The organism is Actinomadura napierensis (assembly GCF_039529375.1).
Classification (GTDB): Bacteria; Actinomycetota; Actinomycetes; order Streptosporangiales; family Streptosporangiaceae; genus Spirillospora; species Spirillospora napierensis.
Window position 1 is genome coordinate 1 of record NZ_BAAAMR010000031.1, and the last position, 89,758, is coordinate 89,758.

An 89,758-nucleotide genomic window follows, 5' to 3' on the forward strand; every position below is an offset into this window, starting at 1 on the left:
GGGGGCCACCGGGACGAGCGGCGCCGCGACGGGCTCGGGCGGGCTCCTGTCCGCGGTCGGCGGCAAGGCGGGCGTCGCGATCGCGGGCGCCGCGATCGCCCGCACCGCCGCCGCCGGCGTCGGCGTCTACGCCGTGACCCGCCCGGACCGCGACCACGTCGTCGCCGCCGCGGCCACGCCGACGCCCTCCGGGCAGCGGATGTCGTTCGGCACGCTCTCGATCACGGCCCCGGTGAGCTGGAAGCTCGCCTTGCTGACGAGACTGCCGGGCCGTCCGAAGGGCGACTACTGGGTGAACTCCCCCGGCGCGTGCTCCCCGTCGACGATCGCCGACTACCCGGGAGTGGACAAGAGCCAGAAGGCCTACGAGAACAACTGCCCGGGATTCGTGGTGATCGGCGAGCCGTGGCGCAACGACACGACCAACGGCTGGCGGGACTTCACCCTCACCAGGCCCTGGGGGCCGGAGACCGAGGCCTTCCGCACCTGCCCACACCGCGGCGACCTCAACGGCATCGGAACCGAGGCGGACCGGGCAAAGCCCGTCCGCACCGGCACCGCCCGGGTCGGGACGCGGACGGCCCAGTACCGCGAGTGGCGCATCCACTGCCTCGTCCTGCAGGGCGCCGATCAGTTCAAGCCCACCAGCGTCACCTACGTCCAGCGGTTCTGGTACCTGACAGGGCCCAAGCTCCTCATCCTGGACGAGTGGAACACCCCGAACCTCGACAAGATCCTCGCAAAGGCGACCTGGGCCTGACGCAAGAAAACCTGGTGCGCGTGACGGGGTCTGCGGGATAGAACGCCGGGGTGGAAGAGCAACGACTGCCCGGGGGCAGGCACGTGGGCGGTGTCCGTATCGGCGACACCGTCCACCGGCCGGCGAATCGGTGGACCGCCACCGTGCACGCGGTGCTGCGCCATCTGGAAGCGGCCGGATTCGAGGGTGCTCCCCGAGTGCTGGGCTTCGACGAGCGAGGTCGTGAGGTCCTGACCTTCCTGCACGGCGACACCATCGGCGAGCGTCACCCGTGGCCGGCGTGGCCGCATTCGGACCAGGCGCTGCGCCAGAGCGCCGCGTGGATGCGGAGGCTGCACGACGCCACGGCGACCTTCGTCCCGCGCGATGACGCGACCTGGTTCGCCGGGACCTGGCGGCCCGGCCTGGTCATCGGGCATCACGACGCCTCGCCCTACAACGCGGTGTGGAACGACGACGGTCTCGTCGGGTTCGTCGACTGGGACACCGCCGCGCCCTCGTCGCGGGAGTTCGACCTGGCTCATCTGATGCTGACCTGGGTGCCGTTGCAGGCCCGGCACGTCGCCGAGTTCCAGGGGTTCACGGCGTTCGACGACCGGTCGCGGCGCCTGCACCTCCTGCTGGACGCCTACGGTTACGACGGTGACCGCGGCGCTCTCGCAGAGGTCGTCATCGGGCGAGCCCTCCGCCAGGCGTCCATCATCCGCCGGCTGGTCGAAGGCGGCCAGACAGCGCTGCGGCCTTTCGCCGACGGGCTGGAACAGGCCGCCGCGGAAGTCCAGATGCTCCCGGCGTCGTTCTGGCGCGCTTGAGGCCGGACGCGCGGTGAAAGCCGCGGAATCGAAGGTGCGCGACGGGCCGCCTCCCAGTGGCCCGCCGCGCACCTCGGTCAGTCGGTGCCGGGGAGGTGCTCGGCCCCCTCGGCGAGCTGCCTCGCGGCGGCCTTGCCGGAGCCGGACCCGGCGGCGTCCAGCTCGTGGGCGAGTTCCTCCAGCTCGGCGCCGCCCGCCATGAGCGCGGTCAGCTCCTCGCGGGTGATCTCCGCCTTGGTGTGGTAGCCGATCGGGCGGCCCCGGTTGAGGATCAGGAAGCGGTCGCCGACCGGGTAGGCGTGGTGCGGGTTGTGGGTGATGAAGACGACCGCGAGGCCGCGCTCGCGCGCCTGCACGATGTAGCGCAGGACGGTCCCGGCCTGCTTGACGCCGAGCGCGGCCGTCGGCTCGTCCAGCACCAGGGCCTTCGCGCCGAAGTAGACGGCGCGGGCGATCGCCACGCACTGCCGCTCGCCGCCCGACAGGGTGCCGATCGGCTGGTCGACGTCGCGCAGGTCGATGCCCATCGCCGCCATCTCGACCTTGGTGGTGCGGCGCATGAACGCGATGTCCATGCGGCCGAACCCCTTGCGCCTCTCCGAGCCGAGGAAGAAGTTCCGCCAGACCGGCATCAGCGGGACGACGGCGAGGTCCTGGTAGACGGTCGCGATGCCGCGGTCGAGCGCCTCGCGCGGCGAGGAGAACGCCACCGGCTCGCCCTCCACCTCGTAGGTGCCGAGGTCGTGCCGGTGCAGCCCGGCGACGATCTTGATGAGGGTGGACTTGCCCGCGCCGTTGTCGCCGAGCACGCAGGTCACCTCGCCCGCGGACGCCTCCAGGCGCACGTCCCGCAGCGCGATGACGTTGCCGTAGTTCTTGCCGACGCCGTCCAGCCTGACCAGCGGCGGCGCCTCCTTCACCTCCGACGTCATGACGACCGCTCCACTCTGCGCCGCACGATCAGGTTGACGACCGTGGCGATGAGCAGCATCGCGCCGAGGAAGAACCGGAACCAGTCGGGGTTCCACTCGGCGTAGACGATGCCCTTGTTCACCATGCCGAAGATGAACGCGCCGATCGCCGCGCCGATCGCCGACCCGTAGCCGCCGGTCAGCAGGCAGCCGCCGATGACCGCGCAGATGATGTAGTTGAACTCGTTGCCGACGCCCTCGCCCGACTGGACGGTGGCGAACGCGAACACCAGGTGCATCCCGGAGAACCAGCCGCAGAACGCCACGCCCATGAACAGGCCGATCTTCGTGCGGGCGACGGGCACCCCGACCGCGCGGGCGCTGCCGGCCGACCCGCCCACCGCGAAGATCCAGTTGCCGACGCGGGTGCGCAGCAGGATCCAGGTGGCGACCGCGACGAACAGCAGCCACCAGAACACCGTGATCTTGACGTTGACGCCGCCGATGCCGACGTCGGACGCGAACACCTTCCGCGCGCTCTCGAAGCCGTCCATGTCCCGGACGGAGTCGGACGCGACGTTCCCGGTGACCGCCTTCGTCACGCCGAGGTTCGCCCCGGCGAGCATGAAGAACGTGGCGAGGGTGACGATGAAGCTCGGCAGGCCCGTCTTGATGTAGAGCAGGCCGTTCAGCGCGCCGATCGCCAGCGTCACGACGAGGGAGATGGCCACCCCGAGCCACAGGTTCAGCGTGAGCTGGTAGCTGACCAGCGCCGCGACGAGCGCGGCGGTCGTCACCATCACCCCGGCGGACAGGTCGAACTCGCCGCCGATCATCAGCAGCGACACCCCGACCGCCATGATCCCGAACGTGGAGCTGGCGTACAGCACCGTCGAGAACGAGTCGGTCTGCAGGAACGCGTCGGCGACCAGCGAGAAGAAAACGAACACCGCGACCGCGCCGAGCAGCGCGCCGAACTCCGGCCGGCCCAGCAGCCGCCGCAGCGGCGACTGCCGGGCCAGCCGTTCGTCCGGCACCGCCGCGGGCGGCCCGGCGACCGTCTGCGTCACCGGGTGCCCCGTTGGGCGAAGGCCTCCAGCGAGGCGGCGTTGTCCTTGGTGACGATCGCCGGGCCGGTCAGCACGGGCCGCCCGCCGCCGAGCACGTTGCCGTTGGTCCTGTAGAGCCACAGCTCGTCCACGGCCTCATAGCCCTGCAGGTAGGGCTGCTGGTCAACGGCGAACGCGATGTCACCGGACTTGATCGAGGCGATCAGGTCCTTGTTCATGTCGAACGTGGCGACCTTGGCCTTGCTGTTCGTCTCCTTCACCGAGTCGACGGCGGTCGCGGCGATCGGGGCGCCGAGCGTCAGGATCCCGTCGATGCCCTTGTCGGCCTGCAGCTTGGCGGTGATCGACGACTTGACCTGCGGCATGTCGGTGCCCTGCACGTACAGGTTCTGCAGGTCGCCGGAGAAGGTCTTCTTCGCGCCGGCGCAGCGGCTCTCCAGGCCGACGTTGCCCTGCTCGTGCACCACGCACAGCGCCTTCTTCACGCCGGTCTTCGCCAGCTGCTCGCCGGCCGCCTCGCCCGCGATCGACTCGTCCTGCCCGAAGTGCGCGATCGCGCCGAGCTTCGCCGAGTCCTCGGCGCCGGAGTTGATCGACACGACGGGGATCTTCGCGGCGGCGGCACGGGCCAGCACGTCCTTCATCGCGTCGGGCTTGGCGAGGGTGACGATGATGCCGTCGACCTTCTGGTCGATCGCGGTCTGGACGAGCTGGGCCTGCTTGCCGCCGTCGGGATCGGCCGAGTACAGGAACTGGACGTTGTCCTTGGCGGCGGCGGCCTTCGCCCCCTTCTGGACGATGTCCCAGAAGGTGTCGCCGGCGCCCGAGTGGGTGACCATGGCGATCTTCAGCCGGGGCCCGCCCCCGCCGGTCGCCTTGTCCTCGGCCTTCTTGCCGCCGGAACTGCTGCACGCGCCGAGCATCAGCATCCCCGCGACGGCCAGCACCGCCAGGCCTCTGACGGGTGCACGGCCCTTGGACCACGTTCGCGCGAACACGCCTGTCATACGGACGCTCTCCATTTCTTCCCCGAGAAAGTGAGCCGGGACCAGAGAGTCGATCACAGATGGCGGCGGCGCGACCAGACCTCCTTCTCATATCGGCCGCGCGCCTCGCGGGTGGAGTCCAGCTCCGACACCTCGGCGACCGGGACGTCCCACCACGCCTCGCTGCCGGGGGCGCCGAGCAGCGGGTCGGTCTCGATGTGCACGACGGTCGTCCGGGCGCTCTCGCGGGCCCGGCGCAGCGCCTCGCGCAGCTCTGCGACGCCGGACGCGCGGAGCACGTCGGCGCCGAGGCTGGCGGCGTTGGCGGCCAGGTCGACCGGGAGCGGGTCGCCGTCCAGGCCGGTGCCGGTCCGGGCGCGGTAGCGAGTGCCGAACCGCTGCGCGCCGACCGACTCCGACAGGTTCCCGATCGAGGCGAACCCGTGGTTCTGCACGAGGACGACGACCAGCTTGACGCCCTCGGCGACGGCCGTGGCGAGCTCCTGCGCCATCATCAGGTACGAGCCGTCGCCGACCATGACGAACACCTCGCGGGACGGGTCGGCCATCTTCACGCCGAGCCCGCCGGCGATCTCGTAGCCCATGCACGAGTAGCCGTACTCGACGTGGTAGCCCTTGGGGTCGCTCGCCCGCCACAGCTTGTGCAGGTCGCCCGGCATCGACCCGGCCGCGCAGACCACCACGTCGCGCGGACCGCTCGCCTCGTTGACGGCGCCGATGACCTCCGACTGTGCGGGGCGGGGACGGTCCTGCGGGGTGTACGCCTCGTCCACCGTGGCGTTCCAGCGGGCCATCAGGGTGGCGGCCTCGTGCCTGTAGGCGTCCGGTACGGAATAGCCGTCGAGCGCGGCGTTCAGGCCCCGGATGCCTTCGCGGGCGTCCGCCACGACCATCGTGGCCGCGAGCTTGGCGGCGTCGAACCGCGCCACGTTCACGTTGACGAACCGCACGCGCGGGTTGGCGAACAGGCTGTGGGACGCGGTCGTGAAGTCGCTGTAGCGGGTTCCTATGCCGAGGACGACGTCGGCTTCGCGCGCCAACGCGTTCGCGGCGGTCGTGCCGGTCGCGCCTATGGCGCCGACCGAATGTTCGTGGTCCCAGGGAAGAGCGCCCTTGCCCGCCTGTGTCTCCGCTACGGGGATGCCGGTTCGTTCGGCGAAGGCGCGCAGGTCGTCGGTCGCGCCCGAGTAGATGACGCCGCCGCCCGCCACGATGAGCGGACGTTCGGCCGCTTGGAGGATCGCGGACGCCTCGTCCAGCGAGGCCGTCTCCGGGAGCGTGCGCGGTATGCGCCAGACGCGGCGCTTGAACAGCTCGTTCGGCCAGTCGTACGCCTCCGCCTGGACGTCCTGGGGCAGCGCCAAGGTGACGGCACCGGTTTCCGCAGGATCGGTCAGGACGCGCATCGCCGCCATAAGCGCGCTGGGCAGCTGCTCGGGACGGTTGATGCGGTCCCAGTACTTCGACACCGGCTTGAAGCAGTCGTTGACGGACGCGTCGTAGGAGCGGGCGTCCTCAAGCTCCTGCAAGACCGGATTAGCCGGGCGAGTGGCGAAGATGTCGCCGGGCAGCAGCAGAACAGGCAGCCGGTTGATGGTGGCCAGTGCCGCACCCGTGACCATGTTCGTCGCGCCCGGCCCAATCGACGTCGTGCACGCGAATGTCGACAACCGGTCGTTCATCCGCGCAAAGCCCGACGCGGTGTGCACCATCGCCTGCTCGTTACGGGCCATGTAGTACGGCATCTCCTCGCCGTACTCCAGCAGCGCCTGCCCGATCCCCGCGACGTTCCCGTGCCCGAAGATGCCGAAGCATCCGGCGAAGAAGCGCCGCTCCTCGCCGTCCCGCTCCGACCACTGCGCCGCGAGGAAACGGACGACGGCCTGCCCGACCGTGAGCCTCATGAGCGTCCCTTCGCCGAGGTGAGCGGCAGCCGCGGATCGACCGGCCGCCCCGGCCAGGTGTCGCGGACCCACGCGTGCGCGGGATCGTCGCAGATCCGCCACGCGCGCTCCGGCGACGGCCCGGCCATCACGTTCAGGTAGTACAGGTCGTGGCCCGGCATGGCCATCGACGGGCCGTGCCAGCCGTGCGGGATCAGCACGACATCGCCGCCGCGCACCTCCGCCAGCACGTCGATCGGCCGCTCCGGCGTGCCGTAGACGCGCTGGTAGGCCATGCCGCCGCCGGCGACCTCGAAGTAGTAGATCTCTTCGAGGACCGCCTCGTCCGGCCCCTCCTCGTCGTGCTTGTGCGGCGGGAACGACGACCAGCAGCCGCCCGGGGTGAGCACCTCGCAGGCGATCAGCTTCTCGGCGAACGGGAACCCCTCGGGCGTGCCGAAGTTGTTGACCTGCCGGCTCGCCGGGCCCGCGCCGCGCAGCTCGACGGGGACGTCCTCGGCCGGCCCGTAGCGGGGTTCGAGGCGCGCCTGGCAGCGGGCCGCGGCCAGCGCGAACCGGCCCTGCCCCCGCACGGTCACCCGCGCGTCGCGCGGCACGTAGGCGAAGTCGCCGACCCGGCTGAAGACGTCGGCGCGGCCCTCCAGCTCGAACCGCTCGCCCTCGCACTCCACCGCGCACGACCCGGCCAGCGGCAGGACGATCATTTCGAAGTCGCCGGTCCCGAAGGTGTGGCCGCCCGGATCGGGCAGGTCCAGCACGCGCAGCGCCGTGTGCGCCCAGCCCGCCGACTCCGGCGTCACCACCGCCTCGTAGGGCCCCTCCACGGCGGTGCCCGCCGGCAGGTGATGCTTCATCCGACCGCCCCTTCCGCCAGCAGCGCGTCGACCTCGTCCTCGGTGGGCATCGCGGCCGAGCACGCGATGCGGGAGGCGACGATCGCCCCGGCCGCGCCCGCGAACGCGATGACCCGTTCCAGGTCCCAGCCGGCGAGCAGGCCGTGGCAGACGGCGCCGCCGAACGCGTCGCCCGCCCCGAGCCCGTTCGCCACGTCCACCTTGACCGGCGGCACCCGCACCGTCCGCTCGCGGGTCGCGGCGAGCACGCCGTCCGGCCCCATCTTCACGATGGCGAGGGACGGGCCGCGGTCCAGGATCGCGCGGGCCGCCGCCTCCGGCTCCCGCTCCCCCACCGCGACCTCGCACTCCTCCAGGTTGCCGACCGCCACCGTCGCCCGGTCCAGGGCCTCGCCCGCCCAGCGCGGCGCCTCCGCCGGATCGGCCCACAGCATCGGCCGGTAGTCGAGGTCGATGACGGTGTGCCCCGTCCTGGCGGACACGGTGTGCGCGCCGAGTGCGAGCAGCGTGGCCTCGCGGCTCGGCTCCTGCGACAGCCCGGTCACCGTCGCCCACACGACGCGGGCCCGCCCGATCGCGTCCAGGTCCAGCTCGTGCGGATGGATCTCCAGGTCGGGGGCCTTCGGGTAGCGGTAGAAGTAGAGCGGGAAGTCGTCCGGCGGGAAGATCTCGCAGAACGCCAGCGGCGTCGGCAGGCCCGGGACGGACGCGACGAACCGGTCGTCCACCCCGTACTCCCTCAGCGCCTTGCGGACGAACCGGCCGAACGGGTCCGCGCCGGTGCGGGTGATGACGGCGGTGCGGCGGCCGTACCTGGCCGCCGCCACCGCGACGTTCGTCGGGCTGCCGCCGAGGTACTTCCCGAACGACTCCACGTCCTCCAGCGGCCTGCCCACCTGGTCCGGGTAGATGTCCACGCTCACCCGGCCCATCGTGATCAGGTCGTACGTCATCGGGCGACTCCGGCGAGGTACTCCAGGCCGGCGCGGACGTCGCCGTAGGGCCCGGCGCCCACCGGCGGCTCCGCGGTCAGCACGGCGTCCTGCTCCATGACGTACCAGCCTCCGTATCCGGCGCCCTCCAGGGTCGCGATGATGCCGGGGATGTCAACGTCCCCTTCGCCGAGCGGCCGGTAGAGGCCGCCGCGCACCGCGTCGGTGTAGGCCGTCTCGCCGTTGAGCACGCGGGCGGCGAGCGCGGCGTCGACGTCCTTGAGGTGAACGTGCGCGATCCGCGCCGCGGCGAACCGGGTCAGCCATGCCGGGTCGGTGCCGCCGACCAGCAGATGCCCGGTGTCCAGGCACAGCGGCACGGCGCTGCCCCCCAGGACCCGCTCCACCTCGGCCCGGGTCTCCACGACCGTCCCCACGTGCGGGTGCAGCGCGACGAGCCGGCCGCGCCGCGCCGCCCGCGCGGTGATCGCGTCGAGGTTGGACAGCAGCGTCGACCAGGCCCGGGTGTCGAGGGCGGGCCGCCCGTCGTAGCCGTCCATCCCGGTCGCGGCGGCCAGCACGAGCACGCCGCCCATGCCGTCGAGCGCCCTCTCGATCTCCGGCATCGGGTCGCGGTCCGGGTCGTGCAGGACGACCGGGACGAACGCCCCCACGAGCCCCAGCCCGTAGGACGACAGCAGCGCCTCCCGCTCGTCCCGCGCCGCCGGCAGGAACCCCTCCGGGCCGAGCTCGGTCGCCGCGAGCCCGAGGTCGCGCATCTCCGCCAGCACCCGCGCGGGCGCCATCTGGTGGCCCCAGCCGGGGACCTCGCACACGCCCCACGAGATCGGCGCGCCCGCGATCCTCATCGCCGCACCTCCTCGGCCCCGACGATGCGGCCCTCCCGCATGGACAGCTCGCAGGCCTCGGCGAGGTAGAACGCCTCCAGGGCCTCCTCGGGCGGGCACGGGTTGGCGCGCCGCCCGGCGACCACGTCCACGAAGGCGCGGAGCTCGGCGTCGTAGGCGTCGGAGAACCGCTCCAGGAACCCGGCGTAGGGGTCCTTGGGCTCCTCGCCGTGCTCGGGCATCGACGTGACGGGCGTCCGATCGTCCAGGCCCGCGACGATGCTGTCCTTGGAGCCGAACAGCTCGAGCCGCGCGTCGTATCCGGCGGCGTTGTACCGGGTGGCCGACACCTGCGCGAGCGTCCCGTCGTCCAGGACGAGCAGCGCCGACCCGGTGTCGACGTCGCCGTTGTCGCGGAAGAAGTCCTCGCCGCGGTTGGCGCCGGACGCCATCACCCGCACGACGTCCCGGCCGGTCACGAACCGGATCAGGTCGAGATCGTGGATGACGCAGTCGCGGAACAGCCCGCCGGAGGTCGGGACGTACTCGGCGGGCGGCGGCGCCGGGTCGAAGCTGCACGACCGGACGGTGTGCAGCCAGCCGAGCCGCCCGGACGCGAGCGCCTCGCGGGCGGCGGCGTTCCCGGCGTCGAACCGGCGCTGGAACCCGACCTGCACCGGGACTCCGGCCTTCTTCGCGGACGTCACAATTTGGAACGTTCCATCGATATCGGACGCGAGCGGCTTCTCGCAGAAGACGGGCATTCCCGCCGCAAGCGCCCGCTCCACCAGATCGGCGTGCGCGTCCGTCGCGGCGGCCACGACGAGCCCGTCCAGCCCCGCGCCGAACAACTCCGCAACGTCGTCCACGGCCCGGACGGGCGGCCTGGCCGCCAGGGCGCGGGCGCGGGTCGCGTCCGCGTCGGCGACGACCAGCTCCTCCACCTCGGGCAGTTCGCACAGGGCCGCGGCGTGGCGCGCACCGATGCGCCCCGCGCCGGCCAGTCCGATCCTCATGGAGCCCTCCCCGGTCGGCGGTCAGGTGAGTCCCGAGTGTGCTGGAGCGTTCCAGAGGCCGTCAACGGCCGGGCATGCGCGCCGCCGGTAAATGAAGTGTCCGAAACCCGGCCGACTACCCTGGAAGCACGCCCCCCCCGGGCTGTCGCACCGGAAACACCAAGCGCTAGTTTGTCGTCCATGCGGGTCCTCGTCACCGGCGCCTCCGGGTTCGTCGGCTCCTACACCGTCCGCGCCCTGCTGGCCGCCGGGCACCGTCCGCGCGCGCTCGTCCGCGACCCCGGCAAGGCGGCCAAGGCCCTGGAGGCGATCGGCGTCCGGGCCGAGAAGGTGGAGCTGGTTCCGGGCGACATGCTCGACGCCGACGCCGTCGCCGACGCGCTGGACGGCTGCGACGCCGCGATCCACGCCGCCGCCGCGATCGGCGTGACCGGCGGCCACGGCGACCTGGTCGAGGTCAACGTCACCGGCACCCGCAACGTCATCGGCGGGGCCGTCGCCCGCGGCCTCGACCCCGTCGTGCACGTGTCGACGATCGGGATCTTCGTCCCGCCGGCCGGGCCCGTCATCACCGCGGACTCGCCGCTCGCGAGCCCCCGCACGGACTACGGCCGGTCCAAGCTGGCCGCCGAGACCTACGTCCGCGGCCTGCAGGACGACGGCGCGCCGGTGACGATCGTGTATCCCGGCGGCGTCTGCGGCCCCGACCAGCCCCACCTCGACGCGCTGAACGAGGGGCTCGCCGGCGCGCTCGGCAAGCTGTGGCCGCTGCCCGGCGGCGGCGTGTCGGTCATCGACGTCCGCGACCTCGGCACCGCCCTCGCCCGGACCGTCGAGTCCCGGCAGGGCCCGAGCCGCTGGGTGCTCGGCGGCCACTACCTCACCTGGCCGCAGCTGGCCGACCTCTGCGACTCGCTGACCGGCGTGAAGTGCCGCCGGATCCGCGTGCCGAGCCGGACGATGCTCGCGCTCGGCTCCGCCCTCGACGCCGCCAAGCGCGTCCGCCCGTTCGACTACCCGCTCACCCGCGACGCCGCCGAGTTCATGGTCACGCTCGTCCCCACCGACGACCGCCCGATCCTGGACGCCCTCGGCCTCACGCTGCGCCCCGTCGAGGAGAGCATCGGCGACAGCCTGCGCTGGCTGGCCGGGAGCGGCCATCTCGCCCCGCGCCGGGCCGGCCGGCTCGCCCCCCGGGAGCACGCGATGCCCTCGATGCCCTCCCCCACCTTCCTCCAGCGCACCGTGGGACCGCTGATCCAGCGGACGCTGGGCCCGGTCTTCCAGCGGATCTCCGGCGCCGGCTGGTTCGCCAAGGTCGGCCCGAAGATCGTCCCGCGGATCGACCGGGCCCTGCACCGGCTGACCGGCGGGCGGGTGCTGCTCGGCCAGCTCCTCGTCCCGAGCCTCGTCCTCACCACCACCGGCGCCGTCAGCGGCCTGCGCCGGCAGACGCCGCTCGCCTGCCTGCCGGACGGCGACGGCTGGCTCGTGGTCGGGTCCAACTTCGGCCGCGAGAAGCACCCCGCCTGGACCGGCAACCTCATCAAGAACCCCGGCGCCGAGGTCAGCTTCCGCGGACGCGGCACCCCCGTGACGGCGCACCTCCTCGACGACGCCGAGCGCGCCGAGGCCTGGCCCCGCCTCACCGCGGTCTGGCCCGTCTACGACCGCTACGTCGAACGCGCCGACCGCCAGCTCAGGGTCTTCCGCCTCACCCCCCGCTGAACGCGCCGAAATGGCCGGGGTGGTTCGTGGCCGACCGGGCGGCGAAAGCAGAAGGTGAATTCAGGGATCAGGAGCCGCGGACCTTTTTCGAGAGACTGCGGCCGATGAGGAAGTAGGCGATCAGCACTCCAGCGACATTGAGGATGACGTCGTCGACGTCGAAGGCGCGGCCGATGACGACGGCCCCCTGGACGGTCTCGATCGCCAGCGAGAACGCGCCGGTCAGCAGGGCGAGGCGGATGGGGCCGCGCAGGGATTTCCAGACGATCGGCAAAAGGACGCCGAGCGGCGCGAGAAGCGCGATGTTCCCGCCGATCTGGAGGAACGCCTCCTTTGTCGGACGGTCGAGATAGAAGCGGAGCGAGCGCCCGGGGTGGAGATTGCCGCCGGCCTGGCCGCGGTCGTGGACCGGCGTCAGCGTGAGCCGGAACGCGAAATAGAAGAAGACGCCGAGAATGGCGAGCGCGATCATCACGACGACCGCGCGCAGTGCGACGACGTACCAGGGGACCCGTCCGCCGCGTTCCGCCGGCTGCCACATTTCCACCAACATCTGGCGCTGGTCCCCGCTCCGCCGCCCGCTATGCGCGCCGCGGATTACGGACACCGTTCCGAGGACCCGGTAACCGGTTAGGGCATGTCCGAATCGCGCGGAAATCGAGCGTTGACAGGGAGGACCGAGCACGCGCATCATTCGGCGTGATCGGTGTCACACCGGTCGCGGGTGCCCGGCGCGAGGCTCCCTCACGGAACGTCCTCAGTGAGAGAGGTTGCGCTATGGCCGGTCATGGGCGGCAGCATGCCGTCGATTCGGAAATCACCCGCCGCCGGTTCCTCGCCGGCACCGGGATCGCGGCGGGGGCACTGCTCCTGCCGTCGTGGCGGACGGCCGCCGCAGCCGCGCCGGGCAAGGCGATCGCGGACGGCGACCGGGTGCCGGCGCTGGTCATCGGCAGCGGGTACGGCGGCGCGGTCGCGGCGCTGAGGCTGACCCAGGCGGGCGTCCCCACGCACATCGTCGAGATGGGGCAGAGCTGGACGTCGCCCGGGTCGGACGGGAAGGTCTTCAGCTCGCTGCTCAAGCCGGACGGGCGTTCGTACTGGTTACGCACCCGGACCGACCAGCCCGTCGGGTACTTCCTCGGCGTCGACGCCAACAAGGACATCGACCGGTACGCGGGCGTCCTCGACTCGGAGGCGTTCGCCCACACGCGCGTCTACCAGGGACGCGGCGTCGGCGGCGGTTCGCTCGTGAACGGCGGCATGGCCGTCACGCCCAAGCGCGCGTACTTCCAGGAGATCCTGCCGTCGGTCAACGCGGACGAGATGTACGGCACGTACTTCCCGCGCGCGAACGCCGCGCTCGGCGTCACCACCATCGACCAGTCCTGGTTCGAGTCCACGAAGTGGTACAAGTTCGCACGCGTCGGGCGGGACAGCGCCAAAGCGGCCGGTTTCGGGACCACGTTCGTCCCCAACGTCTACGACTTCGCCTACATGAAGCAGGAGGACGCCGGCACCAAGCCCAAGTCGGCGCTCGCGCAAGAGGTCATCTACGGCAACAACTACGGCAAGCGTTCGCTGGACAAGACGTACCTGGCCGCGGCCGCCGCGACCGGGCGGCTGACCATCAGCCCCCTGCACACCGTCACGGGCGTCGCGCCGGCCTCGGGCGGCGGATACACGGTCGAGATGACGCAGATCGACACGGCCGGCAACACCGTCGCGCGCAAGACGGTCACGGCGGACCGGGTGTTCTTCGCCGCGGGCAGCGTCGGCACGCCCAAGCTGCTGGTGGCGATGAAGGCGCAGGGACGGCTGCCGAACCTGCCGGACGCCGTGGGCGCCGGATGGGGCAACAACGGCAACGTGATGGTCGCCCGCGCCAACCACATCTGGGACACCACCGGCGCCGACCAGTCCACCATTCCGGCGATGGGCATCGACAACTGGGGCGACCCGAACGGCCCGGTGTTCGCCGAGATCGCCCCGTTCCCGGCCGGGACGGAGCTGTGGGTCAGCCTGTACCTGGCGATCACCAAGAACCCGAACCGGGCGAGGTTCACGTTCAACTCCGGCACCGGCAAGGTCGACCTGTCGTGGCAGTCGTCCTGGACGCAGCCGTCGATCGACGCGGCCAAGCGCGTCTTCGACAAGATCAACAGCAAGGCGGTCACGGTCTACCGGTCGGACATGTTCGGGCCGAGCAAGGTCTGGGGCGACGACTTCGTCTACCACCCGCTCGGCGGCTGCGTCCTCGGCCAGGCCACCGACGGCTACGGGCGGCTGCCCGGCCACCCCGGCCTCTACGTGGTCGACGGGTCGCTCGTCCCCGGCAGCACCGGCGTCAACCCGTTCGTCACGATCACCGCGCTCGCCGAACGGAACATCGAGAAGATCATCAAGACCGACCTGGCCTGAACGGCGCGGAACGCCCGCACCGGAGAGTTCCGGTGCGGGCGTTCCTGTTCCCCGATCAGACGGTCACGGGCGTGGTGGCCGGCTCGAGAGCCAGGTCCAGCACCTCCCGGACGTCGCTGACGGCGTGGACCGTCATGTTGTCCAGCACCTCGGCCGGGACGTCCTCGAGGTCCGGCTCGTTGCGCTTCGGCACGATCGCGGTCGTGATGCCGAGCCGGGACGCGGCCAGCAGCTTCTGCTTCAGCCCCCCGATCGGCAGCACCCGCCCGGTCAGCGACACCTCACCGGTCATCGCCACGTCCGACCGGACCGGCCGCCCCGACAGCAGCGACGCCAGCGCGGCCGTCATGGTGATGCCCGCGCTCGGGCCGTCCTTCGGGATCGCGCCGGCGGGCACGTGGACGTGCACGCCGCGGTCCTTCAGGTCGCCGACCGGCAGCTCCAGCTCCGCGCCGCGCGAGCGCAGGTAGCTGAGCGCGATCCGCGCCGACTCCTTCATGACGTCGCCGAGCTGCCCGGTCAGCGTCACTCCGGTGTCGCCGGTCTCCTTGTCGGCCAGCGACGCCTCGATGTAGAGGACATCGCCGCCCGCGCCGGTGACCGCCAGGCCCGTCGCGACGCCCGGCACGCCCGTCCGCCGCTCCGACCTGCTGAGCTCGACCTCCGGGGTGAACCGGGGCCGTCCCAGGTAGTCCTTCAGGTCGTCCGCGCCGATCGAGACCGGCAGCGTCGCCTTCTCCAGCGCCACGTTCGCGGCGACCTTCCGCAGCACCCGCGCGATCGACCGGTCCAGCGACCGGACGCCCGCCTCGCGGGTGTACTCCGCCGCCAGCATCCGCAGCGCGTCGTCGCCGAACGTCACCTCCGACGCCTCCAGCCCGGCCTTGTCGAGCTGGCGCGGCAGCAGGTGGTCGCGGGCGATGGTGACCTTCTCGTGCTCGGTGTAGCCGTCCAGCTGGACGAGCTCCATCCGGTCGAGCAGCGGCCCGGGGATCGCCTCCACCACGTTCGCGGTCGCGAGGAACAGCACGTCGCTCAGGTCGAGCTCGACCTCCAGGTAGTGGTCGCGGAACGTGTGGTTCTGCTCGGGGTCCAGGACCTCCAGCAGCGCCGCGGTCGGGTCGCCCCGGTAGTCCGCGCCGACCTTGTCGACCTCGTCCAGCAGCACGACGGGGTTCATCGAGCCCGCCTCGCGGATCGCCCGGACGATCCGTCCCGGCAGCGCGCCCACGTACGTGCGCCGGTGACCGCGGATCTCCGCCTCGTCCCGGACGCCGCCGAGCGCGACGCGCACGAACTGGCGGCCCATCGCCCGCGCGACCGACTCGCCCAGCGAGGTCTTGCCGACCCCGGGAGGCCCGGTCAGCGCCAGCACTGCGCCGCTCCGCCGTCCGCCCACGACGCCGAGGCCGCGGTCCTCTCGGCGCTTGCGCACCGCCAGGTACTCGATGATGCGCTCCTTGACGTCATCGAGCCCGGCGTGGTCGGCGTCCAGGATCTCCCGCGCGCCCGCGATGTCGTAGGCGTCCTCGGTCCGCTCGTTCCACGGGATGTCGAGGACGGTGTCCAGCCACGTGCGGATCCAGCCGCCCTCCGGCGAGGCGTCGGACGACCGCTCCAGCTTGTCGACCTCCTTCAACGCCGCCTCGCGGACCTTCTCCGGCAGGTTCGCGGCCTCGATCCGGGCCCGGTAGTCGTCCTCCTCGTCCGCCGGGTCGCCGTTCAGCTCGGCCAGCTCCTTGCGGATGGCCTCCTGCTGCTGCCGCAGCAGGAACTCCCGCTGCGTCTTCTCCATGCCCTCCTGGACGTCCTTGCGGATGGTCTCCGCCACGTCCAGCTCGGCGAGGTGGTCGCGCGTCCAGCCGATGACCAGCTCGAGCCGCTCGACGACGTCGATCGTCTCCAGCACCTCGACCTTCTGCTCGGTGGTCAGGTACGGCGCGTACCCGGCGTTGTCGGCCAGCGTCGAGGGGTCGTCGATCTGCTGCACCACGTCCACGACCTGCCACGCGCCGCGCTTCTGCAGGATCGCGCTGACCAGGCCCTTGTACTCCTTGGCCAGCTCCTGCGCGCGCCCGCTCGCCGGCGGCGTCTCGATCGCGGCGCCCTCGACCCACAGCGCCGCGCCCGGCCCGGTCGTCCCGGTCCCGATCCGCACCCGCTGCACACCGCGGACGACCACGCCGGGCTCCCCGCCCGGCAGCCGCCCCTCCTGCTCGATGACGCCGAGCGTGCCCACGCCGGCGTACTGCCCGTTCACCCGCGGCACCAGCAGCACCCGCGGCTTGCCCGCCGACCGGATGCCCGGTCCCTTGGGCTGCGCCACCGCCTTCGCGGCCTCGACGGCCGCCCGGACCTCCCCGCTCTCGGACAGGTCGAGGGGCACCACCATGCCCGGCAGAACGGCCCCGTCGTCCAGGGGCAGCACCGGCAGCGTCAGGGTCTCGCTCATGCTCACTCCAAGTCCGTCGTCGCGGCCCCCTCGGGAGGGGCCGTCCCGGTCTCCCGGGAACCCAACATCAAGTTGAGTCATACACACTCAAGAAAACGGAGCAGCTATTAATTTCCTCAACAACGTTCGCTCTCAGCGATCACCCCGCCGTCCCGCCGAGGTCGGCGGCGTCGGGATGGTCGGCGTCCCAGTGGGCGCGGGCGTCGCCGAGGGCGTCCCTGTGGTCGCGTGACCAGTCCGCGAGGGCTCGGACAGCGTCGGAGAAGCCGCGTCCCATCGCTGTGAGGCGGTAGTCGGTCCGCGGCGGGATGGTCGGGTAGACGGTCCGCTCGACCAGGCCGTCCCGGCAGAGCCGCTTGGTGGTCAGCGTCAGCATGCGCTGCGAGATCCCCGGGATCGCCCGCTGCAGCCCGCCGAACCGCCGCCACCCTTCGACAGTCCTTACGGCTCCGCCGATTTGCGCGGATGCTCGGAACTGCTTTCACCGATCAACGCAGGGAGTGTCCCGATGATTCTCGTGACCGGTGTTTCCGGGTCGCTCGGCGGCCTGATCCTGGACGGCCTGTCCGCGGTCGGCGGCCTGGAGGTGGCGGCGGGCAGCAGCTCCGGCGGCGGCTCGACCGCACGCCGGGTCGACTTCGACGACCCCGCGAGCCTGGCCGGAGCCTTTCAGGGCGTCGACGTGCTGGTGTTCGTCTCCGCCGGGTACGCGGAGGACGACGTGGTCCTGGCCTGTCATGGGGCGGTGGTCGACGCGGCCGCCGCAGCGGGCGTCCGGCACGTCATCTACACGAGCCTGGTGGGCTCGGGCGAGTTGGTGTCCCTCGCGCTGGCGCACCCGCTGGACCGAGGCGCGCCTGGCCGCGGCACCGTTCGGCGTGACGGTCCTGCGCAACGGCCTGTACGCCGAGGTGCCCGTGGGGCTGGCGGTGGCGGGCGACGCCTCCGCCGCCGAGACCGGTGTCTTCGCCGCCCGCTGCGGGCGGGCCGGGTGTCGGTCGTCGCGAGGGAGGATCTCGCGGACGTGCGGTCCGCGTCGCGTCCGAAACGCGGGAGGACCTCGCGGCGGGCGGCCGCGGCCGTCACGCCGGGAAGACGTACGAACTGGAAGGGGTCACCGCCGTCGGGGGCCGGGACATCGCCGAGGTGCTCACCGAGACGCTCGGCCGTCCGGTCGACTACCGGCCGATCCCCCTCGGCGAAGCACGGGAAGGGCTGGCGACCTTCGGCCTTGAGCCCTACCAGGCCGGACACTCCCTCTCGCTGTTCGCCAACATCAACGCGGGCCTCATGGAAGCCCGCGACACCGACCTGACCGGCCTGCTGAAGACCGAGCCCCGGTCCGTCCGCGACCTCCTCGTCAAGGCGGTCGGCTACCGGTCCCGGCCGGACACAGCCCGCCCGCTACAAACGACCTCATCAGCCACGGCCCCAAACGCATCGTGACGCGCTGCCAATAAGGTTTTCGCTCACCATTGCCGCCGAGGCCGGCAGCGTGTCCAGGCGCTCGACCTGCCGGAGAAGGTTTCTGTCGACGAGTTCGGCCGAAGGCGATGAGTCGGACCGATGCCGTCGGTACATACGGGTGAGCATCGACCGAAGGGACATCCATCGTGAGCGTCATCGTCATTCAGTTCATCACCCTGGACGGAATGGTGTCCGACCCGGACGGGTCGGGGGGCACACCGACCGGCGGCTGGGCGTTCCGGCACGGCCCCGAGACGGTCGCCGGGGACAAGTTTCGGCTCGGAAGCACACTGGACGAGGGGGTAATGCTGCTGGGACGAACGACCTGGCAGCTGTTCTCGCGGCTCTGGTCAGGATGCGACGACCCGTTCTCCATGCGAATGAACGCCGCGCGGAAGCTGGTCGCCTCCCGCACCCTGACCGACGCGTCGGCGTGGAGGAACTCGCAGGTCATCGATGGCGACCTGGTCGAAGCCGTCAAGCGCGAGCGGCGCGACGTGATTATCACTGGAAGCCTGAGCGTCGTCCACGCGCTGATGGCCGAGGACCTGATCGACGAATACCGGCTCCTGACCTTCCCCACAATCCTCGGCACCGGCGAGCGGCTCTTCCCCGCCGACGGCCCGCCTGCATACCTGGAATGCCTGTCGGCCGAGCAGACTGGCGCCGCCGTCCTCACGCGATACAAGAGGGCAGCAGAATGACGGTTCTCCCTCTCGCGCCGTAGCAGGTGCGGGCTGTAGAGATCCGGCAGGACGGAGGACGGCATCGCTGAGCGCGTCCCGACTGGGCAAAGAAAGGTCGAAACAACTCCGGCCGCCGACGTTCGGACGTACGCCACGAATCGTACTCGGCTGTTCTCCTTCGCTGTGGGGCATGCCGGCGGGGACCCGAGCGGCCTGGAGGGCACCTTCATCGCGTTCCCGGACGACTGGGGCCCCCGGACGGGCCGCCGTCCCGAGCGAGGAATGACGACGGGCCGCGCCCGAGGAGACTCGGCGCCGTCCTGGGCTTACCTTGGAGCATCATGAACGGTGCCTTGGCCATCGACACGGCGGGCAACGCCTTGATGGCGTACCTACCGGCCTCAGCCGGGTCCGACGCTCCCGGCGACGCTCCGATGCCTGCTGCCTTGGTCGTTGTGCGCCACGGGATGTCTGTGCTCCTGGTCTTCGACCGACATCGTCGCCAGTGGGAGCTTCCGGGCGGTCGGATCGAACCTGGCGAGAGCCCCCTGCAGGCGGGCGTCCGGGAGCTGTGCGAAGAGACCGGCCTCCATTTGCCCGCCCTCGCTCTCGTTGGCTACGCCCGCTTCCGTCTCGTCGATCCGGGCCGTGAGGAGTACGCCGCCGTCTATACCGGCCGCGTCACCGCCCGCCACCGGTTCGTCCCCAACGACGAGATCAGTGCGATGCGCTGGTGGGACGCCACCGGCGCGCCACCAGCCGACGCTCAGATCATCGACATCACGCTCGCCCGGCTCAGCCTGCCAGCGGCACCAGGAGGTGCCGCTCGTCCAGAGACTCCGGGGTGAGCGCGCCGCCCGTCACGCCCAAGCCCGGCAGCGGCAGGCCGAGATCGGTCGCATCGTCCAGGAGCTCGTGAGGGTCGGTGCCGATCGCGTCGCGTGGCATGTTCGCCCTGAACATCGGGCTCGGTCGTTCGGGCGTAGACGACCGGGCGTCCCGATGCTGGGCGCGACGGCTCCGTCCGCGCCCGACGGCGGTGCGGGGTCACCGAGAGCGTCCAGGACGACGATACGCAACCCGTCGAACGGCTGATCGGCGAAGAGGAGGGCGGAGCGGGCGGTGGGTACCGCGCCGTACGCGGAGGCCAGAGGGTTCGGGCCGTCCGCTGCCCTCACAGCCTCGACGGCCTTCACTTGCGGCATGCCGTCGCGCGTGCGCCGAGCAGGACGTCTCGCGAGCGCGGCGGCGACCTCTGGAGATTCCAGCACGCCGACCGCTTCTGCCGCGTATCGGGCTGCGGTCAGAGCGGTCCGGCGGTCGAGGTGTCGGCGTGACGAAGGGCGTGGCCTATGAGCGGCTCGTCGAATCCCTGATCGGGACGATCAGGAATTCGCCGCGCAACCACTGGCGTGGCGGGTGCGGTCGGCGGCGTGGATGATCCGCCATCGGCCACTTCTCGAAGGCGCCGTCGGCTGGCGCGAAGGGGGGCGCCGCAACACGCGGCGCCCCCCTTCGGGAAGGGTCAGGAGATGAGTTTGCCTAGGGTGGCGGGGGTTTCTGCCTGGCCGGTGGCGCGGCGGGACTCGTCGGCGGCCCACTTGAAGACGCCCGTGGCCATGAGGGACGGTTCGGACGCGGCGCGGGCGGCGTAGACCTCGGCGCGGGCCTCGTGCAGGGATGCGTCCTCCGGGTCGGCCTGGACGGCCATCTCGGCGAGGTGGGCCGCCAGGCGCAGGTCGCCGTCGTCGGCGGCGCGGCGGGCGGCGTCGGCGATGTTGGTGGCGCCGCCGGCCAGGGACGCGACGGCGCGGGCGATGTCGGCGTCGCGGGCGGGCTTGAGGTGGGCGGGGTTGCCGTCGTACCAGCCGCCGTACATGCGCCACAGGTTGCGGACGATGAACTCGGGCTCGTCGTACTTGGCCTGCAGGTAGACGCGGTCGGACAGGTGCGCGGGCGAGGCGACGGCGTGCACGATGGCGTCGAGGCGGCGGCCCTCGTTCAGCATGGCGAGGGTCTGGTCGATGATGCTCTCCAGCCATTCGGCGGTCTCGATGAGCGCCTGGGAGATCCGGTCGGCGCCGAAGATCGGCGCGCCGTGGGACGGCATCATGATCTCGGCGCCGAGGGCGGCCATGCGGCGCAGGGCGTGCGCCCATTCGCGGGGGTAGCGCTGCACCTTCTGCGGGTTGCCGCAGTTGGGGGTGAGCCAGATGAACAGGTCGCCGGGCAGCAGGAGCTTGTACTCGGGGACGTAGGCGACGGTGGCGTCGTCGGTCTCACCCTTGGCGTGGAAGAGGTCGAAGGTGAGGCCGGCGCGGGTGACGGTCAGCGCGTCGCGGTAGGTGACGTCGGGGTGGCGGTACTCGGTGGGCCAGCGCAGGTCAGGCGCCTGGAACTGGCGCTGGTTGATCACCGAGTTGTAGCCGGCGGTCAGGACGTAGCGGTCGAAGCGGTCGCGGACGAGTTCGTGCGCGACGACCTGGGTGCGCGGGCCGTCCTCGGCGTCGAACGGCCCCATGCCCATGACGTGGTCGATGTGGCCGTGCGAGTAGAAGGCGAGGGTGAGCGGGTCGGGCGTCCAGGCGCGGATGCGGTCGTGCAGCTTCGCGGCCGTCATCTGGTTGCCGGTGTCGAACAGGATCAGCTCGCCGGCGTTGCGGAAGGCGATGACGTTGCCGAAGCCGGGCTGCCAGCCGAGGCCGTCGGCGATCTCGATGACGCCGGAGCCGCCCATGCCGGTGTGGACGATGCTGTCGTCGGCCGTGCCGAGCCAGACCTTGTCCGCATAGTCCTTGATGTCCATGGTTCTTCCTCTCAGTGGGTGAGCACGGCGGGCGCCGGGAGCGCGTCGAGCGAGGCGCGGTCGCGGGCCGGGCGGATCAGCGCGGCGGCCAGCAGCCCGCCGCAGATCATCAGGACGGCGCCAAGGTCGAAGGCGTGCCGGAAGCCGGCCGCCTCGGTCGCCGCCGCGTCCACGATCGCGCCGGTGAGCAGCGGGCCGAACGCGCCGGCGGTGGAGGCGGCCGCGGTGACGATGCCGAGCAGCGCGCCGCGCCGGGCGGCCGGGACGAGCTCGGACAGCGCGGCCTGCATCAGCCCGAAGAACGCGTTCCCGACGGTGAAGGCGATCATCATGACGAGGATCAGCGCCGCTCCCCCGCCGACCCGCGTGACCAGCAGCGTCGCCAGGCCGGAGGTCATGACGGCCGCGCCGCCGAGGACGCCGCGCGCGGTCCGGCTCGTCCGGCCGGCGCGCATCATCCGGGTGGAGGCGTAGCCGACGGCGAGCATGAACCCGATGCCGGCGACCTGCGTCCCGGCCGCGATCAGGCTCGCCTTCTCGAGCTCGATGCCGTGCACGCGCTGCAGGTACTGCGGGAGCCAGGTGACCGCGACGGCCATCGTCCAGAACCCGGCGAAGCCCGCCGCGAGGCCGCCGAGGACGGTGCCGCGGGTGAGGAGCCGCCGGTAGGGGACGCGGGGCTCGTCGGTCCGGGTTCCGGCGCGGGACGCGTGGGGGCCCTCGCCGCCGAGGCCGAGCCAGGCGAGCATCCACAGCACGCCGAGAACGCCGGTGAGGGCGAAGGCGGCGCGCCAGCCGAGCCGGGTGACGACGACCGCCAGCAGCGGCGCGCCGATCGCGACTCCGGCCGCGCCGCCGACGGTGAGCAGGCTGCTGGGCAGCGCGCGTTCCCGGTCGGGGAACCAGCCGAACGCGGTGTGGTTGGCGGTCGCGAACGCGGGGCCCTCGGCTGCGCCGAGCGTGACCCGGGTGACCAGGAGGGCGCCGAGCCCGGCCGCCGGCAGCCCGACGGCCAGCTGGGAGACGCTCCACACCGCGACGAGGACGGCCAGCAGCCGGCGCGCGGGCACCCGGTCGGCGAGGAAGCCGACGACGATGCCGGACACGCTGAACAGCAGGTAGAAGGCGCTGCCGATGGAGCCGAACTCGGTGTCGGACAGCCCGAGGTCGTCCCGGATGTGCTTGCCCGCCAGCCCGAGGACGGTCTTGTCCATGAAGTTGATCATCATGAAGAGGACGAGCAGAGCCAGGATCGTCCGGGCTCGGCGGGACGACGCGGGCGGATCCACCATGCGGCGGCGCTCCATTCGGACGGCGGGGTGGTACGGATCACCCTTCCGTCCGGCGGTGCGCGGCGACAACCGGCGTTTCTCCCGCGTTCGTCCGTTTCGGCTGTGACATGTCACAATCAGCGGCAGGGAGGTCGCCATCGAGAAGGAGCGGGTGCGGCAGGCCGCGGCGGAGCTGGCGGCGCGCTGCGAGGGGCAGGTGAACCGGCTCGCGCGGGAGCTGGCGGAGCGGCGCTTCGCCGCGATCCCCGACTACGCCGACCTGCCCGCGGACATGCGGGACGTGGAGATCGCGGCGACCGCCCGGTACGCGATCCGGCAGTTCCTGCGGATGGCCGCCGGCACCCCGGTCGACCAGGACGATCTGCGCCTTTTCCGCGAACGCGCCGCGCAGCGGGCCGAGGAAGGCGTCCCCCTGGCGACGCTCCTGACCACCTACCACATCGGCGCCGAGGTCATCTGGGACGCACTGGTCGCCGAGGCCCGCCCGGACGAGATGGACGCGCTGCTGATGCTGGCCCGCCTCCAGCTGCGCGGCACCAACCGGGTCGTCGTCGCGGTGACCGAGGCGTACCAGGCGGAGCGGGCGGCGCTGCTGGACGAGCGGCGCGAGGCCGTCCGCGACGTGGCGCGGGCCCTGCTCGCCGGGGAGGCGGCCGGCGCGACCGCGGCCCGGTACGGGATCCCCCTCGCGGACGCCTATCTGGTGCTCGACCTGCGCCTCAAGGACGGGCCGCCGAACGCGGGCGTCGCGGAGCGCCGCGTGCTGCGGCGGATCCGCGCGGGCCTGGAGGGGGTCGGCGAGGGCACGCCGCTGATGCTGCCGGACGAGCACGGTGTGCACGTCCTGATGCCGGCGCACGCGGCCGAGCGGCTGCCCGAACTGGAGCGGCTCCTCGTCGGCGCCGGCACCGAGGCGGTGCCCGTGATCGCCGGTGCGGCCCGCTCGCAGGGCACGGCGGACGTCCCGGACGCGTCCCGGCAGGCCGCCCGGATCGCCGGCATCGCGCAGGCCACCGGACGGCCCGCCGGCGTGTACGAGCTGGGCGACGTCCTGCTCGACTACCACCTGACCGGCCCCGGCGACAGCGGCCGCGTCGTCGCCGCCGCGCTGGAGCCCCTCGACGCCCACCCGGAACTGCTGGAGACGCTCCGCGCGTTCCTCGACGGCGACATGGACCGCCGGCGGACGGCCGCCGCGCTCGCCGTGCATCCCAACACCGTCGACAACCGGCTCGCCCGCATCGCCCGCCTCGTCGGCGCCGACCCGCGCACCACGCGCGGCATGCTGCTGTGCGCCACCGCGCTCACGCTCCGTGGCCGCGGCGGCCGGGCGTGAGGATCGTCCGCCTGTCAGCGGGCAATGCCCCGGCAAAGACCTCCAGGCGATCATGATTCTTTGAGCACCCCCGGTTTACGCCCGCATGACGTGCGGGTACTTACCGCAACGTGTTCGTGACACAGGGTGAACGGCAGACCACTGGGACGGCAAAGTCCCAGGTCGGATCGGGGAGGTGGGAAATGACCGGCACACAGCGTGAGCAGCGTCCCACCGATCCGGCGCATCGTTCGCCGTACGGCCCGGCCGGCGCGGCCGAGGGCGTTCCCGTGATCGGCCGGCAGGGCACGCGGCGTCCACCGACGCGCGCCCGGCCGGCCGGCCGCGGCGACACACCTCGGGTCCTCGGCCGCACCGGAACGGTCCGGGCCTCCCGTCGCGACCAACACCGGGCGCCGGTGCCGTACGCCCCCGCGGCACCGGCGCCCCTCACCGCCGGGCCGGCGGCACCGCCGACCTGCGCCGCCGGCCCGGCCCCAACGCCCCCGTCCGTCCGGGCGCCTTCGTGGTGCCCGCCTCCCGAAGCCGGACGGGCCGTCACGCCCTCGTCCGGCCGGGCTCGGGAGGGAGGTGGGAATCAGCCCTGATCGAAGCCGGCGCTACGCCGGTGCACCAGGCGGCCGGAACTCCGTCCGACCCCCGTCCCGGCCGCCCACACGCAGTAAGGGATCGCTGCGGGGCCGAGCCCGTGAAGGCAAGAGCGCCTTCACGGGCCTCGGTTCGTTCCCAGGCCCCCGCTCCGGGACGAGCCCCCGCCGGTCGCGCCGCGGAACAGGCCCGCTCCGCCTCAGCTCGCTCCGCAACGGCCCGCTCCAGAAGGTCAGAGCTTCTTGCGCCACACCTGCCCGTGCACCACGTCGCCGAAGCGGGCGACCGGCGGCTCCTCCTCTTCCAGCACGAACCCGGCCCGCTCGTAGATGCGGTGCGCGGGCCGCTGCAGCGCCGTCGTCCACAGCATGAGCTCGCGGTAACCGACCTCGGTGGCGAACCGGACGCACTCGCCGACCAGCGCCGCGCCGACGCCCATGCCGCGGGTGCCGGGCTCGACGTGCAGCAGGCGCAGCTGGGCGACGTCGTCCTCGCGCCGGACGCAGAAGACCGCGCCGACGCGTTCGCCGCCGGCGGCCTCGGCGATCCACGCGCTCTCCCGCTCCGGGTCGTGGTCCTCGACGTAACCGGCGACGACCCGGGCGACGAGCGCCTCGTAGGTGCGGTCCCAGCCGCACTCCTCGGCGTAGAGGGCGCCGTTGCGCTCCACCACCCAGCCGAGGTCGCCGGGGGCGAGCGGGCGCAGGGTGAAGCCGTCCGCGCGGGCGTGGTCGCCGAGGATGCCCTGGACGGTGCGCATCGCGGACAGCAGGCGCCGCCGGTCGTCCTCCGGCAGGCCTTCGAGCAGCGCGCGGATCTCGGCGCTGGACCGCTCGTCCAGCATCGCCTGCACCTCGCGGCCCCGCTCAGTGAGCCGGACGACCTGCCGGCGGGCGTCGCCGGGGGCGCGCTCGCGGACCACCAGGCCGTCGTTCTCGAAGCGGGTCAGCATCCGGCTGAGATAACCGGGGTCGAGGTCGAGGGTGCGGCGCAGGGCCAGCACCTCGGTGTCCTCCCGCTGCGCCAGCTCGAAGATCACCCGGGCCTCGGTCAGGGAGTAGGGCGAGCGCACCAGCCCCTCGCCGAGCACCCCGATCACCCCGGTGTAGAACCGGTTGAAACCGCGGACCGTGCCGACCTCCGCCGCGGACGCCGCCATCGCGCCACCTCCCATGTTTGACTCAGTCAAACGTTACTCCGCGGGAGACGGATGATCCAGCCTTCGAGGGATCGAACGTCGGACGAACCGGGCGCGGGGAGGGGTCAGGCGCGGGTGGAGTCGGCTCCGGACGGCTCGGGCTCCGCCGCCCCGGCGGGCCGCACCTGACGGGCCTCGCTCACGACCTTGCGCTCGACCCAGAACGTCATCAGCGGCACCACACCGCCGAGCACGATCAGCACCATCTTGCTGAGCGGCCAGTCCGCCCGCCGCCACACGTCGTAGGCCGCCACCAGATAGACCATGTAGAACAGCCCGTGGACGGGCGCCACGATGCCCGCCATCGCGGGCATGTCGGTCGGACCGTACTTCAGGATCATGCCGATCACCAGCAGCACCAGCAGGCTGCCGACGAGCAGGGCCAGGATCCGGTACCGGGTCACCGCGCCTTCCACAGTTCACACCTTTCCTCGGCCGGCCGCTTCCGGCGGCCCGCACACATCGGACGGCCCCGCGCCGGCCGCGGCGCCGCCCGCCGGGCGGCCCGGGTCAGCCGCGCCGGTCGGTCTGGGAGTTGAGCCGCGCGAGGTAGCGGTTGTAGGCCGCGAGCGCGGGGTCCTCCTCCTCCTGCTGCCGGATGATCGCGCGCTTGACCGCGGCCTCGGCCGGCTCCTCGATCACCTTGGGCGCCGGGCTCACGCCGGCCTTCTCGTCGCGGATCATCTTGACCCACATCACGATCACGAAGATCGCGAAGATCGGCCATTCGAAGGTGTACGCCCAGCTGCGGTCGTTGCCGGCCTGGGCGCGGTCGTACTGCCACCAGCCGAAGCCGATGAACGCGCCGCACAGCAGGACCGCGATCGCATGCAGTCCGAGCCAGCCGGGGGTGAGGAACCGTCGCACGTCAACGAGCGTACCCCCGGTCCCGCGCCGCCCGCGCACAACCCCCGGATGGCCGCGGACGCGGCGGTGGTCACCGTTTCCGCCCTGGTCGGCGCGGTGCGGACGCGGCGTCCGGAAGCGGCGGCCCGGTGTAGACGGCGCGGGGGCGCAGCGGATGCGCCCCGCCGTACTCCTCCAGGGCGTGCGCGATCCACCCGGCGGTGCGCGCGACCGCGAAAACCGCCTCCCCCGCGCCCGGGACGAATCCGGCGACCGCGCCGAGGACCGCCACCGCGAAGTCGATGTTCGCGGTGGGCAGCCGGCGCCGGGACGCCTCGTCCAGGACGGCCTCGGCGGCGGCGAGCCGCGGGTGTCCCGGCGCCGCCGCCCGGACCAGGTCCAGCAGCAGCGTCGCGCGCCCGTCGCCCGACTTGTAGACCACGTGCCCGAAACCGGGAATGCGCTCGCCGGCGCGCAGCCGTCCGCCGATCACCTGGACGGCCGAGGCCGGGTCGGTGACCTCCGCGAGCAGCCGCTCCGCCCCGTAGGACGCGCCGCCGTGCAGCGGCCCGCTGAGCACGCCGAGCCCGGACGCGACGACGGAATACGGGTCGGCGCGCACCGACGCGGCCACGCGTGCCGCCAGCGTCGAGGCCGCCAGCTCGTGGTCGGCCAGCAGGATCAGCGCAGCCTCCAGCGCCCGCAGCGTCCCCGCCTCCGGCGGCCGAGGGCACAGCCTCCCCCACAGCCGCGCCGCCACTCCCTCCTCGTTGAGTTGCGGCGAGTCGTCGTTATGGGAGCGCTCCAGACGACGACTCGCCGCAAGTGAACGGGGGTTCACGGGAGGCAGGGCCTCGACCAGGCCGGCGATGAGGGAGCGGGCGGTGCCGGTGACACCCTCCAGGTCCAGGTGGTGGCGGAGCGGGTCCGCGGCGGCGAGCGCGGTGACGATCAGCTGGAGGCGGTCGAGCGGGAGGAGCCCCGCGGGCAGGCCGGACTGCGCGGCGACGGCCGCCGCGACGCCCTCGTCCCGCGCCCGCCACGGCTCCTCCCCCGCGCCGTCGCGGCCCGTCCAGAGCCAGCCGGCGACGTCCTCGAACGCGCCGGACTCCGCCAGGTCGAGGACGTCGCGGCCCCGGTAGTAGGGACGGTCGGCGCCGAGCGCGGTGATCGCGGACTCGATCGCGAGCTCTCCCGGACCCGGACCGCGGCGGGGCTTGCCGCGCCGGGCCAGCTCCTCCACCTGCGCGGCGTCGAACAGGCTGCGCCTGCCGTCCGGGGCGTGCCGGCGGCGCAGCACGCCGCGGCTGACGTAGGCGTACAACGTGGCGGGCTTCACACCGAGCCGCTCGGCGGCGGCCGCCGCGTCGATCCATCCGCCCACCTGGTCGTCCTGGCCCATCGTCACCTCGTCGACATTGATTTTAGTCAATATTGATACATATGGATTCGACTGTCAATCTGAAGGCATGCCACAGATTCACTTCCTCGACGTCACCAACCGCGACGGCGTCCAGACGGCCCGGACCGGGCTGTCGAAGTTCGGCAAGACGATGGTGAACTTCTACCTGGGACGGCTCGGCGTCGCGCAGTCCGAGATCGGCTTTCCGTTCCTGTTCCACGAGGTCCCCTACGTCCGGGCGCAGATCGCGCTGGCGGAGGCGGGCGCGTTCGGCGACCTGCGGCTGTCGGGCTGGTGCCGGGGCGTGCCGCAGGACGTGGAGAAGGCCGTCCAGGTGCGCGCCGGCGGGAAAGGCCTCGCGCACTACAACCTGTCCATCTCCACGTCCGACTACATGCTCGCGAACAAGTTCCGCGGGAAGCTGGACCGGGACGCCGTCATCCGCGAGATGACCGCGGCCGTCCGCGCGGCCAAGGCGGGCGGCGCGCGGACCGTCGGTGTCAACGCCGAGGACGGCTCCCGCACCGACGACGGCTTCCTCACCGAGTTCGCACTCGCCGCGAAGGAGGCCGGCGCCGACCGCGTCCGCTACTGCGACACCATCGGCGGCGACACCCCCGACCGCATCCGCGAGCGCTTCGCCAAGCTCGCCTCCGCCGTCGGCATGCCGGTCGAGACGCACTGCCACAACGACCTCGGCCTCGCCGTCGCCAACTCCATCCACGGCGCGCTCGGCGACCTGCAGGCCGGCCAGGACGCCTGGATCAACACCTGCGTCAACGGCATCGGAGAACGCTCCGGCAACGCCGACCTGCTGTCGACCATCCTCGCCTTCCGGCACGCCTTCGACCCGCAGGTGAACGGCTCCGAGATCGGCGACCCGATCGACCTGTCCTGGGCGCGCCGCTTCGCCCTGTGGGCGAGCTACGCCTTCGGCCAGCCGCTCCCCTACAACCAGGTCGGCGTCGGGCGGAACGCCTTCGCGCACGAGTCGGGCATCCACGCCGACGGCGCGCTCAAGGACCACGGCAACTACGAGCTGTACGACGACGAGACCCTCGGCCCGTTCCCCGACGACTGGCACGCCCGGCGCGGCCGCGTCGTCCTGACCGGCGAGTACGGCGGCAAGGCCGGATTCCGGCACGTCATGGACGGCCTCGGCGTCGAGCCCGCCGACGAGGAGCTGTCCTTCAAGCTCGTCCAGCTCTGCAACGCCCAGACCAGCCGCCCCCTCACCGACGACGAACTCCGCCTCATCGCCGAATACCCCCGCGAACTGGCACTTCTCTTCTCGGGGGCCATCGAGTGATTCGCCGGTTCTGGCGCTTTTGTCGCTGGTGATCTCTACCTTGTGGAGGCATGGCGAGCGGTGCTGCGGCGACTCAGGCGTATTCCTACACGCGTCCCTCCGGGCTGGACGGCGGCCTTCTCGGGCTGTCGACGTCCGGGGGGACGACGAGCACCGGGCCGCGGGCCCATCCGCACTTCTTCAGCGGGGTGCTCACCGAGGCGGCGCCGGCCGCGGCGGCGCTGATCGCGCTGGCCGACGTGGCGCGGACCCGCTACTTCCAGCCGCGCCCCACCGGATTCCGCGACCCGGTGGTCACCTGCAACGGCGACCGGCTGCGGATGGAGTCGTTCTCCGCGTGCGGCGGCGTCTACGCGCGGCTCGACGTGCTGGAGCCGGCGCTCGACGGCGAGGTGCTCGAACGCGGCACCACCAACGTGGACGTCAACGGCCCGCTGCGGGAGGCCCTCGCCCGCGTCGGCGGGTCGGACCCGCTGCACCTCGCGGTCGGCGCCGAGGAACTGGCGGTCACCACGCTGGACGGCGCGGTCGTGGAGAAGAAGGTGCCGCTGCCGGAGCGGTGGCTGCGCGGGTTCGCCGAGGTCCAGGTGATCACGACCGGGTTCGATCCGCGGGCCGAGCTGAGGGGCCCGGACGCCGTGCGGTTCCTGCGGTCGCTGCCGGCCCGGCAGCGCGGGGCGCTGTGGGCGGTGCCGGCCGGGCGGACGCTGCGGCTGTCGTCGCGTCCGGCACGCGGAGCGGTGTGCCTGGCCGGGCCGGACCGGCTGCGGACCATGCTCCCGCTGCTGCGGTTCGCCCGCGCGCTGCGCGCGTACGGGCCGGCCGTCGCCGCGGCGAGCGGGGCGGTGGCGAGCGTGTGGGAGCTGGAGCTGCCCGGGATGCGGTACTTCCTGACGCTGTCGCCCGAGCATGCGCGCGGCTTCTCCGGCGAGGGCGCGGTCCTCGACGCCCTGGCGACGGACGAGGTCGCGGGGGACGCCGACCTGGTCGGCGCGCTGCTGTCGTTCGAGCCGCGCGTGGACCCCGACCTGCTGTCCGAGCGGTCGGGCCTGTCGCTGGAGCGGACGAGGGCGGCGCTGACGCAGCTCGGCACGTCCGGACGCGTCGGCTTCGACACCGCCGAGGCCGCGTTCTTCCACCGCGAGCTCCCCTACGACGCGGCGCGGGTCGCGGCGCTCAACCCGCGCCTGCGGTCGGCGCGGGCGCTGGTCGAGGACGGCGCCGTCCGGTTCGACGGCGACGACACGGCGGTCGTGACCACCGACGGCGGCGAGCGCCGTGTCCGGTTCGAGGGGGAACGGGTCACCTGCACGTGCCCGTGGTGGTTCGATCACCGGGGCGAGCGCGGCCCGTGCAAGCACGTGCTCGCGGCCACGATCGTCCGGCGCGACGGCGAACTCGTCGCCGGGCTGGACACAGAGGCGGCGCGATGAGCTGGGACGAGGTCCGGGACGCGATCGACGCGAAGGACGCCGGCCGGGTGATGGTGCTGGTCTCCAAGCTGGACACGGCGGGACGCAAGGAGGTCGCCGATCGGCTGCCCGGCCGGCTGAAGGAGATGCGCGGCGACTGGGGGGACCTCGAAAAGGGCTTCCACCAGCCGCTGATGCTGGCCGGGGCGGGAACGATCGGCGGGGCCGCCGCCGTGGCGGCCTGGCTGTGCCGCCGCGAGTTCGACTCGTGGTGGCTGCGCTCCCAGGGCCCTCAGCTGCGCCGGGACCTGGACGCGGTCACCGCGCACCGACCGGCGGAGTGGCGGGCGGACGCCGGCCGCCGCATCGCCGAGCGCATCCGGGTGACCGACTTCGCGGAGGAGGCGCTGCCGCGGTGGCACATGGCGGCGGGCCTCACCCTGTCGGCGGGCGCCGGGCCCCCGGCGGTGGACGCCTTCGCCGTGATGTGGGTGAGCGGCGGCGCGGACCTGGCGGCCCTCGCCGGCGACCCGTTCCTGGAGGCGCTCGTCCCCCGCCTGTTCGAGGCGGACGGCGTCGGCGCCGCCCTCGCGTTCGACCGGAGCAGCGCGCAGTGGAACCCGGACCGCGGGACCTGGGCCGACGCGCTGGCCGAGCTGGCCGCCACGGGACGGATCGCCCGCGACGCGCTGATCGACGGCTGCGTCCGGCGGTTCCTGCGCGGCGGAACGCCGCACGAGCTGCGCTGGTTCGCGCAGTTGCACGATCTCCTGGAGCCCGCGGACGACGAGGTCGCCGCGCGCGTGCGCGACTACGCGCGCCTGCTGCCGTCCGCGCCGTCCACGGTCGCGGACCTGGCGCTGCGGGCCGTCCGCAGGGCCGACGAGCTGGAGCGGGTCGACGAGCCGCTGTTCGAGGAGGCCGCCGGCGCGGTGCTGTTCCGGCCGGAGAACAAGCTGGTCCGGGCCGGCCTGAGCTGGGCGGACCGGACGGCGCGCAAGCGCGGCCGGGTCGACGCCACGCTCCGCGCCGTCACCGCCGTGTTCTCGTCCGACGTCCTCGACCTGCGGGAACGCGCCGTCAAGATCGCCGTCAAGCATGCGGGCCGGGCGTCCGCCGAGGCCTGCGGGCAGGTCCGCGGCGCCGCCGCCGGCCTCCCGGACGCGCTCCGCGCCACGATCGCCGCCGCGTTCGGCGAGGTGGAGTCCGAGGCCCCGGTGGTGCTCGGGCCGCCGCCGTTCGTCCCGCGCGAGATGCCCGCGCCGATCGGCTCCCTCTCCGATCTGGCCGGAGAGTTCGACGCCCTGCTGCGCACCGAGCACCCGGACGGAATAGCGGTCGAGCGCTTCCTGGCCGCGCTCGTGGAGTTCGCCTACGAGGACATAGACGCCGTCCGGAACGCCATGCGCCCCGTGGTGACCGTGATGCCCTGGCTGGCGAATCCGGACGTGTCGATAGGCAACCACCACGAGAACGACTGGACGCTGCTCGCCGTCCGGTGCCTCCTCGTCCCGAAGTCGACCGGCGGGCTGATCAACGCGCTCGCCGCGTTCGTCAAGGGCTGGACGCGCAAGGGCCAGACCGTCTTCGACCCGCAGATGGACCGGTTCCTCGCCCTGCGCGGCCGGGAGATCGCCGCCGCCGTGGGCAGGGCGCCGGTGCTGCTGGCGACGCCGACCGCGGCCTCCGGTCACCTCGACCCGGACGTGCTCGTCGGACGGCTCGAACGGCTGGAGGCGGCGGGCGCCGAACCGGGCCGCGCGGAACTGGCGCAGGCGATGCTCCGCGTCCCGCGGGAGATCGACCCGGCCGCCGTCGCCCGCGCGAAGGGCCTGACGTCCAAGGCCGGGCAGGCGATGGCCGCATGGCTCGCCGAGGGACCGCCGGCCGACCCGGACGTCCGGTGCGAGATCCTCGCGGAGCCGGAGGCGACCCTCGGCGACCGCGCGCTCCGCCTCCCGTCCCGCGTCCTGTCCACCGTCGCCATGCCCGGCGACACCGACGTCGCGCGCCTGTGCGCCTTCCCCGAAGAGGGCTGGCGGGACTTCGGGCGGCCGACGTACTCCTCGTTCTTCGCCCGGTGGCCGGGGATCACGCCGTCCCACCGGGAGATCGCCGCCGCCCACCTCGTCCCGTACCAGGCGGGCATGACCGACGAGAACTGGCTGCAGGGCGCGACGATGCTCGCGCTCGCCGAGGCCGACGGGCCCGCCGGAGCCGCCACCGGGACGCTGCTCGCCCTCACCCTGGCCAACCGGCACGAACGCCACCGCGCCGACGCCGTGGACGCCCTGCTCGCGCTGAGCGCGCGCGGCGTCCTGCCCGCCGCCGAGACCGGCGCCGCGATCGGCGGGCTCACCGCCGCCGACCGCATCAGGCTCGGCCGGGTCGTGAAGGCGCTCGGCACCGCCGCCGACGCCGGCGCGCACGCGGACGTCTGGTCGGTGATCGCCACCGCACTGCCCGAGGCTCTTCCCGCGCCGGGTGTGCGCGCCCCGGCCGGCCTCCCCGACCTGCTCGCCCTCGGCACCCGCACGGCCGAGACGCTCGGTGCGCGCGGCGCGATCCCCGCGCTGGAGGCTGTCGCCGGGCGCGGCGGGTCGAGCCGGCTGGTGAAGGAGGCCGCCCGGCTGCACCGGACCCTCACGACCGCAACCTGACGGCCCGCCCCGGTGTTGATACGAATGTCGGACCCGCGTGGCAGGCTGAACGGACCGGAAGGGAGCACCCGACGATGACCGAGACCCTCGCGTTCGGCACGGTCGACACCGTGCTGGGGCGGCTGCTCGTGAGCGAGACCGAGACGGGGATCGTGTCGCTGGACTTCCGCGACACCCCCGCCGCGCGCGAGCGGGCCGCCCGCAAGACCGGCCTGCCGGTCGTGGACGCGCCCGGCCGGCTCGACCCGGCACTCGCGGCGCTGCGCGACTACTTCGCCGGCGACCTGAAGACGTTCGAGCTGCCGATCGACTGGCGGCTGACGGGCGACGTCCAGCGGCAGGTGCTGACCACCCTGTACGAGACCGTCCCCTACGGGCGGACGATCACCTACGGCGAGCTGGGCGACCGCAGCGGCACCGGCGTCCACGCCCAGGTCATCGGCCAGGTGATGGGGAGCAACCCGATCCCGCTGATCGTCCCGTGCCACCGCGTCGTCGCCTCGAACGGGCTCGGCGGCTACAGCGGCGGCTCCGGCGTCGAGGTGAAGCGCTGGCTGCTCACCCTCGAAGGCGCCCTCCCCGCCACCCTCGACTGGGACCTCACCCGCCCGCCGGGTCAGGCGGGGGTGGGGGTGTAGGTGATGCCGGTGAGGGACTCGGAGATCTGCCAGAGGCGGTCGCCGAGGCCGGGCTTGGCGGCATGGGGCGGGGTGACGACCTTGATGGGGCTGCCGCGGAACTGCAGGAGGCGCGGGCCGTAGCAGGCGCCGCCCTCGACGTCCGGTGCGACGGCGGCGTAGAGGGACGGCAGGGCGCCGGCGGCCGCCGGCTGGGCGACCACGGCGTTGGCGACCCCCATGGCCTTCTGCATGACCGCGTTGCCGGCCATCTTCGGGCCGGCCTCCTGGAGGTTGGTGGCGGCGTAGCCGGGGTGGGCGGCGACGCTGGTGAGTTCGGGGACGCGGCGGTCCAGCTCGCGGGCGAAGACGAGGTTGGCGAGCTTGGCCTGGCCGTAGGCGCCCCACTTGCTGTAGCGGCGCTCGCCCTGCAGGTCGTCGAAGCGGAACCGGCCGCTCCAGGCGGCTCCGGAGGTCACCGTGACGACCCGGGCGGACGCCGCGCCGCGCAGCGCGGGCAGCAGCAGGCCGGTGAGCGCGAAGTGCCCGAGGTGGTTCGTGCCGAACTGCATCTCGAAGCCGTCGGCGGTGGTGCGGCGCGGGAGCGCCATGACGCCCGCGTTGTTGACCAGGATGTCGAGCGGCGCGTCGCCGTACCGGGACGCGAACGCGCGCACCGACGCCAGGTCGGCGAGGTCGAGGGCGCCGAGGGTGAGGTCGGCGCCGGGCGCGGCGGCCCTGATCCGGTCGAAGGCGGTCTGGCCGCGCTCGGCGCTGCGGCAGGCCAGCACGACGGCCGCGCCGCGCCGGGCGAGCTGCAGCGCCGTGTGGTAGCCGATGCCGCTGTTGGCCCCGGTGACGATCGCCCGCCGGCCGTGCAGATCGGGGATGTCGGACGCCGTCCACCCGCTCATGGGCACCTCCACGTCATATCGCGACCTCACAAGTTAGACGCCTGATGCAATAGCGACAACCCGTGTGGCGCGTTTCACATCACCGGTCAGGCAGGGAGATTCTTCTCGACGGCGGCGACGACGTCGGCGGACTCCGGCTCGGCCTGCGGGGCGAACCGGGCCGCGACCCCGCCGTCCGGGGCGATCAGGAACTTCTCGAAGTTCCACCGGATGTCGCCGGTGTGCCCCTCGGCGTCGGGAGTGCCGACGAGGCCCTCGTACAGCGGGTGCCGGCCGTCCCCGTTGACCTCGACCTTCTCGGTCATCGGGAAGGTGACCCCGTAGGTCGCCGAGCAGAACTCGGCGATCTCCTCGGAGCTGCCGGGCTCCTGGCCCATGAACTGGTTGCACGGCACGCCGAGGACGGTGAAGCCGCGCCCGGCGAACCGCTCCTGCAGCCGCTCCAGGCCGGCGTACTGCGGGGTCAGGCCGCACTTGGAGGCGACGTTGACGACGAGCACGGCCTTGCCCCGGTACTGCCCGAGGTCCGCGGACCCGCCCTGCAGACCCTGGATCTCCACGTCGAAGAAAGACATGTGGCCGATACTAGGCGATCACCCCGCCGCGGGCCGCGGGGACGCCACCCGGACGCGCCGGGTCACGGCGACAGGTCCAGGCTGGACACGAACGCGGCGACCTGGTCGCCGGCCCGTCCGAGCTGGGTGAACGCGTTGTTGACGAAACCGGCCGCGTCCCGGGGGGAGCTCAGCAGGTAAAAGATGACGAAGGCGATGGCCACATAGCGGAGGTTCTTCTTCATCCGTACGCCGTCCCTGTTGTAGCGCAGCGACACATTGACCCGATCCAATGATGCCCAGCCGCGTCTTCTCGCAAAGCAGGATTTTACTGTGGCGTGACGGGCAGTGCTTGGTCACCGCGCGCGAAGCAGGCCCCGTACCCGCCGCGGGCACGGGGCCAGAGGAGCGCCCCTTAGGTGGAGATGGCGTTCATGAAGTGCGATACCGATACGGCCGCATTCCCGAGCCCGCTCAACGCGTTGTTGACCAGGCCCGCCGCTCCCTCCGGCTTGCTGATGACGTACCACGCCACAAAGGCGAGGGAGCCCACCTTCAGATGTTTCTTGTTCACTTCAACCACCCTCTGCGGTCAGATGCCTACAGAGAGTAGTGCCCAAGGGGGGGTGCAGGGAGATCAAGGGAAGGTAAAGACAAGGTCATGTCCGCTTGGCCCCGGGGCGGGCGCGGACGCCGCTCAGCCGGCGCGGCCGGCGAGGTACTCGATGTAGAACGGCCGGAGTGCGTCGGCGACGTCGCCCTCGCCCGCGTGCGTGAACTCGCGCAGCAGCGACAGCCCGTGGAACAGGTCGAACTCCGCGCGGTCGACCTCCCCGGTGGCCGCCGCGGCCGCCGGGATGGCGCGCAGCAGGTCCCACAGGAAGCCGACGTCGCGGCGCTCCTTGGCCAGGTCCATCGCACGGTCGTGGAGTTCCTTGGACGACAGCGCCGACAGGTCGTCCACCTCTTCGCCCTCGGGCGTCACATCCGCCATGCCCCGACTCTAACCAAGCCGGGCCCGTGCCCGGGCGGCGCGGACGGGCCCGGTTCTCACTTCTGCACGAGGTCGGACGGGATGGGCCGCCCCTGCTTGAGGGCGCCGAACAGCTCCGACGCCTTCGTCCGGTCCCAGGTGATGTAGGAGCCGGCGCTCGGCGAGGACCCGGTTCCGCCGACCGGGACGGTGGTCGTCACGCCGCCGTTGCTGACACCGCGCATCGCCCACATCATCCGCACCAGGTCGTACAGGTGGTCGCCGTCGTCCACCAGGAAGTTGCTGGTGGAGTGGAGCGCGAGCGGGACGCTGCGGAACGGGTTGAAGAGCGTCGCGGGGCTGGAGGCCTTCTTCATCAGCGCGCCGAAGAACTGCCGCTGGTGCTCGACGCGCTCCAGGTCGGCGCGGGCGTAGTGGCGGCTCCGGACGTAGCCGAGCGCGTCGCTGCCCTTGAGGTTCTGGCAGCCGGCCTTGAGGTCGATGCCCGCCTTCGGGTCCTTGAGGTCCTCCTTGACGCAGATGTTCACGCCGCCGACGGCGTCCACCACGCCCACGAACCCGTTGAACCCGATCTCGGCGTAGTGGTCGATGTGGACGCCGGTGGCCTTCTCCACGGTCTGCGCGAGCAGCTTGGGCCCGCCGAAGGCGAACGCCGCGTTCAGCTTGTTGGAGCCGTGCCCCTGGATCGGGACATAGGAGTCGCGCGGGAGGCTGACGAGGGACGTGCCGCCGGCGCCGTAGTGCAGCAGCATCATCGAGTCGGTGCGCCGCCCGGGCGCGTAGCCGGTGTGGAGCTTCTTCTGGGCCGACTTGTCCAGGCCCTTGCGGCTGTCGGAGCCGACGATCAGCCAGTTGGTGCCGGGCGTGTCGGCGACCCGTCCCGCGTAGTCGACCAGGACCGACTCCCGCTCGAGCCGCGAGTCGAGGTAGAAGTAGCCGCCGACGACCAGCAGGACCAGGACGACGGCGAGCACGCCGAGGATCCGGGGCCAGCGGCGCCGCCGGCGGCGCCGCGCGGGCGGGCCGCCCGCCGGGCCGTCCGGGTACACCCGCCCTCCGGCGAGCTGGTCGCCCGAGTACGGGTCGCCGTAGGGGTCGCCGTAGGCCTCTCGCCCGTAGGCGCCGTGCGGGTGCTCCGCGCGTACGGAGTGTTGCCTGTCGCGGGCCACGCCGTCGTCCTTCCTGCGCGCCCAGCCCTCGGGCCAGCCATCGGTCATGCCGTAGACCTTAGACAAAGCGGCGGCGTGCCGCGTCCATCCGGCGCATGATTGTCCACAGCTCCAAATCACCACGCTATGTGACATATGAAGCGGACAACGTCCCCCTAAAGGCGCACACTGCCCTTCGGCAGTACATACGTGCGGAGGGCGGCGCATGGGTGCGGTACTACGTTTTGCCGAAAAGATCCTCCTCCTGGCGGGCAAGCGGCACCTCCCGCCCGCGAAGCGCACGGACCCGAACGACCCGCCCGATCCCGGAATGCCGGAGCTCTCGGCGCACGTCTGGCACGCCAGGGACGGCGAGCTCGCCGAGACCGGGATGGGCACCGTGGCGCGGCGGCTCCCGGCGGTGATCGCGCAGGCGGCCGGGCTGGCCTGGCGGGCGAGCCGCGCGGACACGATCGCGACGGTCGGCCTCAACGTCGCGGCCGGGATGTTCACCGCGTTCGGGCTGCTCGCCACGACCGGCGTGCTCACCGCGCTGTTCAGTGCCGGGCCGACGCCCGGCCGGGTCCGCGACGCGCTGCCGTCGCTGGCGCTCGTCGCGGCCTCGGTGGCGCTGCGGTCCGGGCTCCAGGCCGCCGCCGGCTGGACGCAGGCCCGGCTGGAACCGCAGGTCCAGCGGCTGGTCGAGCTGCGGCTCTACGAGGCCACCACGGCGGCGCACCTGACCGCGCTCGACGACTCGAAGTTCCTGGACGACCTGCAGCGCGCCGAGACCCGCGGGATGAACGCCGCGCCGCAGGTCGTCCAGCACGCCGTGGACGTCCTGACCGGCACCGTCGGCATGGCCGCCGCCGCCGGCACCCTCGGCGTCCTGCACCCGCTGCTGCTTCCGCTGCTCCTGCTGACCGCGGTCCCGGAGGGCTGGGCTTCGGTGCGCAGCGCCCGGATGCGCTACGCGACGATGCTCGCGCTGGTCGGCGTGGCCCGCCGCAAATGGATCCTGTCCGGCCTGATGACCGAGCGGCGGCACGCCGCCGAGGTCCGCGCGTTCACCATGCGGCCGTTCCTGCTCGCCGAGTACGACCGGTTCGCCGCCCACCAGCGCCGCGTCGAGCTCGACCTGGCCCGCCGGCAGACCTTCGTGAAGATCACCGGAGACGTGCTGAAGGGCGTCGCGACCGCCGGCGTCTACGTCGCGCTCGGGCTGATGCTGTGGCGGGGCTGGGTGCCGCTGGCGGTCGCCGGCACCGCCGTCCTGGCGATCAGGAGCGGGCAGACGTCCCTGGCCAACCTCGTGTTCGCGGTGAACCAGTGCTACGAGGAGGGCCTGTACTTCGGCGACTACCTGGCCTTCTGCGACGCCGCCGAGGCCAGGATCCCGCACCGCGCCCTCCCGGCGCGCGACGCCGACGCGCGCCCCGACGCGCGCCCTGACCCGCCCGCCGACCTGCCCGCCGCGTTCGCCCGGATCCAGGTCCGCGACGTCACCTTCACCTACCCCGGCTCGGACGCCCCGTCGCTCCGCGGCGTCTCGCTGGAGATGCGCCGCGGCGAGGTCGTCGCGCTCGTCGGCGAGAACGGGTCCGGCAAGACGACCCTCTCCCGGATCATGGCCGGCCTCTACGACCCGGACGGCGGCGAGGTCCTCTGGGACGACGTCCCCCTCACCGCCGTCCGGCCGCACGAGGTGTGGAGCCGCGTCGCCGTCATCGCGCAGGAGTACACCCACTGGCCCATGACCGCCCGGCAGAACATCACCATGGGCCGCGGGCCCCGGCACCGCACCGGCGAACCCGAGGATCCCGGCGTGCTCGCCGCCGCCCGCGCGTCCGGCGCCGAGGAGGTCGTCGCGGACCTGTCCCGCGGCTACGACACCCTCCTGGACCGGCGCTTCGAGGGCGGCGCCGAGCTGTCCGGCGGCCAGTGGCAGCGGCTCGCCGTGGCCCGCGGCTTCTACCGGGACGCGCCGCTGCTGATCTGCGACGAGCCCACCGCCAGCCTCGACGCCCGCGCCGAGCACCTGCTGTTCGACCGGATCCGCGACCACGCCGCCGGGCGCACCGTCCTGCTCATCACCCACCGCCTCGCCAGCGTCCGCTTCGCCGACCGCATCTACGTCCTGGAGCGCGGCAAGGTCATCGAGGAGGGCGACCACGCCGCCCTCATGGCCCAGGGCGGCCTCTACGCCGACCTCTACACCCTCCAGTCCCGCGCTTACTCGCCCTAGAGATAGGGGCCGAACCTGTTGGGGTCGGTGCCGGTCGGGGGGCTCTCGGGGAGGTCCTCGGGGCGGAGGAGGCGGATCTCGGCGGAGTCGGTGGCGGCGGGGTCCTCGTCGTGGGCGGCGGTGATGCGCTGCGCCTGGCGGGAGATCGCGGCGTCCAGCAGGTTGCGGACGAGGCGGGCGTTGCCGAAGGAGGAGCCGCGCGGCTGGGCGGCGACGAGCCGGCGCAGCGCGGCGGGCACGCCGGCGGCGAGGGTGAAGCCGGCCGTCGCCGCCATCAGCTCGAAGATCGTGACCAGCTCGTCGTCGGAGTAGTCGGGGAAGCGCAGGATCTGCGGGAAGCGGGACTCCAGGCCCGGGTTGTACTTCAGGAAGCGCTCCATCTCCGCGTCGTAGCCGGCCACGATGACGACCAGGTCGGCACGGTGCTCCTCCATGAGCCGCAGCAGCTCGGCGATCGCCTCGTGGCCGAAGTCGCGCTGGTCGCCGCCGCCCGCCGAGGTCAGCGCGTACGCCTCGTCGATGAACAGCACGCCGCCGAGGGCCCGCTCGACGGCGGCGCGCACCCGCGGCGCGGTCTGCCCGATGAACTCGGCGACGAGGTCGGCGCGGGTCACCTCGACCAGGTGGCCGGACGACAGCAGGCCGAGCCGCGCGTACACGGCCGCGATCAGCCGCGCGATGGTCGTCTTCGCGGTGCCGGGGTTGCCCATGAACACCATGTGCCGGGTCGGGACGGTCAGCGGCACTCCCGCGTCGCGGCGCATCTGCTCGGCGCGGGACGCGGCGACCAGCGCGTCCACCTGCCGCTTGATGTCCTTGAGGCCGATCAGGCGGCCGATCTCGCCGAGCGGGTCGGCCGAGACGTCCCCGCCGCCGCGGCCGAGGGTGTCCGGAACGTCCTCGGGCAGGATCTCGTCGAGCGACTCGGTCTCGTCGACGATCCCGTCGGCGAGCACCCGGCGGCCCTGCATCGCCACCGCCCGGTCCAGCAGGTGGATCATGATGCGGGCGTTGCCGAAGCCGTGGTCGCGCGGCGCGGCCTGGGCCAGCGCCCGCACCTTGTCGAGCACGCCGGGGGCCAGCGCGAACCCGCCGTCGGCGGCCTTGGCCGCGAAGACCTGCACCAGCTCGTCGTCGGTGAGGTCGGGGAAGGGGACCGTCCGGGGGAACAGCGCGGCGAGGTCGGGATGGGACTTCAGCAGCCCGTTCATCTCCGCCTGCGGCCCGGTCAGCACCACCACGAGGTCGTCGGTGTGCGCCTGGACGGTGGTCAGCAGCACGTCCAGGACCTCCCGGCCGCGCGCGGCGTCCACGGCCGCCGCGACGAACGCGTGCGCGTCCCGGACGACCAGGACGCCGCCGAGCGCCTGCTCCACGGCGCGGCGCACCCGCAGCACGCTCTCGCTGGCGTACTCGCCGAGCAGGTCGGCGCGCTCCACCTCCACCATGTGCCCGGACGACAGGACGCCGAGCCCGGCGTAGATCCGGCCGAGGATCCGCGCGACCTTCGTCTTGCCGGTGCCGGGGTTGCCGGTGAAGACCAGGTTCCGCGGGCGGGCGGCGAGCGCCATGCCCGCCTCGCGGCGCAGCCGGGCCGCCTTGGCCTCGGCGACCAGCGCGTCCACCTCGCGTTTGACCGGCGCGATCCCGGCGCAGGCGGCCAGTTCGGCGAACGGGTCGGTCTCGGCGGGACGGCCGGGGATGAGCCGCTGCGGCAGGTCCGCGGCGGTGACCTCCGGGTCGCCGCCGTCGGCGCGGGCCCGCGCGGACGCGACGCACTGCGCCGCGGTGTGCTCGGCCAGCCGAGCGCCGCGCAGGTTCAGCAGCGGCGGCGTGCGGCTGAGCAGCACCCCGGCGGTCGCGGCGACGACGGCGAGCTCGGCGGCGCCGCGGGCCAGCACGGCCCGGGTGAACAGCTCGGCGAAGTCGCCGTCGGCGAAGTCGTGCGTGCGGGCCACGTCGAACGCCCGGACGAGCGCCGGGTTGGCGTCGAACAGCCGCCGGTCACCGCCCGGACGGCAGAGCGCGACGACGTCGAGGCGCGGCGAGCGGCCCATGAGCCGGCGCAGCTCCTCGACCGCCGCCGCGCCGCACCGCTCGTAGGTGACCAGCCGCTCCAGGTCGTCGATGACCAGCAGCATCCGGCCCTCGACGCAGTCGCGGACGCGGGCCTGCAGCCAGAGGGCGGCGTCGCTGACGCTCAGCGAGGCGAACACCTGGTCGGAGATCCACAACGCCTCGCGCACGGCGCCGCCCGCGGCGAGCCGCCGTTCCAGCAGCTCGGCGGCGGTGCCCTTGCCGGTGCCCTCCGGGCCGGCGATCAGCAGCCGGACGGGCCGCTCCCCCGCCAGCCGCGCCGCGAGCGCGTCCTGGACCGCACGCGCCAGCTCCGGCTGCCCGACCAGCGCGTCGTCGGGGGCTTCGGCGGGAGCGGGCGAATCCTCCGTGCGCGTCTCCCCGTGCGCGTCCGGGGCGAACACGGCGACCAGCGGGTTGGCGACGCGGCGCGCGGCGAACAACCGCCGCAGATCGGACTGGAACGGGCGCACCGGGACGCGGCAGCGCGGGCTCGTCGCCGCGTCCGGCAGGCCCTGCACGGCGCCGGTGATCCGGACCGCCATGTCCAGCCAGGCCCGCGCCGCGTCCGCCTCGCCGGCGACCAGGCCCCGCGCCAGCCACGCGCGCACGTCCTGCTGCCACGCCTCGACGGAGAACCCGCTGCGGACGGCGCGGAACCGTTCCTCCAGGGCCTGGTAGCGGTCGATCCCCAGCGCGACCGACAGCTCCGCGGGGACGGCCGTGGCCTCGGCCGCCAGCAGCACCTTGGCCAGCGCGGCGTCCGCGCCGTCGCCGTCCAGGACGGCCTCCGCCAGCCGCGCGTGCGCCGCGTCCAGGCCCTCACACGCCCAGCCCAGGTACCCGACGGGCCCGGACAGCTCCGGCAGGGCCGCCAGCTCCTCGTCGGTCAGGCCGGCGGCCCACGACTCCTCCAGCCGCTCCTGCGGGACGGTCAGGTCCAGTTCGAGCAGCTCCGGGTCGGCGGCCCGCCGGTCGAACAGGCCGATCAGCGCCCGGCGGCGCGGCTCCAGCGGCTCCAGGCCGTCGAAGACGTCCAGCCCGTCGCGGGCCAGCGCCAGCATCGCCGCGCGCAGCTCGCGGTCGTCACCGGCCGGCTCGGGCAGCCACAGGCCCGGCGGGCGCCACCGCCCGCCCTGGGTGAACCACGCGGCCGGATCCCGGACGGCCGGCTCCGGCGTCGCCAGGAAGTCCGACAGCACCTCGTAGTCGACGTCCCCGCGCGACCCGCCGCGCACCGCCGACGCGCCGAGCAGGAACGTCAGCAGCGACCACTGCTCGGCGCCCGCCGCGCTCGTCCCCTCCCCGTAGAAGTCGCTCAGCCGCCGCGACAGCAGCGCCGCCCGCGGATCGGCGTTGTAGGCGACCGCCCGCTCCCGCATCCGCTCGTAAAGCCCGTCGGGCACGCGCCACGGTCCGTGGGCGTACACGTCGAGCACGGGCTCCTCGGTGAGCAGCAGCTCGAGATGGTCCGGCAGCCGGGGGGAACGCACCTGGTCCTTCTCCTATGCGGCGGGGCGGGGACGTCACGTCTGGCAAGCACCCTACGACCCGGCGCGATCACGCACACCCCGTCGCGCCGGGTTGGCACACGGCCTCTCCTCGGCGATAGTTGTCATATGGAAAACGTCTGCCGGGCACCCGTTCCGGCGGACGCCTGCTGACAGGAGGGGGAACCCCCCGGTGCCACCACTTGAAGTGACCGCCCGCTCGCACGCCGGCCGCGCCGTCGTGCGGCTGCGCGGCGAGCTCGATATCGCCGGCTCGGACGAGCTGCGCCGGCGCCTGGACGCCGCCCGCCGCGAGCACGGCGACCACCTCATCCTCGACCTCGCGGACCTGGAGTTCATGGACTCCCAGGGCCTGTCGGTCATCGTCGGCTGCTACAAGGCGGCCACGGCCGCCGGGGGCAGCCTGACCCTGGCCGGCCCCCGGCCCATCGTCCGCCGCACCCTGGAGATCACCGGACTGCACCGCCGCATCCCCGTCCAGGCGACGCTCGAGGCGGCGCTGTCGGCGGACGACCGCGCGAGCGCCCCGAACCCCGCCCGCGAACTCGACCGGGGGGACGAGCCCCCGAGTCCCCCGGCCGCGCGGCACGGGTCCCCCCGCCCCGCCCGCTAGCGTTCGCCCGGCTCCGTCAGGGACGGGCGCTTGGGGCCGCGGCCGTCGCCGGAGGAGCGGCCGGTGGCGCGGCGGCCGATCCACGGGAGGAGGTAGGCGCGGGCCCAGTGCAGGTCCTCGCGGCGCGAGGAGAGCCAGTCGGCCGGCTCGGGGGGCGGCCACGGCTCGCGCCAGTCGCCCTTCACCGGGACGCCGATGACGCCGGCGACGAACAGCGCCATGCGGCGGTGCCCCTCGGGCGACAGGTGCAGCCGGTCCTCGTACCAGGCGCGCGGGTCGTTGAAGATCCGCAGCGACCACAGGTCGACGACCGAGCAGCCGCGGCGGTCGGCGATCGCGCGCAGGTGCATGTTGTAGGTGGCGGCCTTGCCGCGGATGCGGCCGCCGGTGCGCAGCCCGCGGGTGTCGAACCCGGTGAAGACCACCACGCGGGCGCCGGTGCCGCGCAGCCGCCGGACGGCGTCGTCGAAGACGACCGCCAGCGCGTCGGGGTCGGCGCCGGGGCGGATCATGTCGTTGCCGCCGGCGCAGAAGGTCACCAGGTCGGGCGCCAGCTCGACGGCCGGCGGCACCTGCTCCTCCACGATCTGGCGGACGAGCTTGCCGCGCACCGCGAGGTTGGCGTAGCGCAGGCCGGGGCCGTGCTCGGCCAGATGCTCGGCGAGCCGGTCGGCCCAGCCGCGGAAACGGTCGTTCTCGCCGGGGTAGGGATCGTTCAGGCCTTCGGTGAAGCTGTCGCCGATGGCCACGTACGTACGGATCTTCTCCAGTTCGTCCATCGCAAGCCCTGGCACTGGTTCAATGTCGGTCACGTCGGACAATCATGCATCGTGCACACAAATTACGCGACCGTAACCACGGGCGGTGTGGGACACCCGACACCGGCCGGGCGGGGCGGCGGAGCCGGCCCGGGATCCGGGCCGGCGTCAGGTCCAGCTCGGCGACGCCGAGCCCAGCTGGCCGCCGGGGGCGGCGGGCGGCGCGGGAGCGGCGGCCTGCGCGCCGACGCCGTGCACCGACATCGCGTGCTGCACCAGCGTGATCAGCACCTGCTTGGTGGACTCGCGGCTGCGCGCGTCGCACTGCACGATCGGCACGTGCGCGCTGATCGACAGCGCGTCGCGGATGTCCTCGACCGCGTACTGGAACTCGCCGTGGAACCCGTTGACGCCCACCACGAACGGCAGGCCGAGCTCCTCGAAGTAGTCGACCGCCGCGAAGCAGTCCTCCAGCCGCCGGGTGTCGACCAGCACGACCGCGCCGATCGCGCCGCGCACCAGGTCGTCCCACATGAACCAGAAGCGGTGCTGCCCCGGGGTGCCGAACAGGTACAGGATCAGCTCGCTGTCCAGCGACACGCGGCCGAAGTCCATCGCGACCGTGGTGGTCGTCTTGTCCGGGACGGCCGACAGGTCGTCCACGTCGGCGCTGGCCGCGGTCATCACCGCCTCGGTGGTGAGCGGCATGATCTCCGAGACCGACCCGACGAAGGTGGTCTTGCCGACGCCGAACCCGCCGCCGACGACGATCTTTACCGAGGTCAGCTCGGCCTCGGGTCCGTGCGGCCCCGGGGGCGGGACCTGGTCAGAGCTTCCGAAGGCCACTGAGCACCCTTTCTAGCAAGCGGAGGTCCGGCTGGCCGCCGGCCGTCGTGGGGGTCGACTGGTGCAGGCGCAGGAGCCCTTCCATGGCCATGTCCGCGACGAGCACCCGGGCCACGCCGAGCGGCATGCGCAGCAGCGCGGACACCTCGGCCACCGAGCGGGCCGACCGGCACAGGTCCATGATCGCCCGGTACTCCGGGGTCAGCATGGACACGTCGCGCGGCGGGTAGGGCGCGGCGGTGACCAGCGCCTCGATCGCCAGGTCGTAGCGCGGCTTGGTGCGCCCGCCGGTCACCGCGTACGGGCGCACCAGCGAGCTGCTGTCGCCCTCGTCCCGCCCGGCCGGCCGGTCCTGCACCGAGCGCGGCTCACCGGGCCAGCGCCCGGGCACTCCCGGACCGCCTCCGAAGGGACTGCCTCGATCCATGTCGCCGACCTCCGTCAGAGTCAGTCACGGTCAAAAGCGGGCGGGCCCGGCGCCCATCTCGGTCACCGAGGGGCCGCCGTAGGGCTGCTGCGGCTCCTGCGCGCGCAGCGCCGGGGTCAGCACCCGGCCGACCCGCTCCACCAGCAGCGTCATCTCGTACGCGACGAGCCCAAGGTCGCAGTCGGGCGCCGCCAGCACCGCGAACACCGACCCGTTCGCGATCGACATGACGAACAGCAGGCCGCGGTCCATCTCCACGACCGTCTGGTTCACACCGCCCGCGTCGAAGATCTTCGCCGCGCCCTGGGTCAGGCTCATCAACCCCGAGGCGATCGCCGAGAGCTGGTCCGCCCGCTCGGGCGGGAAGCCCGCCGAGTAGGCCATCGGCAATCCGTCGGAGGAGACCACGACGGCGTGCGCGACCTTCGCGACACGGTCCGCGAAGTTCGTCACCAACCAGTTGAGATCCTGCCCGCTCACCGGGTGCCTCCTGTCTCGCCGTCACCCTGTGACGGCACCTCACCTGACGTGCCCCCGCCCCGTGCCTCGTTGCGGCCCCGATGGACGCCGCGCTGCAGGCTCGCGAAACGGTTGCGCACGACGTCGGCCGACTGGCCGGACGCTTGCTGGTCCTGGACGGGCCCGCCGGGGCGCGGCACCGGCTGCGTCCGTCCGGCGGCCGCCGGCGGCTGCGCCGCCGGCTGGGGCTGCCCGCCCGCGGCGGCCGGGGTGCGGCCCACCGCCCCGGGGATGCGGTTCTTTCCGGGGACGCGCTTGGGCAGCCCGACCTGCGTGCGGCTGCTCGCGACGGGCTCGCGGGCGGCCTCGGCCGCGCGGAAGCCCTCGTCCGCCGGAGACTCCCAGCCCTTGACCGGATCCTCGCCCACGTCCCCTCCCGTCCGGCGCTGGAACCATTCCGACTGCATCGCATCGAAGATCGGCGAACGCTCCGGCACCCGCGGCCGCCTCGGTCCGGCGGACGCGGCCTGCGGCGCCTGCCGCGCGGCGGGAGCGGGCTGCTCGTAGCCGCCCTGCTCGTAGCCGTTCGATTCGTAGCCGCCCTGGTCGTAGCCGCCCTGGTCGTAGCCGTTCGGCTCGTAGCCGGACGGGTCGGCGCCGCGGTGCTCCGGGACGGCGTCCCGGGACCGCTGCGGTCCTCCCCCGCCGGGCCTGCCGGCGGGCGCCCCGTTGCGGGAGCCGTCGCCTCGCGGCCCCTCCCCGGGGACCTGCTCGAGCGGTCCGGTCTCCCAGGGGATCTGCTGCCGGCGGGCGCCCGGCTCGGGCACCACGGGCTGGGCCTCGGGGACCACGGGCAGCGGACCGGTGCGCCGGTCGGCCGCGTCGCGGAACCCGTTGGCCGCGGGCTGCTGCGTCCGTTCGCTCGGGGGCTCGAACACGTTGTCCCGCGGCCCGGTGTCGGCCTGCCGGCCGTGCAGCTGGGCGCCGGGACGGCGGACGGGCAGGTCGCGCGGTGCGGGCCGGTCGCCGGGGGTGCCGGCCGGGGCCTCCGGCGGCGCGGCGTCGGCGGGCTCGCGCGGGGGCGGCGGGACGGCAGGCAGCGGGCCGGTGTTCGGGAACGCGGCGTGCGCCCCCGTGCCGGCCGCGTGCGCCCCGGTGCCCGCGGCCGGGGTCAGCGGCCCGGTCGAGAGGGGCGACTGGGGTCCGCTGCCGTCGGGCGGCGGGTAGGGCGAGCCCATCGCCGGCTGCGGCCCGGTGGCGCCGCGCAGCGGCCGCAGCGGACCGGTGTGGCCGACCATCGGGTTGCCGCCGGTGCCCGCGCCGAGCCCGGCGGCGGGACCGTAGTCGTCCTGGCGGAACGCGCCGCTCGCACCGGCGGAGGGCGGTTCGGCCCCCGTCGTGGTGAGCGCGGCGAGCTGGCCGTGGGCGCCGCTGTCGCGGGCACCGAGGCCTCGCGCGCCAACGCCGGCGGGCTCGCCCGGGGTGACGGCCGCGTCCGGCAGCACGACGAAGGCGGTGAGCCCGCCGCCCTGCGCGGCCCGCAGCTCGACCCGGATGCCGTGCCGGACGGCCAGGCGGCCGACCACGAACAGGCCCATGCGCCGGGCGGCGGAGAAGTCGATGACGGGCGGGTTCGCCAGCCGCCAGTTCGCCTGCTCCAGCTCCTCCGGCGACATCCCGACGCCGTTGTCGGTGATCTGGAGCATGGAGCCGCCGCCGCTGAGCAGCTGCCCGGAGACGGTGACCTTGGTGTGCTCGGAGGAGAACACCAGGGCGTTCTCCACCAGCTCGGCCAGCAGGTGGACGAGGTCGTTGACGACGGGTCCGGCGACGGTCATGTCGCCCTGGACGCGCAGCGCCACCCGCTCGTACTGCTCGACCTCCGACAGCGAGGCGCGGACGACGTCGATCAGCGGGACGGGCTTGTTCCACCGGCGCGCCTGCTCCTGGCCGCCGAGGACCAGCAGGTTCTCGCAGTTGCGGCGCATGCGGGTGGCGAGGTGGTCCAGCCGGAAGAGGCTGCCGAGCTGCTCCTCGTCGCGCTCGCTCTGCTCCAGCTCCTCGATCAGCCGCAGCTGCCGCTCGATCAGCGACTGGCTGCGCCGCGACAGGTTGACGAACATCGCGTTGATGTTGCCGCGCAGCACGGCCTCGTCGGCCGCGAGCCGGACCGCCTCGCGGTGGACCTCGTCGAAGGCGCGCGCGACCTGGCCGATCTCGTCGGTGGAGTCGATCTCGATCGGGGCGACCTCGATGCCGCCGGCGGCCGCCTCGGGGTCGCGCAGCCGGTCGACCAGCCCGGGCAGCCGGGTGCTGGCGACCTCCAGCGCGCCGGACTGCAGCCGGCGCAGCGGGCGCACCAGCGACCGGGCCATCACGATGGTGATCAGCAGCACGATGACCAGCAGCACGGCGACGAGCGCCGAGTCGAGGATCGTCGCGTTGCGCGCGGACGTGCCCTGCTCGTCGCTGTGCGCGCGGATCTCGGCGGCGAGCCGCTGCTCGACCTGGCGCATCTGGTCGACCATCGAGGTCATCGCCGTGCGCATCGTCTTGGCCGCGCGGGTGGACCGCAGCGCGCCGGGCAGCAGGCCGCCGTTCGCGCTCGCCGCCGCGATCACCCGCTGCCGCACGTCACGGGCCTGGTCGATCTTGGGTCCGACGACGGTGTCCTCGTACCGCTGGGTCTGCTCCAGGGACGCGGAGTCGCGGAAGGCGGCGAGCTCGCTGTCCTCCTGCGCGCGCGCCGCGGTGAGCTGGTTCAGCTCGTCGGTGACGAGCCGTCCCTCCCGCGCGCCGATGAGCAGGATGGCGCGCTCGCGGGAGACGGCCTCCTTGGCGCGGGCCAGCGCGCCGAGCGCCCGGCTGGACTCCGCGAGCCGGTCGTCGGCGACGTTCTGCGAGATCCCGTCCAGGACGGCGATCATCTCCTGCGCGGAGTCGGTGTACTTCTGCAGGACGATGAAGGCCGGGACCTTGGTCCCGGTCACCAGGGAGCGCAGCGCCTTGACGCCGTCGAGCCGGCTGTCGACCGCGGTGGCGTCGCGGACGGCCTCGGCCCCGTAGGAGCCGCCGATGCGGGACGCGGCGGTGCGCACCGGCGCGACCTGCGCGTCGGTCCGCTGCTGCTGGGCCTGCAGGGCCTGCTGCATGGAGGCCGGCCGGCCGGCGGTGATGTACTCGACGGCCTCGTCGCGCTCGGCGGTGAACTCCTGGACGAACTGGGCGATGCCCTCGCCGAGCTCCGCCATGTGCTCGACGCGGCCGTAACTCTGCGCCTTCTCGACCGAGTCGAAGATCCGCAGGCCGGCCAGCACGACGGCGGCGAGCGTGGGGACCAGGATCAGCACGATCAGGCGCTGCGGCACCCGCCAGTTGCGCAGGCGGAGCCGCCCGCCCGGTCGCGGCGGGCCCTCTGACCGTGCCGGCTGGTCCGACTGCACCTCGACGTCACCAGGCCGAGCACGGTCGCGACCCACGTCGCTTGGTTGCATCCGCCGTCAACACCCTCTCCCTCACGATGCCGCACACACTCCGTAGCCCCATCGGCGCGAAGGGTTAAAGCAACATCGTCTCCACCTCCGGCGCACGACATTGCAGCACATCCACGGATAGGCCGCAAAGGACCATATGCGAGACCATAGGGACCAATGCGGCAATCGTAGGTTCATGCCTATATGTCCGTTTCCGCGAGTATGGAATGTCACTCTCCGCGCCCGGACGTTCTGTAATTGGGCGACCTCGTACCGTAAGCTCACCTGCTCCCCCCGCGCCGGCCCCCCGATCGGCCGGCCCCCTCCGCCCGGCGCCGTCCGAGCCGCTCACACTCCGCATTCGACCGGCGATCGATTGTCACAACAAGCGCGAGAACCCCGTAACACAAGGGGAATACGGCGCTTATTCGACGCCATATCGAACGCCATCCGGAACGCCTACCCGGCAGTAGGGCCGGTCGGCCGCGAGCCCGCCGGCCCGCCCTCCGGCCACCGTCCCCAGCAGCGGAGACACGCTCCGCCCGGCATTGGCCGCTGGACTTCGCCAGGACACAAGAGAGTCACGCAATTCGGAGCCAAACCCCCCAAGACGCCCAGTCCGCGATACTCTCCCGACGCACGTGATCTTCAGGCGCGGCGGGAGTGGTGGCTGCAGTCGTTCCCCCTGGCTCACATGCCCTGCTTTGCCCGACCCCTGCCGAAGCAACTTCCCCCTGTTGAGTTAAGGAGTGCCCATGCGGCAATCCAGACGTCTTTTCGCGCTGCTCAGCGCCCTCGCCCTGGTCGCGTCCCTCACCGCCGCCTGCGGAGGCTCGGACGACTCCGGCGGCGGCAACGGACTCGAGAAGAAGACCGTGACGGTCGCCGCCTTGCCGCTGGTGGACAGCGCCGCCGTCTACATCGCGCAGAAGGAGAAGCTCTTCCAGAAGGAGGGGCTGACCGTCAAGATCAAGCCGATCGCGCAGAGCACCCTGGCGCTGCCCGCGCTGTCCAAGGGCGAGGTCGACGTCATTTCCGGCGCCAACTACGTCTCGTTCCTGCAGGCCAACGAGAAGGGCGCGCTCAAGCTGAGCATCCTGGCCGAGGGCACCACCATGACCTCGCACATGATGGACGTGCTGGTCATGCCCAAGTCCTCGATCAAGGCCCCCAAGGACCTGGAGGGCAAGAAGGTCGCGGTCAACATCCTGAACAACATCCAGTCGCTCACGCTGGACGCGATCCTCAAGGCCAACAACGTCGACCCGTCGAAGGTCAAGTACGTCCAGGTGCCCTTCCCGCAGATGGCCACCGCCCTGGAGAAGGGGCAGGTCGACGCCATCCACACCGTGGAGCCCTTCTCCTCCGACACCGAGAAGAAGCTCGGCGCGCGGGTCGCCGTCGACGGCGGCACCGAGCCGATCACCGACACCCCGATCAGCGGCTACGTCAGCACGCAGGACTTCGTCAAGAAGAACCCGAAGACCGCCGCGGCGTTCCAGCGCGCCATCATCGCCGCGCAGAAGATCGCGGCCGGCGACCGCAAGCGCGTCGAGGAGGTGCTGCCGAGCTACTCCAAGATCGACGCGCAGGTGGCCAAGGTGATCACCATGCCCGGCTACTCGACCTCGCTGAACGCCACGCGCATGCAGCGGATCGTCGACCTGATGAGCACCGAGAAGCTGCTCCAGCAGAAGCCGGACATGAAGACGATCCTCTTCCAGCCGACGTCGTGACGGCGGGACGCTGATTCCTCCATGGCCAACCAGACGACGCCGCCCCGCGGCCTCTCGCGTCCCGGCAAGTGGGCGCGGGGGGCCGCCGGGGTGGCGGTCCTGTTCCTGGCGAGCGAGGCCCTCGGGCGGGCCGGGATTGTGGACCGTTCCTATCTGCCCCCGGCCTCCAGCATCACCGGCCGCGCGCTCGAACTGTTCGGCGATACCACCTTCCTGTTCAACGTGCGGGTGACGCTCACCGCGTGGGCGCTCGGGATGCTCCTCGCCATCGCGATCTCCGTCCCGCTCGGGCTGCTGCTCGGGAGCGTCCCGGCGGTGAACACGGCGGTCCGCGCGATCGTGGAGTTCCTGCGGCCGATCCCCTCCGTCGCGCTGATCCCGCTGGCCGGGCTGGTCCTCGGCTCCGGGCTCAACATGGAGGTGCCGCTCATCGTCTACGCCTGCAGCTGGCCGATCCTGTTCAACACCATGTACGGACTGGACGACGTCGACCCCACGGCCAAGGAGACCCTGCGCAGCTTCGGGTTCGGCCGGATCCAGGTGCTGCTGCGGGTCTCGCTGCCGAGCGCCGCGCCCTTCATCGCGACCGGCGTGCGGCTGGCCGCCTCGATCGCCCTCATCCTCGCCGTCGGCACCGAGATCCTTTCCGGCTTCGGCGACGGCCTCGGCATGTTCATCGCCCAGGCCGGCACCGCCCCCGACGGCACCCGCGACGTCCTCGCCGGGACGCTGTGGGCCGGCTGCCTCGGCCTGGTCATCGACACCCTGCTGGTGCAGGCCGAGAACCGCGCGTTCCGCTGGCACAAGGCGCAAAGGAGTGGTGCATCGTGACGGCGGCGACCCTCACCGCGCCCGCCGCCCGGCGCGGCGGGCGGGCCGGGCGGCTGGCCCGCGGGGTGCTGCACCGCTGGCTCCCGCTGGCCGTCCTCATCGCCTGCTGGGAGGCGGCGACCCGCGCCTCCGACAGCCCGTTCTTCCCCCCGCCCTCCAAGATCGCCGAGCGGATGCGGGACCTGTGGTTCTCCGGCCCGCCGAGCCACCTGTTCCTCAACGCCGAGGCCGGCGACTCCATCGCGCCCAGCCTGGCCCGGATGGCGTTCTCGCTGGCGGCGTGCGTCGTCGCCGGGGTCGTCCTCGGCATCGCGCTCGGCCGCTCGGAGCGCGTCCTCGCCTACCTGGAGCCGCTGCTGCAGTTCGCGCGGGTCATCCCGCCGCCCACCCTCGTGCCGGTGTTCATCGTGCTCTTCGAGTTCGGCACGCAGATGCAGGTGGCGTCCATCATCTTCAGCGCCATCTGGCCCATCCTGCTCAATACCGCCGACGGGGCGCGCAGCGTCGACCAGATGCAGATGGCCACGGCCGAGGCGTTCCGGCTGTCGGCGTTCGAGCGGATCAGGTTCGTCATCCTCCCGGCGTCGCTGCCGAAGATCTTCGCGGGGGTGCGGCTGGCGCTGTCGCTGTCGCTGATCCTCATGGTCTTCTCCGAGCTGCTCCCGGGCACGACCGACGGCCTCGGCTTCGAGCTGACCAACGCGCAGAGCCAGTCCGACCTGCCGACCCTGTGGTCGGTGATCGTGCTGCTCGGCATCCTCGGCTACCTGTTCAACACGATTCTGCTCGCGGTGGAGCGACGGTTCCTTCGCTGGCACCGCGGCGCGCGAAAGGCGGATCAATGACGACGGAGTTCACCGTCCGGGACGCGGTGTTCGACTTCTGCCGGAGGGCCGGGATGACCACCGTCTTCGGCAACCCCGGCTCCACCGAGCTGCGGATGTTCCGCGACTTCCCGGAGGACTTCGACTACGTCCTCGGCCTGCAGGAGATCGTGGCGGTCGGCGCGGCCGCGGGCCACGCCCTCGCGAAGGGCACCCCGGCCCTGGTGAACCTGCACTCCGCCGGCGGCGTCGGGCACGCCCTCGGCGCGGTGTTCAACGCCTACCGCGACCGGGTCCCGATGGTCATCGTGGCCGGGCAGCAGACCCGGGCGATGCTGCCGACCCGGCCGTTCCTCGGCGCGGACGAGCCCGAGACGTTCCCCCGCCCCTACGTGAAGTGGAGCCGGCAGACGGCGCGCGCCGAGGACGTCCCGGCCGCGTTCGCCGAGGCCTACCAGGTGGCGATGACCCCGCCGCGCGGGCCGGTCTTCCTGTCGGTGCCCGAGGACGACTGGGACCGGCCGGCCGAGCCGATCCCGCACCGGGAGGTCCGGGCCGCGTTCGCGCCCGACCCCGCCGGGCTGCGGGAGACCGCCGACGCGCTCAACGGCGCCGAGAGCCCCGTCATCGTCGTCGGGCACGGCGTGGAGGACGAGGACGCGACGTCCCTCGTGGTGGAACTGGCCGAGCGCGCCTGCGCGCCGGTGTGGATCAGCCCGCTGTCGGGGCGGTCCGGCTTCCCTGAGGACCACGCGCTGTTCCAGGGGTTCCTGCCGCCGGTCCGCGACCAGCTCGCCGCGCGCCTGGAGGGGCACGACGTCGTGCTGGTGCTCGGCGCGCCGGTGTTCAACTACCACGTGCACAGCGAGGGCCGGTACATCCCGGAGGGCGCGCGGCTGTTCCACTTCGACTGCGACCCGTCCCAGACCGCGTGGGCGCCGGTCGGCACCAGCGTGCTCACCACCGTCCGGGCGGGGGTGGCGGGCCTGCTGGAACTGGTCGAGAAGGCCGACCGGCCCACGCCCGGGCCGCGGGAGCGGCTCTCCCGGCCGCAGGCCTCCGACCCGATCGACGCCGCGCTGGTGATCGAGTCGCTGCGCGAGCGGCTGCCCGAGGACGCCGTCGTCGTGGAGGAGATCCCGAGCCACCGGGACGTGTTCCACGCCCGGCTGCCGTTCAGCAGGCCCGGCTCGTTCCTCACCATGGGCAGCGGCGTCCTCGGCTGGAGCCTGCCGATGGGGGTCGGCCGCGCGCTCGCCTCCTCCGGCGAGCGGATCGTCTGCGTGCTCGGCGACGGGGCGATCATGTACTCGGTGCAGGCGCTGTGGACGGCCGCGCAGCGCCGGCTGCCGATGACGGTGATCGTCCTCGACAACGGCGGGTACGGCGCGATCCGGGGGCTCGGCCGGCGGATCGGCCTGGACTCGATCCCGGGCGCCGACATCTCCGGCATCGACTTCGTCACCCTCGCCCGGGGGCTCGGCTGCCCCGGCCGGGCGGTGGCCGACGCCGCCGACGTGGACGCCGCGCTGGAAGAGGCCCTCACCCACGACGGGCCCTTCATCGTCAGTGTTCGTGTGGCGGCCGACAACGCCGCGATGTACGACGAGCCCGAGGTACGGTGAGCGCGATGCTGGAGATATCCGGACTGGGCCATTCCTACGGGGCGCACCGCGTCCTGGACGGCATCGACCTGAAGGTCGGCGAGGGCGAGCTGGTCACGATCGTCGGGCCCTCGGGGTGCGGCAAGTCGACGCTGCTGCGCTGCATCGCGGGGCTCATCCCGGCGAGCGAGGGCAAGGTCGTGCTGAAGGGCGCGCCCATCGACGGCGTGCCCGACGACCTGGCCGTGGTGTTCCAGGACTACAGCCGCTCGCTGCTGCCGTGGCTGACGGTGCGCGACAACGTGGCGCTGCCGCTGCGCCGCCGCGGGCTCGGCAAGGCCGAGCGCCGCGCCCGCGCCGTCGAGGCGCTCGCGTCGGTCGGCCTCAAGGACGCGGCGGGCAAGTACCCGTGGCAGCTGTCGGGCGGGATGCAGCAGCGGGTGTCGATCGCCCGCGCGCTGGCCTACCGGCCGGCGCTGATGCTGATGGACGAGCCGTTCGGCTCGGTCGACGCGCAGACCCGCGAGGACCTGGAGGACCTGGTCCTGCAGGTGCACCGGGCCGAGGGCATGACGATCCTGCTGGTCACGCACGACATCGACGAGAGCGTCTACCTGGGCGACCGGGTCGTGGTGCTCGCCCGCAACCCCGGCCGGGTCCGCTCGGAGCTGCCGGTCACGCTGCCGGCCGGCCGCGACCAGATCGGCACCCGGGCCGACGCGGAGTTCGTGCGGCTCAGGGCCGAGGTGGGACGCCTGGTCCGGGGCGTCGTCAAGGACTCCGAGCCGGCGGACGCGGCCGACGCGGAGCCCGTTGCGGCCGAGGACGGCGCCTCCTTGGAGGAGCCCGTGAAGAAGTAGCACGCGTGTCTTGAGGGGCCCCGGTCGCATTGCGGCCGGGGTCCCGTGCTTTTCGCTCATTGAAACGGCAGAACAATCCTGTTCACAATTTTCTCCTCATACCGCCACATACGCCTCATTTCTCCCGCGATCCGGCAGGCGATGCGCTACGCTCCCCGCACTCATTGAAAGATCAGTTCTCCGCCGGCCGCCCCTCCCGCAATGGAGCGTCGCCCATGTCCGCCACCCTCCCCCGCGCCGTCCTCGGCGGCGCGCTCGCCGTCGCGGTCGCGCTCTCGGCCACCGCGTGCGGCGGCTCGGACGACAAGAAATCGGCAACCGGGCTCGAGGAGTCCACGATCACCGTCGGGACCATGACGATCGCCGACACCGCGCCGCTGCAGATCGCGATCCAGAAGGGCCTGTTCAAGGCCGCGGGGCTGACCGTGAAGACACGGGTCGTCAGCGGTGGCGCGGAGGCCATCCCGCTGCTCAGGAGCGGCCAGCTCGACATCACCTTCGGCAATTACGTGTCGCTGTTCACCGCCGCGTCCAAGGACCCGGGGTTCAAGCCGAAGGTCGTCGCCGACGGCTTCCAGGGCGCGCCGAAGACCCACACGCTGATGGTGCGCGGCGACTCCCCGTACCGCACGATCAAGGACCTGGCCGGCAAGAAGATCGGCGTCAACACCAAGCGGAACGTCAGCACGCTGCTGGTGCGTGCGGCGGCGCAGGCGCAGGGCGTCGCGTTCGACGAGGACAAGAACTTCGTCGAGATCCCGCCGCCGAACATGGAGGCGGCGCTGAAGAACAAGAGCGTCGACGCCGTGCAGGCGATCGAGCCGTTCGGCACCCAGATGCAGCGGACCATGGGCGCCCGGATGATCGCCGACCTGTCCAGCGGCCCGACCGCGCAGTTCCCGATCGCGGGCTACGCGGCCCTGGCGAAGTTCGCCGACAAGAACCCCAAGACGGTCGCCGCGTTCCGGCAGGCGCTGGTCAAGGGCGAGGGAATGGCCGCCGACCGCAAGCTCGTCGAGCAGATCGTGCCCACCTACGCCAAGGGGATCGACGCCCAGGTCGCCGCGTCCATGAGCTACGGCACCTACCCGACGTCCCTCGACGCGACCCGCCTGCAGCGCGTGCCGGACGTCATGCAGCAGTTCGGGTACATCGCCAAGAAGATGGACGTGAAGCCGCTGCTGCTGGCCCCGGCTTCATGACCCCTCGCCGCATCGTCCTCGGCGCGGCCGGGGTGGTCGTGGTGATCGGCGTGCTGGAGGCCGTCAGCCGCTCCGGCCTCGTGGACGAGACCTCGCTTCCCCCGGCCTCGACCGTGCTGAAGGAGGCCGGCAAGCTCGCGGTCGACCGCGAGTTCCTGACCGACGTCGGCGCGACCGTGCGCGAATGGCTGTTCGGGCTGCTGCTGGCTGTTCTCGCGGCCGTGCCACTGGGCGTGCTGCTCGGCTCGGTGCCGCTGCTCGGCACCGCGTCCCGCGCTCTGGTCGAGCTGTGCCGCCCCGTCCCGTCGGTCGCGCTGATCCCGCTCGCCGCCCTGGTGTTCAGCACCCCCGCGCGGACCAACCTGTCGCTGATCTTCTACGCGTGCCTGTGGCCGATCCTCATCAACACCCTGTACGCGCTGCGCGACGTCGACCCGGTGGCCAAGGACACGCTGCGCGGCTTCGGGTTCTCGGCGCCGTCGGTGCTGTGGCGGGTGTCGCTGCCGAGCGCCGCACCATTCATCGCCACCGGCGTGCGGATCGCCGCCTCGGTCGCCCTCGTCGTGCTGATCAGCACCGAACTGCTCATCGGCGGGGACGACGGCATCGGGATCTACCTGGCCGAGACGCAGCAGGGCGGCGGGCGCACCGACCTGATGCTGGCCGGCGCCTGCTGGGCCGGGGTGCTCGGGCTGCTCGCCAACGCCGCGCTGATCGGCCTGGAGCGGGTCGCGTTCCGCTGGCACACTGCCCGCGTCGAGGGGATCGCATGAGGGCCGCGCGACCCGTCCGCGGGCTCGCCGAACGGGTGTGGCTCGTCGCGCTTGCCGCGGTGGTCTGGCAGGTCGCCACGTCGGTGATGGACGAGACGTACTTCCCGCCGCCCACGAAGATCGTCGAGGCGCTGCACGACGTGTGGTTCTCCGGCCCCGCCTCGCGGGCGTTCCTGAACGGGAACGCGGTGGACGACTTCTCCAGCAGCCTCGCCCACCTGTTCGTCGGGTGGGCCGCCGCCGGCGCGGCCGGGGTGGCGCTCGGCGCGGCGATCGGCCGGTCCCGGGTCCTGAACGACCTGCTGGACCCGGTGCTGCAGTTCCTGCGCGCGGTGCCGCCGCCGACGCTGCTGCCGTTCTTCATCGTCGTGTTCAAGATCGGCACCACGATGCAGATCGTCACGATCGCGTTCGGGGTGGTGTGGCCGGTCCTGCTGAACACCGCCGACGGCGTCCGCGCGGTGGACCCGCTGCAGCTGGACACCGCCCGGGTGTTCGGCGTCTCCCGGCCCCGCCGGCTGCTGATGATCATCCTGCCGGCGGCGGCGCCGAAGATCTTCGCGGGGCTGCGCGTCGCGCTGTCGTTCGCACTGATCCTCATGGTGCTGTCGGAGATCGTCGGCAGCACCACCGGCATCGGGGCCGAGCTGCTGGACGCCCAGCGCGCCTTCGAACCGCCGACGATGTGGGCCGGGATCGTCATGCTCGGCGTCCTCGGCCTGCTGTTCAACGGCGTCTTCATGCTCCTGGAACGGCGGCTGCTCGCCTGGCACGCCGGCGCGCAGCGGCTGACGAACTGACCCCTCCACAGAAAAGGCGTCCGCGATGCTCCGGATAACCGGCCTCACGCACTCCTACACCGGCGGGCAGAAGGCGCTCGACGGGCTCGACCTCACCGTCCCGGACGGCCAGCTGCTCAGCATCGTCGGCCCGTCGGGGTGCGGCAAGTCCACCCTGCTGCGCTGCATCGCCGGGCTGATCAGGCCGACCGGCGGCACCCTGGAGATGAACGGCGCGCCGGTCGACGGTGTGCCGGCCGACCTCGCCGTCGTGTTCCAGGACTACAGCCGCTCGCTGTTCCCCTGGCTGACCGTCCGCGACAACGTGGCGATGCCGCTGCGCCGGCGCGGCGGGTCCCGGGCCGCGCGCCGCGCCTCCGCCGAGAAGGCGCTGGAGTCGGTCGGCCTGCACGACGCCGCGCGCAAGTACCCCTGGCAGCTGTCGGGCGGCATGCAGCAGCGCGTGTCGATCGCGCGGGCTCTGGCCTACCGGCCGTCGCTGCTGCTGATGGACGAGCCGTTCGGCTCGGTGGACGCGCAGACGCGGGAGGACCTGGAGGACCTCGTGCTCCAGGTGCACCGGGCCGCGAAGATCACGATCCTGCTGGTCACGCACGACATCGACGAGAGCGTGTACGTCGGTGACCGGGTCGTCGTGCTGAACCGGTCGCCGGCCCGCGTGCACGCCGACATCCCGGTGGGGCTGCCGGCCGTCCGCGACCAGATCGAGACGCGCGGGCTGCCGGAGTTCGTCCGGCTGCGCGCCGAGGTCGGCCGGCTGGTCCGCGGCGGCGCCCGGATCCCCGGCGCCGCGCCCGCGACCGCGTCGCAGCGGGGCGGGACGCCCGGAGCGGGCGAGCCGGAAGCGGACAACGCACCGGAGACGGGCTCCGGATAAGAGATCATGACGGCATGCGCGTACTCATCGTCGGGGCCGGGATCGGCGGGCTCGCCACCGCACTGAGCCTGCACGAGGCCGGGATCGAGGCGCTCGTCGTCGACGGCGTCCGGCGGTTGCGGCCGCTCGGCGTCGGCATCAACCTGCTGCCGCACGCCGTCCGCGAGCTCACCGAGCTGGGACTCGGCGGGGACCTCGCCGACATCGGCGTCCCCACCGCCGAGATGGTGCACTTCGACCGGTTCGGCGGCCGGATCTGGGCCGACCCGCGCGGCCGCGCCCTCGGCTACGACTGGCCGCAGTACTCGGTGCACCGCGGCGAGCTGCAGATGGTGCTGCTCGACGCGGTGCTGTCGCGGCTCGGCAAGGGCGCCGTCCGCACCGGCACGGTGTTCGAGGGCTTCGAGCAGGACGGCGCCGGGGTGCGGGTCCGGCTGCTGGACCGGGCGTCCGGCACCGCCGAGACGGTCCGGGCGGACGTGCTGGTCGGCGCCGACGGGCTGCACTCGGCCGTCCGGGCGCGGCTCTATCCGGACGAGCAGGCGCCGCTGTGGAACGGCATCCGGATGTGGCGCGGCGTCACCGAGTCCGAGCCGTTCCTCACCGGGCGGACCCTGGCCGTCGCGGGCAGCAACGCGGCGTCCAAGATGGTCGTCTACCCGATCTCGATGCGCGCCGAGCGGCGCGGGAAGGCCCTGCTGAACTGGGTCGCCGAGGTCAACACCGCCTTTGCCGGGGGGTCTGGGGGGTCGTCCCCCCAGAATGACGCGCCGGGCGACCGGCTGGAGACGGCGGCGGACTGGAACCGGACGGGCCGGCTGGAGGACGTCCTCCCCCACTTCGCCGGCTGGACGTTCGACTGGCTCGACGTCCCGGCGCTGATCGCCGCGTCCCCGGAGATCCTCGAGTACCCGATGGTGGACCGCGAGCCGCTGGACCGGTGGACGTTCGGCCGGGTGACCCTGCTCGGCGACGCCGCGCACCCGATGTACCCGATCGGCTCCAACGGCGGCTCCCAGGCCGTCCTGGACGCGCGGGTGCTGGCGTACGAGCTGGCCCGCGCCGCCGATCCCGGCGAGGGGCTGCTCGGCTACGAGCGGGAGCGCCGCGAGACGGTGAACGCGGTCGTGCTGGCCTGCCGCGACATGCCGGCGGAGCGGATCCTGCGGATGGTGGGCGAGCGCGCCCCGGACGGCTTCGAGGCCATCGAGGACGTCCTGACGCCCGATGAGCTGACCACGCTCACCGGCGCCTACCGCAGGACGTCGTTCATCGACGCCGAGACGCTCAACGGCCGTCCGTCCTACACCGTCGTGCGCTGACGTCGCTCAGCGGTCCCGGCCGGCGCCGGTGGTGACGGCCGCCAGACGGGCCTCCACGGCGCGGGTCGCGCGGTCGTACAGCGACGGGTCGTCGTGGAGCAGGGCGTGCCCGGCGCCGGTGCGGCAGAGGGCGTCCAGCTCGAAGGCGAGCTGCGGGACGTCGGCGGACGCGCCGATCTCGCCGCGTTCCCGGGCCTCGCGCAGGCAGCGCTCCAGGAAGCCGCGCCAGTCGCGCTGGGACGCGGCGATGGCGTCGCGGACGCGGCCCGGACGGGCGTCGAACTCGGCCATCGTCGAGTGGAAGAAGCACCCGCCGGGGAAGACCGGCTCCCGCTGGTAGCGCTGCCACGCCTCCAGGAGGGCCCGGACGCGGCCGAGCCCCTCGGGGACGGCGAGCGCGGGCGCGACCACGTGCTCGCGGAACACCTCCACGGCCTTGGCGACGGTCGCGAGCTGCAGCTCCTCCTTGGAGCCGAAGTGCGTGAACACGCCGCTCTTGCTGATCCGCAGCTCGGTGGCGAGGCGGCCGATCGACAGGCCCTCCAGGCCCTCGGCCGAGGCGATGTCGGCGGCCCGGCCGAGGATGACCGTGCGCGTCCGCTCCCCCTTGAGGAGCCGTCCGTCGGTGCTCACGCCCACTAATCTGCACGACCGTTCGTTCAAAGTCAACGTCCTAACCCCCTTGACGGGAGCGGCCTCCGAAGAAGATTGTACGACCGTTCGTTCTTTTTTGGAGGCATTCCCCCATGACCACCGCAGAGACCACCGCGGCGCCGCCCGCCGCCGCGGGCACCCGGCGGGCCGTGCCGTGGCTCGCCGCCGGCGCGACGTTCCTGGCCATGCTCGACGCCACCGTCGCCAACCTCGCCGTCCCCGACCTGCACGCCGACTTCCCCGGCACCTCGCTGTCCGGGCTGACCTGGGTCGTCACCCTCTACGCGGTGCTGTTCGCCGCGCTGCTCGCCCCCGCCGGCCGGCTCGCCGACCTGGCCGGGCGGCGCTCGCTCTACCTGTGGGGCACCGGGCTGTTCACGCTCGCCTCGCTGGCCTGCGCGGCGGCGCCGAACGTCCCCGTCCTGCTCGCGACCCGCGGCGTGCAGGGCGCCACCGCCGCCGCGATGATCCCCGCGTCCCTGGCGCTCCTGCTGCACGACACGCCCGCCACACGGCGCGCCGGCGCGATCGGGCTGTGGAGCGCGGCGGGCGCGTTCGCCGCCGCCGTCGGCCCCGGACTCGGCGGCGTGCTGGTCGACCAGTTCGGCTGGCGGGCGCTGTTCGTCATCAACGTCCCGTTCGGCCTGGCGATGCTGCTCGGCGGGCTGCGGCTGCCGCGCACCGCGAGCACCGCGGGCCGGCTGCCCGACCTCGCCGGGACGGTCCTGCTCGGCGCCGGCGTCGGCGGGATCGCGCTCAGCGTGACCCAGTCGGGCGACTGGGGCTGGACCGACGCCCGCACGCTCGCGCTGCTGCTCGGCGGCGCCGCCCTGACCGGCCTGGCGCTGTGGCGGTCGGCGCGGCACCCGGTGCCTGCACTGGAGATCCGGATGTGGCGCGAGCGCGGGTTCGCCCTCGCCAACACCGCCTCGTTCCTGTACGGGACGGCGCTGTACTCCTGGCTGCTGCTCGGCGTGCTCTACCTGACCGGCCAGTGGCACTACTCGATCCTCAAGGCCGGTCTCGCCTCGACGCCCGGGGCGTTCACCGCCACCGCCGCCGCGATCACGATGGGCCGCCTCACCGCGCGCATCGGCGTCCGTCCCGCCGTGACGGGAGGCGCGCTGATCATGGCGGCGACGGGGGTCTGGGCGGTCGCCGGGCTCCCGCCCGAACCGCACTTCCTCACGTTCTGGCTGCCGCTCGGGCTGGTGGCCGGGACGGGCATGGGGATGCTCACCACCGGCACCGCGTCGGCCGCCGCGCTGTCGGCCGGCCCGCAGCGGTTCGCGGGCGCCACCGGCCTCAACACCACGGCCCGCCAGCTCGGCGGAGCGCTCGGCATCGCCGCGCTCGCCGCCCTCCTGCCGGACCGGGCGGTGCACGACGACTACACCGACGTCTACCTGTTCTGCACGCTCGCCGCCGCGGGCGCCGCGCTGGCGGGAGCGTTCCTGACCGTCCGGCCCACCTCGTCCTGATGGGAGATGACATGACCGACACGAGGCCGACCGGGGCACCGGCCGAGATGCCGACCGAATGGACCGACCCGGCCGTCCTGCCCGCCGCCGAGGCCGCCGCGCTGCTGGCCGACGCGCCCTGGAAGCGGATGGCGACGATCGGGGACAGCGTCGCCGAGGGCGTCCGCGACCCGGTCCCCGGCTACCGCGACCTGTCGTGGACCGACCGCGTCGAGGAGGCCCTCGGCGCGGTGACCGGCGGGTTCGCCGCGCTCAACCTCGGCCGCCGCGACCTGATCGCCGCGCAGGTCAGGGCCGGCCAGCTCGGTCCCGCGCTGGGCTTCGGGCCCGACCTGGCGTTCGTGGTGGCGGGCGGCAACGACATGCTCCGCCCGCATTTCGACGAGGACGAGGTGCGCCGCGAGGTGGCCGCGATGGTGGCGGCGTTCCGGTCCGCCGGCGCGGACGTCGTGACGATCGGGCTGCTGGACATCACCGCCGCCGGGCTCGGGCCGTCCCGCTACCGCGAGGTCATGTCGTCGCGCACCCGGCGGCTGAACGCCCTGGTCGCCGACGTGGCGGCGGAGTACGGAGCCTGCCACGTCGACAACCCGCCCGGCCATCCGGTCGCGGCCGACCCCGGCATCTACAGCGGCGACCAGCTGCATCTGAACGCGCGGGGCCACGCGTTCGCCGCCGCGAACACCATCCGCGCGCTCGCCGCTCACTTGGCGTCGGCGTAGCGGTCGACGACCGCGATCTCCATCGGGAAGACGACCGGGGTGGCGCCGAACAGCAGGCTCCGCGCCTCCTCGGCGGACGCGCGGACGGCCTCGGTGACGGCGTCCGCGAGCTCCGCCGGAGCGTGCACGATGACCTCGTCGTGCTGGAAGAACACCAGCCGCGGCGGGCCGAGCGCGGTGAGGCGGCGGCGCAGCGAGGCCAGCAGGGCCAGCGCCCAGTCGGCGGCGGTGGCCTGGACGACGAAGTTGCGGGTGAAGCGGCCCCGGCCGCGCAGCGCCTGCGCGGCCGTCGCGGACCGCCGCCCGCCGCCCGGCGGCGCCTCCGGCGCGTCGCGGTCGTCGTCGCCGGCCAGCGTCAGCTCGCGCCAGCCGGCCGACGGCGGCGGGCAGGTCCGGCCGAGCAGGGACCGGACGAGCCGGCCGCGCTCCCCCGCGCGGGCGGCGGCCTCGACGTACTCGAACGCGTCGGGGAACCGGCTCTTCAGCACGCCGAGCAGCTGCACGGCCTCGCCCGTCCCGCCGCCGTACATCGCCGACAGCAGCGCGAGCTTCGCCTTCGCGCGCGCGGGCAGGCCGCCGGTGGACTCGTCCGAGCGGAACGCGTCCGACAGTGCCTCGTACAGGTCGCCGTGGGCCGCGGCGTCGGTGAACGCGCGGTCGCTCGCGAGGGCCGCGAGGACGCGGGGTTCGAGCTGCGCGGCGTCCGCCACGACCAGGCACCAGCCGGGGTCGGCGACCACGGCCCTGCGCAGCACGCGCGGGATCTGCAGGGCGCCGCCGCCGTTGGTCGCCCACCGCCCGGACACCACGCCGCCGACCACGTACTCGGGCCGGAACCGCCCCCCGCTCACCCAGGTGTCGAGCCACGCCCAGCCGTGCGCGGTGTGCAGCCGGGCGAGCTCCTTGTACTCCAGCAGCAGCGGGACGGCCGGGTGGTCGACGCCCTTGAGCACGTGCGCGCGGGTGGACGGGATCGGCAGCCCCGCCGCCGCGAACGCCTTGAGGATCTGCGCGGGCGAGTCGGGGTTGACGTGCGTGCGCGGCCCGAACGCGGCGTTGATCCGGTCGGCGAGGTCCTGCAGCCGGCGCGGGCGCAGCCCGCCGGACGGGCGCGGGCCGAGCAGCTCGGTGAGCAGCGCGTCGTGCTCGGCGGTCGACCACGGCAGCCCGTCGAAGCCCATCTCGGCGGCCACCAGCGCCCCGGCGGACTCGGCGGCGGCCAGCAGCGCGAACCCGTCCAGCCCGGCGGCGGCGCGCTGCTGCGCCGCGTGCACCTCGACGATCCGCCCGAGATCGTCGGCCGGAGACGCGCGATCCCCGTCGTCGCCGAACAGCGACGGCTGCGCGGACGCCTCCTGCGCGGGCGGCGGATCGGGCGGGACCGGCTCCCCGCGCAACCGCGCCGAGGCCGCGCGGACGGAACGCGGCTCGCCGTAGCGGCCCGCGTGCCCCAGCAGGAGGTTCTCGACCAGCTCCAGGTCGTGGCAGCGCGCCACGCGCACCCCCGCCTCCAGCAGCCGGGGATACAGCCGGGCGGTCGACGCCCACACCCACCGCGGCGCGTCCGCCCGCTCGCGCGCGGCGATCTCGCCGACCAGGTCGGCGACGGCGTACGCCGTCCCGGCGGGCGTGCCGTCCTCGGCCAACGGCCGTAGTTCACCCCCGCCTCCGCCGTCCGAGGCCACCGCAACCCTCACGCCCCCATTCTCGCCCGTGCCCACGACAAAACCCCCTCCGCGGTGGCGGAGGGGGTCGTGGTCGTTCCCAGGGGGCCAGGGCCGCGGCCCCCGCGCGGGGTGTCGAGGTCAGGTCACGCGACGAGGGAGACCTGCTGGCCCGCGGGGGTGTCGCCGTAGCGGTCGGCGACCTTGTTGAGCTGGAGCTGGTAGTACAGCACGCCGAAGCCGAAGATGCCGAGCAGGAAGCCCATGCCTCCGCTGCAGGTGGCGGGCAGGCCCGCGGCGCGCTGCGCCTGGGCGATGCGGCCGCCGAGCTTGCACCACATGACCAGCGGCCAGATGCCGAGGGTGACGAAGCCGAAGATCATCGACAGCAGCGCGTTGGTGGCGGCGTCACCGGTGCGCTGGTCGTACTTGTAGAGCTCGTCGTGGACCTTGAAGGTCCACACGAGGCCGTACACGCCGAGGGTGATGATCGGCAGGCCGAGCCACGCGCCGACCGGGTTGCGGCGCTTCATGTTGTAGCCGGCGCCGCGGGCGACGGCCTGCTGCTGCTGTTGCTGTGCCGGGGCCGGCGCGTAGCCGCCCTGGTAGGCCTGCTGCTGTTGCTGTTGCTGGTAAGGCTGGCCCTGACCCTGCTGGGGGTAGCTCATCGAGTCGCTCTCCTGTGGACGCGGTCGTTCTCCGGCCGACCGCCCGTTACCGGTCACCGGTTCGGTGAGCTGAGACTGTAACGGCATTCGGGCACGTCGGGGGGCGACACGACGCATTTTGTCGACATTTCTGGCGAATTCTCCAATCCGCCGCCCGGCCGGCCCGCCACATGCGCCTCAGCGCAACGGGATCGTCACCTCGTCCTCGACCGGCGGCGCGGTCTCGTGGTCGCCGCAGCCGGTCGCCGCGAAGCAGCGGATCCGGATCGCGGACTCGGTCACGTCCAGGCGCAGGAAGCTCTTGAAGAACGGCGGGTTGTCCCAGTCGGCCATTTCCGAGCGGAACCGCTGCGGCATCCGGCGCACCGGCAGCCGCAGGAACCGGGAACGGCGCCGGCCGCCGCGCGGAACGCCCAGAACGAAGGCGACGAAACGGGCACGCCGGGACGGCTGGAGCCCGTTGTAACCGCGTCCCGGCTCGATGCCCACCCGCGACCGGATGACGGCCGTGGCCTCCTCCGGGGTGAGGTCGAACAGCCCCGGCATCCGGAACCAGCGCCCGTACAGCTGGCTGTAGCGCGACAGGGAGTCGCCCCGCAGCGGGTAGCAGCGGAAGTCCTTCTCCTCCACCACGTCGGCGCGCGGGATCGTGTGCGTCGCGTGCATGAACGCCCCACCGCCGCCCGCCACGAGGTACTGGACGACGCGCCCGCTCGCGTCCACCTTCACCGGGTAGCGCTGGTAGTTGTGGATGTCGCCGCCGACCGCGAGCACGTAGTGGTGCGCCGGATCGCGGACGATCTCGTCGACCGTCCCGCCGCCCTCGATGGGCCCGGGGTGGTGCTCGGCGTCCACGTACAGGGGCTTGCCGGTGACCAGCATCTTGGGCTTGGGCCCGGCGGACACCTCGCGCAGCCACTCGCCCTGCTCGCGGTCGATGCCGCCGGTGATGCCGGTGTCGATGCCGATGATGCGCAGCGAGGGCGTGTCGATCGCCCAGTACGGCCCCGGCTGGACAGTCTGCTGGCCGGGGTCGCCCCTGTAGAGCGCGCGGGCCTCCGCCAGCTCGCGCTGGTCGACCTCACCGGAACGGCGCCAGAACAGGCGCGGGATGAACGCGAGCGCTCCCCGCCATTGGGGCGAGCAGTCGCCGTCCAGGCCGCAGAAGACGTGCAGGAAGCCGCGCAGGCCGTCGTACCAGTCGTGGTTGCCGGGTACGGCGTAGATGGGCGCGGGGTAGCCCCGGTAGGGCCGGTAGAACTTCTCGGGGTAGTCGCCCGCGTCACCGGTCGGATAGATGACGTCGCTGGCGACGACCATGAAGTCGGTGCCCGCGGAGGCGTGCAGCAGCGGCGGCACAACGGCGTATTGCGACCGGTCGCCCTCGCCGGTGTCGCCCATGAGGACGAACGAGAATTCCGGTTCCGAGCGGTGGACGGTGAACGCCGCGGGCGTCCCGCGTTCGCGCAGCGCGGCCACGGCCCGGCGGCGGATGGCGTTGGACGGGTCGCCGAACAGCCGCGCGACGACGTCGTTGCGGGACCGCCACAGCACCTTGGGGCGGCGCCAGGAGAAGTCGGGCACGTGCTCGGGCAGCAGGTCCCGGAAGGTGCCCGGCCTGCGGCACGCCCATCCCGCGCCCGCCTCGGACACACGGGAGTTCTCGGGGGCGGCGGCTTGCTCGGCGCACACGGGGGGCCTCCGGCGGGAGTGAGGGGGTGTGCACAGATTGTCCGGAGCGATCTCGGCCGTCAAGCAACCGGCCCGCGTGGCGCCGAGCGTGTCGCGGACCGGTCGGGCCGGACCTATCGGACGGACCGGTCGGGGCGGGCCGGTCAGGCGGCGCCGAAGCCGCGGGGGTCGCCGGACGGCACGATCTCCCGCCCGAGCGGCAGCAGCGAGACCGGGATCAGCTTGAAGTTGGCGATGCCGAACGGGATGCCGATGATCGTGACGCAGAGCGCGATGCCGGTGAACAGGTGCCCGAGGGCGAGCCACCAGCCCGCCACGATCACCCAGACGACGTTGCCGATCGCCGAGCCCGCGCCGGCGTCGGCGCGGCGCGCCACCGTGTACCCGAACGGCCAGAGGGTGTACATCGCGATCCGGAACGAGGCGATGCCGAACGGGATCGTGATGATCAGCACGCAGCAGATGATCCCGGCGATCGCGTACCCGATCGCGAGCCAGAAACCGGACAGCACGAGCCAGATGAGATTGAGGAGGGTGCGCACCCGGCCAAGCCTAGAGGCCGGCCGCCGGCGCGGCGGCGGGAACCGCCGGGCGGCGCGGGACGGGGGCGGTGAGGCTCCGGATCGGGACGGGGCGGGCCGCGCCGAACCGGAACCGGACCGTGGTGGGCGCCGGCGCCACCCCCAGAGACGCCGGCGCCACCACGCGGAGGGCGCCCGTGGCCATCATGAGTCCCCCCAGAACGGCGAGTGATCGCCTTCTCATGATGCCTCCACAGACGGCCCCAAGGTCCCGAAAGCGGGACGTAATTGACGTTATACGGAGGGCCGTAATGGGCGTGTAAACCGCCCCAAACGAAGGTCCAAAAACCGGGGACCATCATGTCCGCGCAGGTCACAAGGCATTTCTTCGGAACGGAAGTGCGGCCGGTCAGGGGGCTAGGACGCGGAGGGCTCCGGGCATCACCTTCGCGGTCACCGGCAGCACGCCGGGCAGTTCCCCGTCCGCGCCGTAGGGCAGCGTCCGGCCGGGCGGCCCGGCCAGCTCGATCCGCACCTCCCGGCCGCGCAGCACCTCCACCTGCGGCCGCCGGACGTGGGTGCCGTCCGCCAGTTCCCGCATCACGGCGAAGAACAGCGTCCGGGGGGCGTGCCGGATGAGCACCACGTCGAGCAGGCCGTCGTCCACGCGGGCGTCCGGCGCGATGTGCTTGCCGAACCCGTAGTAGCCGGAGTTCGCGGCGACGACGGTGTAGCCCTCGCGACGGTGCTCCTCGCCGTCCACGGTCACCCGGTAGTCGGCCGCCCGCCAGGACACGATCGCGCGCAGCGCCCCGACGTAGTAGGCCGCCGACCCGCGCAGCAGCCGGGTCTTGTTGGCGTTGGCGTTGGCGACGGCGTCCACCCCTGCGTAGACGCTGCCGAGGACGGGCGTGCCGTTGGCCTCGATGGCGTCGACCGCGCGCGGCTCCCCCTCCAGCAGCAGCGCGGCGAGCTCCTCGGGGTCGGACGGGACGCCAAGCTGGCGGGCGAAGTCGTTGCCGCGCCCGGCGGGCACGATGCCGAGGACCGCGCCGGTGCCGGCGAGCGCGCCGCCGACGCAGCCGACCATGCCGTCGCCGCCGACGCCGAGGACGATCCGGCCGGCCTCGGCGGCGCCGCGCGCGACGGTGTGCGCGTGCTCCAGGCCGCGGCTGTACTCGACGGCGACCTCCGCCCCGGCCTCGCGCAGCAGCCGGGCGAGCGGGATCAGCGAGGACGCGGACGCCGAACCGCCGGCGGCCGGGTTGACGATCGCGGTGAAGGCGCGCGGCGGCGTCTCGGGCGTCTGGTGCGGCATGGCTACTCCCCGGCGGCCGGCGGGACGAGGACGCCGGGGTTGAGGATCCCGGCCGGGTCGAGCCGCCGCTTGACGGCCCGCAGGATCTCGGTGCCGAGCGGGCCGATCTCCCGGGCGTACCAGTCGCGGTGGTCGGTGCCCACGCCGTGATGATGGCTGATCGTCCCGCCCGCGTCGATGATCGCGTCGGACGCGGCCCGCTTCGCCCTGCCCCAGTGCGCGACGGGGTCCTCGCCCTGCGCGGAGACGACCGTGAAGTAGAGGGACGCGCCCGCCGGGTAGACGTGCGAGATGTGGCACATGACCAGCGGCGGCGTGCCCGCGCCGGACAGCGCGCCGATCAGCGCGCACCGGACGGCCTCGTACAGGTCCGGGATGGCGGACCAGAACGCGGCGGTCTCCAGCGTCTCGGCGAACGCGCCGACGTCGAGCAGCGAGTCGCGCAGGTAGGGGGCGTTGAACCGGCCGCGCGCCCACTTCTCGCCCGGTTCGGCGCCGAGCGGCTCGCCGCCCGCCTCCCGCAGGACGTCGGCGGTCCGGGTGCGGCGTTCGGCGATCTCCTCGGCGGTGCCCTCGTAACCGACCACGGCCAGGCAGCCGGCGGCCGACGAGCCGCCGCCGATCGCCGCCGGATCGGCCAGCCCGATCATGGTCTCGGTCTCGTCGGACAGCCGCAGCACCACGGGCGCCGGCCCGTCCTGGGCGAGGCGGCGCAGCGCGGCGGCGCCGTCGGCGAACGAGGAGAACCGCCAGCCCTCGTACGCCTTCTCCGGCGGGACGGGCTTGATCCGCACCGTCACCGAGGTGATCACGCCGAACGCGCCCTCGGAGCCGAGGACGAGCTGGCGCAGGTCGGGCCCGGCGGCCGACTTCGGCGCCCGGCCGAGGTCGAGCGTGCCCTCGGGGGTGGCGACGGTGAGGCCGACGACCATGTCGTCGAACCGGCCGTACCCGGCGGACGCCTGCCCGCTGGACCGGGCGGCGGCGAACCCGCCGATCGACGCCCACTCGAACGACTGCGGGAAGTGCCCGAGCGTGTAGCCGCGCTCGCCGAGCAGCTCCTCGGCGCGGGGCGCGCGCAGGCCCGGCTGCAGGACGGCCGTCCGGGACACCTCGTCGACGGAGACCAGGGCGTCCATGCGCCGCAGGTCGAGCGCGACGAACGCGTCCACCCCCTCGGGTGCCAGCCCGCCGACCACCGAGGTGCCACCGCCGAACGGGACGACCGCGATCCGCCGGGCCGCGCAGGCCCGCAGCACGGCGAGGACCTCGTCGTGGGAGCCGGGCAGGACGACCGCGTCGGGTGCGTCGGACGCCTCGCCGGCGCGGATGCGCACGAGGTCGGGGGTCGACTTGCCGCGGGTGTGCCGGACGCGCGCCTCGGCGTCGGTGCGGACGTGCTCGGCGCCGACCGCCCCGGCGAGCGCCGCGAGGTCGCCGCCGGTGAGCCGGGGGGCCGCGACCTCGACGTCCGCGAGGGCGACGGGCGCCGCGCCGCCGGTCTTCACTCCGAGCAGGTCGCGCAGCAGCCCGGTCACCGCCTCCGGCAGCGGCGCGGCCCCGGCCGGGTCGCCCCAGCCGCTCCACAGCATGTCGCGCGTCCGCCCCGTCCTGGTCGTCAAGGCGCCTCCCCTTCGGCGGGCCGCTCTCCCGGCACCGCGTTCTCGTGCCTTACACTGTGACACATGACGTCGAATCGTCACAACAGATCGGCGGCCCGGACCGCCGACGACGCCGTGCTGGACGCCGCCCGCGACTGCGTGCTGGCCGTCGGCGTGCGCCGGACCACGCTCACCGACATCGCCCGCCGCGCCGGGGTCTCCCGCATGACGCTGTACCGCCGCTGGCCGGACGTCCGCACGATCGTGGCCGACCTGATGACCCGCGAGTGGACCGCGATCGGCACCGCGATGCAGCCCCCCGACGACGGCCGCCCCGTCCGGCCCCGGCTGGTGGAGGGCCTGGTCAGCGGCGTGCGCACGTTCCGCGACCACCCGCTGCTCCGCAAGATCGTCGAGGTCGACCCGGAGGCGCTGCTGCCCTACCTGCTGGACCGCTGCGGCGCCAGCCAGCAGGCGTTCCTCGAGCTGTTCGAGGAGGCGCTGGCCGCCGGGCACGCCGACGGCACGATCCGGGCCGGCCACCCGCGCCGGCAGGCCCGCGCGCTGCTGCTCGTCGTGCAGTCCTTCGGGCTGTCCGCGCAGATCGTGATCGACGAGACCGACCCCGAGCTCCCCGCCGACGCCTTCGACGCCGAACTCCGGCACATTCTGGACAGGATGCTCGCCCCGTGACCTCCGCCCCCGCTCCGCTCCGCTCGTCCCTCAACGCCGCCCGCCGCGAACGCGAGCTCGCCGCCCTGCCCGGCGAGGTGGTGGACGTCCTGGTCGTCGGGCTCGGCGCGACCGGCGCCGGCGCCGCGCTGGACGCCGCGTCCCGGGGCCTGTCGGTCGCCGCGATCGACGCGCACGACCTGGCGTTCGGCACGTCGAGATGGAGCTCCAAGCTGATCCACGGCGGGCTGCGCTACCTGGCGTCCGGGCAGGTGGACGTGGCGCACGAGAGCGCCGTCGAGCGCGGCGTGCTGATGTGCCGGACGGCGCCGCACCTGGTGCGCGCGCTGCCGTTCGTGCTGCCGCTGACGCCGCTGGTGCCGCGGTCGCAGGCGATGGTGTCGCGGGCGGGGCTGCTGGCCGGGGACGCGCTCCGGCTGGCCGCCCGCACGCCCCGCGCGGTGCTCCCCGGCCCGCGCCGGCTGTCGGCGGTGGAGACGCTGCGGCTCGCGCCCGCGCTGCGCCCCTACGGGCTGCGCGGCGGCCTGCTGTCCTGGGACGGCCAGCTCGCCGACGACGCGCGCCTGGTCACCGCCGTCGCCCGGACCGCCGCCGCGCACGGCGCCCGGATCCTGACCCGCTGCCGCGCGGTCGGGCTGACCGGCGACGGCGCGCTCGTCCGCGACGAGGTCACCGGCCGGGAGATCACCGTCCGGGCCCGAGCGGTGATCAACGCCGCCGGGGTCTGGGCGGGCGGGCTGGTGGACGGGGTGCGGCTGCGGCCGTCCCGGGGCACCCATCTGGTGCTGAGCGCGGAGTCGCTGCGCGGGCTGTCGGCCGGGATGCACGTCCCGATCCCGGGGGCGTCCAGCCGGTTCATGCTCGTGATCCCGCAGGGCGACGGCCGCGTCTACGTGGGGCTCACCGACGAGCCCGCGGACGGCCCGATCCCCGACGTGCCGGAGCCGACGCCCGGCGAGATCGGCTTCCTGCTGGACATCCTGGGCTCGGCGCTGGACGTGCCGGTCCGGCGCTCGGAGGTGCTCGGCGCGTTCGCCGGGCTCCGCCCGCTGCTGGACGGCGGCGAGGGCGCCACCGCCGACCTGTCGCGCCGGCACGCGGTGCTGACCTCGCGGGACGGCGTCGTCACGATCGTCGGCGGCAAGCTGACCACGTACCGGCGGATGGCGCAGGACGCCGTGGACGCCGCGGTCGCGGGCCGCGGCCTGCCCGCGGGCCCGAGCCGCACGGCCTCCCTGCCGCTGGTCGGCGCCGCCCCGCGCGCCCGGCTGGACGCGCTGGACGCGCCGCGCCGCCTCGTCCAGCGCTACGGGACGGAGGCGCCGCTGCTGGCCGCGCTGGCAAAGGACGATCCGGCGCTGTTGGAGCCGGTCGTCCCGGGGCTGCCGGTGCTCGGGGCCGAACTGGCGTGGGGGGCGCTGCACGAGGGCGCCCTGGACGCCGGGGACCTGCTGGACCGGCGCACCCGCATCGGCCTGGTGCCCGCCGACCGCGCCGCCGCCCTGCCCGCGGCCGAGTCCCTGCTCCCCCGCACCGCCCTGCACTGACGTCCCGCGGCGGCGGCTGAGGGCGCGCAGACGCGCCCGAACTGCCCCGATACACCCCTAATTACACTGGAGTCTCGGGGACCCCACTGGTTCGATCGCGATAGCTTAGGTTACCCTTACCTAATCAGCGAAGATCGGGACGACCGGCTCGGGGGGGACACACTTGACGCGCGGGAAGGCCTGCGGGCACTGCCCGGGCAGCCACACCGGCGAGCTGCCGTGCCTGGCGAGCGCCACCGCCAAGGCGCGCGCTTGGCTGCTGATCGAGCACCCGGGCCCGTGGCCCGAGCGGGTGGCCGATCTGACCGCTCCGGCACCGGTGGCCGAGGCGGTGCGGGCCGCGCAGGCGGCCGGCGTGCGGCCGCAGCTCATCCGGCGGCCCGGACGGCGCCGGGCGACCCCGCCGTTCCAGGTCTACGCCGGGTTCTCCCATGGCCGCGAGGCGTGGATCGAGGGGCGGGAGCTGGCCGATCCGCGCGAGCTGGCCGGGCTGGACCTGGCCGCGCTCGCCGCCGGCCGGTCGCCGGGGCTCGGCGAGCGGCTCACCGACCCGGTCCTGCTGGTCTGCACGCACGGGCGGCACAACGCCTGCTGCGCGCGAACGGGCGCGCCGCTGGCCCGATCCCTGGCCGGACGTTTTGACCGTCTTGTCTGGGAAACCACCCATGTTGGCGGTGACCGTTTCGCAGCGAACCTGGTATGTCTTCCACACGGGCTCTACTACGGCGATCTCGGCGAGGGCCAGGCCCTGGCCGCGATCGAGGGGTACCTGCGCGGCGAGGTCGTGCTCGACCGGCTGCGCGGGCGCGCCGGGTACCCGGAACCGGCGCAGGCCGCGGAGCATTTCGTCCGCGCGCACACTGGCAACCTCGAACTGGACACCGTGACCGTGGAGTCGGTCACAGGGACATCCCGCTACGAAGCGCTCGTCACCGTCCAGGAGAGCCGTTACCGGGTCATCCTGGAGGCCGTCGAGCAGGCCGCGTGCGGTCCGGGGTGCGCGGAGAACCTGAGAACCTACGCTGTTACGGAACTCACCCTTCTCAACGAGGCGGCCCTCGTGTAATCTCTCGGAGGCCCCATTCGAGGGTCTCCCTGTCGCACGACCCCAGGTTTCCGGAGTAACCGGGCGGGGAACAGAGCGGCAACTCCAGACGTTGGAACATTCGGCGCTTCTGACTCATGTCACCCGAAGCACGTCGATGCGTCCACGTCCCGAAATTGTTCGAAACCAATCAAGGTGGGTGTTCCATGGCTCAGGTACGTCGGCAGGCAAACCTCCCTCGTCCCAGCTGGGGCTGGCAGGACGCCGCGGCGTGCCGGGGGGAAGACCTCGTGCTCTTCTTCGGCCCCGACGGCGAGCGCCAGCCCGAGCGTGAGATTCGCGAGCGCAAGGCCAAGCAGATCTGCATGGGCTGCCCGGTCCGTACGGAATGCCTGGACTACGCGGTGTCCCGGCCCGAGAAGTACGGCACGTGGGGCGGTCTGAACGAGGACGAGCGCGCCTCCGAGCGCCGCCGTCGCATGCGTCGCGCCAACGCAGCCTGACCGCCGCACGGCACGCCACAAGCTCCCAGCGCGCACCCCGGCACGCCACCGGTAAAACGATTCGGCCCCGCCCAGCGGGGCCGTTTGCGTCCGCCCCGGGCCCGGCCTTCGACGGCCGGGCCCGGGGCGTTCGTCACATGTGCATCACATCTGTGTTGCGACGCCCCCGAATTGCCCGGTCGCTTTTACCGCACCGGACGCGTCCGCGTGGCTTTTTCACCGAAAATGGCCGCGCCCATTCCCGGCCCGCTCCAGCCATCCGGTCACGTCGCGGTCCGTGAGCTGATCGAAGTCGCGGTACCACTGGCCGACCGCGCGGAAGTCCCAGGGCGCGGCGGGCACCACCAGGTCGTCCACCTCGCCCGCCAGCGACCGCACGGTCTCCTCGGCACCGACCGGCACCGCCAGCACCAGCCGGGACGGCCCGCGCACGCGCAGGGCCCGCATGGCGGCGAGCGCGGTGCCGCCGGTGGCCAGGCCGTCGTCCACGACCACCACCGCGCGCCCGGCGACGTCCGGCAGGCTCCGGCCGCCGCGGTAGGCCGCCACGCGCCGGTCGAGCTCGGTGCGCTCGGCGCGCACCGTGGCGGCCATGTCGTCCTCGGTCAGCCCCAGCCGGTCCAGGAGCCCGCGGTCGAACACCGGCTCGCCGCCCTCGGCGATCGCGCCCACGCCGAGCTCCGGCTGCGGCGGGAACCCGATCTTCCGGGTCACCAGCACGTCCAGCGGGGACTCCAGGCGCCGCGCGATCTCATAGCCGACCGGGACGCCGCCCCTCGGCAGCGCGAGCACCACGGCGCCGTTCAGCCCCATCGGCGCGAGCCGCTCGGCGAGCACCCGGCCCGCCTCGGCGCGGTCGGCGTAGGGCAGCGCGACGGCCTCGTCCGGCGCGGCCGGCTGCTTCGTCCTGTTCCAAGACATTCGGCGCACCCCCTCCCGGGGTCGCGGAAGAACTCCCTGGGGGCCCTACCCGCCGGTGCGCACCGGGATTCAGCCCGCGGTGAGCCAGCGCAGCGGGTTGGCCCTCAGGACCATGTCGAGGGTCTCCTCGTCGGCGCCGGCCGCCCGCAGCGCGGGCAGGAAGGTGCCGAACAGGTAGCCGTAGCCCGCGCCGCCGTACCGGACGACCTGCTCCATCCGCGAGACGCCGGTGCTCAGCAGCACCCGCTCGGCGTGCCCGGCCTCCAGCAGGTCCATCACGGCGCGCACCCGGGCGCCGATCGCCGCGTGGTCCTCCCCCGCCAGCCCGAGCGTGCCGAAGGACACGTAGGCGCCGGTCTCGGCGATCTTGCGGTGCTGGCCGGGGTCGTCCACCCGGTCCTGCTGGCCGACCGCGACCCGGTCCGGGGCGAGCCCGGCGGCGGTGAGGATCTCCAGCTGGGCCACCCCGGCGCGGCCGTAGGTCGCCACCGACAGGCCCGAGTAGCGGGCGGCGCGGGCGGCGGCCCGCAGGCACAGCTCCTCGGCCTCGGTGGGCGCCTCACCCCAGGTGCCGATCTCGCCGATCACGCCGGGCAGCGCGTTGGTGCCGTCCAGGCCGAAGCCGATCTCGGCGAGCAGCCGCTCGGCGAGCCGGTCGACGCCGGACTGCCCTTCGAGCTCCTGCCGAGGGGTCGTCCCCCCGGGATTAACCTGGCCCGCGCCGGCCGCCAGGGCCTCGCGGACGAACGCCGGGTGGAACGGCTCGGTGAACACGCCGGTCCCGGCGACCACGGCGACCCGGGAGCCGGCGCTGATGCGGGTCAACGCGGCGGCGTTGCGTCCCATGCCCGAGCAGGTCAGGTCGACCACGAGGCCGAGCCCGTGCTCCTTGCGCAGCGCGTTCAGCTCCCGCTGGACGCCCTTCTCCTCGTCCAGCCAGCGCGCCGGGTCCGAGTCGACCTGCTGGGGACGGGCGGGCCAGCGCAGGTCCATCTGCAGGTGCTCGTGGGAGAGCACCGGGCCGGTGATGTCGGACGTCGCGATCGTGCCGGTCACGGTCCGGAGCCGGCCGGTGTCCTCTCGGGGGGTCATGGGAAGCGAGGCTACGACATGTTTGGCCTTTTCAGAGCCGTAATCGTGGCAGTTTTTACCATTCGTCCCGGGCGTCGGCGGACGTCGCGCCCGGGCCGTCCCGCTCGCCGTCCCCGTCCTCCGCGTCCTCCTCGGGGTGGGCGCGCGCCTCCTGGACGGCGCGGGCCCGCGCGGTGCCGGCGCTGGGCCACAGCCGGTCGATCTCGGCGTTCAGCGTCGCGCCGATCAGCACCGCGAGCGCCGCCACGTACAGCCAGGCCAGCACCGCGATCGCGGCGGCCAGCGAGCCGTACACCGACACCCCGCTCAGCGACCCGCTCAGGTAGATCCGCAGGAACAGGCTGCCGACGACCCAGATCACCAGCGCCAGCAGCGCGCCGGGCACCTCGCGCCACCAGGCCGTCCGCACCGGGACGCTCATGTGGTAGAGCAGCGCCAGCGACAGCACCGACAGGCCCACCAGGACGGGCCAGTACAGCACCTGGACGAGCGTGGCGCTCTCCGGCACCGCCTGCCGCGCCAGCGTGGGCCCGGCGACCAGCAGCGGGACGATGACCAGCCCCGCGACCAGCGCGAGGACGTAGAGGATGAACGCGCGCGTGCGGGTGCGGATGACGCCGCGGATGCCCGACAGCCCGTAGGCGATCGTGATCGTGTCGATGCAGACGTTGACCGCCCGCGAGCCCGCCCACAGCGACAGCACGAAGCTGATCGACACGATGTCGGGGCTGCCCCCCTTGATCACGTCGTCCAGCAGCGGGACGACGACCGTCTGCACCGCGTTGGGGGTCAGCACGGTCTGGGCGTGCTCGATGACCCGGTTGCGGATGTCCTCGACGGTCTCCTTGCTGATCACGCCCTGGAAGTGGCCCATGGTGCCGATCAGGCCGAGGGCCAGCGGCGGCAGCGACAGCAGCGCGAAGAACGCGATCTCGGCGGCGAGCCCGGTCACCCGGTACCGGAACGCCCCGACGACCGTCCCCCGGACCAGCCGCCAGCCGACCGGGCCGCCGGACCGCGCCAGCACGCCCAGCGCGGCGCAGAACGCCCTGAAGACGCGGTAGGCGGCCGCGCGGACCCGCGCGGCCGCGGCACGGACGCGCGCGGCCGAGCCCGCGGCGAGGCGCGCGGCGTGGTCAGGACGCACGAGACCGGTATGCCCAAGATCGGGAGCCGCATGGTTCCCGGCGGCATGGTTCCCGGCCGCACGGCCGGAGGCCACGCGCTCCGCGCGAGCGTGTTCGAGGGGTGCCTCTTCGGAAGGTGCGGGCTTCGAGGGCGCGGGCACCGAAGGGGCACCGGCGGAGGGCGCGCGGTCGCGGCGGGCGGCGCCGTCCGCGCCGCCGGAGTCCCTGGCCGGGGAGTCGCCGGCGGCGTCCGAGACGGTGGTCACAGCGCCCCACCGTAAGGTGTGGGCCGCCCGGAAGATTCCGCATCGCCCATTTCCGTGATCCGCTCCGCGCGTCGCGCGCCGGTCCCCTCCGCCGCTCGCTCCGCGGTCCGGCCGCCCGCGGGTGCGGGCTCCGGGCCGCCTGCCGATCCCCCGCTCATACCCGGTTCGACGGCGCCGACGGCCTTCCAGCCCATGATCGTTATGCTGGTGCGCGAGCATCGATGCGCATCGGTGACAATGGAGGGGTGATATGCCGGTCCTGCCGCGAACGCCACCACGGGGAGTGCCGTGGCGGGTCGTGGTGCGACTGCCAGCACAAGGCCGCGTCCGCGACGCCGTCGAAGTCGTCGGAGCCGTCCGGGCCCGCCCCCGGGAGCCGCTCGCCGGACGGGCGGGACGCGACGCCGGGCACGGAACCTCGGGTGAACTGGAAGCGGCAGGGATGACACTTCTCACTCGCCCACATTCCGGACGTCACTGGACAGCCCGCGAGAAGCCGTGTCAGAGTTTGAACATGACTGCTGCGGACCCGTTGCTGGCCAAGCGCCGGCACGTCGACTTCCTCCGCGTCCGCAGCGCGATCTGTCGCTGACGCCCCAGACCACGCCCCCTTGCTCAGCCGGGCGCGTGGTGCATCGGCGTCACCTTTGACTCCATCCTGCTCAGCGTCGAGCCGGCTGCCTCAGAGCGCCGCTGCGCTACGCGTCCCTCACGACCACAGATGAGGACGCGCGCCGTGCCACCCGCGATCAAGCGCAAGAAGGGCGAGGGCCAGTGGGCCCTCGGCTACCGGGAACCGCTCAACAAGAACGAGGAGAACAAGAAGAACGACGACGGGCTCAACGTCCGCCGCCGGATCATCGACGTCTACTCCAAGACCGGTTTCGACTCCATCGACCCGGCCGACCTGCGCGGCCGGTTCCGGTGGATGGGGCTGTACACCCAGCGCAAGCCGGGCATCGACGGCGGCAAGACGGGCGCCCTCGAGGACGAGGAGCTCGAGGACAAGTACTTCATGATGCGGGTGCGCATCGACGGCGGCCAGCTCAGCGGGCCGCAGCTGCGCACCATCGCCGACATCTCCACCCGGTACGCGCGCGGCACCGCCGACCTCACCGACCGGCAGAACGTCCAGCTGCACTGGGTGCGGATCGAGGACGTCCCGGCGATCTGGGAGGCGCTGGAGGGGGTCGGGCTGCACACGATGGAGGCGTGCGGGGACGTCCCGCGCACCATCCTCGGCTGCCCGCTGGCCGGGATCGCCGCCGACGAGGTCATCGACGCGACCCGCGACCTGCGCGTGATCCACGACCGCTACATCGGCTCGCCGGAGTTCTCCAACCTGCCGCGCAAGTACAAGACGGCGCTGTCGGGCTGCACCTCGCACTGCACCGTCCACGAGATCAACGACATCGCGTTCGTCGGCGTCGTGAACGAGGCGGGCGAGACCGGCTACCAGCTGTTCGTCGGCGGCGGGCTGTCCACCAACCCGATGTTCGCGCAGAGCCTCGGGGTGTTCGTGAAGCCGGAGCAGACCAGCGAGGTCTGGCACGGCGTCACCTCGATCTTCCGCGACTACGGCTACCGGCGGCTGCGCAGCCGCGCCCGGCTGAAGTTCCTGATGAAGGACTGGGGCGCGGAGAAGTTCCGCGAGGTGCTGGAGAAGGAGTACCTCGGGTACGCGCTTCCGGACGGCCCCGAGCCGGCCGCGCCGCTGAGCCGGCGCGACCACGTCGGGATCCACCCGCAGAAGGACGGCCGGTTCTACGTCGGGTTCGCGCCGCGGGTGGGCCGCGTGAACGGCGAGATGCTCGGCGCCATCGGCGAGCTGGCCGACCGGTACGGCTCGGGCCGCGTCCGCACGACCATCGAGCAGAAGATGGTCATCCTGGACGTCCCGGAGGAGAACACCGAGGCGCTCGCCGAGGAGCTGGCCAAGCACGACCTGCAGGTCCGGCCGTCCACGTTCCGGCGGCAGACGATGGCCTGCACCGGCATCGAGTACTGCAAGCTCGCGATCGTCGAGACCAAGCAGCGCGCGATGGACCTGATGGACGAGCTGGAGAAGCGCCTGCCGGACTTCGACCAGCCGCTGACGATCAACGTCAACGGCTGCCCGAACGCCTGCGCCCGCATCCAGGTCGCCGACATCGGGCTGAAGGGCCAGCTCGTCGTGGACGAGAACGGCGACCAGGTGGAGGGCTTCCAGATCCACATCGGCGGCCAGCTCGGCGCCTCGTTCGGCAAGAAGGTCCGCGGCCTGAAGACCACGTCGGCCGGGCTGACCGACTACGTCGAGCGGGTCGTCCGCAGGTTCGACGAGCAGCGCGCCGACGGCGAGACGTTCGCCGCCTGGGCGCAGCGCGCCGACGAAGCCGACCTCAAGTAACGGGCAGGCCGGAATGAGCGAACGTGCCGCGCCGTTCTACTGCCCGTACTGCGGCGAAGAGAAGCTCGAGCCACTCGAGGGACATGGGGCGTGGTTCTGCCCGGACTGCGCCCGCTCCTTCCAGCTGAAGTTCCTGGGTGTCGGAGCCGCCCACGAGACCAAGGAGTCCCGGTGACCCTGCTGGAGACCGACAGACCGACGCTCGACCTCGAGGACATCGTCGAATCGGCCGCCGAGGCGTTGGAGGGCGCGCCCACCCTGGAGGTCATCCGGTGGGCCGTCGCCACCTTCGGCGACCGCATCTGCCTCACCTCGTCCATGTCCGACGCCGCGCTGATCCACCTGGTGTCGAAGGTGAAGCCGGGCATCGACGTGCTGTTCGTCGACACCGGCTACCACTTCGCCGAGACGATCGGCACCCGCGACGCGGTCGAGGCCGTGTACCCGGTGAACGTCATCAACGTGACGCCGTCCCGCACCGTCGAGGAGCAGGAGGCCGCGCTCGGCCCCCGCCTCAACGGCCGCAACCCCGACCTGTGCTGCCACCTGCGCAAGGTGGAGCCGCTCGGCCGGGCGCTGGAGGGCTACATGGCCTGGTTCAGCGGGATCCGCCGGGACGAGACCGCCAGCCGCCGCAACCGCCGCGTCGTCGAGTGGGACCGCAAGCGGGGCATGGTCAAGGTGAACCCGATCCTCGACTGGTCCCAGGAGGAGATGGACAACTACATCGAGGACAACGGGGTCATCATCAACCCGCTGCACTACGACGACTACCCCTCGATCGGCTGCGAGCCGTGCACCCGTCCCGTCGCCCCCGGCGAGGACCCGCGCAGCGGCCGCTGGGCCGGCCTGGGCAAGACCGAGTGCGGCATCCACCTGTGAGCGCCGTCCCGATGGTCGCGGTGGCGCACGGGAGCAGGGACCCCCGTGCCGCCGCGACCGTCACCGGGCTGCTGGCGGCCGTCCGGGCGCTGCGCCCCGGCCTGCCCGTCCAGGCCTCGTTCCTCGACCACGCGCCGCCCGCCCCCGACCGGGCGCTGGACGCGCTGGCCGGGGACGGCGCGGACGAGGCGGTCGTGCTGCCGCTGCTGCTGACGGCCGCCTACCACAGCAAGACCGACCTTCCGGGCGTGCTGAACCGGGTGCGGGCGCGGTGGCCCCGGCTGGCGCTGCGGACCGCCGCGACGCTGGGCCCGCATCCGCTGCTGACCGGCGCGCTGGAGCGCCGCCTGGCGGAGGCGGGCGTGGAGCCGGGCGACCCCGGCACCGCCGTGGTGCTGGTCGCGGCCGGGTCGTCGGACCCCTCCGCCAACGCCACCATCTGGCGGCTGGCGCGCGAATGGCGCTCGCGCGGGTGGCGCGGCGTCGTTCCGGCGTTCGCGTCGGCGTCCCGCCCGACGCCCGCCGAGGCGGTCGCGGCGCTGCGCGACGCGGGCGCGCCCCGCGTGGCGGTGGCGTCCTACTTCCTGGCGCCCGGCTACTTCGCGGACAAGGTGCGCGCCGAGACGCTGGACGCGGGCGCTTCGGCGGTCGCGCCGGTGCTCGGCGCGGCGCCCGAGGTCGCCGAGCTGGTCGTCCGCCGCTACGACGAGGCGCTGGCCGCCCGCTCGGCCGAAGGCCGGACCGCCACCGCCGTCTGAGCCGCGACCACCGGACATTCGACGGCCCCGGCGCGCGCAGGCCGACCTTCGACGCCTGACCCGGACGGCGGTCTTCCACGTTCGGCGCGTCCGGCTCGGGGTATGCGGCCCCGCATGGACGAGTGTGAGGATGCAGGACACGAGCCCGAGACGACGCACGACCGCGGCTTCGCGCCGGTGAACCAGGGGTCGGACACGCGGGGCCGCACGGTTCCCGGCACCCCCGTCCCGGCGAGCGTGCCGGGAGAGGAGCCTGCGGAGCGGGACGCCCGCCAGGAGGACGAGGTCAGCGGCACCGGCACGCCCGGCGTGCGCACCGGCCATCCCGACGCGCTACCCCCGGACGAGGAGGGCGTCCGCGAGGCGGAGCGCACGGACGAGTCCCGCTGAGCCGATCCCGGCCGGCGGTCAGGAGTGCCGGTGGCGCCACCAGGACGCGACGGCCCCCCGGATCGGGGCGTGGTGCTCGTCGTCCACGATCTTCACGTCGCCCATGAAGGCGTTCGCGGTGACCCGGACGACGGGCATGCGCTCGCCCGGGCAGGGCTCGCGCACCTGCACGCGGCGGTCGCCGAGGAAGGCGTGGCCCATCAGCTCGACGGCCACCCCGTCCGGAACGATGATCTTCACGTCGCCCATCACGGCGGTGGCCGCGATGTGCACCTCGCCGGTGGGGACCTGCGCGCCGCGCAGGTCGAGCTCGACGTCGCCCATCACCGACACCGCCTCCAGCGGGCCGTCGATGCGGCCGACGATGCGCTCCTTACAGTCCCCCATGACGGCGCTGAACCGCCGCTTGACCTGCAACGGCGCCGGGTTGGCACCGGGCGCGCCCATGCCGGGCAGGTCGGCGGTGATCCGCTCGAGGTCGGTGCGGGTGACGGCCGCGTAGGCCGCCTCCGTGCGCTCGGTCAGCTCCTCGAAGGTCAGCCGCCCCTCCACCGAGGCCACCCGCAGCCGCTCGACCACGGTCTCGCGCTCGGCGTCGGAGGCCCGGACCGCGCCGGGAACGGCGGTGGTCCCGGAGGGATCGGCGCCGGGCCGCGCGGGGTGCAGGTCCTGCCGCCGCTGCCGCGGGGGGCTCGGGCACGACGGCCGCCCCTGCTGCGGACTGGACTGACTCATGGTCTCGAAGTTATGCCCCCGGGCCGCACGGACAATCCGCCGCGCGGACGAGATCGTCCCACCCCTTCAGGAGGATGCCCCGCCCGGCCCCGACAGGGCATGATCAATCTTTCAACTACCCGAACCCGGTTCGGTATGCTGCGTCCGGGGGCGTCCCCCGACCCGTCCCTCCGCAGCACAGGAGCAGCGCAGTGACCCACGAGGTGTTCAACCAGGTCCCCCCGCTCGCCGGACACGATCTGGCCGACGATCCCGCCCTCCTGGACGGGCTGGAGCGCGAGGGCGCCGGCTGGGCCGCGGCGGAGGTCCACGAGCTGGGCCGCCTGGCCGGCACCGAGCGCGCCCAGGAATGGGGACGCCTCGCCAACGAGAACCCGCCCGTCCTGCGCACCCACGACCGCTACGGGCACCGCATCGACGAGGTCGAGTTCCACCCGGCGTGGCACGAGCTGATGACCGTCGCGGTGACGCACGGCCTGCACGGCGCCCCCTGGGCCGACCCCCGTGAAGGCGCGCACGTCGCGCGCGCCGCCAAGTTCTACACCTGGCGCGTGGACGCCGGGCACGGCTGCCCGATCTCCATGACGTACGCCGCCGTCCCCGCCCTGCGCCAGTCCCCCGAGCTGGCCGCGCAGTACGAGCCGCTGCTCGCCAGGCCCGAGTACGACTTCGGGCTGCGCGCACCGCTCACCAAGAACGCGCTGCTCGCCGGCATGTCGATGACCGAGAAGCAGGGCGGCTCCGACGTCCGCGCCAACACCACCCAGGCCGAGCCCCAGCCGGACGGGACGTACCGGCTCGTCGGCCACAAGTGGTTCACCAGCGCCCCGATGTGCGACCTGTTCCTCACCCTCGCCCAGGCGCCGGACGGCCTGACCTGCTTCCTCGTCCCCCGCGTCCTCCCCGACGGCACGCTCAACCCGCTGCGGCTGATGCGCCTGAAGGACAAGCTCGGCAACAAGTCCAACGCCTCGTCCGAGGTCGAGTACGAGAACGCGGTCGCCTATCGGGTCGGCGACGAGGGACGCGGCGTCCGCACCATCATCGAGATGGTCAACATGACCCGGCTCGACTGCGTGATCGGCGCTGCGGCGGGCATGCGCCAGGGCGTCACGACCGCCGTGCACCACGCCGCGCACCGCAAGGCGTTCGGCGAGTACCTCATCGACCAGCCGCTGATGCGCAACGTCCTGGCCGACCTCGCGATCGAGTCGGAGGCGGCGACCGTCCTGATGACGCGGCTCGCCGGCGCCACGGACCGCTCGGTGCGCGGCGACGCGTCCGAGGCCGCGTTCAAGCGGCTCGGCCTCGCGGTCGGCAAGTACTGGGTCTGCAAGCGCTGGCCGGCGCACGCCGCCGAGTCCCTCGAATGCCTGGGCGGCAACGGCTACGTCGAGGAGTCCGGCATGCCGCGCCTCTTCCGCGAGTCCCCCCTGAACTCCATCTGGGAGGGCTCAGGCAACGTGGCGGCGCTCGATCTCCTGCGTGCCATCCTACGGGAGCCGCAGACACTCGAGGCGTTCTTCAACGAAGTCGATCTTGCCCGGGGCGCCGAGCCGCGCCTCGACGCAGCCGTCAAGGGCGCCAAAGACACCTTCGCCGACACCGCTACGATCGAGTTCCGAGCCCGCCGCGTCGCCGAGCGACTCGCGCTCGTCCTGCAGGCATCGCTGCTGGTCAGGCACGGTCACCCGGCCGTAGCCGACGCCTTCTGCACCACCCGCCTCGGCGCCGACTGGGGCTCCGCCTTCGGCACCCTCCCGCCCGGCTTGGACCTCGCCCCGATCATCGATCGCGCCACCCCGAAACTCGGCTGAGCGCGCACTCAGAATCATCGTCCAGAGCCCGCAGAGACGCCGCATCGACCTGGCCGCGACCACCCCAAGCAAGATCATCCGCTAGCGTACCGGTTAGTAACCATTCTCCACGCCGCACCTATGGCCTTACGGCAAGCCCGCCCCACCCGATGCCGATTACGCCCGGCCGCCCTCCCCGCGTCCTTCTGCGTCCGCCCATTCAACAACAAGGCCCGTCCGGTCCGCCAATATGTCCCGTACACCATCCATGTGCCTTTACAATGTAGATTTCTTGAGATCATCCATCTCAGCGAGCCATTCGCGCTCCACATCCTTCCGACAGCGACCTCCACTGACGAGAGAGGGAGCGTCAGCCTTCCAAACTGGCTACGCGAGTTCGATTCCCGTCGCCCGCTCCACCGTTTCCGTCGTGAGCTGGTAGCCAGGCCACACCGCCCCACGCCGGGAAGGGATGAAAGCCGCACCACACGGGCAATATCTTGAACGACCAGGTACCAACCACCCGGGGGCACACCGTGAGCTTCGAGATCAAGGTCAATGATGTGTCCGAGGTCCTGCTGCAGGACGGCTGGCACAGCGTCGCGTCTGGGTCGTTCGAGGTCGATCGAGTCACGTTCGGCGGGGCCTCAGGCGCTGATGGGCAGCAGCGCGAGCAGTGGTTCCGGTTCGAGGAGTCCTCGTCGGAGATCATGACCGCAGGGCCCATGAGTTCCGTGTTGGCCGTTCGTTACGACACCGACTGAGTATCTCGCCGTACGACCAGCAGCACGCGGCGCAGGCAGACGCCATCACGAAGTCCATGGGGATTACCCCCGGCCTACTGCCGCCCCATCGCCAGCGCGTGAGCGCCTGGGATGTTCAGTTCTCCAGACCCGTCATCGTCACCAGGTCCCACGTCTCGTCCTGCTCCCCACGCGCGCGGACGCTGCAGGTGAAGGAGTTTCGGATCGGCACACCGAACGAGTTCTCCGAGTCCACGCTCCCCGCGACGCTCCACGTCCCCGTCTCCGCGCTGACCTTCGCGGCATGCTCCCCGGAGAACTCCGCCGTCGCCGGCGCCTTCAGCCCGTCCTTCACGAACTTCTCGCACGCATAGACCGCGTCATCGCCGTGGTTCGAGGAGGACCCAGACCTCTTCGCCAAGAATCCCCAGACTCCAAACACCACGGCCAGCACCAGGAACGCCAGGCAACCGATCCGGCAGCCCTTCGGCAGGGGGCGGCTCGGTTCGTCGGTCACGGCTGTTCATCCGTTCTCATGCCGCACACCTTGACAGCGGCGGCCGGTCGGGTGGTGAGCGTGGCCGCATCCAGCCACGTCAGCGCCGCTCGGCGCAGGACGCGACGCTAACCACGTCAGCCTGAGAAAGTCGCCGGCGTTCTTCGCCGAGCGGGAGTGGAATGCACCGGCTCCTACGGAGCCGCACTGGCCCGCCACCTGCACGCCGAAGGGCTTGAGGTGGTCAGGTCAACCAGCCGGACAAAGCCCACCCGCTGCTTCTCGCCGCCCGACAGCTGCCCCGGCTGCCGCTGCGCGGTGTGCTGCGGCAGACGTACGAGGTCGAGCAACCGCGCGACCTCGTCGGCGGGCTCCTTCTTGCCGAGACCTCGCAGCAACCGTGCGGGGCGGCCAATGGCGCTGCCGATGGTCTGTCGCGGGTTGAGCGCGTCGGCTGGATTCTGGAAGACGATCTGGATCCGTCGCCGGTCCTCGCGAGTGCGTCGACGCACATCGGCCGGCAGTTGCCTCTCCCCGAGGACCACGTTCCCCCCGCCAATGGGATGAAGCCCGGCTATCGTCCGCGCGATGGTCGTCTTGCCGCTGCCGGACTCGCCGACCAGAGCGACACACTCACCGCGCCGGATCTGGAGGCTCACGTCCTCCGCGGCGACGACGACCTCGCTACAGCTGCGGTGCTCGGCCCGCAGATTGCGGATGTCCAGGATGATCCCCTCGGACCGAGTGCGTCCGGGGGCAGTGCGGGAGCCTTCTTCGACCGACTGCAATGGTCCGACATCGGAAGTGCGGATGCATCGAACCCGATGTCCCCGGTCGTCGAGGGCGACGGGTTCCGGGTTGGCAGTTGTGCACGCCGCGACGCCCAGCCTGCATCGTGGGGCAAACGCGCACCCTGAGGGGCGGTCGCCGACGCCGGGCATGGCGGCGAGCGCGCCATGCTTCAAGTGGTCGGGAATCGAGCGAATGAGACCACGGGTGTACGGGTGTTTGGGGCCGCTGAGCACCTGCCGCGCCGGTCCTTCTTCGACGATGCCCCCGGCGTACATCACGGCGATCCGGTCGGCGATCCGGGCCACGACCGCGAGGTCTAGGGCAATAGGTACGCCTGTCACCCGGGACGATGTCGGTCTTCCCCAGCTGGATCGGGCCCAACTCTCGCGACATTGCGGACGGTCACCCCTATCCCCTTGCGGGTCAACCACACGATGCGCCGAGGTCAGACGCCCGTCGGCACGCAACTGCCGCCACCAGGCCGCCGTGGCCGCACGGCTGGCTCCTTACTCTACGTAATCAAATTGGTCATGGACCGGGGGTGGATGCGGAACATGTGCTGATAGATACGTTAAGGAAGTATTGACCATTGTGGCGGGAGTCACTTAGCGTGCACCACCACCTGGATTCCGGACCGCCCGCCGACCGACCGCTCCGTCCGGCGACTGCGTTGGCGCGGCCGGAAGCAGCCCAGGGTGGCCTTCAGGGGCAGCGAATGCCCTTAGGAGCTAATCCGCATCGAGTAGGGCTCGGAGCGCTGCGGTGGGGACTCGGTAACAGGTGCCGATGCGAATGATCTTGCACGGGAAGTCGCCGTGCTTGGCGAGGTGGTAGGCGTAAGTGCGGGAGAGACCGAGCGCGCGGGCGGCCGTGGTGATGTCGATGACGGTCGGCAGCTCGGCGAGATCGGCGTATTTCATGGTCTGCATTTAACGCAGCCTCCGTGGTCTTGGCTCGGGTCTTCAGGCAAGGGATGGGTTAGATGCGGGAGTGAGCTGCGTTGAGATGGGCATAGCGGAACGGCTCGTTGAGCGTGGGCATGGACCTCCGGTCAGGTCTCGGGGTGTGCCGTTGGACGGGTGGCGCCGATGTATTGACGTTCGCGGTAGGGGTTGCCGGTGAATTGGGAGATGCGGACGATGTCGCCGGTCTGTGGGGCGTGGATCATCTGGCCGTGGCCGTAGTAGAGGCCGACGTGGTGGATGGTCGTTGGGTTGCGGGTGTCGGTGGCGAAGAACAGCAGGTCGCCGGGGCGTAGCTGGGTACGGGGGACGTGGGGACCGGCGTTGTATTGGGCGGCTGCGATGCGTGGGAGTTGGATGCCGGCCTTGGCCCAGGCGTATTGGGTGAGGCCGGAGCAGTCGAAGCCTTTGGTGCCGGCGCCTTGGGCGATGCCGTAGCTGGGGCCTGCTGGGCCGCCGCCGCCCCAGGAGTAGGGGGTGCCGAGCCAGTGCAGCGCGGCACGCACCGCGATGGCGCCGCGTCCGCTGGCGGCGGGTGCGGGGGTGGCGTAGGCGGCGGCTTGATCAAGGACCTTGTGGACGTACCAGTCGGCGTGGTTGTAGTGCCAGATCGCTTGGTAGAGGTGCCGTCCGCCTTGGCCGGCGTGGTTGGCGCACAGGTAGTGCGCGGCGCCGTAGATGGCGTCGGCGGGGTTGTAGCGGTCGGTGTGTCCGTCGTGGTCGCCGTCGACGCCGTAGGCGGCCCAGGTGCCGGCGAGGAACTGCATGGGCCCGCCGGCGCCGGCGCTGTTTTCGCCGGTGTCGATGCCGGGTGCGGTGGAGCGGCCGTGGTCGGATTCGATCTTGCCGATCGCGGCGAGGATGTTCCAGCCAAGGCCGGGGCAGGTTTGGGCGGCGTCGAGGTACCAGCGCAGGTATGCGGGTGGGATGTCAGTGCGAGCGAGCTGGGTAGACGCCCCTGCTGCTGAGCCGGCGCCGATGGCCGGATCCTGTTGTCCGCCCAGGAGCAGCACGAGAGAGAGCGGGAGCGCGATCAGAGCGACGCAGGCGGTGGCGGCGGCCTTCACCGGGTGGGCCGCCGCGTGCTTGGGTGGCTAGGAGGTGCTGGTGTCGGTGGGG

General features: G+C 72.9%; 82 protein-coding genes and 1 pseudogene. 38 read left to right on the forward strand and 45 right to left on the reverse strand.

Going from position 1 to position 89,758, the window contains the following annotated elements:
- Positions 1–760: hypothetical protein (locus ABD296_RS18905; RefSeq protein ID WP_344268361.1), on the forward strand; the 760-nt coding region annotated here is incomplete at its 5' end.
- 83 nt (positions 761–843) lie between these two features.
- Positions 844–1,572 carry a phosphotransferase gene (locus ABD296_RS18910; protein WP_344268364.1) on the forward strand — a complete coding sequence of 243 codons (729 nt, stop codon included), beginning with the start codon at positions 844–846 and terminating at the stop codon, positions 1,570–1,572.
- A gap of 77 nt (positions 1,573–1,649) precedes the next feature.
- Here the strand turns inward: ABD296_RS18910 and ABD296_RS18915 are convergent, their stop codons facing one another.
- The 8 genes from ABD296_RS18915 to ABD296_RS18950 all read right to left on the reverse strand — a co-directional run bounded on the left by ABD296_RS18915 (position 1,650) and on the right by ABD296_RS18950 (position 10,114).
- Entirely contained in the window at positions 1,650–2,504 is an 855-nt protein-coding gene (locus ABD296_RS18915) for an ATP-binding cassette domain-containing protein (protein WP_344268367.1), read from the reverse strand.
- A complete protein-coding gene (locus ABD296_RS18920) occupies positions 2,501–3,553 on the reverse strand; it encodes an ABC transporter permease (protein WP_344268370.1) in 1,053 nt (350 codons plus the stop codon). Before ABD296_RS18920 ends, ABD296_RS18915 begins: the two co-directional genes overlap by 4 nt.
- Positions 3,550–4,551, reverse strand: coding sequence for a sugar ABC transporter substrate-binding protein (locus ABD296_RS18925; protein WP_344268373.1), 1,002 nt, complete (start codon positions 4,549–4,551; stop codon positions 3,550–3,552). Before ABD296_RS18925 ends, ABD296_RS18920 begins: the two co-directional genes overlap by 4 nt.
- Positions 4,552–4,613: 62 nt before the next feature.
- Positions 4,614–6,464, reverse strand: a complete 1,851-nt coding sequence (gene iolD, locus ABD296_RS18930; protein ID WP_344268376.1) for a 3D-(3,5/4)-trihydroxycyclohexane-1,2-dione acylhydrolase (decyclizing) — start codon at positions 6,462–6,464, stop codon at positions 4,614–4,616.
- The gene (gene iolB, locus ABD296_RS18935; RefSeq protein ID WP_344268380.1) at positions 6,461–7,318 is read right to left on the reverse strand and encodes a 5-deoxy-glucuronate isomerase; all 858 of its coding nucleotides are present in this window, start codon (positions 7,316–7,318) and stop codon (positions 6,461–6,463) included. Before iolB ends, iolD begins: the two co-directional genes overlap by 4 nt.
- The gene (gene iolC, locus ABD296_RS18940; protein WP_344268383.1) at positions 7,315–8,271 is read right to left on the reverse strand and encodes a 5-dehydro-2-deoxygluconokinase; all 957 of its coding nucleotides are present in this window, start codon (positions 8,269–8,271) and stop codon (positions 7,315–7,317) included. Before iolC ends, iolB begins: the two co-directional genes overlap by 4 nt.
- Positions 8,268–9,119 (reverse strand): TIM barrel protein, encoded by an 852-nt coding sequence (locus ABD296_RS18945; RefSeq protein WP_344268386.1) that lies wholly within the window; start codon positions 9,117–9,119, stop codon positions 8,268–8,270. The genes iolC and ABD296_RS18945 overlap by 4 nt, the downstream gene beginning before the upstream one ends.
- The gene (locus ABD296_RS18950) at positions 9,116–10,114 is read right to left on the reverse strand and encodes a Gfo/Idh/MocA family protein (RefSeq protein WP_344268389.1); all 999 of its coding nucleotides are present in this window, start codon (positions 10,112–10,114) and stop codon (positions 9,116–9,118) included. The genes ABD296_RS18945 and ABD296_RS18950 overlap by 4 nt, the downstream gene beginning before the upstream one ends.
- 180 nt (positions 10,115–10,294) lie before the next feature.
- On the opposite strand from ABD296_RS18950, the gene ABD296_RS18955 reads away from it, so the two are divergent.
- Positions 10,295–11,842: a nitroreductase/quinone reductase family protein gene (locus ABD296_RS18955; RefSeq protein WP_344268392.1), complete on the forward strand. Its 1,548-nt coding sequence runs from the start codon at positions 10,295–10,297 to the stop codon at positions 11,840–11,842.
- A 67-nt stretch (positions 11,843–11,909) separates the two neighbouring features.
- Here the strand turns inward: ABD296_RS18955 and ABD296_RS18960 are convergent, their stop codons facing one another.
- Positions 11,910–12,449 (reverse strand): VanZ family protein, encoded by a 540-nt coding sequence (locus tag ABD296_RS18960; protein ID WP_344268395.1) that lies wholly within the window; start codon positions 12,447–12,449, stop codon positions 11,910–11,912.
- Positions 12,450–12,619: 170 nt separating this feature from the next.
- On the opposite strand from ABD296_RS18960, the gene ABD296_RS18965 reads away from it, so the two are divergent.
- A complete protein-coding gene (locus ABD296_RS18965; protein WP_344268398.1) occupies positions 12,620–14,263 on the forward strand; it encodes a GMC oxidoreductase in 1,644 nt (547 codons plus the stop codon).
- Between the two features lie 55 nt (positions 14,264–14,318).
- Here ABD296_RS18965 and lon read toward each other — a convergent pair whose 3' ends face one another.
- On the reverse strand, positions 14,319–16,715 hold the full coding sequence (lon, locus tag ABD296_RS18970) for an endopeptidase La (RefSeq protein WP_344268401.1): 2,397 nt from the start codon (positions 16,713–16,715) through the stop codon (positions 14,319–14,321).
- Positions 16,716–16,854: 139 nt separating this feature from the next.
- A complete protein-coding gene (locus ABD296_RS18975) occupies positions 16,855–17,091 on the reverse strand; it encodes a winged helix-turn-helix transcriptional regulator (RefSeq protein WP_407061487.1) in 237 nt (78 codons plus the stop codon).
- Between the two features lie 132 nt (positions 17,092–17,223).
- Here ABD296_RS18975 and ABD296_RS18980 point away from each other — a divergent pair.
- The 4 genes and pseudogenes from ABD296_RS18980 to ABD296_RS18995 form a co-directional block, all read left to right on the forward strand.
- Positions 17,224–17,469: pseudogene (locus tag ABD296_RS18980) on the forward strand (NmrA family transcriptional regulator); the annotation flags it as partial.
- A 392-nt stretch (positions 17,470–17,861) separates the two neighbouring features.
- Positions 17,862–18,161 (forward strand): Rossmann-fold NAD(P)-binding domain-containing protein, encoded by a 300-nt coding sequence (locus ABD296_RS18985; protein WP_344268587.1) that lies wholly within the window; start codon positions 17,862–17,864, stop codon positions 18,159–18,161.
- Between the two features lie 167 nt (positions 18,162–18,328).
- Positions 18,329–18,886 (forward strand): dihydrofolate reductase family protein, encoded by a 558-nt coding sequence (locus ABD296_RS18990; protein WP_344268404.1) that lies wholly within the window; start codon positions 18,329–18,331, stop codon positions 18,884–18,886.
- Positions 18,887–19,209: 323 nt separating this feature from the next.
- Complete coding sequence (locus ABD296_RS18995; protein ID WP_344268407.1) at positions 19,210–19,716, forward strand: NUDIX hydrolase; 507 nt, start codon at positions 19,210–19,212, stop codon at positions 19,714–19,716.
- Between the two features lie 677 nt (positions 19,717–20,393).
- Here the strand turns inward: ABD296_RS18995 and ABD296_RS19000 are convergent.
- Positions 20,394–21,674 (reverse strand): alkyl sulfatase dimerization domain-containing protein, encoded by a 1,281-nt coding sequence (locus ABD296_RS19000; RefSeq protein ID WP_344268412.1) that lies wholly within the window; start codon positions 21,672–21,674, stop codon positions 20,394–20,396.
- 11 nt (positions 21,675–21,685) lie between these two features.
- The gene (locus ABD296_RS19005) at positions 21,686–22,966 is read right to left on the reverse strand and encodes an MFS transporter (RefSeq protein WP_344268415.1); all 1,281 of its coding nucleotides are present in this window, start codon (positions 22,964–22,966) and stop codon (positions 21,686–21,688) included.
- Positions 22,967–23,117: 151 nt separating this feature from the next.
- Here ABD296_RS19005 and ABD296_RS19010 point away from each other — a divergent pair, with 151 nt between their 5' ends.
- Positions 23,118–24,302: a PucR family transcriptional regulator gene (locus ABD296_RS19010; RefSeq protein WP_344268418.1), complete on the forward strand. Its 1,185-nt coding sequence runs from the start codon at positions 23,118–23,120 to the stop codon at positions 24,300–24,302.
- Between the two features lie 820 nt (positions 24,303–25,122).
- On the opposite strand, the gene ABD296_RS19015 is transcribed toward ABD296_RS19010, so the two are convergent.
- The 4 genes from ABD296_RS19015 to ABD296_RS19030 form a co-directional block, all read right to left on the reverse strand.
- On the reverse strand, positions 25,123–26,049 hold the full coding sequence (locus ABD296_RS19015; RefSeq protein ID WP_344268421.1) for a bifunctional helix-turn-helix transcriptional regulator/GNAT family N-acetyltransferase: 927 nt from the start codon (positions 26,047–26,049) through the stop codon (positions 25,123–25,125).
- Between the two features lie 104 nt (positions 26,050–26,153).
- Positions 26,154–26,504 carry a DUF3817 domain-containing protein gene (locus ABD296_RS19020; RefSeq protein WP_344268424.1) on the reverse strand — a complete coding sequence of 117 codons (351 nt, stop codon included), beginning with the start codon at positions 26,502–26,504 and terminating at the stop codon, positions 26,154–26,156.
- 94 nt (positions 26,505–26,598) lie between these two features.
- The gene (locus tag ABD296_RS19025; protein WP_344268427.1) at positions 26,599–26,955 is read right to left on the reverse strand and encodes a hypothetical protein; all 357 of its coding nucleotides are present in this window, start codon (positions 26,953–26,955) and stop codon (positions 26,599–26,601) included.
- Between the two features lie 70 nt (positions 26,956–27,025).
- The gene (locus tag ABD296_RS19030; protein ID WP_344268430.1) at positions 27,026–28,366 is read right to left on the reverse strand and encodes a citrate/2-methylcitrate synthase; all 1,341 of its coding nucleotides are present in this window, start codon (positions 28,364–28,366) and stop codon (positions 27,026–27,028) included.
- A gap of 37 nt (positions 28,367–28,403) precedes the next feature.
- Here ABD296_RS19030 and ABD296_RS19035 point away from each other — a divergent pair, with 37 nt between their 5' ends.
- The 4 genes from ABD296_RS19035 to ABD296_RS19050 all read left to right on the forward strand — a co-directional run bounded on the left by ABD296_RS19035 (position 28,404) and on the right by ABD296_RS19050 (position 34,355).
- Complete coding sequence (locus tag ABD296_RS19035; RefSeq protein WP_344268433.1) at positions 28,404–29,645, forward strand: homocitrate synthase/isopropylmalate synthase family protein; 1,242 nt, start codon at positions 28,404–28,406, stop codon at positions 29,643–29,645.
- Positions 29,646–29,695: 50 nt separating this feature from the next.
- The gene (locus ABD296_RS19040; protein WP_344268436.1) at positions 29,696–31,078 is read left to right on the forward strand and encodes an SWIM zinc finger family protein; all 1,383 of its coding nucleotides are present in this window, start codon (positions 29,696–29,698) and stop codon (positions 31,076–31,078) included.
- Positions 31,075–33,717 carry a DUF6493 family protein gene (locus ABD296_RS19045; protein ID WP_344268439.1) on the forward strand — a complete coding sequence of 881 codons (2,643 nt, stop codon included), beginning with the start codon at positions 31,075–31,077 and terminating at the stop codon, positions 33,715–33,717. Before ABD296_RS19040 ends, ABD296_RS19045 begins: the two co-directional genes overlap by 4 nt.
- 74 nt (positions 33,718–33,791) lie before the next feature.
- Positions 33,792–34,355 (forward strand): methylated-DNA--[protein]-cysteine S-methyltransferase, encoded by a 564-nt coding sequence (locus ABD296_RS19050; RefSeq protein ID WP_344268442.1) that lies wholly within the window; start codon positions 33,792–33,794, stop codon positions 34,353–34,355.
- On the opposite strand, the gene ABD296_RS19055 is transcribed toward ABD296_RS19050, so the two are convergent.
- From ABD296_RS19055 to ABD296_RS19080, 6 genes are all read right to left on the reverse strand, one after another.
- Positions 34,334–35,248, reverse strand: a complete 915-nt coding sequence (locus ABD296_RS19055) for an oxidoreductase (RefSeq protein ID WP_344268445.1) — start codon at positions 35,246–35,248, stop codon at positions 34,334–34,336. The two genes, ABD296_RS19050 and ABD296_RS19055, sit on opposite strands and share 22 nt — an antisense overlap.
- 86 nt (positions 35,249–35,334) lie before the next feature.
- The gene (locus tag ABD296_RS19060) at positions 35,335–35,823 is read right to left on the reverse strand and encodes a glutathione peroxidase (RefSeq protein ID WP_344268448.1); all 489 of its coding nucleotides are present in this window, start codon (positions 35,821–35,823) and stop codon (positions 35,335–35,337) included.
- A 62-nt stretch (positions 35,824–35,885) separates the two neighbouring features.
- Positions 35,886–36,047 carry a hypothetical protein gene (locus tag ABD296_RS19065; RefSeq protein WP_285917825.1) on the reverse strand — a complete coding sequence of 54 codons (162 nt, stop codon included), beginning with the start codon at positions 36,045–36,047 and terminating at the stop codon, positions 35,886–35,888.
- A 170-nt stretch (positions 36,048–36,217) separates the two neighbouring features.
- Complete coding sequence (locus ABD296_RS19070) at positions 36,218–36,376, reverse strand: hypothetical protein (RefSeq protein WP_344268455.1); 159 nt, start codon at positions 36,374–36,376, stop codon at positions 36,218–36,220.
- Positions 36,377–36,499: 123 nt separating this feature from the next.
- Positions 36,500–36,796, reverse strand: a complete 297-nt coding sequence (locus tag ABD296_RS19075; protein WP_344268457.1) for a hypothetical protein — start codon at positions 36,794–36,796, stop codon at positions 36,500–36,502.
- A gap of 56 nt (positions 36,797–36,852) precedes the next feature.
- Positions 36,853–38,013 (reverse strand): LCP family protein, encoded by a 1,161-nt coding sequence (locus ABD296_RS19080; protein ID WP_344268459.1) that lies wholly within the window; start codon positions 38,011–38,013, stop codon positions 36,853–36,855.
- Between the two features lie 262 nt (positions 38,014–38,275).
- Between ABD296_RS19080 and ABD296_RS19085 the strand changes: the two genes are divergently transcribed.
- Positions 38,276–40,189, forward strand: coding sequence for an ABC transporter ATP-binding protein (locus ABD296_RS19085; RefSeq protein ID WP_344268462.1), 1,914 nt, complete (start codon positions 38,276–38,278; stop codon positions 40,187–40,189).
- On the opposite strand, the gene ABD296_RS19090 is transcribed toward ABD296_RS19085, so the two are convergent.
- Positions 40,186–43,758: an AAA family ATPase gene (locus ABD296_RS19090; RefSeq protein WP_344268465.1), complete on the reverse strand. Its 3,573-nt coding sequence runs from the start codon at positions 43,756–43,758 to the stop codon at positions 40,186–40,188. The two genes, ABD296_RS19085 and ABD296_RS19090, sit on opposite strands and share 4 nt — an antisense overlap.
- A 190-nt stretch (positions 43,759–43,948) precedes the next feature.
- Between ABD296_RS19090 and ABD296_RS19095 the strand changes: the two genes are divergently transcribed.
- Entirely contained in the window at positions 43,949–44,389 is a 441-nt protein-coding gene (locus ABD296_RS19095) for an STAS domain-containing protein (RefSeq protein WP_344268467.1), read from the forward strand.
- On the opposite strand, the gene ABD296_RS19100 is transcribed toward ABD296_RS19095, so the two are convergent.
- From ABD296_RS19100 to ABD296_RS19120, 5 genes are all read right to left on the reverse strand, one after another.
- Positions 44,386–45,168: an SGNH/GDSL hydrolase family protein gene (locus tag ABD296_RS19100; protein ID WP_344268577.1), complete on the reverse strand. Its 783-nt coding sequence runs from the start codon at positions 45,166–45,168 to the stop codon at positions 44,386–44,388. The genes ABD296_RS19095 and ABD296_RS19100 overlap by 4 nt on opposite strands.
- Positions 45,169–45,315: 147 nt before the next feature.
- Positions 45,316–45,933 (reverse strand): GTP-binding protein, encoded by a 618-nt coding sequence (locus ABD296_RS19105; RefSeq protein ID WP_344268580.1) that lies wholly within the window; start codon positions 45,931–45,933, stop codon positions 45,316–45,318.
- Positions 45,934–45,973: 40 nt separating this feature from the next.
- The gene (locus ABD296_RS19110; protein ID WP_344268469.1) at positions 45,974–46,420 is read right to left on the reverse strand and encodes a DUF742 domain-containing protein; all 447 of its coding nucleotides are present in this window, start codon (positions 46,418–46,420) and stop codon (positions 45,974–45,976) included.
- Between the two features lie 30 nt (positions 46,421–46,450).
- Positions 46,451–46,900 carry a roadblock/LC7 domain-containing protein gene (locus tag ABD296_RS19115; RefSeq protein ID WP_344268472.1) on the reverse strand — a complete coding sequence of 150 codons (450 nt, stop codon included), beginning with the start codon at positions 46,898–46,900 and terminating at the stop codon, positions 46,451–46,453.
- Positions 46,897–50,247 (reverse strand): sensor histidine kinase, encoded by a 3,351-nt coding sequence (locus tag ABD296_RS19120; RefSeq protein WP_344268476.1) that lies wholly within the window; start codon positions 50,245–50,247, stop codon positions 46,897–46,899. Before ABD296_RS19120 ends, ABD296_RS19115 begins: the two co-directional genes overlap by 4 nt.
- Positions 50,248–51,107: 860 nt before the next feature.
- On the opposite strand from ABD296_RS19120, the gene ABD296_RS19125 reads away from it, so the two are divergent.
- The 10 genes from ABD296_RS19125 to ABD296_RS19170 all read left to right on the forward strand — a co-directional run bounded on the left by ABD296_RS19125 (position 51,108) and on the right by ABD296_RS19170 (position 61,181).
- Positions 51,108–52,088, forward strand: a complete 981-nt coding sequence (locus tag ABD296_RS19125; RefSeq protein WP_344268479.1) for an ABC transporter substrate-binding protein — start codon at positions 51,108–51,110, stop codon at positions 52,086–52,088.
- Between the two features lie 21 nt (positions 52,089–52,109).
- Positions 52,110–52,919 (forward strand): ABC transporter permease, encoded by an 810-nt coding sequence (locus ABD296_RS19130; RefSeq protein ID WP_344268481.1) that lies wholly within the window; start codon positions 52,110–52,112, stop codon positions 52,917–52,919.
- A complete protein-coding gene (locus tag ABD296_RS19135; protein WP_344268483.1) occupies positions 52,916–53,764 on the forward strand; it encodes an ABC transporter permease in 849 nt (282 codons plus the stop codon). Before ABD296_RS19130 ends, ABD296_RS19135 begins: the two co-directional genes overlap by 4 nt.
- A complete protein-coding gene (mdlC, locus tag ABD296_RS19140; protein ID WP_344268486.1) occupies positions 53,761–55,368 on the forward strand; it encodes a benzoylformate decarboxylase in 1,608 nt (535 codons plus the stop codon). The genes ABD296_RS19135 and mdlC overlap by 4 nt, the downstream gene beginning before the upstream one ends.
- A gap of 5 nt (positions 55,369–55,373) precedes the next feature.
- The gene (locus ABD296_RS19145) at positions 55,374–56,207 is read left to right on the forward strand and encodes an ABC transporter ATP-binding protein (protein ID WP_344268489.1); all 834 of its coding nucleotides are present in this window, start codon (positions 55,374–55,376) and stop codon (positions 56,205–56,207) included.
- A 215-nt stretch (positions 56,208–56,422) separates the two neighbouring features.
- A complete protein-coding gene (locus ABD296_RS19150; RefSeq protein WP_344268491.1) occupies positions 56,423–57,409 on the forward strand; it encodes an ABC transporter substrate-binding protein in 987 nt (328 codons plus the stop codon).
- A complete protein-coding gene (locus ABD296_RS19155) occupies positions 57,406–58,182 on the forward strand; it encodes an ABC transporter permease (protein WP_344268493.1) in 777 nt (258 codons plus the stop codon). Before ABD296_RS19150 ends, ABD296_RS19155 begins: the two co-directional genes overlap by 4 nt.
- A complete protein-coding gene (locus ABD296_RS19160) occupies positions 58,179–58,982 on the forward strand; it encodes an ABC transporter permease (RefSeq protein ID WP_344268496.1) in 804 nt (267 codons plus the stop codon). Before ABD296_RS19155 ends, ABD296_RS19160 begins: the two co-directional genes overlap by 4 nt.
- 25 nt (positions 58,983–59,007) lie before the next feature.
- Positions 59,008–59,859 carry an ABC transporter ATP-binding protein gene (locus ABD296_RS19165; RefSeq protein WP_344268498.1) on the forward strand — a complete coding sequence of 284 codons (852 nt, stop codon included), beginning with the start codon at positions 59,008–59,010 and terminating at the stop codon, positions 59,857–59,859.
- A gap of 14 nt (positions 59,860–59,873) precedes the next feature.
- A complete protein-coding gene (locus ABD296_RS19170; RefSeq protein WP_344268500.1) occupies positions 59,874–61,181 on the forward strand; it encodes a flavin-dependent oxidoreductase in 1,308 nt (435 codons plus the stop codon).
- 6 nt (positions 61,182–61,187) lie between these two features.
- Here ABD296_RS19170 and ABD296_RS19175 read toward each other — a convergent pair whose 3' ends face one another.
- Positions 61,188–61,814: a TetR/AcrR family transcriptional regulator gene (locus ABD296_RS19175; RefSeq protein ID WP_344268503.1), complete on the reverse strand. Its 627-nt coding sequence runs from the start codon at positions 61,812–61,814 to the stop codon at positions 61,188–61,190.
- A gap of 113 nt (positions 61,815–61,927) precedes the next feature.
- Between ABD296_RS19175 and ABD296_RS19180 the strand changes: the two genes are divergently transcribed.
- Together ABD296_RS19180 and ABD296_RS19185 are read left to right on the forward strand one after the other, a co-directional pair.
- Entirely contained in the window at positions 61,928–63,316 is a 1,389-nt protein-coding gene (locus tag ABD296_RS19180) for an MFS transporter (RefSeq protein WP_344268506.1), read from the forward strand.
- Positions 63,317–63,327: 11 nt separating this feature from the next.
- A complete protein-coding gene (locus ABD296_RS19185; RefSeq protein WP_344268509.1) occupies positions 63,328–64,038 on the forward strand; it encodes an SGNH/GDSL hydrolase family protein in 711 nt (236 codons plus the stop codon).
- Here the strand turns inward: ABD296_RS19185 and ABD296_RS19190 are convergent.
- The 7 genes from ABD296_RS19190 to ABD296_RS19220 form a co-directional block, all read right to left on the reverse strand.
- Entirely contained in the window at positions 64,020–65,735 is a 1,716-nt protein-coding gene (locus ABD296_RS19190; protein WP_344268512.1) for a bifunctional 3'-5' exonuclease/DNA polymerase, read from the reverse strand. The genes ABD296_RS19185 and ABD296_RS19190 overlap by 19 nt on opposite strands.
- A gap of 113 nt (positions 65,736–65,848) precedes the next feature.
- Positions 65,849–66,370 (reverse strand): DUF4234 domain-containing protein, encoded by a 522-nt coding sequence (locus tag ABD296_RS19195; protein ID WP_344268514.1) that lies wholly within the window; start codon positions 66,368–66,370, stop codon positions 65,849–65,851.
- 177 nt (positions 66,371–66,547) lie between these two features.
- The gene (locus ABD296_RS19200; protein WP_344268517.1) at positions 66,548–68,062 is read right to left on the reverse strand and encodes a metallophosphoesterase family protein; all 1,515 of its coding nucleotides are present in this window, start codon (positions 68,060–68,062) and stop codon (positions 66,548–66,550) included.
- Between the two features lie 143 nt (positions 68,063–68,205).
- Complete coding sequence (locus tag ABD296_RS19205; protein ID WP_344268520.1) at positions 68,206–68,604, reverse strand: YccF domain-containing protein; 399 nt, start codon at positions 68,602–68,604, stop codon at positions 68,206–68,208.
- A 10-nt stretch (positions 68,605–68,614) separates the two neighbouring features.
- Entirely contained in the window at positions 68,615–68,827 is a 213-nt protein-coding gene (locus tag ABD296_RS19210; protein ID WP_344268523.1) for a hypothetical protein, read from the reverse strand.
- A 165-nt stretch (positions 68,828–68,992) separates the two neighbouring features.
- Positions 68,993–69,901 (reverse strand): diacylglycerol/lipid kinase family protein, encoded by a 909-nt coding sequence (locus ABD296_RS19215; protein WP_344268526.1) that lies wholly within the window; start codon positions 69,899–69,901, stop codon positions 68,993–68,995.
- A gap of 2 nt (positions 69,902–69,903) precedes the next feature.
- Positions 69,904–71,493 carry an FAD-binding oxidoreductase gene (locus tag ABD296_RS19220; RefSeq protein WP_344268583.1) on the reverse strand — a complete coding sequence of 530 codons (1,590 nt, stop codon included), beginning with the start codon at positions 71,491–71,493 and terminating at the stop codon, positions 69,904–69,906.
- Positions 71,494–71,586: 93 nt separating this feature from the next.
- Between ABD296_RS19220 and ABD296_RS19225 the strand changes: the two genes are divergently transcribed.
- The 4 genes from ABD296_RS19225 (at position 71,587) to ABD296_RS19240 (ending at position 75,290) form a co-directional block, all read left to right on the forward strand.
- A complete protein-coding gene (locus ABD296_RS19225; RefSeq protein ID WP_344268529.1) occupies positions 71,587–72,195 on the forward strand; it encodes a TetR/AcrR family transcriptional regulator in 609 nt (202 codons plus the stop codon).
- Entirely contained in the window at positions 72,192–73,742 is a 1,551-nt protein-coding gene (locus ABD296_RS19230; RefSeq protein WP_344268530.1) for a glycerol-3-phosphate dehydrogenase/oxidase, read from the forward strand. The genes ABD296_RS19225 and ABD296_RS19230 overlap by 4 nt, the downstream gene beginning before the upstream one ends.
- Before the next feature lie 163 nt (positions 73,743–73,905).
- Positions 73,906–74,808, forward strand: a complete 903-nt coding sequence (locus ABD296_RS19235) for a sucrase ferredoxin (protein WP_344268532.1) — start codon at positions 73,906–73,908, stop codon at positions 74,806–74,808.
- Between the two features lie 185 nt (positions 74,809–74,993).
- The gene (locus tag ABD296_RS19240) at positions 74,994–75,290 is read left to right on the forward strand and encodes a WhiB family transcriptional regulator (RefSeq protein WP_021600082.1); all 297 of its coding nucleotides are present in this window, start codon (positions 74,994–74,996) and stop codon (positions 75,288–75,290) included.
- A 216-nt stretch (positions 75,291–75,506) separates the two neighbouring features.
- Here ABD296_RS19240 and ABD296_RS19245 read toward each other — a convergent pair whose 3' ends face one another.
- The 3 genes from ABD296_RS19245 to ABD296_RS19255 form a co-directional block, all read right to left on the reverse strand.
- Positions 75,507–76,211: a phosphoribosyltransferase gene (locus ABD296_RS19245; protein WP_344268534.1), complete on the reverse strand. Its 705-nt coding sequence runs from the start codon at positions 76,209–76,211 to the stop codon at positions 75,507–75,509.
- 69 nt (positions 76,212–76,280) lie between these two features.
- Positions 76,281–77,303, reverse strand: coding sequence for a phosphotriesterase family protein (locus ABD296_RS19250; RefSeq protein ID WP_344268537.1), 1,023 nt, complete (start codon positions 77,301–77,303; stop codon positions 76,281–76,283).
- 55 nt (positions 77,304–77,358) lie between these two features.
- The gene (locus tag ABD296_RS19255) at positions 77,359–78,450 is read right to left on the reverse strand and encodes a YihY/virulence factor BrkB family protein (protein WP_344268540.1); all 1,092 of its coding nucleotides are present in this window, start codon (positions 78,448–78,450) and stop codon (positions 77,359–77,361) included.
- 967 nt (positions 78,451–79,417) lie between these two features.
- On the opposite strand from ABD296_RS19255, the gene ABD296_RS19260 reads away from it, so the two are divergent.
- From ABD296_RS19260 to ABD296_RS19280, 5 genes are all read left to right on the forward strand, one after another.
- Complete coding sequence (locus tag ABD296_RS19260) at positions 79,418–81,085, forward strand: nitrite/sulfite reductase (protein ID WP_344268542.1); 1,668 nt, start codon at positions 79,418–79,420, stop codon at positions 81,083–81,085.
- A gap of 13 nt (positions 81,086–81,098) precedes the next feature.
- Positions 81,099–81,260, forward strand: coding sequence for an Insertion element protein (locus ABD296_RS19265; RefSeq protein WP_344268545.1), 162 nt, complete (start codon positions 81,099–81,101; stop codon positions 81,258–81,260).
- Entirely contained in the window at positions 81,257–81,967 is a 711-nt protein-coding gene (locus ABD296_RS19270) for a phosphoadenylyl-sulfate reductase (protein WP_344268548.1), read from the forward strand. The genes ABD296_RS19265 and ABD296_RS19270 overlap by 4 nt, the downstream gene beginning before the upstream one ends.
- A gap of 11 nt (positions 81,968–81,978) precedes the next feature.
- Positions 81,979–82,725 (forward strand): sirohydrochlorin chelatase, encoded by a 747-nt coding sequence (locus ABD296_RS19275; protein WP_344268585.1) that lies wholly within the window; start codon positions 81,979–81,981, stop codon positions 82,723–82,725.
- A 114-nt stretch (positions 82,726–82,839) separates the two neighbouring features.
- Positions 82,840–83,115, forward strand: coding sequence for a hypothetical protein (locus tag ABD296_RS19280; protein WP_344268551.1), 276 nt, complete (start codon positions 82,840–82,842; stop codon positions 83,113–83,115).
- Positions 83,116–83,133: 18 nt separating this feature from the next.
- Here ABD296_RS19280 and ABD296_RS19285 read toward each other — a convergent pair whose 3' ends face one another.
- Positions 83,134–83,850 (reverse strand): DUF1707 SHOCT-like domain-containing protein, encoded by a 717-nt coding sequence (locus tag ABD296_RS19285; protein WP_344268554.1) that lies wholly within the window; start codon positions 83,848–83,850, stop codon positions 83,134–83,136.
- A gap of 191 nt (positions 83,851–84,041) precedes the next feature.
- On the opposite strand from ABD296_RS19285, the gene ABD296_RS19290 reads away from it, so the two are divergent.
- On the forward strand, positions 84,042–85,667 hold the full coding sequence (locus tag ABD296_RS19290) for an acyl-CoA dehydrogenase family protein (RefSeq protein ID WP_344268557.1): 1,626 nt from the start codon (positions 84,042–84,044) through the stop codon (positions 85,665–85,667).
- A 515-nt stretch (positions 85,668–86,182) separates the two neighbouring features.
- A complete protein-coding gene (locus tag ABD296_RS19295; RefSeq protein ID WP_344268560.1) occupies positions 86,183–86,410 on the forward strand; it encodes a hypothetical protein in 228 nt (75 codons plus the stop codon).
- A gap of 115 nt (positions 86,411–86,525) precedes the next feature.
- Here the strand turns inward: ABD296_RS19295 and ABD296_RS19300 are convergent, their stop codons facing one another.
- From ABD296_RS19300 to ABD296_RS19315, 4 genes are all read right to left on the reverse strand, one after another.
- Positions 86,526–86,906, reverse strand: a complete 381-nt coding sequence (locus ABD296_RS19300) for a hypothetical protein (RefSeq protein ID WP_344268563.1) — start codon at positions 86,904–86,906, stop codon at positions 86,526–86,528.
- Between the two features lie 173 nt (positions 86,907–87,079).
- On the reverse strand, positions 87,080–87,982 hold the full coding sequence (locus ABD296_RS19305; protein ID WP_344268566.1) for an oligopeptide/dipeptide ABC transporter ATP-binding protein: 903 nt from the start codon (positions 87,980–87,982) through the stop codon (positions 87,080–87,082).
- Positions 87,983–88,405: 423 nt separating this feature from the next.
- Positions 88,406–88,606 carry a helix-turn-helix transcriptional regulator gene (locus ABD296_RS19310; RefSeq protein WP_344268568.1) on the reverse strand — a complete coding sequence of 67 codons (201 nt, stop codon included), beginning with the start codon at positions 88,604–88,606 and terminating at the stop codon, positions 88,406–88,408.
- A 122-nt stretch (positions 88,607–88,728) separates the two neighbouring features.
- Positions 88,729–89,706 (reverse strand): C40 family peptidase, encoded by a 978-nt coding sequence (locus ABD296_RS19315; protein WP_344268572.1) that lies wholly within the window; start codon positions 89,704–89,706, stop codon positions 88,729–88,731.
- Positions 89,707–89,758 lie beyond the last annotated feature (52 nt).

Excerpts from the sequence above, each read along its gene's own strand:
- ABD296_RS18915 (WP_344268367.1), bottom strand. The coding sequence starts at position 2,504 with ATGACGTCGGAGGTGAAGGAGGCGCCGCCGCTGGTCAGGCTGGACGGC.
- ABD296_RS18995 (WP_344268407.1), top strand. The coding sequence starts at position 19,210 with ATGAACGGTGCCTTGGCCATCGACACGGCGGGCAACGCCTTGATGGCG.
- ABD296_RS19280 (WP_344268551.1), top strand. The coding sequence starts at position 82,840 with ATGGACGAGTGTGAGGATGCAGGACACGAGCCCGAGACGACGCACGAC.
- ABD296_RS19085 (WP_344268462.1), top strand. The coding sequence starts at position 38,276 with ATGCCGGAGCTCTCGGCGCACGTCTGGCACGCCAGGGACGGCGAGCTC.
- ABD296_RS18975 (WP_407061487.1), bottom strand. The coding sequence starts at position 17,091 with ATGCTGACGCTGACCACCAAGCGGCTCTGCCGGGACGGCCTGGTCGAG.
- ABD296_RS19110 (WP_344268469.1), bottom strand. The coding sequence starts at position 46,420 with ATGGATCGAGGCAGTCCCTTCGGAGGCGGTCCGGGAGTGCCCGGGCGC.
- ABD296_RS19215 (WP_344268526.1), bottom strand. The coding sequence starts at position 69,901 with ATGCCGCACCAGACGCCCGAGACGCCGCCGCGCGCCTTCACCGCGATC.
- ABD296_RS19150 (WP_344268491.1), top strand. The coding sequence starts at position 56,423 with ATGTCCGCCACCCTCCCCCGCGCCGTCCTCGGCGGCGCGCTCGCCGTC.
- ABD296_RS19310 (WP_344268568.1), bottom strand. The coding sequence starts at position 88,606 with ATGCAGACCATGAAATACGCCGATCTCGCCGAGCTGCCGACCGTCATC.
- ABD296_RS19250 (WP_344268537.1), bottom strand. The coding sequence starts at position 77,303 with ATGACCCCCCGAGAGGACACCGGCCGGCTCCGGACCGTGACCGGCACG.
- ABD296_RS19185 (WP_344268509.1), top strand. The coding sequence starts at position 63,328 with ATGACCGACACGAGGCCGACCGGGGCACCGGCCGAGATGCCGACCGAA.
- iolB (WP_344268380.1), bottom strand. The coding sequence starts at position 7,318 with ATGAAGCATCACCTGCCGGCGGGCACCGCCGTGGAGGGGCCCTACGAG.
- ABD296_RS19060 (WP_344268448.1), bottom strand. The coding sequence starts at position 35,823 with ATGTCTTTCTTCGACGTGGAGATCCAGGGTCTGCAGGGCGGGTCCGCG.
- ABD296_RS18965 (WP_344268398.1), top strand. The coding sequence starts at position 12,620 with ATGGCCGGTCATGGGCGGCAGCATGCCGTCGATTCGGAAATCACCCGC.
- ABD296_RS18950 (WP_344268389.1), bottom strand. The coding sequence starts at position 10,114 with ATGAGGATCGGACTGGCCGGCGCGGGGCGCATCGGTGCGCGCCACGCC.
- ABD296_RS19125 (WP_344268479.1), top strand. The coding sequence starts at position 51,108 with ATGCGGCAATCCAGACGTCTTTTCGCGCTGCTCAGCGCCCTCGCCCTG.
- lon (WP_344268401.1), bottom strand. The coding sequence starts at position 16,715 with ATGAGCGAGACCCTGACGCTGCCGGTGCTGCCCCTGGACGACGGGGCC.
- ABD296_RS19240 (WP_021600082.1), top strand. The coding sequence starts at position 74,994 with ATGGCTCAGGTACGTCGGCAGGCAAACCTCCCTCGTCCCAGCTGGGGC.
- ABD296_RS19045 (WP_344268439.1), top strand. The coding sequence starts at position 31,075 with ATGAGCTGGGACGAGGTCCGGGACGCGATCGACGCGAAGGACGCCGGC.
- ABD296_RS19160 (WP_344268496.1), top strand. The coding sequence starts at position 58,179 with ATGAGGGCCGCGCGACCCGTCCGCGGGCTCGCCGAACGGGTGTGGCTC.
- ABD296_RS19245 (WP_344268534.1), bottom strand. The coding sequence starts at position 76,211 with ATGTCTTGGAACAGGACGAAGCAGCCGGCCGCGCCGGACGAGGCCGTC.
- ABD296_RS19055 (WP_344268445.1), bottom strand. The coding sequence starts at position 35,248 with ATGAGCGGGTGGACGGCGTCCGACATCCCCGATCTGCACGGCCGGCGG.
- ABD296_RS19145 (WP_344268489.1), top strand. The coding sequence starts at position 55,374 with ATGCTGGAGATATCCGGACTGGGCCATTCCTACGGGGCGCACCGCGTC.
- iolC (WP_344268383.1), bottom strand. The coding sequence starts at position 8,271 with ATGACGTACGACCTGATCACGATGGGCCGGGTGAGCGTGGACATCTAC.
- ABD296_RS19000 (WP_344268412.1), bottom strand. The coding sequence starts at position 21,674 with ATGGACATCAAGGACTATGCGGACAAGGTCTGGCTCGGCACGGCCGAC.
- ABD296_RS19285 (WP_344268554.1), bottom strand. The coding sequence starts at position 83,850 with ATGAGTCAGTCCAGTCCGCAGCAGGGGCGGCCGTCGTGCCCGAGCCCC.
- ABD296_RS19180 (WP_344268506.1), top strand. The coding sequence starts at position 61,928 with ATGACCACCGCAGAGACCACCGCGGCGCCGCCCGCCGCCGCGGGCACC.
- ABD296_RS18945 (WP_344268386.1), bottom strand. The coding sequence starts at position 9,119 with ATGAGGATCGCGGGCGCGCCGATCTCGTGGGGCGTGTGCGAGGTCCCC.
- ABD296_RS19040 (WP_344268436.1), top strand. The coding sequence starts at position 29,696 with ATGGCGAGCGGTGCTGCGGCGACTCAGGCGTATTCCTACACGCGTCCC.
- ABD296_RS19170 (WP_344268500.1), top strand. The coding sequence starts at position 59,874 with ATGCGCGTACTCATCGTCGGGGCCGGGATCGGCGGGCTCGCCACCGCA.
- ABD296_RS19130 (WP_344268481.1), top strand. The coding sequence starts at position 52,110 with ATGGCCAACCAGACGACGCCGCCCCGCGGCCTCTCGCGTCCCGGCAAG.
- ABD296_RS19155 (WP_344268493.1), top strand. The coding sequence starts at position 57,406 with ATGACCCCTCGCCGCATCGTCCTCGGCGCGGCCGGGGTGGTCGTGGTG.
- ABD296_RS19275 (WP_344268585.1), top strand. The coding sequence starts at position 81,979 with ATGGTCGCGGTGGCGCACGGGAGCAGGGACCCCCGTGCCGCCGCGACC.
- ABD296_RS18955 (WP_344268392.1), top strand. The coding sequence starts at position 10,295 with ATGCGGGTCCTCGTCACCGGCGCCTCCGGGTTCGTCGGCTCCTACACC.
- ABD296_RS19100 (WP_344268577.1), bottom strand. The coding sequence starts at position 45,168 with ATGGACGAACTGGAGAAGATCCGTACGTACGTGGCCATCGGCGACAGC.
- ABD296_RS19260 (WP_344268542.1), top strand. The coding sequence starts at position 79,418 with ATGAGGACGCGCGCCGTGCCACCCGCGATCAAGCGCAAGAAGGGCGAG.
- ABD296_RS19195 (WP_344268514.1), bottom strand. The coding sequence starts at position 66,370 with ATGAGCTACCCCCAGCAGGGTCAGGGCCAGCCTTACCAGCAACAGCAA.
- ABD296_RS19015 (WP_344268421.1), bottom strand. The coding sequence starts at position 26,049 with ATGGCGGCGTCCGCGGCGGAGGTCGGCACGGTCCGCGGTTTCAACCGG.
- ABD296_RS19210 (WP_344268523.1), bottom strand. The coding sequence starts at position 68,827 with ATGAGAAGGCGATCACTCGCCGTTCTGGGGGGACTCATGATGGCCACG.
- ABD296_RS19065 (WP_285917825.1), bottom strand. The coding sequence starts at position 36,047 with ATGAAGAAGAACCTCCGCTATGTGGCCATCGCCTTCGTCATCTTTTAC.
- ABD296_RS19005 (WP_344268415.1), bottom strand. The coding sequence starts at position 22,966 with ATGGTGGATCCGCCCGCGTCGTCCCGCCGAGCCCGGACGATCCTGGCT.
- ABD296_RS19050 (WP_344268442.1), top strand. The coding sequence starts at position 33,792 with ATGACCGAGACCCTCGCGTTCGGCACGGTCGACACCGTGCTGGGGCGG.
- ABD296_RS19220 (WP_344268583.1), bottom strand. The coding sequence starts at position 71,493 with ATGCTGTGGAGCGGCTGGGGCGACCCGGCCGGGGCCGCGCCGCTGCCG.
- ABD296_RS19165 (WP_344268498.1), top strand. The coding sequence starts at position 59,008 with ATGCTCCGGATAACCGGCCTCACGCACTCCTACACCGGCGGGCAGAAG.
- ABD296_RS19265 (WP_344268545.1), top strand. The coding sequence starts at position 81,099 with ATGAGCGAACGTGCCGCGCCGTTCTACTGCCCGTACTGCGGCGAAGAG.
- ABD296_RS19035 (WP_344268433.1), top strand. The coding sequence starts at position 28,404 with ATGCCACAGATTCACTTCCTCGACGTCACCAACCGCGACGGCGTCCAG.
- iolD (WP_344268376.1), bottom strand. The coding sequence starts at position 6,464 with ATGAGGCTCACGGTCGGGCAGGCCGTCGTCCGTTTCCTCGCGGCGCAG.
- ABD296_RS19075 (WP_344268457.1), bottom strand. The coding sequence starts at position 36,796 with ATGGCGGATGTGACGCCCGAGGGCGAAGAGGTGGACGACCTGTCGGCG.
- mdlC (WP_344268486.1), top strand. The coding sequence starts at position 53,761 with ATGACGACGGAGTTCACCGTCCGGGACGCGGTGTTCGACTTCTGCCGG.
- ABD296_RS19225 (WP_344268529.1), top strand. The coding sequence starts at position 71,587 with ATGACGTCGAATCGTCACAACAGATCGGCGGCCCGGACCGCCGACGAC.
- ABD296_RS19080 (WP_344268459.1), bottom strand. The coding sequence starts at position 38,013 with ATGACCGATGGCTGGCCCGAGGGCTGGGCGCGCAGGAAGGACGACGGC.